At 47.9% G+C, this 115,343-nt stretch carries 94 protein-coding genes, 11 tRNA genes and 4 pseudogenes (1 of these 109 running past the window's edge); 85 read left to right on the forward strand and 24 right to left on the reverse strand.

What is annotated here, in order from left to right; translation table 11 throughout:
- Positions 1–77: 77 nt before the first annotated feature.
- The 34 genes and pseudogenes from HI950_RS23605 to HI950_RS23765 all read left to right on the forward strand — a co-directional run bounded on the left by HI950_RS23605 (position 78) and on the right by HI950_RS23765 (position 30,487).
- Positions 78–153 (forward strand) — tRNA-Thr (locus HI950_RS23605).
- 40 nt (positions 154–193) lie between these two features.
- Positions 194–268: transfer RNA gene (locus HI950_RS23610), tRNA-Glu, on the forward strand.
- 35 nt (positions 269–303) lie between these two features.
- Positions 304–379: transfer RNA gene (locus HI950_RS23615), tRNA-Val, on the forward strand.
- Positions 380–388: 9 nt separating this feature from the next.
- Positions 389–463 (forward strand) — tRNA-Gln (locus HI950_RS23620).
- 10 nt (positions 464–473) lie between these two features.
- Positions 474–549 (forward strand) — tRNA-Lys (locus HI950_RS23625).
- Between the two features lie 14 nt (positions 550–563).
- Positions 564–646 (forward strand) — tRNA-Leu (locus HI950_RS23630).
- Positions 647–731: 85 nt separating this feature from the next.
- Positions 732–814, forward strand: a tRNA-Leu gene (locus HI950_RS23635).
- A 365-nt stretch (positions 815–1,179) separates the two neighbouring features.
- On the forward strand, positions 1,180–1,353 hold the full coding sequence (locus HI950_RS23640; protein WP_169088146.1) for a hypothetical protein: 174 nt from the start codon (positions 1,180–1,182) through the stop codon (positions 1,351–1,353).
- 47 nt (positions 1,354–1,400) lie between these two features.
- Positions 1,401–1,667: a chemotaxis protein CheW gene (locus HI950_RS23645; protein WP_169088148.1), complete on the forward strand. Its 267-nt coding sequence runs from the start codon at positions 1,401–1,403 to the stop codon at positions 1,665–1,667.
- 141 nt (positions 1,668–1,808) lie between these two features.
- Positions 1,809–2,258 carry a methyl-accepting chemotaxis protein gene (locus HI950_RS36040; protein ID WP_317618438.1) on the forward strand — a complete coding sequence of 150 codons (450 nt, stop codon included), beginning with the start codon at positions 1,809–1,811 and terminating at the stop codon, positions 2,256–2,258.
- Between the two features lie 95 nt (positions 2,259–2,353).
- A complete protein-coding gene (locus tag HI950_RS23655) occupies positions 2,354–2,968 on the forward strand; it encodes a CheB methylesterase domain-containing protein (RefSeq protein WP_169088150.1) in 615 nt (204 codons plus the stop codon).
- Positions 2,969–3,230: 262 nt separating this feature from the next.
- Entirely contained in the window at positions 3,231–4,088 is an 858-nt protein-coding gene (locus HI950_RS23660; RefSeq protein WP_169088152.1) for an ABC transporter ATP-binding protein, read from the forward strand.
- Positions 4,089–4,412: 324 nt separating this feature from the next.
- Positions 4,413–4,487: transfer RNA gene (locus tag HI950_RS23665), tRNA-Gly, on the forward strand.
- Positions 4,488–4,493: 6 nt separating this feature from the next.
- Positions 4,494–4,570 (forward strand) — tRNA-Arg (locus tag HI950_RS23670).
- 34 nt (positions 4,571–4,604) lie between these two features.
- Positions 4,605–4,681, forward strand: a tRNA-Pro gene (locus tag HI950_RS23675).
- 17 nt (positions 4,682–4,698) lie between these two features.
- Positions 4,699–4,772: transfer RNA gene (locus HI950_RS23680), tRNA-Gly, on the forward strand.
- 724 nt (positions 4,773–5,496) lie between these two features.
- Positions 5,497–8,670 (forward strand): choice-of-anchor I family protein, encoded by a 3,174-nt coding sequence (locus HI950_RS23685; protein ID WP_223285470.1) that lies wholly within the window; start codon positions 5,497–5,499, stop codon positions 8,668–8,670.
- Between the two features lie 47 nt (positions 8,671–8,717).
- A complete protein-coding gene (locus HI950_RS23690; RefSeq protein WP_169088154.1) occupies positions 8,718–9,623 on the forward strand; it encodes an S-layer homology domain-containing protein in 906 nt (301 codons plus the stop codon).
- A gap of 325 nt (positions 9,624–9,948) precedes the next feature.
- On the forward strand, positions 9,949–12,753 hold the full coding sequence (ppc, locus tag HI950_RS23695) for a phosphoenolpyruvate carboxylase (protein WP_169088156.1): 2,805 nt from the start codon (positions 9,949–9,951) through the stop codon (positions 12,751–12,753).
- 192 nt (positions 12,754–12,945) lie between these two features.
- Complete coding sequence (locus HI950_RS23700; protein ID WP_169088158.1) at positions 12,946–13,590, forward strand: class I SAM-dependent DNA methyltransferase; 645 nt, start codon at positions 12,946–12,948, stop codon at positions 13,588–13,590.
- Between the two features lie 312 nt (positions 13,591–13,902).
- The gene (locus tag HI950_RS23705; RefSeq protein ID WP_223285471.1) at positions 13,903–15,048 is read left to right on the forward strand and encodes a S1C family serine protease; all 1,146 of its coding nucleotides are present in this window, start codon (positions 13,903–13,905) and stop codon (positions 15,046–15,048) included.
- Positions 15,049–15,730: 682 nt separating this feature from the next.
- Positions 15,731–16,297, forward strand: coding sequence for an RNA polymerase sigma factor SigW (gene sigW / locus HI950_RS23710; protein ID WP_169088431.1), 567 nt, complete (start codon positions 15,731–15,733; stop codon positions 16,295–16,297).
- Positions 16,298–16,420: 123 nt separating this feature from the next.
- Positions 16,421–17,059, forward strand: a complete 639-nt coding sequence (locus HI950_RS23715; RefSeq protein ID WP_169088162.1) for a zf-HC2 domain-containing protein — start codon at positions 16,421–16,423, stop codon at positions 17,057–17,059.
- A 140-nt stretch (positions 17,060–17,199) separates the two neighbouring features.
- Positions 17,200–18,042 (forward strand): diadenylate cyclase CdaA, encoded by an 843-nt coding sequence (cdaA, locus tag HI950_RS23720; protein WP_169088164.1) that lies wholly within the window; start codon positions 17,200–17,202, stop codon positions 18,040–18,042.
- The gene (locus tag HI950_RS23725) at positions 18,035–19,432 is read left to right on the forward strand and encodes a CdaR family protein (protein ID WP_169088166.1); all 1,398 of its coding nucleotides are present in this window, start codon (positions 18,035–18,037) and stop codon (positions 19,430–19,432) included. Before cdaA ends, HI950_RS23725 begins: the two co-directional genes overlap by 8 nt.
- Before the next feature lie 62 nt (positions 19,433–19,494).
- Complete coding sequence (gene glmM, locus HI950_RS23730) at positions 19,495–20,835, forward strand: phosphoglucosamine mutase (protein WP_169088168.1); 1,341 nt, start codon at positions 19,495–19,497, stop codon at positions 20,833–20,835.
- A gap of 565 nt (positions 20,836–21,400) precedes the next feature.
- The gene (gene glmS / locus HI950_RS23735; protein ID WP_169088170.1) at positions 21,401–23,233 is read left to right on the forward strand and encodes a glutamine--fructose-6-phosphate transaminase (isomerizing); all 1,833 of its coding nucleotides are present in this window, start codon (positions 21,401–21,403) and stop codon (positions 23,231–23,233) included.
- Between the two features lie 176 nt (positions 23,234–23,409).
- Positions 23,410–23,661: a hypothetical protein gene (locus HI950_RS23740; protein ID WP_169088172.1), complete on the forward strand. Its 252-nt coding sequence runs from the start codon at positions 23,410–23,412 to the stop codon at positions 23,659–23,661.
- A gap of 578 nt (positions 23,662–24,239) precedes the next feature.
- Positions 24,240–24,409, forward strand: a pseudogene (locus tag HI950_RS36045) (histidine phosphatase family protein); the annotation flags it as partial.
- Positions 24,410–24,474: 65 nt separating this feature from the next.
- Entirely contained in the window at positions 24,475–25,977 is a 1,503-nt protein-coding gene (locus HI950_RS23745) for an alpha/beta hydrolase family protein (protein WP_169088174.1), read from the forward strand.
- Positions 25,978–26,341: 364 nt separating this feature from the next.
- Entirely contained in the window at positions 26,342–26,653 is a 312-nt protein-coding gene (locus HI950_RS23750; RefSeq protein WP_169088176.1) for a hypothetical protein, read from the forward strand.
- Positions 26,654–27,747: 1,094 nt separating this feature from the next.
- Complete coding sequence (locus tag HI950_RS23755; RefSeq protein WP_169088178.1) at positions 27,748–28,914, forward strand: glycosyltransferase family 39 protein; 1,167 nt, start codon at positions 27,748–27,750, stop codon at positions 28,912–28,914.
- Between the two features lie 551 nt (positions 28,915–29,465).
- Positions 29,466–29,999 carry a hypothetical protein gene (locus tag HI950_RS23760; RefSeq protein WP_169088180.1) on the forward strand — a complete coding sequence of 178 codons (534 nt, stop codon included), beginning with the start codon at positions 29,466–29,468 and terminating at the stop codon, positions 29,997–29,999.
- A 161-nt stretch (positions 30,000–30,160) separates the two neighbouring features.
- Positions 30,161–30,487: a DUF3892 domain-containing protein gene (locus tag HI950_RS23765; RefSeq protein WP_169088182.1), complete on the forward strand. Its 327-nt coding sequence runs from the start codon at positions 30,161–30,163 to the stop codon at positions 30,485–30,487.
- Between the two features lie 296 nt (positions 30,488–30,783).
- Here the strand turns inward: HI950_RS23765 and HI950_RS37080 are convergent, their stop codons facing one another.
- Positions 30,784–30,891, reverse strand: coding sequence for a PH domain-containing protein (locus HI950_RS37080; protein ID WP_169088433.1), 108 nt, complete (start codon positions 30,889–30,891; stop codon positions 30,784–30,786).
- 381 nt (positions 30,892–31,272) lie between these two features.
- Between HI950_RS37080 and HI950_RS23775 the strand changes: the two genes are divergently transcribed.
- From HI950_RS23775 to HI950_RS23795, 5 genes are all read left to right on the forward strand, one after another.
- Positions 31,273–32,346, forward strand: a complete 1,074-nt coding sequence (locus tag HI950_RS23775; RefSeq protein ID WP_169088184.1) for a LacI family DNA-binding transcriptional regulator — start codon at positions 31,273–31,275, stop codon at positions 32,344–32,346.
- Entirely contained in the window at positions 32,315–33,238 is a 924-nt protein-coding gene (locus HI950_RS23780) for an ABC transporter permease (protein ID WP_223285472.1), read from the forward strand. The genes HI950_RS23775 and HI950_RS23780 overlap by 32 nt, the downstream gene beginning before the upstream one ends.
- An 11-nt stretch (positions 33,239–33,249) precedes the next feature.
- Positions 33,250–34,128, forward strand: coding sequence for a carbohydrate ABC transporter permease (locus HI950_RS23785; RefSeq protein ID WP_169088188.1), 879 nt, complete (start codon positions 33,250–33,252; stop codon positions 34,126–34,128).
- Between the two features lie 41 nt (positions 34,129–34,169).
- Positions 34,170–35,825 carry a type 2 periplasmic-binding domain-containing protein gene (locus tag HI950_RS23790; protein ID WP_169088190.1) on the forward strand — a complete coding sequence of 552 codons (1,656 nt, stop codon included), beginning with the start codon at positions 34,170–34,172 and terminating at the stop codon, positions 35,823–35,825.
- 103 nt (positions 35,826–35,928) lie between these two features.
- Positions 35,929–36,660, forward strand: coding sequence for a glycerophosphodiester phosphodiesterase (locus HI950_RS23795; RefSeq protein ID WP_169088192.1), 732 nt, complete (start codon positions 35,929–35,931; stop codon positions 36,658–36,660).
- Between the two features lie 90 nt (positions 36,661–36,750).
- Here HI950_RS23795 and HI950_RS23800 read toward each other — a convergent pair whose 3' ends face one another.
- The 3 genes from HI950_RS23800 to HI950_RS23810 all read right to left on the reverse strand — a co-directional run bounded on the left by HI950_RS23800 (position 36,751) and on the right by HI950_RS23810 (position 40,319).
- Positions 36,751–37,539 (reverse strand): hypothetical protein, encoded by a 789-nt coding sequence (locus HI950_RS23800; RefSeq protein ID WP_187768156.1) that lies wholly within the window; start codon positions 37,537–37,539, stop codon positions 36,751–36,753.
- A 14-nt stretch (positions 37,540–37,553) separates the two neighbouring features.
- Positions 37,554–38,549: an ABC transporter substrate-binding protein gene (locus HI950_RS23805; RefSeq protein ID WP_169088196.1), complete on the reverse strand. Its 996-nt coding sequence runs from the start codon at positions 38,547–38,549 to the stop codon at positions 37,554–37,556.
- A 129-nt stretch (positions 38,550–38,678) separates the two neighbouring features.
- Positions 38,679–40,319: a helix-turn-helix domain-containing protein gene (locus tag HI950_RS23810; protein ID WP_169088198.1), complete on the reverse strand. Its 1,641-nt coding sequence runs from the start codon at positions 40,317–40,319 to the stop codon at positions 38,679–38,681.
- A 786-nt stretch (positions 40,320–41,105) separates the two neighbouring features.
- Here HI950_RS23810 and HI950_RS23815 point away from each other — a divergent pair.
- A complete protein-coding gene (locus HI950_RS23815; protein ID WP_169088200.1) occupies positions 41,106–41,870 on the forward strand; it encodes an SDR family oxidoreductase in 765 nt (254 codons plus the stop codon).
- A 220-nt stretch (positions 41,871–42,090) separates the two neighbouring features.
- Here the strand turns inward: HI950_RS23815 and HI950_RS23820 are convergent, their stop codons facing one another.
- The gene (locus HI950_RS23820) at positions 42,091–42,846 is read right to left on the reverse strand and encodes an SDR family oxidoreductase (protein WP_169088202.1); all 756 of its coding nucleotides are present in this window, start codon (positions 42,844–42,846) and stop codon (positions 42,091–42,093) included.
- A 166-nt stretch (positions 42,847–43,012) separates the two neighbouring features.
- The gene (locus HI950_RS23825; protein ID WP_169088204.1) at positions 43,013–43,492 is read right to left on the reverse strand and encodes a carboxymuconolactone decarboxylase family protein; all 480 of its coding nucleotides are present in this window, start codon (positions 43,490–43,492) and stop codon (positions 43,013–43,015) included.
- Positions 43,493–43,836: 344 nt separating this feature from the next.
- Between HI950_RS23825 and sigJ the strand changes: the two genes are divergently transcribed.
- On the forward strand, positions 43,837–44,697 hold the full coding sequence (gene sigJ / locus HI950_RS23830; protein WP_169088435.1) for an RNA polymerase sigma factor SigJ: 861 nt from the start codon (positions 43,837–43,839) through the stop codon (positions 44,695–44,697).
- A 316-nt stretch (positions 44,698–45,013) separates the two neighbouring features.
- Here the strand turns inward: sigJ and HI950_RS23835 are convergent, their stop codons facing one another.
- Positions 45,014–48,919, reverse strand: coding sequence for a stalk domain-containing protein (locus tag HI950_RS23835; RefSeq protein ID WP_169088206.1), 3,906 nt, complete (start codon positions 48,917–48,919; stop codon positions 45,014–45,016).
- 451 nt (positions 48,920–49,370) lie between these two features.
- On the opposite strand from HI950_RS23835, the pseudogene HI950_RS37085 reads away from it, so the two are divergent.
- Positions 49,371–49,499: pseudogene (locus HI950_RS37085) on the forward strand (polyketide cyclase); the annotation flags it as partial.
- A gap of 96 nt (positions 49,500–49,595) precedes the next feature.
- Here the strand turns inward: HI950_RS37085 and HI950_RS23840 are convergent.
- Positions 49,596–50,210: pseudogene (locus tag HI950_RS23840) on the reverse strand (MerR family transcriptional regulator); the annotation flags it as partial.
- Between the two features lie 438 nt (positions 50,211–50,648).
- Here HI950_RS23840 and HI950_RS23845 point away from each other — a divergent pair.
- Positions 50,649–51,161, forward strand: coding sequence for a C40 family peptidase (locus HI950_RS23845; RefSeq protein WP_169088208.1), 513 nt, complete (start codon positions 50,649–50,651; stop codon positions 51,159–51,161).
- Positions 51,162–51,291: 130 nt separating this feature from the next.
- Positions 51,292–51,957 (forward strand): imm11 family protein, encoded by a 666-nt coding sequence (locus HI950_RS23850; RefSeq protein WP_169088210.1) that lies wholly within the window; start codon positions 51,292–51,294, stop codon positions 51,955–51,957.
- A 188-nt stretch (positions 51,958–52,145) separates the two neighbouring features.
- On the opposite strand, the gene HI950_RS23855 is transcribed toward HI950_RS23850, so the two are convergent.
- Both HI950_RS23855 and HI950_RS23860 read right to left on the reverse strand, forming a co-directional pair.
- On the reverse strand, positions 52,146–52,706 hold the full coding sequence (locus HI950_RS23855; RefSeq protein WP_223285473.1) for an SRPBCC domain-containing protein: 561 nt from the start codon (positions 52,704–52,706) through the stop codon (positions 52,146–52,148).
- Positions 52,707–52,758: 52 nt separating this feature from the next.
- Positions 52,759–52,970 (reverse strand): annotated as a pseudogene (locus HI950_RS23860) (ArsR family transcriptional regulator).
- Between the two features lie 191 nt (positions 52,971–53,161).
- On the opposite strand from HI950_RS23860, the gene HI950_RS23865 reads away from it, so the two are divergent.
- The gene (locus tag HI950_RS23865; RefSeq protein ID WP_169088212.1) at positions 53,162–53,731 is read left to right on the forward strand and encodes a histidine phosphatase family protein; all 570 of its coding nucleotides are present in this window, start codon (positions 53,162–53,164) and stop codon (positions 53,729–53,731) included.
- Positions 53,732–53,762: 31 nt separating this feature from the next.
- Positions 53,763–54,551, forward strand: coding sequence for an arylamine N-acetyltransferase family protein (locus HI950_RS23870; protein WP_169088214.1), 789 nt, complete (start codon positions 53,763–53,765; stop codon positions 54,549–54,551).
- 45 nt (positions 54,552–54,596) lie between these two features.
- Here HI950_RS23870 and HI950_RS23875 read toward each other — a convergent pair whose 3' ends face one another.
- Positions 54,597–54,875 (reverse strand): hypothetical protein, encoded by a 279-nt coding sequence (locus HI950_RS23875; protein WP_169088217.1) that lies wholly within the window; start codon positions 54,873–54,875, stop codon positions 54,597–54,599.
- Positions 54,876–55,019: 144 nt separating this feature from the next.
- Here HI950_RS23875 and HI950_RS23880 point away from each other — a divergent pair, with 144 nt between their 5' ends.
- The 8 genes from HI950_RS23880 to HI950_RS23915 all read left to right on the forward strand — a co-directional run bounded on the left by HI950_RS23880 (position 55,020) and on the right by HI950_RS23915 (position 61,655).
- Positions 55,020–55,355, forward strand: coding sequence for a hypothetical protein (locus HI950_RS23880; RefSeq protein WP_169088219.1), 336 nt, complete (start codon positions 55,020–55,022; stop codon positions 55,353–55,355).
- 37 nt (positions 55,356–55,392) lie between these two features.
- Entirely contained in the window at positions 55,393–55,794 is a 402-nt protein-coding gene (locus HI950_RS23885; RefSeq protein WP_169088221.1) for a hypothetical protein, read from the forward strand.
- 74 nt (positions 55,795–55,868) lie between these two features.
- A complete protein-coding gene (locus HI950_RS23890) occupies positions 55,869–56,645 on the forward strand; it encodes a Cof-type HAD-IIB family hydrolase (RefSeq protein WP_169088223.1) in 777 nt (258 codons plus the stop codon).
- Between the two features lie 79 nt (positions 56,646–56,724).
- Positions 56,725–57,894, forward strand: coding sequence for a styrene monooxygenase/indole monooxygenase family protein (locus HI950_RS23895; RefSeq protein WP_169088225.1), 1,170 nt, complete (start codon positions 56,725–56,727; stop codon positions 57,892–57,894).
- Positions 57,895–57,986: 92 nt separating this feature from the next.
- On the forward strand, positions 57,987–58,529 hold the full coding sequence (locus HI950_RS23900) for a P-loop nucleotide/nucleoside kinase family protein (RefSeq protein WP_169088227.1): 543 nt from the start codon (positions 57,987–57,989) through the stop codon (positions 58,527–58,529).
- A gap of 130 nt (positions 58,530–58,659) precedes the next feature.
- Positions 58,660–59,280: an FMN-binding negative transcriptional regulator gene (locus HI950_RS23905; protein ID WP_169088229.1), complete on the forward strand. Its 621-nt coding sequence runs from the start codon at positions 58,660–58,662 to the stop codon at positions 59,278–59,280.
- The gene (locus tag HI950_RS23910) at positions 59,277–59,825 is read left to right on the forward strand and encodes a GNAT family N-acetyltransferase (RefSeq protein ID WP_169088232.1); all 549 of its coding nucleotides are present in this window, start codon (positions 59,277–59,279) and stop codon (positions 59,823–59,825) included. The genes HI950_RS23905 and HI950_RS23910 overlap by 4 nt, the downstream gene beginning before the upstream one ends.
- 273 nt (positions 59,826–60,098) lie before the next feature.
- Positions 60,099–61,655 carry an ABC-F family ATP-binding cassette domain-containing protein gene (locus HI950_RS23915; protein WP_169088234.1) on the forward strand — a complete coding sequence of 519 codons (1,557 nt, stop codon included), beginning with the start codon at positions 60,099–60,101 and terminating at the stop codon, positions 61,653–61,655.
- Positions 61,656–61,721: 66 nt separating this feature from the next.
- Here the strand turns inward: HI950_RS23915 and HI950_RS23920 are convergent, their stop codons facing one another.
- The 4 genes from HI950_RS23920 to HI950_RS23935 are packed head-to-tail and all read right to left on the reverse strand — an operon-like array spanning position 61,722 to position 64,343.
- Complete coding sequence (locus tag HI950_RS23920; RefSeq protein ID WP_169088236.1) at positions 61,722–62,054, reverse strand: winged helix-turn-helix domain-containing protein; 333 nt, start codon at positions 62,052–62,054, stop codon at positions 61,722–61,724.
- Complete coding sequence (locus tag HI950_RS23925; RefSeq protein WP_169088238.1) at positions 62,047–62,643, reverse strand: hypothetical protein; 597 nt, start codon at positions 62,641–62,643, stop codon at positions 62,047–62,049. The genes HI950_RS23920 and HI950_RS23925 overlap by 8 nt, the downstream gene beginning before the upstream one ends.
- Positions 62,644–62,676: 33 nt before the next feature.
- Complete coding sequence (locus HI950_RS23930; protein ID WP_169088240.1) at positions 62,677–63,423, reverse strand: ABC transporter permease; 747 nt, start codon at positions 63,421–63,423, stop codon at positions 62,677–62,679.
- Positions 63,420–64,343: an ABC transporter ATP-binding protein gene (locus HI950_RS23935; protein WP_169088242.1), complete on the reverse strand. Its 924-nt coding sequence runs from the start codon at positions 64,341–64,343 to the stop codon at positions 63,420–63,422. Before HI950_RS23935 ends, HI950_RS23930 begins: the two co-directional genes overlap by 4 nt.
- A 255-nt stretch (positions 64,344–64,598) precedes the next feature.
- Between HI950_RS23935 and HI950_RS23940 the strand changes: the two genes are divergently transcribed.
- The 4 genes from HI950_RS23940 to HI950_RS23955 all read left to right on the forward strand — a co-directional run bounded on the left by HI950_RS23940 (position 64,599) and on the right by HI950_RS23955 (position 69,455).
- A complete protein-coding gene (locus tag HI950_RS23940) occupies positions 64,599–66,137 on the forward strand; it encodes an SAM-dependent methyltransferase (RefSeq protein WP_169088244.1) in 1,539 nt (512 codons plus the stop codon).
- 385 nt (positions 66,138–66,522) lie between these two features.
- Complete coding sequence (locus tag HI950_RS23945) at positions 66,523–67,422, forward strand: TolB family protein (protein WP_169088246.1); 900 nt, start codon at positions 66,523–66,525, stop codon at positions 67,420–67,422.
- A 176-nt stretch (positions 67,423–67,598) separates the two neighbouring features.
- Complete coding sequence (locus HI950_RS23950) at positions 67,599–68,396, forward strand: lipid II flippase Amj family protein (protein WP_169088248.1); 798 nt, start codon at positions 67,599–67,601, stop codon at positions 68,394–68,396.
- Between the two features lie 45 nt (positions 68,397–68,441).
- Positions 68,442–69,455, forward strand: coding sequence for a serine hydrolase domain-containing protein (locus HI950_RS23955; RefSeq protein ID WP_169088250.1), 1,014 nt, complete (start codon positions 68,442–68,444; stop codon positions 69,453–69,455).
- Between the two features lie 209 nt (positions 69,456–69,664).
- Here HI950_RS23955 and HI950_RS23960 read toward each other — a convergent pair whose 3' ends face one another.
- Complete coding sequence (locus tag HI950_RS23960; RefSeq protein WP_169088252.1) at positions 69,665–70,528, reverse strand: AraC family transcriptional regulator; 864 nt, start codon at positions 70,526–70,528, stop codon at positions 69,665–69,667.
- 201 nt (positions 70,529–70,729) lie between these two features.
- On the opposite strand from HI950_RS23960, the gene HI950_RS23965 reads away from it, so the two are divergent.
- The 13 genes from HI950_RS23965 to HI950_RS24025 all read left to right on the forward strand — a co-directional run bounded on the left by HI950_RS23965 (position 70,730) and on the right by HI950_RS24025 (position 92,553).
- Entirely contained in the window at positions 70,730–71,533 is an 804-nt protein-coding gene (locus HI950_RS23965; protein WP_169088254.1) for an SDR family oxidoreductase, read from the forward strand.
- Positions 71,534–71,553: 20 nt separating this feature from the next.
- Complete coding sequence (locus tag HI950_RS23970) at positions 71,554–72,654, forward strand: mandelate racemase/muconate lactonizing enzyme family protein (protein ID WP_191297037.1); 1,101 nt, start codon at positions 71,554–71,556, stop codon at positions 72,652–72,654.
- Positions 72,655–72,674: 20 nt separating this feature from the next.
- The gene (locus HI950_RS23975) at positions 72,675–73,448 is read left to right on the forward strand and encodes an SDR family NAD(P)-dependent oxidoreductase (protein ID WP_169088256.1); all 774 of its coding nucleotides are present in this window, start codon (positions 72,675–72,677) and stop codon (positions 73,446–73,448) included.
- Positions 73,449–73,477: 29 nt separating this feature from the next.
- A complete protein-coding gene (locus tag HI950_RS23980; protein WP_169088258.1) occupies positions 73,478–74,395 on the forward strand; it encodes a fumarylacetoacetate hydrolase family protein in 918 nt (305 codons plus the stop codon).
- 18 nt (positions 74,396–74,413) lie between these two features.
- On the forward strand, positions 74,414–76,741 hold the full coding sequence (locus HI950_RS23985; RefSeq protein WP_169088260.1) for a glycoside hydrolase family 95 protein: 2,328 nt from the start codon (positions 74,414–74,416) through the stop codon (positions 76,739–76,741).
- A 160-nt stretch (positions 76,742–76,901) separates the two neighbouring features.
- The gene (locus HI950_RS23990) at positions 76,902–79,202 is read left to right on the forward strand and encodes a helix-turn-helix domain-containing protein (protein ID WP_169088262.1); all 2,301 of its coding nucleotides are present in this window, start codon (positions 76,902–76,904) and stop codon (positions 79,200–79,202) included.
- Between the two features lie 45 nt (positions 79,203–79,247).
- Positions 79,248–80,903 (forward strand): type 2 periplasmic-binding domain-containing protein, encoded by a 1,656-nt coding sequence (locus HI950_RS23995; RefSeq protein WP_223285475.1) that lies wholly within the window; start codon positions 79,248–79,250, stop codon positions 80,901–80,903.
- 230 nt (positions 80,904–81,133) lie between these two features.
- Entirely contained in the window at positions 81,134–82,087 is a 954-nt protein-coding gene (locus HI950_RS24000; RefSeq protein WP_169088264.1) for an ABC transporter permease, read from the forward strand.
- A gap of 15 nt (positions 82,088–82,102) precedes the next feature.
- Positions 82,103–83,023, forward strand: a complete 921-nt coding sequence (locus HI950_RS24005) for a carbohydrate ABC transporter permease (RefSeq protein WP_169088266.1) — start codon at positions 82,103–82,105, stop codon at positions 83,021–83,023.
- A 117-nt stretch (positions 83,024–83,140) separates the two neighbouring features.
- Positions 83,141–84,811 carry an extracellular solute-binding protein gene (locus HI950_RS24010; RefSeq protein WP_411268136.1) on the forward strand — a complete coding sequence of 557 codons (1,671 nt, stop codon included), beginning with the start codon at positions 83,141–83,143 and terminating at the stop codon, positions 84,809–84,811.
- 74 nt (positions 84,812–84,885) lie between these two features.
- Positions 84,886–89,760 carry a X2-like carbohydrate binding domain-containing protein gene (locus tag HI950_RS24015; protein WP_169088268.1) on the forward strand — a complete coding sequence of 1,625 codons (4,875 nt, stop codon included), beginning with the start codon at positions 84,886–84,888 and terminating at the stop codon, positions 89,758–89,760.
- A gap of 52 nt (positions 89,761–89,812) precedes the next feature.
- Positions 89,813–90,949, forward strand: a complete 1,137-nt coding sequence (locus tag HI950_RS24020) for an SGNH/GDSL hydrolase family protein (protein ID WP_169088270.1) — start codon at positions 89,813–89,815, stop codon at positions 90,947–90,949.
- A gap of 386 nt (positions 90,950–91,335) precedes the next feature.
- Positions 91,336–92,553 (forward strand): MFS transporter, encoded by a 1,218-nt coding sequence (locus tag HI950_RS24025; protein ID WP_169088272.1) that lies wholly within the window; start codon positions 91,336–91,338, stop codon positions 92,551–92,553.
- Positions 92,554–92,649: 96 nt separating this feature from the next.
- Here the strand turns inward: HI950_RS24025 and HI950_RS24030 are convergent, their stop codons facing one another.
- The 5 genes from HI950_RS24030 to HI950_RS24050 form a co-directional block, all read right to left on the reverse strand.
- The gene (locus HI950_RS24030) at positions 92,650–93,345 is read right to left on the reverse strand and encodes a hypothetical protein (protein ID WP_169088273.1); all 696 of its coding nucleotides are present in this window, start codon (positions 93,343–93,345) and stop codon (positions 92,650–92,652) included.
- A 24-nt stretch (positions 93,346–93,369) separates the two neighbouring features.
- On the reverse strand, positions 93,370–94,137 hold the full coding sequence (locus HI950_RS24035) for a hypothetical protein (protein WP_169088275.1): 768 nt from the start codon (positions 94,135–94,137) through the stop codon (positions 93,370–93,372).
- 156 nt (positions 94,138–94,293) lie between these two features.
- On the reverse strand, positions 94,294–95,520 hold the full coding sequence (locus HI950_RS24040; protein ID WP_223285481.1) for an amidohydrolase family protein: 1,227 nt from the start codon (positions 95,518–95,520) through the stop codon (positions 94,294–94,296).
- Positions 95,521–95,720: 200 nt separating this feature from the next.
- On the reverse strand, positions 95,721–96,437 hold the full coding sequence (tatC, locus tag HI950_RS24045) for a twin-arginine translocase subunit TatC (RefSeq protein ID WP_169088279.1): 717 nt from the start codon (positions 96,435–96,437) through the stop codon (positions 95,721–95,723).
- A 12-nt stretch (positions 96,438–96,449) separates the two neighbouring features.
- On the reverse strand, positions 96,450–96,707 hold the full coding sequence (locus HI950_RS24050) for a MerR family transcriptional regulator (RefSeq protein WP_169088281.1): 258 nt from the start codon (positions 96,705–96,707) through the stop codon (positions 96,450–96,452).
- A 317-nt stretch (positions 96,708–97,024) separates the two neighbouring features.
- Here HI950_RS24050 and HI950_RS24055 point away from each other — a divergent pair, with 317 nt between their 5' ends.
- The 10 genes from HI950_RS24055 (at position 97,025) to HI950_RS24100 (ending at position 110,054) form a co-directional block, all read left to right on the forward strand.
- Entirely contained in the window at positions 97,025–97,210 is a 186-nt protein-coding gene (locus tag HI950_RS24055; protein ID WP_169088283.1) for a twin-arginine translocase TatA/TatE family subunit, read from the forward strand.
- A 1,073-nt stretch (positions 97,211–98,283) separates the two neighbouring features.
- On the forward strand, positions 98,284–99,339 hold the full coding sequence (locus HI950_RS24060; protein ID WP_169088447.1) for a LacI family DNA-binding transcriptional regulator: 1,056 nt from the start codon (positions 98,284–98,286) through the stop codon (positions 99,337–99,339).
- Positions 99,340–99,630: 291 nt separating this feature from the next.
- Positions 99,631–102,438 carry a beta-galactosidase gene (locus HI950_RS24065; RefSeq protein WP_169088285.1) on the forward strand — a complete coding sequence of 936 codons (2,808 nt, stop codon included), beginning with the start codon at positions 99,631–99,633 and terminating at the stop codon, positions 102,436–102,438.
- 56 nt (positions 102,439–102,494) lie between these two features.
- Positions 102,495–103,439: an ABC transporter permease gene (locus HI950_RS24070; RefSeq protein WP_169088449.1), complete on the forward strand. Its 945-nt coding sequence runs from the start codon at positions 102,495–102,497 to the stop codon at positions 103,437–103,439.
- 12 nt (positions 103,440–103,451) lie between these two features.
- Positions 103,452–104,363 carry a carbohydrate ABC transporter permease gene (locus tag HI950_RS24075; protein ID WP_169088288.1) on the forward strand — a complete coding sequence of 304 codons (912 nt, stop codon included), beginning with the start codon at positions 103,452–103,454 and terminating at the stop codon, positions 104,361–104,363.
- A 79-nt stretch (positions 104,364–104,442) separates the two neighbouring features.
- The gene (locus HI950_RS24080; protein ID WP_169088290.1) at positions 104,443–106,047 is read left to right on the forward strand and encodes a DUF3502 domain-containing protein; all 1,605 of its coding nucleotides are present in this window, start codon (positions 104,443–104,445) and stop codon (positions 106,045–106,047) included.
- A 222-nt stretch (positions 106,048–106,269) separates the two neighbouring features.
- Positions 106,270–107,031, forward strand: coding sequence for a sugar phosphate isomerase/epimerase family protein (locus HI950_RS24085; RefSeq protein ID WP_169088292.1), 762 nt, complete (start codon positions 106,270–106,272; stop codon positions 107,029–107,031).
- A 153-nt stretch (positions 107,032–107,184) separates the two neighbouring features.
- Entirely contained in the window at positions 107,185–108,273 is a 1,089-nt protein-coding gene (locus tag HI950_RS24090) for a low temperature requirement protein A (RefSeq protein ID WP_169088294.1), read from the forward strand.
- Between the two features lie 111 nt (positions 108,274–108,384).
- Complete coding sequence (locus tag HI950_RS24095; protein WP_169088296.1) at positions 108,385–109,023, forward strand: ThuA domain-containing protein; 639 nt, start codon at positions 108,385–108,387, stop codon at positions 109,021–109,023.
- A 41-nt stretch (positions 109,024–109,064) separates the two neighbouring features.
- Positions 109,065–110,054, forward strand: coding sequence for a Gfo/Idh/MocA family protein (locus tag HI950_RS24100; protein WP_169088298.1), 990 nt, complete (start codon positions 109,065–109,067; stop codon positions 110,052–110,054).
- 60 nt (positions 110,055–110,114) lie between these two features.
- Here HI950_RS24100 and HI950_RS24105 read toward each other — a convergent pair whose 3' ends face one another.
- Together HI950_RS24105 and HI950_RS24110 are read right to left on the reverse strand one after the other, a co-directional pair.
- A complete protein-coding gene (locus HI950_RS24105) occupies positions 110,115–110,741 on the reverse strand; it encodes an SGNH/GDSL hydrolase family protein (protein ID WP_169088300.1) in 627 nt (208 codons plus the stop codon).
- A gap of 353 nt (positions 110,742–111,094) precedes the next feature.
- On the reverse strand, positions 111,095–111,244 hold the full coding sequence (locus HI950_RS24110; RefSeq protein ID WP_169088302.1) for a hypothetical protein: 150 nt from the start codon (positions 111,242–111,244) through the stop codon (positions 111,095–111,097).
- Positions 111,245–111,449: 205 nt separating this feature from the next.
- Here HI950_RS24110 and HI950_RS24115 point away from each other — a divergent pair, with 205 nt between their 5' ends.
- From HI950_RS24115 to cysC, 3 genes are all read left to right on the forward strand, one after another.
- On the forward strand, positions 111,450–111,644 hold the full coding sequence (locus tag HI950_RS24115) for a hypothetical protein (RefSeq protein WP_169088304.1): 195 nt from the start codon (positions 111,450–111,452) through the stop codon (positions 111,642–111,644).
- 273 nt (positions 111,645–111,917) lie between these two features.
- A complete protein-coding gene (locus tag HI950_RS24120) occupies positions 111,918–112,970 on the forward strand; it encodes an LLM class flavin-dependent oxidoreductase (protein ID WP_169088451.1) in 1,053 nt (350 codons plus the stop codon).
- A gap of 245 nt (positions 112,971–113,215) precedes the next feature.
- A complete protein-coding gene (gene cysC / locus HI950_RS24125) occupies positions 113,216–113,830 on the forward strand; it encodes an adenylyl-sulfate kinase (RefSeq protein WP_169088305.1) in 615 nt (204 codons plus the stop codon).
- Here the strand turns inward: cysC and HI950_RS24130 are convergent.
- Positions 113,816–114,829 carry a glycosyltransferase gene (locus tag HI950_RS24130; protein WP_169088307.1) on the reverse strand — a complete coding sequence of 338 codons (1,014 nt, stop codon included), beginning with the start codon at positions 114,827–114,829 and terminating at the stop codon, positions 113,816–113,818. The genes cysC and HI950_RS24130 overlap by 15 nt on opposite strands.
- Positions 114,830–114,936: 107 nt before the next feature.
- On the opposite strand from HI950_RS24130, the gene HI950_RS24135 reads away from it, so the two are divergent.
- On the forward strand, positions 114,937–115,343 hold the start of the coding sequence (locus tag HI950_RS24135) for a glycosyltransferase family 2 protein (RefSeq protein WP_169088309.1). Its footprint extends 886 nt past the window's final position; the window shows 407 of its 1,293 coding nt (coding positions 1–407); its start codon is at positions 114,937–114,939; its stop codon lies beyond the right edge, outside the window.

Below are 115,343 nucleotides of genomic sequence, written 5' to 3' on the forward strand. Positions count from 1 at the left end.
CTGATAGCTCAGTTGGTAGAGCACTCGACTGTTAATCGAGTTGTCACAGGTTCGAGTCCTGTTCGGGGAGCCATTATGCTCTCATAGCTCAGTAGGTAGAGTGCATCCATGGTAAGGATGAGGTCACCGGTTCGATCCCGGTTGAGAGCTCCAGAACACTTTCAACTGTTAGGACAAGCTTTAATTTATGTACGGCCCGTTGGTCAAGTGGTTAAGACACCTCCCTTTCACGGAGGTAACAGGGGTTCGAGTCCCCTACGGGTCACCAATTTCCTTTTTGACAAAAAAGGCGCCTTTACACTTGGACGCTTAGCTCAGCTGGGAGAGCATCTGCCTTACAAGCAGAGGGTCGGCGGTTCGATCCCGTCAGCGTCCACCATATCGCTGCTGGGGATTAGCCAAGCGGTAAGGCAACGGACTTTGACTCCGTCATTCTCAGGTTCGATCCCTGAATCCCCAGCCACTTATACTATGAGTCATTAGCTCAGTTGGTAGAGCACCTGACTTTTAATCAGGGTGTCGTAGGTTCGAATCCTACATGACTCACCATTTTTTTCTCACATGCGCGTATGGCGGAATTGGCAGACGCACCAGACTTAGGATCTGGCGGGCGACCGTGGGGGTTCAAGTCCCTCTACGCGCACCATCTTTAAAACCCTTCATCGGGAAACGCTCTGTATGTCAACAGAGAATCGTAGGTGGAAGTCCTACACATAAGCTTTACCTTATATGCGCGTATGGCGGAATTGGCAGACGCACCAGACTTAGGATCTGGCGGGCGACCGTGGGGGTTCAAGTCCCTCTACGCGCACCATACTTACAACATAGCTTCTAGGATTTTTATCCTGGAGGCTTTTTTTTATTTTGCATATCGGTACAATAAAAATAAATGGAATGGGCTCGCTAGATCAATTTTGATCTAGTGAGTTTTTTTGTATCCAGTTAATTCGTGGTTGGATATGTAGTCTGGCCGGATTACTGAATTGAATTGATATGTAATCGAAAGGAGCGCTGTTGGGCTGCTTCTGTCGTGGAATAGTTTACGGCTTTTGTGAAAGGTGATGCAGCCTCTTGGCAAGTGTGGCGATTAATTGTTTATCCTCTGAAGACAGAGCATGAATAAGCTCTGTTAAAGAAGGTGAGTTTTGCTGAATAACGGGTGAGCTCCAGGATATCGTCATGTCGATCCGAATGGTGCCGCTTGTCACTACCTTTCATAAGATGCGCCGAGTGGTCAGAGACATGTGCCAGAAGCTGAGCAAGGATGTGGACATTGAAATAGTCGGAGAAGATACGGGGCTTGATAAAAATATCATTGATCAAATTTCTGATCCATTGATGTTATCTCTGTAGTGAGCAAGGAGCTTGAGGGGACGAGCATTACGCTGATAATTCCTTTAATGTTAGTAATAATTGATGGCATGAATGTAAGGGTTGGAGATGCCAACTATACGGTGCCGACAACCTCATTTAAAGAATCCTTCAAACCGAAGCTATCTGATGTCATAACGGATCCTGATGGCAATGAAATGATTATGGTACGCGGCCATTGTTACCCTATACTGCGTTTGCATGAGAGGTTTCATACGAGAGATAGCTATACTGATTTTACGGAAGGAATATTCGTTATGATCGAGCAGATGGCAAAAGCATATGCTTGTTCTTAGACGAGCTTTTAGGCCAGCAGCAGGTAGTCGTTAAGGGTGCAAGCTGCTGGGGGATGGGAGCATTAGCCTGATTCTTGATATAGCTGATCTGATGGGTATGCATCGAAATTGAAACATGCCGGCATTTGCCCATAACAGGTGGTGTCTACAGGTGCAAGACAAGTATCGGAATCAAGCATTGTATTGTCGCAAGGGGCTTCTGAGCAAGCAAGCTCTGTGGAACAGCTGACTGCCTCGCTTGAAGAGATAGCAGCGCAGACAAGATTAAATGCGGAGAACGCAGTCCAGGCAAATGCGCTCGCTGATCAAGCGAGAATAAATGCACAGCAGGGCAATGATCGGATGAAAGAAATGCTGAATGCAATGGAGGAGATTAATACGTCTTCTGGCAGCATTTCAAAAATTATTAAGGTTATTGATGAAATCGCGTTTCAGACGAATATATTGGCGTTGAATGCGGCTGTCGAGGCCGCTAGAGCTGGACAGCATGTCAGAGGCTTCGCCGTTGTTGCAGAGGAAGTGCGCAATCTGGCGGCGCGCTCAGCTTATGCGGCAAAGGAAACGAAGGATATGATTGGCAATCACTTTTAATATTTACCGAACTCGCGATCGCTTAGCAGGATTTAAGGGCAGGCGCCGTAGATTTTGTAGCGAAGCCTGATATAGCAACTCCTTAGCGCGTTGAGATGTTTCTGTTAGAGCTGATTCGCATCATCAAAGGAGCTTCTAAGGCGAAGATCATACAGAAAGAACGATCTGAGAAGATTAGTGAAACAAGGCTGCAGCCGTCTATAAAAAAAAGAAATCACATTATTGTGGTTGGCGCTTCCACCGGAGGCACGGAGACCATGCATACCTTGCTGAAGGGATTGCCGGCAAATGCGCCAGGAATTGTGGTCGTGCAGCACATTCCGCCCATTTTCTCGCGTATGTTCGCGGAACGCTTAAACGCATCCTGCGCAATGCGGGTGAAGGAAGCTGAAGATAGCGATTTTGTACAAGAGGGTACCGTTCTAATTGCATTGGGCGACAAGCATATCTCACTCGTAAAGGCAGGATATCGCTTTAAGCTGGAATGCCGAAGCGGGGAGAAGGTAAACGGGCATTGCCCATCAGTTGATGTATTGTTTGAGTCAGCATCCAAGGCGGCGGGTGACCGCGCTATAGGCATTATTTTGACAGGAATGGGGAAGGATGGCGCACGTGGCTTGCTTTCCATGCGAAGCAAAAGCTCCCGAACAATCGGACAGGACGAAAAACCCCCATCGTATACGGCATGCCTAAAGCTGTCTATGAGCTAGGCGCAGTGGAAATCCAGGCATCTTGGCCGGATATATCGCGTGCTTCTTGCTTTATTGTCATAGCTTGAAGAGGGCCAACCTGCTTGCAGGTTGGCCCTCTTATTGTTGAAGGGTAGGATCGAGATTATGATTGACTTTTCGCGTGAGAAACATTATCATTAAAACGTCAATGATAATCGTTATCAATTTTCGTTATTGAACGAAAAACAACATACATTATAGAAAGTGTCTGCCTCGGCAGCGGAAGGAGCGTGTTTGTCCAATGATTCGTCTAACAACTTCTGGCCTTAATATTGCTTATGATGACCGTCTTATCGTCCAAAACTTAAACATTGCGATACCTCAAGGGAAAATTACGGCGCTAGTAGGAGCGAATGGCTCCGGCAAGTCCACTATTTTGAAAACAATGGCTCGTATTATGAACCCATCTGAGGGCAGTGTTCTTCTGGACGGCAAATCCATTCACAAGCAATCGACGAAGGAAGTAGCGAAGCAGCTGGCTATTTTGCCGCAAAATCCGACCGCGCCTGATGGACTAACGGTTGCCGAGCTTGTATCATACGGACGTTTCCCTTACCAGAAGGGCTTCGGGTCGATGAGCAAGGAAGACCGCAGTATCGTGCAATGGGCGATCGAAGCGACAGGCATGACTGATTTTGGCGATCGTCCGGTCGATCATTTGTCCGGTGGACAGCGTCAGCGCGCATGGATCGCAATGGCGCTCGCGCAGGAGACCGACATTCTGTTTCTTGATGAGCCAACTACTTTCCTCGATATGGCGCATCAGCTGGAAGTTCTTCATCTGCTCCAAAAGCTGAACGCTGCCAGTAACCGTACAGTTGTTATGGTGGTCCATGATTTGAATCATGCTACGCGCTATGCTCATCATATGATCGCAATTAAAACAGGTGTCGTAGTTGGCGAAGGTACGCCTGCTGAAGTTATGACCCCTGGTATTATGCGTGAAGTATTTAATATTGAGGCAGACATCGTCCCTGATCCGCGTACTGGCGTTCCTCTATGCTTGCCTTATGCGCTTGCTGGCCAGCCGGCTGCTGATAAAGTAGCTATAAACAGCCGTATTATGCAAGAGAAGACGTTAACGGCTGCTGGTGCATAGAACGTTATTCTTGTAGTGCATAAACCGCATTCCTTAGGGACTGCGGTTTTTTATAAGAAATAACTAACGGGTGTTGATGTAAGCCGAAGTTCAATACGAATTTTTAAAAAGCCGACTTTATGGATGAACTGCTGCATAGTATTAATAATGCGAAATAACCGCGTCAAATCAACGTTTTTTGGTAATCAAAGAGCGGGAAATTTGAGTGTGGAAAAATAATTTAAAACTTTTTTATAAAAACAGTTGCATTTTGTTTTCAGAGGTGATATATTATTACTTGTCGCCGCGATGATAAACATCACGAACGGCTGACAAAAATAACGTGCGGAAGTGGCTCAGCGGTAGAGCATCGCCTTGCCAAGGCGAGGGTCGCGGGTTCGATTCCCGTCTTCCGCTCCATAGTGTGTGCCCTTAGCTCAGCTGGATAGAGCGTTTGACTACGAATCAAAAGGCCAGGAGTTCGAATCTCTTAGGGCACGCCATTAACACTTCATTAGATGCACTTTATTTACACTTCGGGACGTAGCTCAGCTTGGTAGAGCACCTGGTTTGGGACCAGGGGGTCGCATGTTCAAATCGTGTCGTCCCGACCATCTTTCATTATTTATTTGCGGGTGTAGTTCAATGGTAGAACTTTAGCCTTCCAAGCTAATAGCGTGGGTTCGATTCCCATCACCCGCTCCAACTATTTAAACCCGAAAGCCTTGCGCAGCAAGGCTTTTTTTGTTGTCTTTTTTAGCAGGGAAATGTGAATTAGCAATCGGAATCCGTAGTGTTGTATGGAGCGATGTTATTTCGGATTTGATCAATTGGATTTTTTTATGTCGATCGGAGTGGGAGTTATTTTTCGAGCGGGCTACTTATGAATAGGTGCTTCTGTTGGCCGGAAATAGTTACTGCCCATATTAGTAAGCAGATCGTTTGTGAATATTGAAAAACAATTGAAGCTAGCGAGGAGGATAAGCTGAGGTAAACACTGTAAAGCTGAATTAGCGGGAAAAGCTCCAGTTATATTAAGCTTAATTGGGCGGAAATGAGGAATAGAAGGATTTTCTCCCGTTAAAAATTTGTTTCGACCCTAAATGGGATGAATGTGCTACGACTAACGGGAGATTTTCCAGTTAAGTGGTCATAATCCCCTTTCCTGAGTGAATTAGATGGAGGTTTTCCTTTTAGTTACATCCAACTGATATTTTGACGATGAAGGCGTGGAGCCAGGGATGAATTAATAATTTAATTACATTCGAAAAGGCTGTGAAATAAGCATTTTAATAGGAAGAGATGTTTATAAGTTCGTATTGGGTAGGCGCAGTTCATTTACCAAAGCTTAATGGAAAATTAATCATCACAAAATATTCATCCTCTACTATAAGCTTTAACTTCAACCATATAGGAGAGTGAGCTTGTCTTGAGGATTTATAGTAAACGATTGTTTTCGCTATTGTTGGCAGCGGAAATTACAGCGAGCATGATGCTGTCCGCCGGACCTGTTATGGCAGCTGACTTGCCGCTATCAGGAACGCCTTATACAGTAGACAACACCTATGATGTTACCGTCCCCCATGTCATTATTAATCAAGTTTATGGCGGGGGCTTGACCACGGATCCTTCGATTCTTCTCTCCCACGGCTTTATTGAGCTTTATAATCCCACGAATAATGATATTGATCTTTCAGGGTGGTCGCTGCAATACGCGGATCGGGGCTCCAACGCTAAGACAGGTCCAACCCTTCCATGGGAAAAGCTTGATCTCACAGGTACAATTAAAGCGCATTCTTCTTTTCTAATTAAAGGTGCCTCAACAGGGGCGACAAGCCCGAAGGTGAATCTTTCTGCAAACGGCGACCAGTCATGGGAGCGTCCCGTTAATAACAAAGGGTTGAAAGTTGCTTTGATGAGCAATCAGACACTTCTGACTGATGTGAATCCTTTTGTGACAAAGCCGGTTGGCTACGTCGATATGGTTGGAACAGGAAGCAATGATGACGGAAGCGATATTGACGGTTTTGAAACTGCTTATCCATCAGGCTCGGCAGAAGGAACATCAAAGAAAAAGGCCATTCGCCGAAGCAATTTTACGGATACCGATATGAACAAATCAGATTTTAAACAAGTTGACTATGAGGTGGCTACTGGAGATGCCTTGCTTGCAGCAGCACCACGCAGCGGGTCTGACGGTGCTTGGGGACCAGGCGAAGTCCAGCCACTAACAATAACTACGGAGAGTCTCCCCGCAGGATATATCGACTCTGCCTATAACATTGCATTTGAGGCTTCTGGCGGAACAGCGCCGTACTCCTTCACAGCATCCGGCTTACCTGACGGGCTTAGCCTAGCGTCAAATGGAGTGCTTACGGGTACGCCAACTACAGCTGTATCAGGTGCGGCTGTTACCATTACGGTAACGGACAGCACAGCAGGAACGCCTGTTAAAGCGGACAAGTCCTTCAATCTTACGATCCAAGCTGCTGAAAATGATACGCTCAATATTTCGAAAATCGGAGAATATTCGATTGGCCTGTCCAATAAGGACGGCGGAGTTGCCGAGATCGTCAAATTCAACAAAGACAATGGCAAATTTTATTTGGTTAACGGCTCTGGCAATCCGCCAAGCCTCGATATCGTAAGCTTGGGAAGCGGAAGCGGGACACTGAGCAAGGAGAAGACCGTACTCGTTAAACCACTGGCAGAGACGGAAGGCTTTGTGTATGGTGACTTGACGAGCGTAGATATCAATACGACGACAAAGCATGTATCCGTATCGGTACAAGAAGCGGATGCCATGAAGCCGGGTAAAATACTCGTGCTCGATTATGATGGCAATTTGGTTGCTTCATATGCAGCAGGCGTACAGCCGGATATGATTAAGTCGACACCTGACGGCAAATATATTCTTACCGCCGATGAGGCGGAGCCGCGCTCTGGCGCAGCAGATCCAAAGGGCAGCGTAACGATCGTCAACACGGCGGACAAAACCGTTAAGCAAGTTCTATTCGATGACCCGTCCGTCATTGAGGATGGTGTGCACATCCGGGGACAGGCCGATCCTGTAGATGGCAAAATCAAATCCAGCGGCACGAAAGCCGATGCTGTATTGGATCTAGAGCCTGAGTATATCAGCCTTTCCGAGGACAACAAGACGGCTTATGTGTCCTTGCAGGAAAATAACGCGATTGCGGTCATTGACATCGCGACGAGTAAAGTGACTGCCGTTAAGGCGCTGGGTCTCAAAGATTACAACGCAGCCCGCAATGCCCTCGACCTTCAAAAGGACGGTGCGATTAAGCAGGAGAATGTGCCGTTTAAAGGGATGTATATGCCTGACGGTATCGCAACACACACCATTAACGGGCAGACGTACCTGTTTACCGCTAATGAAGGCGATGTAACGGAGTGGCCTAACCGTACAAACGGAAGCACGATTGGCGCCTTAAAAGGAAAGCTTGATCCGAATTCGGAGGCAGCGAAATTTTTGGATGGCAAGACCGCCTATGATGGCATAGAAGTAGCCAGCGATATGGGCAATGACAGCATCTATATGTATGGCGGCCGTTCCTTCTCCATCTGGAACGCGAGCTCGATGCAGCAGGTTTATGACAGCGGCAATGAATTCGAAAAGATTACAGCGGCGAGACTGCCAGCCTATTTCAACACTAGCAACAGCAAGACGGCATTAGATGATCGCAGCGGCAAGAAAGGCCCTGAGCCGGAAGATATTAAAACCGGAAAAGTGGGCAACAAAGTATTTGCGTTCGTTGGACTTGAGCGGATTGGCGGCTTCATGACCTACGATGTGACTGATCCTGCCCATGCAACGTTTGCGAACTATACGAATACACGCGTATTCAAGGACGATCAAGGGAAGGACAACCTGAATACGGATACCGGTCCAGAAGGCTTGGAATTCATTCCGGCTAATATTAGCCCGACAGGAAAGCCGTTGCTGCTCGTAGCCTACGAGGTTGGCGGCAAGGTGGGCGTGTATCAACTGGATGTAACGAAAGTAACCATGGATAAAAGTTCCCTTTCCTTGAAGGTTGGAGATGCGGCATCCAAGCTGAACGCAACCGCCGAGCCTGCTGGCGGAAGTGCTGCAACAATCTTTTGGTCATCCTCCAATAATAAGGTAGCGACAGTGGATGATAACGGCAACGTGAAAGCAGTAGCGGAAGGCACAGCGGTCATTACTGCGCTGAGTGCAGACGGCTACGGTTCGGCAGAAACGGTAGTAACGGTTGCTGCTGCTGGAAATGGAGAGGAAGGCGGATCAAGTACGCCTACACCGACGCCTTCTCCGACACCTAAGCCAACGCCTGAGACCCCAGGAACATCAGTAAATGGCGATACTGGGAAAGCGGTAACCGTACTTACACCCGTTACGGATAGTGGAGGCAAGACTACCGCTACTGTCACCTCAAGCCAATTGGCTGCGACACTAGCCGCGCTTGATAAAGCGGCAAACGGCAAACCAGGAACGATTGAATTTAAGGTAGCTCCGAATAATTTGGAGTCCGCGACGATTCTCTTCGAGAAGGAGACCATTGCACAGCTGCAATCAACAGTCTTCAGTCTTTGGACTTGAATGTCGGGCTTGGGGTTATATCCTTTGATAAGAAGTCCATTGGGACGTTGACATCGGCAGCTGGGAATACGGAGCTTACCGTATCGGTCAATAAAACCGATAAGACAAAGCTATCCGAAAGCAATCAGGCGGCTGTCGGCAGCCGTCCGGTGTATGATATTAATGTAGTGGCAGGCAAAACAGCGATTCACGACTTGAACGGCGGAAATGCCCGTATTAGCATTCCTTATGTGCCGCAAGCGAGTGAAGACAGCCATGCCGTTGTCATTTACTATATTGCAAACGATGGAGAGCTAATTGTTGTGCCTAACAGCGTGTACGATGCGCAAACAGGCCAATTGTATTTCACGGTCAGCCATTTCTCCACTTACGCGGTTGGCTACAGTCAAGTGAACTTCAATGATACAGCGGCAAGCTTCGCGAAGGATTCCATCGTGTACTTGTCTGCTAGAAAGATTATCGATGGCTTGGGCGGGAACAAATTCGCGCCGAAGGCCACTATGACGCGGGCGGATTTCACGCTTATCTTGGCCCGGATTGCAGGCGTTCAGCTTGACAGCTATAAGTCGACGAGCTTTAAGGACGTGAAGGCATCCGATTACTATGCAGCATCAGCAGAATGGGCTTCTGAGAAAGGCATTGCCGGAGGAATTGGCGGCGGGAAGTTTGAACCTAAGGCTAACATCAGCCGTGAGCAGATGGTTGCTATGATCGCAAGATTTGCAGCCTTCATGAATTACAGCTTGCCTGCGAATGCAAATGCCCTCACGTTTGCAGACGATTCATCCATCAGCGGCTATGCGAAGGAAGCGGCAGCTGCCGTGCAGCAAGCAGGAATTATTAATGGCAAAACTTTTGCGAGCAAGGAAGGCAGCTATTTTGCGCCAAAAGATTTCGCGACCCGTGAGGAAGCAGCAAAAATGCTAGCTAAGCTCATTCAATTGATGGCGTAATAAGGCAGCGCAAAGACCGCAACGTTTCTCAGAGAGAGGCGATTGCGGTCTTTTTTTCAAAAGCTGTTTCATCAAAAGCAGATAGGGATAATTTACCGTATGAACCGGTTTTTAAAATAAGCGTGCTCCCCGTAAGGATGGTGCCGCTCCGATTTTGTGAGGATTGGCTTTAGGGCTTCATCCCTGTAGGATTTTGTAGTATGATGGTAGAAGTCAAAAAAACGTTCATGTTGTACTTGCAAGCTTCCGAAGCGATTTTCGCTTCGCAAAACAAGTAAATGCTTACGGAGCGATCTTTGCTTCGCAAAAATTTAGGAGGAACAGTATGTCGGATCAATCTGCATCTACTTTGACGACAAACCGGCAGCAGGCAAACAATTTGCTGCGACGCGATGTCCGCTTTCTAGGCAACATTCTCGGCGAGGTTCTCGTTCATCAAGGCGGCCGCGAGCTGCTTGATATCGTGGAACGGATTCGGGAGCAAAGTAAAGCGCTCCGCGCTGAATTTGTACCGGAGTTATTCGATCAATTCAAAGAAAACGTATCTTCTCTAAACCCTGAAATTCGTCATCAAGTGATCAGGGCGTTTGCAATTTACTTTCAGCTCGTTAATATTGCCGAGCAAAATCACCGGATTAGACGGAAACGCGACTATGAGGTTTCTGCCGGCGAAACGGTGCAACGCGGCTCCATCGAGAGCGCTGTACAGGACTTGAAGGAACGCGACATCGCGATCGAGGATGTTCAAGATATTTTGAGCAATATTTCGCTTGAGCTCGTCATGACTGCACACCCGACTGAGGCGACTCGTCGCGCGGTGCTTGATATTCATAAACGGATCGCCGTTGATGTGATGGAGCTTGATAACCCGACATTGACGTATCGCGAGCGCGAGAAGCTGCGTGAGAAGCTCATGAATGAGGTTCTTATTTTGTGGCAGACCGATGAGCTGCGCGACCGCAAGCCAACCGTTATCGATGAAGTGCGTAACGGCCTATACTATTTTGATGAAACGTTGTTCGAGGTGCTCCCTAACGTCTATGAAGAGCTGGAGCGGTGCCTGAGCAAATATTACCCGGATGAGAACTGGCATGTGCCGGATTACTTGCGCTTCGGCTCATGGATCGGCGGAGACCGCGACGGTAATCCATCCGTAACGGCAAAGGTAACTTGGGAGACGCTGACGCTGCACCGCCAGCTGGCTATTCGCAAGTATGAAGAGAAGCTTAGCGAGCTTATGGATTTGCTCAGCTTCAGCACAAACCTGGTTGAGGTATCAGACGAGCTAGTGGAATCGCTTCGTTCGGATCGCGAGCATGTGGAGCTGAAATGCGTCGATTTGTGGAGAAATACGAAGGAGCCTTACCGCATCAAGCTTGGCTTTATGCTGGAGAAGCTGGCAAATACGCGCGATGAGTCGCTAAAAGGCTCGCAAATGCGTTATAACCATCCCGAGGAGCTCCGTGAGGACTTGCTAGTTATCGACCGCAGCTTGCGCCATCATTATGCAGATTATGTAGCCGATACGGCACTGGCTAAGCTCATTCGTCAGGTAGAGCTGTTTGGCTTCCACCTGATGGCGCTTGACGTTCGTCAGCATAGCCAAGAGCATGAGAATGCAATGTCCGAAATTTTGGCGAAAATGAATGTCGTTGCAGACTATGCATCGCTTTCGGAAGAAGAGAAGACTGACCTGCTTCACCGCCTCCTGAACGATCCAAGGCCGCTTACTTCGGGCCATCTGGATTACACGGAATCTACGCGTGAATGCTTGAACGTCTATCATACGATTTACCGTGCGCAGCAAGAATTTGGCGTTAATTGTATTTCTAGCTACCTGATCAGTATGACTGAAGCGGCGAGCGACATGCTTGAGGTTATGGTGTTCGCGAAGGAAGTTGGCCTATTCCGCAAGGAAGCCGATGGTTCGATCCGCTGTACGCTGCAATCGGTACCGCTATTTGAAACAATCGACGATCTACATGCAGCGCCTGAAATTATGAAGCAGCTGTTTGAAATGCCGATTTACCGTCAAGCGGTAGAAGCTCGCGGCAATATGCACGAAATTATGCTCGGCTACTCCGACAGCAATAAAGACGGCGGTGTGGTTACAGCGAACTGGGAGCTTCGTGTTGCGCTTAATGACATTACCGCTGCCGGCAAAGAATATGATGTGAAATTGAAATTTTTCCATGGTCGCGGCGGAGCGCTTGGCCGCGGCGGAATGCCACTTAACCGCAGTATTCTTGCACAGCCGCCACATACAGTAGGCGGCGGCATTAAGATTACCGAGCAAGGCGAGGTTCTTTCCTCGCGTTATTCGATGCAAGGTATCGCTTACCGCAGCTTGGAGCAAGCGACTTGGGCATTGATTACGGCGGCTCGTCTGGCGAAATATCCAGAGCAGGCTCCGCAAGCAGAAGCCGAGTGGGATGAAATTGCACGTTCGATTTCCGAAACTGCGCTTAAGAAGTATCAGGATCTTATTTTCCGCGATCCGGATTTCTTGACGTATTTCAAAGAGTCGACACCGCTGCCTGAGGTTGGCGAGCTGAACATTGGTTCCCGTCCGTCTAAGCGCAAAAACAGCGATCGCTTTGAGGATTTGCGTGCGATTCCTTGGGTGTTCGCATGGACGCAAAGCCGGTACTTGCTGCCAGCTTGGTATGCTGCGGGTACCGCGTTTAAGGAGTATATTGATAAGAACGAGAGCAATCTCGAAACGCTTCGTACGATGTACGAGAAGTTCCCATTCTTCCGTTCGCTTATCGATAACCTGCAAATGGCTTTAGCTAAAGCAGATCTAGTCATCGCGAAGGAATATGCGGATATGATTAACGACAAGACGATCCGCGATCGTATTTTCGAGCAAATCGAGCAAGAATACAAGCTGACGTCTGAACTGATTCTAAGCATTACTGGCCAAACGGAAATTTTGGATAACGTTCCTGTCATCCAAGAGTCGATCCGTCTGCGCAATCCATACGTTGATCCGCTCAGCTACATGCAAGTGCAGCTCCTAACCGAGCTTCGCGCACTTCGTGATAATGAAGAGGATGATCCGGAGCTGCTCCGCGAGGTGCTTCTCACGATCAACGGAATTGCTGCCGGCCTTCGGAATACGGGCTAACAAACAAGCTTGCCGCTTGGAGAGCATGTCCTATCGCAAAAGCCAGTCATGGTGTACACCGTGGCTGGCTTTTTTTTGCGTTTGGAGAAGCTGTCCTGTCGCCGTTTTTGAACAACCATCATATGCTGAAAGTAAACGCGTTTAATTCCATGCATTTGGTAGGGATTAAACTTTGAAGGGATGTGCGAGGCGATGGGGAGAGAGTTTATCGATCTATTTGACCACTGGGCAGATCATTATGAGCTTACGGTGCAGGGGCAGGATGAGGAATACACGGAAGCCTTTCATGGCTATGATGCCATTCTCGAAGCTGTAGCGGAGCGTTCCAAGGGCATGGTCCTTGAGTTTGGAGCTGGAACAGGCAATTTGACGGAGAAGCTTCTTAAGCGGGGCGCCAGCGTGTACGCTGTAGAGCCATCGGCTGGGATGAGGGGGATATTTGAGAAGAGAGGCTTAGATGCGGTGCTTCTAGACGGTGACTTCCTTCAGTTTCCGTCCATTCCGGTTAAGCTGGATACCATCGTGAGCTCATATGCCTTCCATCATTTGACCGATGCGGAGAAGGAGCAGGCTATCGCATACTACAGTACGCTGCTTGAAGCGGGGGGACAAATTATTTTCGCGGATACTGTCTTTCAGGACGAAGATGCCCGTAAGCAGTTTGAATCCGATGCGGAGCAAGCAGGGTATTTGAAGCTACTTCACGATTTGCAGAGCGAATACTATACGACACTGGACGTTCTCGAAAAGATATGCAAAGTCTATGGCCTCGCGGTTTCTTTTCAACAGCTTAACCGTTATGTCTGGCTGATGCATGCGAGAAAGGAACCCACCTAACGCCTGTATGCTGGCAGCTAGAGGACTCGGTACATGAGCGCCGCTGAAGTAAAGTTGCGTTACGCTGTAAAGGACCATTTTGACGAAAATAGTAAAGCTCTTCATGCAGCTAATTAAAATAGAGCCGATTCTGATAGGCTAAGCAACGTTTTTTGTTGCACAAGTTGCAATAAAGACGATTGGCATGAGCTTTTCAACCTTCGCTCTATTTTCTTATGTTCATTTATAATCCGCTTAAGTTTCGTTTAAGGTACATCCTGCATGATAGGTACATAGGAAAGACACCCACCTACATTAGAGAGGATGATAGCAATGAACGAGGAAAACAAACGCGCGGATGCGAACAACGATACTTATACAGCGACAAATCATTCCCATACATCGAACCAGTCAAATCAGCATAATCCAGCTTCCGTTACTACTTATGTCTATGAATCTAGCAAATCAACAAATGAACTTAGAGCCTCTTACGAGAAGGAGCTTGGGCTCCAAATGGATAGGCGCATACCGGCCGAAGAGGGCGGAAAGCGAAGAAAACGTTCGGCAGGAGGCTCGGCCAAAACGTTGATCGCATCGTTTCTGATCGGTGCGGTCGTCATCGGCGGGTTCTCATATATGGCGGATAAAAATAATTTGTTCAGCGGAAGCGGGCAGGCGGAGCAAAGCACCGGCTCAAGCGTAGTAAGCAACTCTTCCCAGAAGGATGCCGGTTTATCTACCGTATCGCTAAGCACAAGCGATGATATCGCTTCGGTCTATGAAGCAGCAAGCCCAGCCGTTGTGAAAATTGAAAATTACGCGGAGCCGGCCCGCTCATCCTCCATGTTCGATGATCCGCGCTTCCGCCAGTTTTTTGGCGATGATCAATCCGGTGTTGACGGGCAGCAGCAGGAGGAAAACAGCTCGCAGCTGCAGCTGACAGGCTCTGGAACCGGATTCTTCTTTGAACAGGACGGTTTTATTTTGACTAACGAGCATGTCATTGCAGATGCGAAGGAAGTTAAAGTAACCGTTCAAGGGTACGACGAGCCGCTTACAGCAAAGGTGCTAGGCTCAAGCTACGAGCTGGACTTGGCGGTGCTGAAGGTGGATAACCCAGACGGCAAAGACTTCCCATCCCTCAAGCTTGGAAGCTCTGATGAAACCCAAATCGGCGACTGGGTTATTGCGATCGGCAATCCATATGGCTTCGACCAAACGCTGACGATGGGCGTGCTGAGTTCGAAGGAACGTCCGATTACCATTGCAGATGAGCAAGGCGAGCATGAATATAAGCATTTGCTGCAAACGGACGCGTCTATCAATCCGGGGAATTCCGGCGGACCGCTCCTTAACGAGAATGGCGAGGTCATTGGCATCAACACCGCGGTTAATGCCGAGGCGCAGGGCATCGGCTTCGCGATCCCGACAACGACCATCAATCAGGTGCTGGACAAATTGAAAACAAATACTTTGTAATTGTTGAACGGAATATTACGAAAGGTCTGGGAGCGCTTGTCTCCTAGACCTTTTTTGCATGAAAAAAGAGGATACTAGCCGGAAGTCGAAGCGTCAACTAGCCTAAAGTCGATTGTTGTCACTGCGTGAAACGTTTATAATGGGCAGAATAAATAGTACGAACGGGAGGTCGGCAGCAATAATTCGACTTCAATTTATAGGTAAAGGATCATTCGCGCAGCAGTAGGCATAATTGGATTATGTCTAATAAACGTATTTTATTAATTAATTTTGAAAAAACTGGTACCTTTATTTTCAATTGTCTTGCTTTTTCAGTTCATGTGGATTACGATTTTTTAGAGTGCTTAACACTTAAAGCATGGGCCTTTACGCCAACATAATTTTACGATTTCTGTCGTTGCCGCCGGTACGCTGCTTGCTGACGGTTTGTTCGATTGGAATCGTTTTGAAGAGATTGATATCGCAGGAAGCCTTATAAAGTCTGGCACCGCGGATACATACAGTTTGTTTTGGATTATTACAGGCAGTTTGAAGGCGGATTAGGATTCCGCCATGAAATCTGCGATGATGATGACGTTCGGCTTTATCGCTAACGCACTATTGCAAGGCTGCAGGCACGATGATTGCAGAGCATTACGGCAAGGCGATCAGCCGAACGAACGGAAGGTTTGGAGGAGTTAAAGTGAATGTATTGGAAGCACGCCTGGCGAGACTCGCGCTCAAAGGCGATCAGCAGGCATTTGCTGAGCTTGTAGACCTCTATCAAGATAAGCTCTTTCATATGGCATATCGGATGTTAAACAGCCGCCAGGAGGCAGAGGATGTCGTTCAGGACACCTTTCTTCGCGTGTACAAAAATCTGGATAGATATGATGATTCGTTAAAATTTTCGACATGGATCTACAGAATCGCTACCAATCTGTGCATCGATCGGCTGCGTAAGCGCAAGCCGACCTACTCGCTTGACGCCGAGTCATCCGAGCATGAAGGACTGGATGGCTATTCGATGATTCCCAGCGATAATCGGACTCCTGAATCGGAGCTGCTGCTATCGGATACGCAGCAAATTATTCATGCAGCGATCGCATCGCTCCCCCCGAAATACAAAAGCGTAATGACGCTTCGCTATATGCAGGATCTTTCATTGCAGGAGATTGGCGACGTGCTGGACATGCCCGTGACGACGATTAAGACACGCGTTCACCGGGGCAGGGAGTTTCTTCGGAAGAAGCTTGAGCACAAATTGTAGGATGAGCTGATACCTAACTTTTTTGATTTCGAAAAAAAGTGAAACATCCCCTCTTTAGCTACGTATCCTAATAACGAGAAAAGAACTAAATGCGCGAGCAACTGAAAGAAAGGACTGGCTGCTATGAATTGCAACGTCGCCATCGTATGGATGCATGACTATTTGGACGGCGAGCTGCCCGTAGAAGATATCCTTACGTTAAAATCTCATTTGCTTTCCTGTCCGGCTTGTCGCAGTCGGTTTGAACAGCTCCAGAAGACGGACGCCGCGGTGTTCCATACTGTAGAAGCGATTAAGCCTGCCGCGGAGTATGACAAGAAGGCATCGGAGCTATTAACGCAGCGGATTATGCAGCAGCTGCCGAAGAAACAGAGCAAGCAGCGGAACCGGATCGTACGCTTTATTTATCGTTATCCGGGAGTGACCGCTGCAGCTGTATTTGTACTCGTTATGCTGGGAAGCTTCTTTACTATGTGGGAAGAGGACACCAAGCTTATTGTAGCAGGCGAGGATCTTCAGCAGGTCATTATAGAAGGAAACACAGTAATCGTGCCGGAGGGAGCTCATTTAACGGGCAACTTGACGGTAGAAAACGGAATTGCTAATGTAAAGGGCGAGGTAGACGGCAATGTAACCGTCATCGACGGCACTTTGAATTTGGCTTCCACTGGTCATATTGCGGGGCAAAGCAGAACCATTGACCAAGCACTCGACTGGTTCTGGTATAAGGTGACGCAAACTTTTGGCGGAAACGCCCGTTAATGGATGCCGCCTCCCTCTTGTGGGGAGGCTTTTTTTATTTTTTTTTGAAAAAAAGGATTTCCAATCCCACATCTAGAAAATAATAAAGTTGAAAACAAATATAGACAATAATAAGGGGATCGGCTGTTGGGGGTTGGCAAATGAGTTATTTCACGGATTCGACTTGGCATGACTGGTTAAAGGACATCATCGATGTTGGCATAGTCAGTTTTATTATTTATAAAATGATTTTGCTAGTACGCGGAACCCGCGCGGTTCAGCTGTTGAAAGGGATATTCATACTCGTTGCAGTATGGGCTCTGAGCACATGGTTTAATTTGTACACGTTAAAATGGCTCATGAACCAGATGTTCACATTCGGTATCGTTAGTGTGCTCATTATTTTTCAGCCTGAGCTCAGACGTGTGCTTGAGCAGCTTGGGCGCGGAAAGTTTTTTGCGCGAGCCTACTCGCTTGACAAGGATGTCGTTAATGAGCAAATTGACGGTGTCATTAAAGCTATCCGTTTTATGGCAGAGCGCAAGATCGGAGCGCTGATCGTATTCGAACGCAGTACGGGACTCAGTGAATTGATTGAATCGGGCATCCGGATGGAATCGAAAATTACGTCGGAGCTGCTTATTAATATTTTCACGCCGAATACACCACTTCACGATGGTGCGGTCATTATTCGCTCTACGCAAATTATGGCAGCTGGCTGTTACTTGCCGTTGTCCGAGAACCCTTTTATAAGCAAAGAGCTGGGTACACGCCACCGTGCCGCTATCGGGGTAAGCGAGGTAACGGATGCTATATCGGTAACCGTATCGGAAGAAACGGGACAAGTATCGTTATCGCTTGGAGGCATGATCGTTCGGGATATTAACGAGGAGTCTCTAATTTCCAAGCTATTCGATGAGCTGACACCAAAAACGAACGGTCGCACGAAGGAACGCGTGTCGGTGTCGTCTCTTTGGAAGCGGAAAGGAGGCCGTGATGGATAAATGGCTAAGTCATCCCACCGCGCTCAAAATCATTTCCGTAATAGTAGGCCTGCTGCTCTGGGCGGTTGTACATATTGATCCCGATACGTCGCCACAGACAGTAACCACAACGAATTTTGATACAAAGACGATAGAGGCATCCGTTATTACCCCAGAGGGCTTGGATGCTGACAAGTATGTGCTTACTGCCATGGAACCAACTGTTGTAAGGCTTAACGTGCAGGGCCGGCTATCCGATCTGCTCAAAAATTCCTCACTGGATGATTATGTTGTGAAGGTTGACTTGAAAGGGACGAAAGCAGGCATACAGGAGCTGCCCTTGACCGTGAGCTTGCCTAAAGGGATTCAGCTCGTCGATATGTCGCCGCGTACCGTTACCGTGCAAATCGAGGAGATATTGACGAACCCATTCGAGCTTCAGGTCGTTACCGAGGGTAACCCTGCTGATGGATATGTAGAGGGAGCATCTACGATTGTAGGGCCAACGCAAGCCGTTCAGGTTACGCTGCCTAAAGATGATATGAGCAGAGTTGGGCTGGTAACGACGGAGGTTAATATCGAGGGCGCTGATAAAACAGTTGTGAACAAAAAAGCTAAAGTTCTCGTATATGATACAGACGGCATAGAAATGACGAATGCAATCATTTCTCCAGAAACGGTGCATGTCGAGGTGAAGGTGACGCCGCCTTTCAAAAAACTGCCTTTACAAGTACGCTATACCGGCACATTGCCTGAGGGGCTAAGTCTAGTTTCCGTTAAGCCGGCGATTGATCAGGTGACTGTGTTCGGGGAACAGAAGGCGTTAGATGAGCTGAAGGTTTATGATGGCGTCGTGCTCGACCTATCGAAGGTGAAGCAATCAGGCAGCTTACAGGTGAAGACGGAGCCAGTCGATGGCATTAAATCCATTGACCCAGGCGAAGTAACGCTTGAAGTTGTTGTAGCGCCAAATATTACGCGAACCTTTACAGGATTGCCTGTCAAGATTGAGGGGCTGGCAAGCGGTACATCTGCCATCATTCGTACGCCGGCGGACGGCAAATTTGATTTGACCGTCAACGGAGCAGAATCGGTGCTGTCCTCGCTTAAGGCAGAGGCCATTACGATTATTGCAAATACGGAGGGGCTGACGCCAGGCTTGCATGTCGTAACGCTTCAGGTCGATGTGCCAGCCTATGTATCGACGGTTCTTGCTGAAGGGCAGACACTGACCGTGTCCATCGAAATTATCGACGATGAAGCTACAGGGTCAGAGCAAGACAACTCTGAGGAAGTTGGAGGCACTCCAACAGAGGAGCCTCCAGCCTCTACGCCTCCGCCGCCAGATACCGGTGAGGAGAACGGCAATGGCAGCGGAAACGCAGGAGACAGCACAAATACGAATCCTTAGACAATCAAGCATAATGAGCAAATGATAAAGAACGCAGTATATGACAAAGGAGCATTTTAACTATGGGGAAATATTTCGGTACTGATGGTGTGCGGGGCGTAGCCAATCGCGAGCTTACACCAGAACTGGCTTACAAGATCGGTCGCTGTGGCGGCTATGTTTTGACACGGAAGGCTAAGAAGCCTAAGGTCGTAATCGGCTTGGATACACGCATCTCCGGCCCGATGCTGGAATCTGCGCTAATAGCGGGATTATTGTCGATTGGTGCAAGCGTTGTGCGTCTTGGCGTCGTTTCTACGCCTGCAGTTGCTTACATTACACGTGAATTAAACGCGGACGCGGGCGTTATGATTTCCGCATCGCATAATCCTGTAGAGGATAATGGCATTAAATTTTTCGCTGGCGACGGCTTTAAGTTATCGGATGATACCGAGCTCGAAATCGAACAATTGATTGATGCACTTACAGATGAGTTGCCACGCCCTGAGGGTGGCGATATCGGAGCGGTATCAAGCGATAAAGGTGCTAAGCAGCGTTATTTGGATTATTTGAAAACAACGATCAACGGCGATTTCAGCGGCATGAAAATCGTACTCGACTGCGCGAACGGCTCCGCATATGAGCTGGCTCCTTCCGTATTCCGCGAGCTTGGTGCGGAAATTATTACGGTAGGCGCAGAGCCGGATGGACTGAATATTAACGCAGGCGTCGGTTCGACGCATCCAGAATATTTGCGCGAGCAGGTACTCCAGCATGGTGCGGATATTGGGCTTTCTTTTGACGGGGATGCCGATCGTTTGATCGCGATTGACGAGAAAGGCGAAGAGGTAGACGGCGACTTTATTTTGTGCATTATTGGCGATGCGATGAAGCGGGCCGGCAAGCTAAAGGAAGATACAATCGTAACGACTGTTATGGCTAATATTGGATTCTTTAAAGGCGCGGAGCGTATCGGTCTGAAAACCGCACAGACGGCAGTAGGCGACCGCTACGTGATGGAAGAAATGCGCCGCGGCGGCTTCAACCTAGGCGGAGAGCAATCCGGCCACGTTATTTTCCTTGATCATATTACGACGGGCGACGGTATTCTGACTGCGCTGCAGCTTGTTGATACACTAGCAGCTTCTGGCAAAAAAATAAGCGAGCTTAAAGGACTTATGCGCAAATATCCGCAAAAGCTCGTTAACGTTCGTGTCGCGGATAAAAGCTTATACCAAGGCAATGCCGCTATCGAAGAAGCGGTTAAGCGCGTGGAGCTTGAGCTGGGCGATAACGGCCGCGTGCTTGTTCGTCCATCGGGTACAGAATCCTTGATCCGCGTGATGGCGGAAGGGCCAGAGAAGGATCAGGTCGAGGCTTACGTTGCGCAAATTGCTGATGTCGTTAAAAGTGAACTAGGTTAATTATACGAAAATGGTGTCGAAAGCTTGTCGGATCTTGTTGCTGACAGGCTTTCGCTGCACTTTTTTGGAAAAAAGGTATCGTTATTTTCATGGAATGGTTGCACGACCGCCAGAAAATGAATATGATAGGTAGTATGATTCTAGAAGGAAAGCGAGGATAGAGGTTATTTAAGCAAGTTAAGCGCCAGAGCTTGCGTGATGAATGATCTGTTGTAAGGCTGGGAAGATGAGCTTGAAGCGGGTGTTCATACGGGAAGCTGACGAGGTGAAGGTGTTCGAAACATTCGGCGGGGACCTTCCGGTATTTGCAAGCCAACCGAAAGCTGTTACGTAAAACGGCCGGGCGACCGGTCATACAATCGTGCAGCAGGCTGCTTGTTTTTTCATGCAATTATCGATTACTCCCGTATGTCCAAGATGCCACCAGTGGGGTGGGCACGGGCAGAGGGGTTACATTTTCCGCAATATTGGGACTAATCTGTGACAACTTCATATTGCCTGTGCCACGCATTGGCAGGCATCCGACAAGGACGGGAAAATAACCTTATCGGAGGCCTATTAAATTATGTGTGGAATTGTAGGATATATTGGTAAACGCGACTCTCAGGACATTTTGCTCGAAGGATTGAAGAAGCTGGAGTACCGGGGTTATGATTCCGCCGGTATCGCTGTCTTCACGAAAAACGGGTTAGAAATTACGAAGTCCAAAGGTCGTTTGGCGAATCTTGAAGGCTTGCTGCGCGAGGAGCCGCTTGAAGGCTCTGTCGGAATTGGCCATACTCGCTGGGCAACTCACGGTAAACCATCTGATGTGAACTCGCATCCGCATACGGACAACACGGCGAAATTTTCCGTTGTTCATAACGGTATCATTGAGAACTATTTGAATTTGAAGGAAGAATTAATGCAAAAGGGTCATGTTTTCGTATCGGAAACGGATACGGAAGTCATTTCCCATCTGGTTGCTGATGAATATAACGGCAATATCGTGGAAGCCGTTCAACGCGCGGTTAAGCGTATGCGTGGTGCGTTCGCGCTTGGCGTATTGACGGAGTTCGAACCAGAACGCCTTGTAGCTGTTCGCTTTGCAAGCCCGCTCGTAATCGGCGTAGGTGAAGGCGAAAACTTCATTGGCTCGGATATTCCGGCAATTTTGGAGCATACTCGCAACGTATACATTTTGAACGACGGCGAAATGGCGATTCTGACACGCGATGCTGTCGAAGTGATGACGACTGAAGGCGAAACTATTTCCAAGGAAATATTTCATGTCGATTGGGATCTAGTAACGGCGGAGAAAGCCGGATTTGATCACTTCATGCTGAAGGAAATTCATGAGCAGCCAAAAGCGTATCGCGATACGATGATGAGCCGTATTTCCGAAGACGGCAAATCTGTTGAACTTAAAGAGCTGGGAATGTCAGCTGAATATATTAAATCGATTCGCAAAGTACAGATCGTGGCATGTGGAACAGCTTACCATGCAGGTCTTGTCGGCAAATCGGTCATTGAGTCGCTTGCACGCATCCCGGTAGAGACGGATGTTGCATCCGAATACCGTTACCGCTCGCCAATCGTGACGCCGGATACGCTAGTCATCGTTGTAAGCCAATCAGGTGAAACGGCTGATACGCTGGCAGCTCTACGTGAAGCACAGCGCAACGGCGCTCGCGTGCTTGCCATCACGAACGTAGTCGGCAGCTCGGTAGCTCGTGAAGCGGATCATGTGCTTATTACATGGGCAGGTCTTGAAATTGCGGTTGCTTCGACAAAAGCATACACTTCGCAGCTAATCGCATTTTATCTATTTGGCTTGCACCTGGCTGGCACGCTTGAGACGAAAGAGGCTTCTTATATTGCCGAAGTCATCGATGCTATGCATGAGCTGCCTGCACAGGTTGAGAGTATTCTAGAGCAAGCGATCGTGCTTAAGCAGGTTGCTGAATCGATCTCGCACCATAAGCACCTGTTCTTCATCGGCCGCGGCGTAGACTACGCTGTCGCACAAGAAGGCTCGCTGAAGCTGAAGGAAATTTCGTATATTCACTCCGAGGCTTATGCGGCTGGAGAGCTGAAGCACGGTACATTGGCGCTTATCGAGGAGGGCATTCCCGTTATCGCTCTTGTAACGCAGGAGGAGCTATACGAGAAGACGCTTAGCAACATCAAGGAAGTTAAAGCGCGCGGCGCACATGTCCTTGGTATCGCAAACGTAGGCACAGAAGACGAAGTCATGAAATCCGTCGACGAGCTATTCGCTATTCCGAAGACGCTGCCGCTCTTGTCACCAGCATTGTCGGTTATACCGCTGCAGCTGATCTCCTATTATGCTTCGCTTGCTTTGGAGCATGATGTGGATAAACCGCGGAATTTGGCTAAGAGTGTTACGGTGGAGTAGGGAGTTAGGGTTAAGAGTCAAGGTGTGTTCGATGACAATAAAGTTGTTAACCGGACATTATAGTTGTTAACTGAATAACTAAAGAAGTCTCGATGTTCTGTGAACATCGGGACTTTATTATTATCTGGGGGTTATGAAGACAATATTAGAGCGTGTAAAAAGAATTAGAAAGATCAATGAACTTAACCAAGTTAATAATTATAGGTGTGTATCAGGGAACTTTGAGTGGAATTGAGCAGGATAAATATTATCCCTCAACAGAAACTATCATGGCTATATACACTAATTTTCGTGCTGATATACATTGGATTTTGTTCAATGCCTTGAAAAATGATGAAGTTAACTTACTGAGTATATATAGAAATTTAAAACAACAAGACCAAAAAGAAATTATTGATTATATAGATTTTAAACTGAAGAAGAGTTGAGTCATTAATCGCGAGTTGGCTAATCATCACTAGAGTGGTGTCTGTTTGAAGTGATTTGGTGAAAAAAATGAGAAAATGGGGGTAACTTACTGGCTCATCTGAGGATTGCGTGGAGTTGTCGGAATGGGTTATTTAAACACTTCTACAACATTACTATGACAACCTAAATTCGTCTGACACATACACGTTCCTTTATCAAGCAGCTTATAAAAATGTATAAGTAAAAGCAGCTCTACTTTGTATAAGGAACGAGCTGCCTTTTAAGTTATCTCGTGTCAGAAGAAAATAAAGTTCTAGACTGAAAAATAAAGCGTTAGACTAGGCAAATAAAGTTTTAGACTGACGATGCTTCATTAAGCTAACGGGCAGTTTAGCGTGGAAATGACCAAATCGAAAACATGAAAAGATGACATCAAAAGTTACACTTTTTGGATAAAAGTAAATGAAATATAATGTCCTAGGAACCTCCTAAGAGAAGCATTTGCCTGAAGAAAGGATATCGCCTGCTTTAACCGAGTGCTTAGAAATTGAGAGTGGTTATTTGAAGTAATCTACTACTGGGGGAACCATTTATATATATGGTCAGGCACGAAGATTCGCCTAAAATGGAAGGAAGCGAAAGAACACGAGACTAATTGTTTTTGAGGAACTAAAAGAAACCGTGTTTATTGGTGATGATAAAGTAATGTCTGTTAAGGATGTGTATCCATTAGTAAAGAAGATGTTTTCAGACCCAGACTTTTCGTTGCCTGGAGCCTGGCAGGATAATATTGGAACAAACGAAAATAGAAATTTTTTAAAAGGGGAATCGAGATGAGGCTGTTTGAACTTTTGCTTTTTTTGTCAAACATCGGCTTGTTTGCATTAACAGTCCTATTAAAAATAGGACTGCGTAGAATTCCAGTATTCGTTGCAAGCGGGATCGCCACACTTTTACTGGTCATTCATTGGACGGTGGAAGGATACAGAGTTCAGCTATTTTTCCCATATTGCATAACGATCATTTTTTTAGCCATTTCAGGTTATAGCTATTTTAAAAAAAACGGCCCAAAAAAAATCCCGCGATTCATGTTGGGTTCAGCTAATACCGCTATAGCGATAATGCTGGTCGTAACAGCGGGTCTCCTGTATGCTTTTCCTGTATTTAAACTACCTGAACCGACAGGCGAATTTAAGGTGGGAACGCAAACTTTTCATTTCGTGGATACAAAAAGGGAAGAGATTTTCGACGAAGCCAGAGATGGCAAGAGAGAATTGATGGTTCAAGTATGGTACCCGGTTCAAGCTGGCACCGGCAAGCACGCTCCCGTTATTCCCGATACCCGGATTTTACGTTATATGGCCGCGGACTATGGCCTTCCCGGGTTTACTTTTCAACACCTGAAGTACGTATCCAGTCATGCTTATTCGGGGGCCGAAGTCTCTTCGGCACAGACTTCATACCCGCTGATCCTTGCGAATCCCGGCAACGGCTCTTCCAGGTTCCTCCACACGTCGCAAGCCGAAAATCTCGCGAGTCACGGATATATCGTGGCAGTGATCGACCACACCTACAATACATTTGCAACCGAGTTTCCGGACGGTCGAATCACGACCAGCACAACTAACGATTTATTCTCGCCCGACCATGATTACCGGACGAGTAGAGGAAATCGCGACAAGTTAGGAAAAGTTTTAACCGGCGATGTGGCGTTTGCCCTGGACCAATTCGAGCTCATCCAATCGGGGCAGATTCCAAGTCATCTAAAAGGGAGGATTGATCTCGGTCATGTCGGGGTGTTCGGTCATTCCATTGGCGGAGCGACGGCCTATGACGCTTCTTACGATCCGCGAATCGCGGTTGGAATAGACTTAGATGGAGGGCTTTATCGACTGCATGACAGAGAGGGTCTGCGAAAGCCGTTTTTGTTCATCAACTCGGAAAGCTATTTCGAAAAATTAAAAATGGTGATGGATAACCGGGTCTACACGGATGCAGAGCTTAACCGTATGGGATCAACAAGAGAGTGGGAGGATCAAGTAACGGAAGATAAAAAGTTGGAGCTTGAACGGATGCGCGAAACGGTCGACGAAGGGGGACAAGTCCTCTATATCGAAAATACGGAGCATTTGAATTTTGCCGACGTACAGTTCATTTCTCCAATTTTCAAAATGCTGGGCATTACAGGAAAGATTGCGCCCGAAAGAGCGAACTCCGTTATCAATGCCCATATGCTGGATTTCTTCGATATGTATTTAAAAAATCAAGGCGGAATCTTAATGAAAGGACCGGATAGCCGCTTTCCGGAGGTGAAGTTCGTAACCTCGCTATTATAAATTACGGAACAGGCTACCGATTTTGATATGCTATCACCTACAACTAGCACCATCTCCGTCTAAGACCAAAAGTTTTGCGATGCCTATCCCATAACGCGACAAGTAATCGGAAGCATAGATGACCATTGCAAATAAGGCTCGAGCGCCTCTGGATTTTGTGAATCCGCAAGCTGCGGGAGCTGCTCGAACAGGTGCTTTAAGCAAGAGAAGATAACGTTTTTTCAATTCTTTGAAGATACGGCGGCACTAGAAGAAGCTTTTGATTTAAGAAATCGTTGATATGTCTATGCACGACACAGCACTATGACGGAAGAATACATTGCACTATCGGGGAACGATAGTTCACTGATAAGGAAGGAAACTGATGAATTTTAAAGGACGGGACTGGACTGAATTAGCAACCTCTTGGTGTATTTTACTCGACCATAGAAAAGATGAAGAAATACTTCAGGATATAGATCAAAAATTAAAGGAGTCAGTTAATCTGACAGGGATTCAAAATAATGATGTCATTCGAGATGCGAAAGAGTTCTTAAGTTTCTTTGTAAAGAACTTCAATAAAAACACGGAAGCAGCCGCCCATAATGATCGGCTGCTTCATTACACTAACGGGCCGTTTAGCGTAAAGATGTTGCAGGTTAAAACGTTGTTTCAAGTGAGTGTTGAAAGAAAATAAAGTATACTGAAAATAAAGTTGATACTGGAGAATAAAGGCTTAGATTATGTTATGGAGGTATGCCTTAATTGTATTTCAATATGACTAAAACATTTTCGTATTTAATGATTGTCGCAGGGATTTTGTTGATTGGTCTTGGGTTATGGCAATACTTTCCCAAATCATTTTCATCTGATACTCCAGATAGCGTGTTTATGTCGATTACTACGAAAAGAGTTATATTTCCGATATTAGGTCTCATACTAAGTATAATTGGTTACACCTTAATAAGGTTTGTTCGTGAGGTTAAAGATGAAGTACAATCGCTTAGAAATGAGATAAGTCTTTTAGCCAATAAGGTAGAAAAGAACACCGAGAAGAGTCGAAATTAACACTTATTTTTTTGTTAAACTAACGGGATACGATAGTTCAAAACAGCAACCGTATAGGCATTATTTTCTCACCTATGGCTATCGATTGTATGAGGGGGATGGGGATATTAATATTAATTTTGTATCGATTTGGTATACAATCGCTGCATTCTTAGTTTTCGGGATAGTTGTTTGGCTTATGATTAAAAATAGAAAATATAAAAAATAATATGTGAACGGCTTGTACGGTATTTTCCGTTTCAAGTTTTCGTTTTTTTAGAATTTGCAGGACTTAGATAGTAAAACTAACGGGACACGATAGTGGGATGGTGTGCCGCGGAAGCTGCTCCACTTTTTGACGGGAACAAAAAGCTAGCCAAACAGCTTCTTCAGTAAGAGAAAGGGTGACGTATGAGTATTCAAAGGATTGATCAGCGTTATGAAGCTCACATGCCACATCTACTCGAAATATGTTGGCCTCAGCCTCTCTCCTTCAATGGAGATGGGTTATTTGGGGGTTTTTGAAACAATTTGCATACCATGTTCGTTTCTATTATAGTTGAAAGGGAAATTCTGTAATTATCGTCTATATAAGAGAAAGGTGTGTAAATTCTGTTTAAACTTAATCATGTATCCCGCCCTATTCGCAGCACTTTATTCGTTATTATCATTCTCGTTTTTTTGATTAGCACCGCATCTGTTTTGTTGTATGGCGATCACTTTCTGCTTGGGTCTTATGAGAAGTTGAATAATGACGACGTCAAGTATGTAAATAGCGCCAAGATTTTATTGAATAAGTATACGATTGCTTATAACAGCGGCGAGGATCCGTCAACTTTCATCATGCCGGGAATGCCGGTCGTGCTGGCTGGTCTCATGCTCATCTTCGGACAAGGAGATGAAGCGGTTGTGGCATTCCGAGTTCTGCAGGCAGCCCTGCAAGCCTTCTCAATCTATTTGATTTTTATAGCGGCAAATCAGCTATTTAATAGTAGAGCAGCTATTATTGCCAGTATCGCAACCGCGCTTTATTTGCCCGATTATTTTTCTTCCGGCGCCATTTTATCGGAAACGATGTTCCGCACCCTTTTCATATTGCTTATTTGCTTCAGCCTTCTCGCCTTAAAGAGCCAGCAAACGAAGTATTACGTTATTGGGGCTGTTATTGTTGGACTAGCTTGTTATTTCAAGCCGCATACGGTGCTTTTCCCCGCTGTCTGGTTCTTTTTATGGCTTGTGCAGAGGGTATCCTGGAAAACGATAGTGAAGCATACGGCAGTTATTTCGCTAACGATGATCCTTCTTCTATCTCCATGGTGGGTTCGGAATTTCATCATGTTTGATAAATTCATTCCATTCACACAGTCAGCAGGCAATCCAATGCTATTAGGTGCGATTATCCATTACGAGGCGCCTTCAAAGGCCTTCTTCGACGCCCATCCGGAGTATGAGGGCAGCAGTGATAATTTATTTGTAGGCTCAGATACTGCTTTGGCCGAAACGGCCCAAAAAATTGTAATCTTCGGCTTCAAGAATGAGCCATTGAAATACTTGAAATGGTATACGGTCGATAAAGTATTGGGATTATACGCGCTTCCTTACTATTGGAAAACGGTATTTGGTGTAAATATATGGATCACGGGCATCTATCATGTCGTATTTATGCTTCTTGGAGCAGCAGGTTTGCTGATTATGCTTATGCGAGCCTTCCGGAAAAAGATGATTCCTTATTTATTTTTGCTGCTTTCATTGGCCTATTTTACAGTAATCTATGTTCCATTCGTCGCCTTCAACAGGTATGGCTACCCGAGTGTGTTTCTTATCTTTCTGGCTGCAGGCTTCTTTATTGACTTGGCTGTTGCAAGGTATCAGAGTAGGAGAGTAAAAACTTCTGTCACTGCCAATCTTTAAATTCTACCCAAGCGAGCATCGGGTTCAACGGTATGCCCATCGGCAAAACCGAGAAGATCTTCAGTGATTATACATCGATAAATACTTAAAGGCCGGGCAGTCGAGGATGGTGTGATATTTGTCGAAAGGTTTGACGGAGAGCAATGAAAGGCATGGTTAAAAAGTTGAAGCGATGACGAAAACGGCTACCTACGGAGAAGAGTCCGTAGGTAGCCGCTTTTTCTTTTATTTAAAGGTTTCGTCAGCAATAATGTACCAATACCCGATATTGCCGGAGTTATTGAATATCTGAACGTCGTAAAGTTCTGGATGTGTGTAGATCGTCGGACGAGAAAATAAAATCCTAGACTGTCGCTATTTTATTGAACGAATGTTCTCCATTTGCTTATCGCCAGAGGCCACGGAGGAGGGGCTGGATAACCAGCCCTTTACTCTAAGGAGGAAGGAGAATTCGATAACTGGGGTTCCGACTTTAATGACTTCCTTGGAATCATGACTATAATAATCTAGTTGATGCATTATTTGATTTATATCCTCTGATGTTAAAGATATTGGAGGAACTTAAGCTATTAATAGAAAATGGCGTAGAACCTAAACTAGAAACCGTTTCCTTCGAATTACCTTTGAACAAAGTTAAATTTTCTCTTTCAGAAATTATGTTTATAGAGGGCACAATTTGTTATACGAATGTTATCAATGCGGAAAAACCATATATCATCTTTTCTTACTATAAAAACAATGGAAGAATCGTTATGCTTGATAAATTGAAAGAACAATTCGAGTTGAAACGATCAAATAAAAGAGCAAGACTTAAGTGCTTATGGCCTTTCATTAAAGAAGAATTTCTAATTAATGCACAAAATATATACTTTAATAAGAAAGCATTTGATAAATTTACAGATGAAACAAAAGTATATTTATACCTAGTGCATAGAGAAGGTACATCAAATATCCCCGATACAACACAGCGCGAGTTGGTGAAGTACAAAGAGTACACAGCAATTGCATATAAGAACGATACAGAGGTAGGTTTCTACTTGGACCAATCAGGTAGTGGAACGTTTTCGAAACATCGGGGAGACTAACGGGCTGGATTGTGTAGATACTTCGCGAAAAATCCAAGATTGGAGAGTGTAATAATGAGTGACTTGAATACAAAAGTTCAATCAGTTGCTCGGTTTGTTCTACCAGAACGTGTATGCGCATCGAGCTAACAGGGGATCATACACCGTGGAGGTGTGCATATATGCCAAACATCAATTCCAATAACAATTCAAACTTTGAGGGAATCTACAACCAATACCGCCAAGAGGGTCAGCAAAGAGCTGCTCAAGAGATTAAAGCGGAACCCGGTAAAGAACAAATTGTAGCCGTTCGAAAGAATGAGGACGGGGACATCATTGCGTTTAAGACGGCATCCGGTAGAGAACTCGATTATGTAACTGCTTTAGACGAAGCGAAAAGTGGAAAATTGGCGCATGTAGATGTGTTCCACAAATATGGACGCGATATCATTCGCAGTGAACCGGACGGGTTTGACGGGAACAATTTAGATAACCTTCCCACTTTTTAATTTTAATTTATTGGAAAATAAGAAAATCCCGCCGAGTAACCGACGGGATTCGTTTTAGAATATATCCTCAGGTGAATTTCTCCAGCAACGAGTCTTAGTCAACGTTGATGCAGACGGGCTTGAATTACTTTTTCACTATTAGCATCGACGGTGACCTCAATGACGTTCAGCGCATCGCCAAGTTATGAAACATAACTGCACAATCAACAATGGGAATGCGGGAATAAATCAACCGTTTTTTTATCCACGTCCGAGCTGCCTGCAACGACAATCCGCACGGTGGCCTGCCGGACAGCTTACAACACATTTTCCGTCACGCTCACCGCCTGGATGCGCCGCATCGCAATAACCCTTCGTTTCTTCTCCAAGAGCCCTCGCTCGATCGTCAGCGTATCTTCTTCCAGTTATAGAATGCGTTCCTTGGCGTTCCATACTTTTTGGCGAGTCGGCAATTTGTCTGCGAACGCGATCGGCTCCTTCCTCTGATAAATCGGGAATAGGGTGACTGCCGGCCGCCGTGGAAAACGTCAGCGTCGATAGTCCGTATTCCTCAGAATGGTTAAGCGGAAAGCGCTATGCCTTGAAACGGCCCCGGTAGACAGCTGCGGCAGCCCTTCAAGGCATTTTCATATCCCCCCGTTTCGAAAGCCTTTACAAATCCCTAAGAACGCGATGACACCAGCTTTACAAAAAACGATTACACTAAGGCAAGAAATTGCAAAATGATATCGATTTTTGCAGAGATTTGCGAAAAATTGCAAGATGCGGACAGGTGTTGAAGGGAAATGAAAGTGACGTTGAAAGAGATCGCTGACCGCGCGAACGTGTCGGTCTCGTCCGTGTCCCGGGCGCTGAATGGAGGCTGGGGCGGCGCCCTTGTTCACGGTCAGACGCGCGAACGAATCCTCCGGATTGCGAAAGAAATGGGCTATCATAGGCTCCACTCCTCGCAGCAGCCGGATCGTTCCCCGAAATTCAGGATTGGGCTTGTCCTGCACGACGTGAAGTACAAGTACCATGATCCGTACTTTTCGGAGTTGATGTACGGCATCGAGAGCGAACTGGCGGAGCAAGGCTTAGGCCTTGATTTCACGTTGGAAGTGCAGGAAATCTTCCAATCGAGATTTTTCGCGGGTGTGGAGAAATGCGATCTGGCTGTACTCTGCGTCGGACCGCTGAAATCGGAATTCCTGCAGGAGCTGAAGAGGCATGTCCCGCTGGTGTTTTCTGTTGGAGGCCTGAAAACCCCCGGGGTCGATTGTGTATCGGTCGACTTTCGCGGAGCGGCCAGAGAGGCGGTTCAATATTTGATTGGGCTGGGCCATCGACGGATCGCCTTCCTCGGCGGAAGCTCGGTTGTGGGAGCGTCACTTGAGGAGGAGGAACGGTTCATCGCGTACAAAGAAGTGCTGGCTTCGCACGGGATTTCGCTGAATCAAACATGGATTTGCAACGGCGGCTTCGATCCGGCGAAAGCTTACGAGGTCATGACGGAGCTGATTCGATCGGACAAGCGTCCTACGGCCGTCTTCGCCGCCAGCGATAGGATGGCGTACGGAGCGTACAAGGCGATCCAGGAAAACGGATTTACCGTTCCCGAGGATGTATCGGTCTTATCCTTCGACGACATCGAGATGTCGGAGTTCGTGAGTCCGGGCTTGACGACGGTGCGAGTCCATAAAGAAGCGATGGGGCGAATCGCGGTGAAGCTGCTCGTTCAGCGGATGGAAGGGAAGCTTCCCTTGCCCTTGACCAGTTATTTGCCGACAGAGCTCGTCGTTCGCGGCAGCTGCAACAAGTATGACGGTTTTTCCAAGGAGGGAGCGCATGGATCGGACGTGGGGGACAGGAAAGCTTAGGCTTGCCCTGAAGCGCCATTGGCAGTTGTATTTGCTCATTACGCCGGTACTGATTTATTTTCTCGTCTTTCATTACTTGCCGATGTACGGCTTGCAGATTGCTTTCAAAGACTTTATTGGCACAAAAGGAATTTGGGGCAGTCCTTGGGTCGGGTTGAAACACTTCGATCGGTTTTTCGAAAGCTTCTTTTTCTGGAGGCTGTTGGAAAACACGATCGGCATCAGTCTGTTCGAGCTCGCGGTCGGCTTCCCGATTCCGATTCTACTAGCGCTGATGGTCAACGAGGTACGCAGCAGCGGATTCAAGCGGTTGGTGCAGACGGTCACCTACGCGCCGCACTTCTTGTCCACTGTCGTACTGGTCGGGATGGTCGTTATCTTCCTATCGCCGACCACAGGGGTCGTGAACCAAGCCATTCAAGCGTTAGGAGGCCAACCGATTTATTTCATGACGGAGCCGGAATGGTTTAAGAGCATCTACGTGTTTTCAGGCGTCTGGCAGCAGATGGGGTGGAGCTCCATTATTTATCTCGCGGCGCTAACGGGGATCGATCCGCATCTGCATGAAGCGGCTCGCGTGGACGGGGCGTCCCGGCTGCGGCGAATCTGGCACGTCAATTTGCCGGGCATCCGGCCGACGATCATCATTCTTCTCATCCTGAACGTCGGTTCGGTGATGGGCGTCGGATTCGAGAAGGTGTTTCTTATGCAAAATTCGTTGAATCTGGAAGCATCCGACGTCATTTCAACTTATGTGTATCGAAGCGGGATTCTCGGCTCACAATACAGCTTCGCTGCGGCCGTCGGCCTGTTTAATTCGGTCGTTAACTTCATCTTGCTCGTCATCGTGAATCGGATCGCACGGAATATGAATCAAACGAGTTTGTGGTAGGAGGTGAGGGCATGTCGATTCGCAAGCTGAAATGGTTTGATATTGCGAACGGGTTGCTGCTGGCTCTCGTCAGCGCGGTTACGGCGTATCCGCTGCTCTTCGTGCTGAGCGCTTCCATCAGTGATCCGGCGGCCGTCCTGTCGGGCCGCATGTGGATATGGCCCGTTGATATTAGCTTTACCGGGTTCGAGAAGGTGTTCGCCAACTCGGATCTGCTCACCGGGTATTCGAATACACTCCTTTATACGATCGTAGGTACGGCGATCAACGTCATCATGACGGTTATGGCGGCGTATCCGTTGTCGCAGCCCAGGTTTTACGGAAAGAATGTGATCATGGCGCTGATAGCTTTTACGATGTTTTTCAGCGGCGGCTTGATTCCGACGTACATGATCGTTCGCGATCTCGGCATGACGAATACGATGTGGGCGCTGATCGTTCCGAATGCCGTGTCGGTGTACAACATCTTGATTATGAGAACGTATTTTCAAGCCAGTATTCCGGGCGAAATTCTCGAAGCGGCCTCCATCGATGGCAGCTCCGATCTTCGGACGCTCCTTCGAATCGTATTGCCGCTTTCCTTGCCGATCTTGGCGGTCATGGTGTTGTTTTACGCGGTTGGGCATTGGAACGCCTACTTCAGCGCATTGATTTATTTGACCGATCGGGAGCTGTATCCGCTCCAGCTGTTTATGCGGGAAATCTTGATTCAAGGACAAATGGAAGAGATGGTGAACGCGGCGGACCGTTCTCATGTCCAGACGATCATGGACGAAGAAGCGGTGAAGTACGCCATTATCATCGTGGCCAATTTACCGATTTTCCTGCTTTATCCGTTTTTACAAAGGTACTTCGTGAAGGGCGTTATGATCGGGGCTTTAAAGGGATGACCCTTGGAGCATATATAAAGGACGAATATGGAGGAGAAAACATGAGGTTGAGGAAAAAGTGGATGGGGCTGGTGTGTTCATTACTGGTAACGGCGAGTTTGACGGCCGGCTGCGTCGGCGGCGCGGCGGAAACGACGGACAACGCTGCAACGACCGGTTCTTCCGGAGAAGGCGCTTCCAGCGCGGCTCCTAAGTTTAACGAAGCGGGTATGCCTATCGTAAACGAGCCGATCGAGCTGACCTTCTTTACGGGATTGGCCGAAACCAACGGGAACGTTCCGTTCGAAGAGCGTCTAGTCTATCGAGAGATGGAACAGATTTCTAAAATGAAAATCAATTTCCAGCTCATTCCGTTCTCTGCTCTGACCGAGAAACGCAACCTGGCGCTCGCCAACGGAGACTATCCGGATGCGTTCTTTACCGCGCGTGTACCTGCCGCGGACTTGATGAGATACGGCAGCCAGGGCGTCTTCGTGCAATTGGACGAGCTGCTCGAGCAATACGCACCGAACCTTACGGCTTTAATGGAGAAGTACCCGGCCTTGCGGAAGGCGCTCACGATGCCTGACGGCCATATTTATTCGATGCCTACTTTTTACGATCCCGAATTTCTCCCGATGCTGATCGGCACGCCGCTGTGGATTAAGCAGGATTGGCTTACGACATTGGGTCTCGAAGAGCCGAAGACGATCGAGGAGTATTACAATTTCTTGAAGGCGGTCAAGCAAACGGATATAAACGGCAATGGGCAGCCGGACGAAATTCCGTACAGCGGTGTCGGCGTCGGCCCATTGATCGATCAATTGAAGGGCGCATGGGGCGTAGGTAACCGCGGGCTCGGCCATAAGTTCGTGGACGTGGACCCGGAGACAAACGAATTGAGATTTTTCCGTACGTCGCAAAATTACAAGGAAGTGCTCGAATTCGTAGAAAAGCTTTATGACGAAGGCTTGATCGATAAGGACATTTTCACGCAGGATAGCAAGACGATGTTCGCCAAGGGCGCGCAGGAGCTGCTCGCAACGACGATTAATCCGAATCCTTCCACGCAATTCAACGGTGAAAACTATATCGGTCTAGGCGCTCTGAAAGGACCGCACGGCGATCAGCTGTATTCGCATATTAAAGTACCCATGGTATGGCCGGGAGCGTTCGCCATTACTGATAAGAACGAGCATCCGGAAGCGACCGTACGTTGGATGGATCACTTCTACAGCGAGGAAGGGGCGACGTTGTTCTTTATGGGCAAGGAAGGCGAAAGCTATACGAAAAGCGCGGACGGTACGCTCGAGTTCGCGGATGGAATCAAAAACCATCCGGACGGCTTGACGCTGGATCAGGCGCTTACCGATTACGTCAGCTGGATGGGCGGAAGTTATCCGGGATACGTCAAAGTGAACTGGTTCAAGGGCTCCGAATCGCTCCCGGAAGCCATCGAAGCCGGGAACAAAGCCGCTCCGCATCAAGTGGGGGAGCTGTGGTATAATTTCAACTACACCGAAACGGAAACGGAGTTCATGAGTACGGTCGGATCGGATATCCACACGTACATCGACGAGATGGAAGCGAAGTTCATTAATGGATCGGTTCCGTTTTCCGAGTGGGATAAATATGTAAACACCATACAAGGGATGGGCGTCGACGAGTACTTGAACGTTTACAAAGCTGCATTGGATCGATATAACGGCAACCAATAAGGCATTTCGCGTAAGCCGCCGGCAGGGTTGATACCTATCGGTGGCTTATTCCGGCTAGACGAATGGCAGGTGGGACGAACATTTTTTAGGAGGAGAAAACAAGATGAAAACACCGAAATACGTCGCGCATCGTGGTTTGAGCATGCATGCGCCCGAAAACACGATCCCGTCATTCAAGCTGGCCGGCGAATCCGGATTCTGGGGAATCGAATGTGATACCTACTGCACGACCGACGGCCGTTGGATCGTACACCATGACCGGACGGTCGATCGGATGACCGACAGGACTGGAAACGCGAAGGATTTCACATTCGAGGAGATCCGCAAGCTGAACATTACCGCAGGAAACCGCATCGAAGAATATCCCGGCCTGAAAGTACCTGCGCTGGAGGAAGTGCTCGCCGTCTGCAAATCATATGGGATGCACGCTTTTATCGAAATCGAACTATTTCACAACGACTCTGATCTCGAAGAGCTCGTCAAGCTCGTCGAACGGAGCGGTATTATCGAACAATGCTGCTTCATTTGTTTCAATGCCGACCATCTGAAGAAAGTGCGGGAAATAAACCGGGAGATACCGCTCGGCTTTTTATCCAACAAGGTGCCGTCTGCAGCTGATTTGGAACTGGTTGACCTGCTCAAACCGGCGTTTCTGGATTACGATTACAGGACAACGTCGCCAAACGACATCAAGAGGTGCGCAGCTGCGGGGATCGACGTATCGCTTTGGACGGTCAATACGCGCGAGGAAGCCCGTCCGTTTATCGAAGCCGGAGCTGCCTATGTGACGACAGATACAATTTTAACGGAAAACTTGGGGACTCAGGTTAAATGAGTTATCGGATTAAAATCAATCCAATGGATCAGAATTGGAAGTTATTTTTATACTGTTAGGAGCAGCCGATTACGCCTATTTTTCTGTTGCTCAACAGAAACCATTCGCTCTCATCCGTGCCCGATCCTTTTCTTTTAATCGCGGGCATGTGTAACAGTATCCAAATTCGCTATCCAAGCAATATGCGAGGCAACAAGCTGTTTTCACTAACATTTTATGATCAGGGTTATTGGGGTGCTGAATGAAGCTCAGTTTAATATCAAACGGGTTTTTGCGGAGTCCGAACGCGCTGGAATGAACACCATGAGTAAGCGTTTTAAAATGATCAATGATCCTTGTTCTGCTTTTTGCATCCTGCGCTTCGGCTAAATCGTCTTCCATTTGAGCGTATAACGCATTAACGATCTGTCCCCACAGTGGTATGGCGTTCATTTGAGCAAGCTGAGACAACATTTGGATCAATGGCGTTATGTGCTCCCTATAAAAGGAGTCGAGTGATTTCTTGCACCAATCATCACGGTCCCTTATTGGAATGTCGCTAAACCGCGCTTCGTTGATTTTAAATGAAAAGAGGGGATAGTGTTCACCTGCATATAGTTGCACGGATAAATTAGATAATGATAAATCCAGTAGCAACCCATCGCTGCGAAAAAGCATATGCTGCATCGCACCGCATACTGCCGCATACCAGCTGATAAAAAAAACTGCCGCTGTAGACCTTTCTCGTGCATTGATAAGCGGTCCGTATGTATCTATTAATAGTCTCATATTTTCTTCTATTAATAGATGGGAAGCAGGGATGGTAAGAACGGTGTTTTCGAGCTCATGCAAAGTAAAAAAAAATTTCTCCTCCAATTGCCGAAAATCAACCGTGCCCACTGTATACCCTCCCATTATTTTTGTTTATTTTCAAAAGCATGAACGACGTCGTCAATTGCATGAATGTCAGCCAGAGGAGACATGCCCAGACTAAACCATTCCTTGCCTCCCATCATGTAAATCTGATTTTTCTTGACGGCCGTCATGTTTTTCCACAAAGAGCTATTAATCATTTCGTCGTATCTGCTCTTCACTTCTTCACTGGACTCATCGTCTAGCTGCAAAATAATATGATCAGGATTGTATTCTGGTATTTTTTCGAGTGAAATCGAAAGGCTTAACTCGCTCTGCGGAAATTCTTTAATCGGCGTTAGACCTAACTTCTTATGAATAAAGCTGCCCCGATCGATATTTTCTCCGTAAATTACGATTTCCTTCGCCATAATCATCATATACATGACTGTCTCGTCGCCAACAAGGGAGTCGAGCTTCTCCTCGGCTTCGCTTTCTTTTGTTTGCAAATCTATAATGATCGTCTCAGCCATATCTACCTTGCCAAGAACATCGCCTATATCTCGCAGCTCATCACGCCAATTGTCTCGCTGCGGCAAAAGCACGGTGGGTGCGATTTTGGAAAGCTGATTATAATCCTTATCTGACCACCACGTAGGGGCAATAATTAAATCAGGCTCAGCGGCCAGAATCGCTTCAAAATTAGGCGTTTGGGCAATTCCCATCTTCACCGTATCTTTAAACGGTTCCTTGAGATAGGTCGGGAAATCCTGATGATAGTTTTGTACGGCAATCGGCGTAACGCCAAGCGCATACAAAAACTCCGGGTAGACGACGGAAAGTCCAATGACCCTTTTAGGGTCAGTGGGGATACTGATGTCTCCTTTTAAAGTTTTAATCACACGGTGTTTATCGGTCGCTTCTGTACTTGTTTGACCAGAGTTGTCAGCTGTAGTTCTGGCCTTATTCTGCTCGGCATTATTAGCTCCACAGGCAGTGCTTATCATGACTAATAATACGATAACAAATCCTGCAATCAAACGTCCTTGCTGCTTCATTCTTCGTTGACCCTCCTGAAAATCTAATTTTATAAATGACAATCTTCCATTAAAATTGATTATCATTATCACATATCAGGAGTATAGATGAATTAAAGGTTTTGGAATATTGACGATAACGACAAATTTTTATGTACGATCCCGCCAAATCTTCAGTGCTTCATCAAGCATCAGCTCATGGATGAAAGCCGTATATTCTACCCAAGGATAGGAAGGGAGGAAATCCACACGGCTGTTCCGAACGGCTTTCAGCCCGCGCCATTGATCAGCGTTCATGAGTGTTCGCCAGCTCGCTTGCGATAGGGCATCGTCATCCACGATGAGCAACAAACGATCCGCATCAAAATCCGCTAGTTGATCTGGCGTTACCTGCTGATCCGGTTTCAATCGATCGACGCCGCGTGCGGGAACAACCTGCAGATCGTCATAAAACACGGTGCCCAAGCTTCTGCTGCCCAAAACATGAAGCTGGTCTCTAGTGATTCTCAGAATGAGGAGACTGTTATCCTTGAAGGTGATTTTCATCTGTTCTCTTACAAAGAGGGCCTTTCGATCATAATTTTCAAGCCAAGCTTCGACAGCTGCTGTCTTATCAAGAAACTGTGCAACTAGGCGCAAATGGATACGCCAATCGTTCTTCATCCATGGCACAAAATACGCAGGTGCGATTTCCCTGAGCATGGCCTGTTCCTCGGCAGGGACGAGTAAATCGACGCCAATAATGAAATCGGGATCGGCAAGCCTAATCTCTTCTCTCTTTATTAACTCATTCGAACTTAGCGGCAGCACCGCGTTCATGTGATACTTTCGATTGTAATAATCGGTCCAGGGGTGATCGGCTGGTGCGGCGGAAGGATTTATTTGAAGCGCAATCAGTTGTCCGATGTTGGAGGCATTGTAAGCCACTATTTTTTGCCTGGTGTTCTTCATAAATGCAGCTGGAGGCATACCCGATATTTGTTTGAATTTGCGTCGGAAATATATATCGTCATGGTAGCCTACATGCCGTGCAATATCACGGAGACGATTTTGCCCACCTATTCGCATAAGCTGCTGCGCCTGCTTAATTCGGAAGGCTGCCAAATAGTCGATCGCTCCGCAGCCATACCTCTTTTTAAATAACCGCATAAAATGACGAGTGCTAATCCCCGCCACCTTGGCCAAATGATTGATCGTCAGCTCTTGCTGATAATGCTGCTCGATATAGACCCGCACGTATTCCAGCACCGTTTCTGAATCGTTTCCTTGTACATGAAGTGCATCCTGCAGAATGGTATGCAGCATCTCGTGAAAGTGAATTTGGCCGCGAAATCGATTTAAACGATCCTCGTCCTGCAAGCAGTGGCAAATGGTATCGCACAAAGCATTAACAGAAACCGGAGACGTAACGATAACTTCCCCATTTACCGGGAACGGACTAGACCGTTTGATGATCTGCATCGAATGGACAGATGATCCGTCATCCTCCATAACATCAAATCGCATATGATAAATCCCACGCTCATCAAAGGAATGAGCAGCTGCTGCAACGAGTTGACCGGGCAAACAAACGTACACGATGCCTTGTCGCAGCTCGGTGAATTGCCCGTCAATGGTCAGCCAGCCTTTTCCACTTGCCACAACAAGAATCATGTGGGACTCGATAAACTGAAGCCGTAACTCCCATTCATTCATCTGGTTCGGGATATGTTCAATTTCACGAAGCTTGAAGCTCATGCTTTCGAGTGAAGTATATTCGGTATTTTTAATGTTCTTCTCTATATCAAACAAGCAAGCTCACCATCCCTATGACTAGCTAAGTAACATTTTAGCCCACAATGATACTCATCGCAATTGAACTCAATTTTTGCTTATTTGTTAATTGCTCGGATACCGGGACAATGAGTGATTGCAAGGAATATATGCTTACTGCCAGATTTGAGAAAGGTAACCTTTCCAATGTAGAGATAATGGATTGTATTATTGAGGGTTTGAGCATTGATGGAATCTTGTTAACGGACTTATTGGAGCATTACAAGAGAAAGATTGAATAAAGTCATTGAATAATTAGCAGACACGATAAGAAAACAATAAGAGGAAATGCTGAACGAACCGGACGATTGAGCTAACGGGGAACGTTAGTTTAATAAAACAGCGTTAGTCTAAGACTATATTTTCTCGTCTAAGGCTGCCGCTGTCTTTTTTGTTGGAGCCAGTCTAATACTCTATTTTCTTCTGACATCAATTTTGTTTGGTGATAAAAAAGTTGTAAACCAGTAAAAAAGTGTGCAACCAAAATACAGACATTATGAGCCGTCCTGAGTATACAGGACGGACGGCTCATTTTTTTTTGAATGGGGTAAAACAGATGGTGACCATCTGCGATAAGGGGAAAGCCAATTATAAAACGAAAGTAAAGTCTTAGACTGACGAAGGGCATTAAACAAGCAGGATAGTTAAGACTAACCAAGGAAAAACCCACCAGTGGCCATCCCCTTGTAACCGAATGAGAGAGCAACATTTCAATAGTTGTCCTGTGATATAACTATATTTGAATTCGGACAAGGAGATGAAAGCATGAGTAAGCTGGAAGGTAAAATCGCTTTAATAACCGGAGCGAGCCGAGGAATTGGCCGCAGCATCGCATTGCGTCTGGCACAAGAGGGCGCATTTGTCGTCGTGCACTATGGAAAAAGACGAAATGAAGCGGAGGCAGTCGTTCACCAGATTGAGCAAAGCGGAGGTAACGCGTGCGCGATTGGCGCTGACCTGGGCACTCTCGATGGCATTCATCATTTATTTGCGGTACTGGATGATCACATTCGGGAACGTACGGGCCGTAGCGGATTCGATATTCTTGTCAACAATGCTGGAATCGGTCAAATAGTTACCCTAGAAGAGACAACTGAAGAATCTTTTGAAGAGGTGATGAAGGTTAACGTCAAAGCACAGCTTTTTGTTACCCAGCAAGCTTTACCGCGTCTAAAAGACGGAGGGCGCATTATTAGTATTTCATCCTTTGTAACGCGCGTAGCCTCTCCAAGTGTATTCGCCTACAGCATGTCGAAAGGGGCCATCGACACATTTACGCATCTTCTGGCTAAACAGCTGGGTAGCCGCAATATTACGGTAAACGCCATCCAGCCCGGCATTATTAACACAGAGATGAATGCCGGGACGCTGCAAGATCCCAATGGACAAAAATATGCGGCCGGTCTTTCAACCTTTAACAGATGGGGAGAGCCCGAGGATGTAGCGGATATTGTTGCCTTTCTCGCTTCGTCGGACAGCCGTTGGGTAACCGGTCAATTGCTCGATGCAAGCGGTGGATCTCACTTATAAAGGGCTGGATTTCGTTGCTCATGCGCAAAAAGTAAAGAAGAAAACAGCATTTTCCGATGTACCTAATGACAGTCCATAATAAATATACCTTGCACCAAGCTTATCAAATAAACGGAAAAGCCGAATGGATTCAGGTATTCACTGATCACTCGGCTTTTTTGTTTCTATGATTTCAAAAGTGTAGGACTGCTGAAGTCAGTCCCGATGAGGCCTTACTGAATTATACTTGAGACAGGGAGCGGCTGAGCCAATCCTCGAAATGCGTCGACGTGATGCGCGGATTGTCCCCTGGGACGAGAGAGTGATCATTCAGCTCTGCGCCGAAGTAGAGTGCGTTGTCGTCTGTGACAACCTGGCGTGTGTCTTGTTGAACGCTTAAGAATCGACGGACAAGTTCGTCGAGACGCAGACGATCTGGACCAGCCAACTCGACAGTGCCATTCGCAGGTGCATCAAGAGTGAAGTCGACCAACGCGGCTGCAACGTCATCCGAAACGATGGGCTGTACATAAGCAGATGATAAACGAACGGTTTGCCCTTCGGTCGCTACATAGGCGATACTATTGATGAATTCAAAGAATTGCGTCGCGCGAACGATTGTATAGGGAACACTTGACGACTTGATCAGATCTTCTTGGGCCATCTTCGCGCGGAAATAACCACTTTGGAGAAGGCGGTCTGTGCCAACGACAGATAGCGCAACGTGATGTTTCACTCCAGCCGCCGCTTCAGCAGCAAGGAGGTTTCGAGTGGACGTTTCGAAGAACTCCAATACTGCCTTGTCCTCGAACGAAGGAGAGTTCGCCACGTCTACGACAACTTGAGCGCCACTAAGGGCATCAGCCAGCCCCTCGCCAGTAACAGCATTTACGCCAGCAGAAGGCGATGCCGCCACTACCTCATGGTCAAGCTGACGAAGGTTGTCCACAAGTTTTGTTCCAATAAGTCCAGTGCCACCAATAACTACAATCTTCATGTTAATCCTCCTCGTTTTTTAGCCTCAAATAGGTTTGAAAGGCCTTGGACTGATATTCCTGTGACGTTGTCATAGATTGAACCGCCAAGACCTTGTTTACCAAACCAAGGATCGCCGTTTGATCCTGATTGTAACTTCGCAAATTGTACTTTGTTATTAACAAATGTTAGCTGAGACCTGCTTTAGTCAATCCAAATGCTGCGTCGGAAGAACCGGGTACAGTCTTGAAGGCGACGTTTATTCGGTTCCAAGCATTGATAGCCATGACCGAGAAAGTCAGGTCCGAGATTTCTTTTTCAGACAACTGCCCGCGAACGCGGTCATATAGTTCGTCAGGTACGCCATGCTCAGGCAGCTTGGTCAGGATTTCAGTCCATGCCAGCGCAGCCCGTTCGCGTGGAGCAAATAGAGTCGATTCTCTCCAAATCGAGATGTGATAGAGGCGCAGCTCGCTCTCGCCATGAATCTTCGCTTGCTTGATGTGCATATCCAGACAGAATCCGCATCCATTCATTTGTGAAGCCCTGATATGAACCAAATCGAGAATCTTCTCTTCAATAGTGCTTTCCTTCTCGGCGTTGCTGAAATCCATTAGCTTTTTGAAAAATTCTGGTGATTGTTTCATATAATTTACACGTTGTGTCATAAGTGTTACCTCTCTTTTCTGATTTAGTATAGCGGCAATGACTCCTAAGCTGATCCGCGCTATGAACATATAACGAAGCTGCTATCTATTTCGTGACAAGCAATCGAATATCAAGAAATGGAAAAGATATTGCTTAACGGTACGGCAGTGGAGTCATCAGTCCTGATTGGTTTCTGCAGCATCTAAATAATCAAAGCAAGGTATACATATAAAAAACGAATTAAGAAATGATATTTAAACAAGCGATCGCTGGCATCTGTCACAAAATATATCGATATCTCGTCTAATATATAGCCATTATTTTAAGGTGATGAGTTTATAAGGATAGGAATGAAGGTGGAATGATGCAAGAATTGTACGATAAGTATAAAAGTCTGTTGTTTAAGCTCGCCTATCAGTTGACCGGATCAGTCTCTGATGCGGAGGATGTTGTACAGGACGTGTTTCTAAAGATATATGACGTACCCTCTGAGAAGTTGGCTGAGCCAAAGGCTTATCTTTGCAAAATGGTTACGAATCGCTGTCGGGATTTACACAAGTCTGCCCGCAAGAAACGGGAACAATATTATGGCGAATGGCTGCCAGAACCCTTTCTTAGTTCTGAGGTTGATTCAATGGAATCGGTCGTTCAAGACGATCTCTTGTCTTATGCGATGCTAGTGCTGCTAGAAAGGCTATCACCAACTGAACGGGTCGTATTTGTCCTTCATGAGGCGCTTAGCTTTGAGTATCGTGAGATAGCTGAGCTCATTGAAAAAAACGAAGTAAACTGCCGCAAACTGCTCAGCCGCGCAAGAACAAAGATGGGAATTGCGTCCGATGAGCTCGTTCATCCTGAAGCAGCCAACCACGAGTGGGTCCACGGATTCATGGCGGCGCTCAAGCAAGGAAACTTGAATCAAATCTTATCTATGCTCGATCAGGATGTTGTCCTTGTCTCCGATGGAGGAGGCAAAGTGTCTGCCGCTGTCGATCCGATCGAAACGCGAGAACTCGTTGCGCAGTTTTTGCTTGGTCCGGTGCGCCAGGCTTCTATGAAAGAAGGAATCGCGTTTATTGAAATTGGCCAAATTAATGGACAACCCGGTCTTATTCTTCGTTCAAGCGAAGGTATTCATACGGTGGCTATGCTCCATATGGAGGGGGATAAGATTCAAAACTTATATTTTGTCCGAAACCCGGATAAGCTGAAGCATGTAGGTTAGCGGCTATTACGTAGGAAGAAGCTCGTAGCGGACACCATATTGTTGGCGTTTCGCACTTCGGATATATAACGACTCTGTAATTCATTCTGTGACAAGCGAGTTTTAAAGAATGGGAACGAAACTGCTGTAGAGTTTACGGCAAGGTTGCTGTTTTCTGAATATATCTACACAGGGAGGGCATGCATAATTGTACATGACTCCTATGGCAGCTGGGATGAAGTAAACGTGTTTGATGAAGAGGCGAATCGTCCCATAGCGAATTAGAAACGGCGCTGCCCTCCAGATGAGAGCAGCGCCGTATTTATCATGCCTATAATTATGAGGTGGGATTGACGCGGAAGTACCAAAGCATAGGTTCACCTATGTCTATATTATCGTCCAACTGAACAAGCTGTACAGTCAAATGGTAGTCGCCTACTAACGCCAATGTGCTCGTTAACGAAATATCTATCCCTCTGCCCGCAAGATCAAGCTCGCCAACCGTCCCCGAACCCGTTTGAGATACCCTTAGAAGCGTGGAGCCTTGATTATTTGTTTCAATTACGATTCCTTCGCCTTCCTGGGGCTCTTCTCCAAAATCATGGGGACTAACTAATATCCGTATTACTTGGCCTGCAACCGGATGATCGTCAGGTCCTAACAAAGTGATGCGATAGCCTATTTCAGCATCATCTGCAAGACCGTAGACATTCGATTTGAATTTCCATAATCCTTCTACTTCTTGATAGAAATCAACTTCATTAATATTGAAAGAGAATACCGCGTTCGGAGTGACAACGAGCATGCGAGTGTAGCCACCCAGCACGACCGTACCTTGCTCAGCTACCTGAAGCAGCTCCGTCTTCTCCTTATAAATGCCGGATTCCTTCAAATTCGAGTCGTAGCTAATCCATTCGTTTTGTGGATCTTGCAGCTCGTCGAGTGTATAGTTCTCGTCATGTGCTTTGCGCAAAATAAAGCTTCCCTCGGCATTGGATTCGACGATCGATCCATTAAAATGTACAGGTAGTCCGGTGAGCGCTTGACCATCCTTCTCCAGCGTTACCTTAACTTGCACCTCGGTATCTAGATCAATGTTCTCTGTTCCAAAATAAAGCGACTGAAAATAATTGCTATCGATGCCTGCTTTGATTTCCGTAGCAGCATCGTCACTATAAAAAATCTCTACCTTTGGCGTCGGCGACGCAGTTGGCTCCGGCGACGTAGTCGGCGTCGGTGACGCAGTTGGCTCCGGCGACGCAGTCGGCGCCGGTGACGCAGTTGGCTCTGGCGACGCAGTCGGCGCCGGTGACGCGGTTAGCTCCGGTGTTGCAGCAGGTGGCGCCACTGTCGGGGCTGGATTTGATCCATTTTTCACCAAGCTGCCAGCCTGCTGCCGTTTTTTCTCCAGCTCCGCTTGCTTTTGAGCTTTCAAAAATATCTCTTTCTCTGCTGCGGAAAGCTGCTTCAACAAAGCTTCCTCTGCTCGCTTCCTCGCTTCCTCTGCCGCCTTCTTGTTCGCTTCTTCCTGTTTTTTCTTCAGTTCTCCCATTTGATTCAGCATAGAACCAAACTGAGCTTGCATTTGCTCAAGCAACTTCTTCTGCTGATCTAGCTTTGCTTTCTTTTCCTCCTCAAAGCGCTTAAGCGCTTGCTGCCGTTTTTCCTCCATCGTGGCTTCCAAGCCCGCTTTCTTATCCAGCGGTTCTACCTTGTCCAGGTCAAGCTTTTTGCCGACACCGTCAATCTTTTTATTCGCTTCCTCAATCATTTTCTGCAGCTCTTCTTTAGAAATCTTATTCTTATCTAACGCTTCCTTTGCAATATTACCAATCAGCTGATCCATATTTTTACCAAACTTCCCCAAGTCCTCCAGCGTCTTTAAGTCAGGAGTCTTTGGATCGCCTGAGGTGGAGCCTCCGGCGAACTTCTTTTTAAGCTCTTCCAAAAATGCTTCGTTTTCTTTATCAATTTCAGCCTTGTTCTTGATGATTCCCATAATGATATCTGGCGATGCTTCATTTATCAGATCCTCCAGATCAATAATGTCAACGGTCTGATCAAGAGGCTCTTCAGAGTTCTCGCCAAGCGTGATCTGCTGCGAAGGATAGACGTACGATTGCGAGCCGCCCGAACCCCCTGTCGAAGAAGGCTGTACCGTATTACTCGTGGTTGCTGAAACCTTGCCGCTAGCGACAACTAATTTAACCTGGCCTGTTAATGGATCGACGGAGGTGAAAATTTGCGTGCCACGTACGGCATTGGTCAACTGACCGGTTTGGACCTCGAAGCGATCTGCAGAATGAGTCAGGTCCGCCACGTGCGAGAAAATATGTCCGGCAACTACATTCAGGCGTGTCGTCAAAATACCGCTTGCCCCGCGCAATTCGGTCGCAACCAATATGGTGTTGGAACCTACTGAAATTTCGTCGCCCTTGTCTTGCGTCCGCAGCTGCGCTGCCGCGTTTGCTCCCGTAGTCAGTTCAGCGCCTTCTCCAAGCTTCATGCCAATATAGGCATCCACGGTCAGCATGCCGCCAAAGCTCACCTTCGAATCGCCCCGAAGAGACGTAATCTCCATATACCGTGCGGATTTAGAGCTGGCTTGCGTACCGCTTGAAGCAACCGAACCAGAAGTCGAAGAATGCTTAAGCTCGCGAATAATGACCAGCTTATCGCTACCTGCCCACTGCACATCCTTGCCAATGATTTCAGCCACAAGGCGAAGCGGCGCAATGACACGGCCATTCAAAATGTAAGGTGCAATATCCGCCGTCAGATTACGCTTTTCGCTTCCCGCAGCTTCTATTACCACGTTCCGGTCACCGGGAGACAGCGTAATTTTTTGGCTGCCCTTCGTTAGTTGTATTTCCTTCTTGCCCTGAGTTAGCTTGTAGCCAAAAAGCTCACCAATCGCACGAACCGGAAGCATGACTCGCCCTTGCTTTACCTGGGGTGCAACATCCGAGGCAAGCAGCTTATCGCCGTAAGCTATGGTTATCGCTTGCCCCTTCTTCCACTCAGCAGGAGGTGTATAGCCTGTCCATTCCCGTATAGCAGCATTGTAGGTATCTGCAATCAGCAGCTTCTTGCCTTGCGCAATTGCCACATCCGATGGCGTATGAAAGCGAGACTCGCTCTCCGTTCCGTCAGCGAAGCTGCCTTCACCGCTCTGCGAGCCCACAATCGTCGTTACTTTTCCATCCTTCAGCTTGCGAACTACGTGATTGAGCGCATCGGCAATAACCAATCCCTGTTCCTTCGACCACGCAAGTCCGCGGGGCGAATGAAAGCGCGCCTGAGCAGCCGCACCATCTGCAAAGCCATGGTCTGCATAAAGAGCTCCCGCCTGATAAGTAGAAGCTGAAGGCTTTGCACCAGCTGCTGTTGTCACACTTCCTTTAGCAAAATCAATATAACGAATCGCCTGATTTCCCGAGTCGCTCACATATAAGTTGCCCTGCGCATCCAGTGCCAGCCCTGCCGGTTCATTGAACTGTGCCTCTGCCAGCGTGCCGTTCCTATAGTTTCCCGCAGGTGCAGCCACGCCTGAGCGCAGCTCAACGACTCGCATTGAGGCAGCGCCGATCGTTGTGACTTCGCCTTGCGGAGAAATACGGCGAATAACATGATTTAACGTGTCCGCCGCATAAAGCATTCCATCCGATGCAGCTACGACATCCTGCGGGTGATTGAAGGAGGCGGCTTCGCCTTTGCCATCCTTGAAGCCCTGCACCCCGGAACCCGCTATTGTCGTAACTTTGCCTGCGGCGTCTATTTTTCGAATCGCATGGTTGCCTGCATCTGCTACAAAGACATCTCCCGCCGCATTAACTGCAAGCCCTGCAGGCTGATTGAAGAAAGCAAGCTTCGATTGTCCATCAAGCCAAGCGCCAGCAGGCAACCCGCTGTCTGCACGCGTATTGGACAATGACGCGCCGGCGTAGATACTGCTTTGGCCGTCTGCGATACGTCTAATGACATGATTAGCTGTGTCCGCTACAACAATGGAACCATCCTTAAGCTGCACGATCCCTCCCGGCAGACGATAAGCCTCGTCCAATTCCCCCAGCGCTGCTCGATCAGGACCGCCAGCAAGCGTCACCGCCATGCCTAGCGGCAGTCCGTTAAAAGCTGCCCGATCATCCGCCGACACTTTTTCAGCAAAGCCAGTTCCTCCTAAAACGCTTCCAATTAATATAACAATTAAAGCGATGATTCCAAGCTGTTTCCCTTTACGCAAGCATATCCCCCCTGTAAAAACTATAAAACTACTTTACCATAATTGCTCATTTTTCTGATTGGTTTTCAAATAATTGTTTTTAAAAAATAATAGCTAAATTGGATTGGTGTGATATATTCTCCTGTTCATATTCCAAGATTTCAGAGTGGCGTGGTTGCGACAGATAGAGGACTCTGGCGAAGCTAGTAAAAGAATATGGCTTAACCTGACACAGTCTAGTTAGTCGTTGAAGCATTGATTCTTCCCATGCTATATAAAAATTCCATATTAAAATAATTTACAATAAATTACATAAAAATAGCGTTGAAGTATTATTTCGCTGAAGCGTCGTTCGACTGTAGTTGTCATTTTCATAAGTTTGTTTTCGATGTAATGATTAGGCTGTTCAAGAGGGCAATCTGAAAGAAATCAATGCATGATTTATTTGTTATGATTGAAGAAGGAGTTGATTACCAAACTCACTTATAGCACAGTTTTTGAGGAAACTGCCGCTGTATTCGATAAGGTGAAAACATATGCCGTCCCAGGTGCCGAACAGACCATGGATCGTCTTGAGGAGCATCTGGCAAGTATGTCTTGACGCTAAACGGGTAACGATTGCTCAATAAAAATAAGAAACGGCGGCCGACATAATGGCTGCCGTTTTTTCAACTAACGAGCAGGTTACGGTAATAGATTATTTCGAATTATCGGCGTATACCGCCATCGCTTCGCGCATGAATGCTGCCAGACCGTCACCAAACTGGTCGATGTTTTTAGTGAACCGTCCATCATCCACATACAGTTGCCCTAATCCTTTGAAGGCTTCGAGCGAGTAGTAGTGGCCCTTGCTATTCAAAAATGGATACCATTCACCAATTGCCGCTTGAGCTTCTTCTAGTTCAGGGGCGCAGTTCCGAACGGCCGCAATTTTTACGAAAATCGCAACCATTTCTTCAGTCATTCCTGCTTGTTCTTCCTTAGACAGGCTTCCAATTGAAGCGTTAGCCTTGTCGACGGCCTCATCCCCCCAACGTTCCCGTGCTTCCTGTTCGTACGGGTTATGGCTAAAATCAAAGCATTCAAATTTCTCTTTGTTTGACATTTGAATCTCTCCTTTCGTGTACCGTATTGTCTTATCAATCGTCGCTATCATTTTATCGAGGCGGGCACGTTTATCGAGCAGCATCTTTTGATGCATTTCCAACGCTTCCAGTCGATCGAATGACGGATCGTTGATAATCTCACTAATTCTTTTTAGCGGGAGGCCAAAGAACAGAATTTGTTGCAGCATCACGAGATTGGTGTCGGAGCGTGAGAGTCAACGCCAAGATTTCATCCAATCAGAAGAAGCCACGAAAATGTTGGGACTCTAGAGGATGAGAAGCTTTATTTGGTGCCGTGCAAGGAAGAGGAGCGTTTCGGAGATTTAAAGAGAACATGGTAACGCAAACGTTGGTACAAGTACAAAGAGAACACTTTATTTATTTTAGAGCACCAACATGCCGCTATTGATTAAGAGAACAAAAAGTTTTTCATTTTAACACACCGTAAAGTATACAACAAGAAAGAAAATATTCATTCGGAAAAACCAACTCGCCCTAAAAAGAATAAAAACTGCAATACTGCTGGTTTTTTCTAGCCTTTAACGCATAGGAGACGTTTACATACCAATTTTTGCAGGTTTAATGCTCTTATAAAAGATATTTATAATACACATGAGACTAACAACGGGGAGAGATAATAGATTATGAAAAAAGGATTTAAAACAAAAATCGCAATCTTGATGTTAGCCGTCAGTTTGCCTGCTACCTCATTATTAGCGAGTGTCGATGCTGCTTCATCTGTAGAAGCCAAAAGAAATAAGGTTGTCCAAACAGCGCTATCTTTGAAAAATAAGGTCGATTATGTGAACTGGAAAAATAGACAAGAAACCCGTGCACCATATAAAACAGACTGTTCAGGCTTCACATACCTTGCATACAGACTTGCAAATGTCGGCGTAAAACTTGTTAATAAAGATGATGACGATCAAGCAAAAGTTGGTCAGAAGATTTCATGGGGGAACTTAAAAAAAGGTGACCTGGTTTTCTTTTGGCTCAACAGTAGGGACAAGAAGGATGTCGGTCATGTTGGAATCTACATTGGCGACGGAAAAATGATTCATAACATTACCGCCAAGAGAGATGTTATTATTACAAATATTTATAAGAACAGCTATTACAAAGATAGATTTATTGTAGCAAGACGGGTAATTAAGTAGGAGCGCGTATTCTCTAAGATCTGAAAATAAAAAAGATCACTCAACCCTCAAGTGGGAATAGGAGTGATCTTTTTCGTTTTTATTTTCCTGAATTGAAGGAATAGAAGGGGGGGAACGTGGTAGTCCGCAGATGAATGAACAAGGGAAGCCCAGCGATACACCTGATTTTTCAAGCGGGAAGCCGGTGGTTAGCCTTAAGACCGTTGATTTAGTAGAAGATTTTTTGGAGGGACATGCTCAGATTTTACCTATCAATCATGTGCAGCATGAGCTGTACATAATCAATGTACATCATGTATTAGATGCAATCGACTATCAATATGCTGTAGTCGATCGTTATGATGACGGTACTTTCCGGAAATTTCGCGAATACGCTTTTTTAGAAGACAAACTGATTGATCAGCACATATTCAAGATTCCGGAACAACCTTTAATCAAGGTGTTTGTATCCGATTTATTTCGGGAAAGATGCCTATCAGCGAACTTAAAAGGCTTTACTTTTATAGAAGTATGGGATTCCGAAAAAGAAAGCACTACAAAGAACTCTGATCTAGTCGTTTATGGAATCACGGACATCCCAGCGATTTCCGTGGGTTACGCGGATGCAGCGCAACTTCTCTTGAACGGGAAAGCAATAGCAAGCGGCAAGTGGAAGCTGCAAAAGGACGAAATAGGAAACATATTGCTAGGGGAGTTGTTGGACGATGGTGAATACCATTGGATCGATCCGGTTTACTACCTGCCAATATTTCATGAATTAAAATGGCAGGAAGTTGAACATTCTGATATTCCATAGTTAAACTCTTTGAATTGCCAAGTATGTGCATGCCTATTGATTAAGCAAACGGGACACGATAATTCAATGACTACAAAAAAAACGGCAGCCGACATATGGGTTGCCGTCTTCTCAACGAACCGGCAGGATAGTTATAAACAAAAAAACACCGGTGGTCGGTGTTTTTAGCTTCGGCTATATCAAATTGTTTATATCTTTAGGTATTCGGCTAATTGATCGAAGGTTCCGGTAAATCCGTCCTGAACGATCTCACGTGAAGAAAAGAAGGTTTTGTTCTCTTCCTCAGTCGGGGATACGGGAACAATAATCGTTGTAAGAGTTGTTTTTCCTTTGTCCTCGATGAACGTCATGGTATTCAAGGTTTCCAGTGGCCAATTTGCGTCAAAGGGTGCACGTATAACGTTACCTTCCTCATCAGAAAAGAAACTGGTGTAAACGATTTTCTCCGATGCAACAAGTTCACTGTATACAAATTTAACCCACATTATGTCGCCGTCAGCAGGTTTCTGGCTGTAGTGAAAGACACCGCCCGGCCGGAAATCTGCTTTCGCAACATGAAACGCCCACCCTTTTGGCCCCCACCAGTTCCGCAGATGTTGTGATTCGGTGAATGCCTTAAACACAAGTTCTCGTGGAGCATTGAAAGTATAAGTGATTTCGATTTGAGTTGACATTGCGATTCCTCCAATAATCTTTTTTGTATTCCTCTCTTTTGCAGATCCTTCCCAATTACCGTCTCCGGCATTCAATGAGCCTCCGCAATGATGTAGGATGCAGTTGTGCATTACGCCATTTCCGCTGTTACTTTTCTTGCAACTCACGTAAATAATCGTCCAAGCGCTCCAATCTACCCTCCCAAATGGTTCGAAACGAATGAATCCAATCGTTCAGTTCCAAGAAGGGCTGCTGCCGGCTATCTCGCCTACAGTAAGGGGACCGTCACGCAAAAGCTCGACAATGTATAATCGGTTGGGCTCGGCAAGTGCACTCAATGTTGTTAAGTTCTCGCTCATATAAACGTATCTCCACGCTAGAAACAACATACCAATAATGGAATATTCCTGTCAAGGAATATTTTAAATATAATCACTCGAAGGTATGTGCTTCTAGTTGAATAGCTGGAAGCGAGAGCTGAGCGGGAAGGATATTGCAATAAATTGTGGAATTCATAACTATTAGAAAGTCGAATTCCCAGGGAGGATACATGAAAACGACAATCTATATGGTAAGGCATGCAGAATCTGCATATGAATTTGGACAAGAGAGAACGCGAGGACTCTCGACGGAAGGCTTTGCGGCAGCGAAGCGAGTTGCCGATTTTTTCGCGGATGTGGACGTTCATTATATGGCATCTAGCCCGTACACAAGGGCAGTACAGACCATTCAATACATAGCGGAGCAAAAAGGTTTAGATATCGTAGAATACGAGGAGCTTATTGAACGCCCGATTAAGGGTCTCGATTATAAAGCTCCGTGGGATGTATTGTATGAAGCAATCCGAGCATCATTTGTTGATAAGGATTACGCGCTAGCAGATGGAGAATCGACACGGAAAGCGCAGCAAAGGGCCATACCGATCATTGAGAAGCTGTTAGAGGAACATCATGGGGAGAACATCGTCATTGGTACACATGGAAATATTATGACGATCATCATGAATTATTATGACGAAAAATATGGATTTGAATTTTGGGATACGACGTCGAAGCCAGACATCTATAAGATGACATTTCGTTCGAAGCAATTGGAGCAAGTGGAGAGGGTCTGGAGCTAATTAAATTTATTAGTAGCGAGGAGAAGGGAATATGGTAGTTAACAGCAGCAATTTGAAGCCTGAAGTATTAGCTTACCTTGAACGGATTGGATATAGCGGGCCCATTGACACTACCTTAGCAACGCTTACTAAGCTTCAAGAGTGTCATGTTCATACCGTTCCCTATGAAAATTTCGATATTTTAAACCGGGTGCCTTTATCTTTGGAGGTTCCTGACTTATTAGATAAAATAGTTAACCGTCGCCGCGGGGGCTACTGCTTTGAGTTGAATGCGCTATTCGGTTGGTTATTAATGGAGTTAGGCTTTAAGGTAACTAATTATTTCGCCAGGTTTTGGCGCGACGAGACGGATACACCGCCTAAACGCAGACATCATATTTTGCAGGTTGAAGCGGAAGGTGAGCTTTACCTGTGTGATGTTGGAGTTGGTGGCATTGCGCCCCGGAGCCCTATTCATATGACCGAAAATGTCGTTCATGAGCAACTGGACGAAGCTTACATGCTGGAGCGGGACGCTGATTTCGGATGGATCTTAAGTGAGAGAAAGAAGGGGCAGTGGAGCCGCCTTTACTCTTTTACCGAAGAACCTCAGCTGCCTAAAGATTTTTTGATGACTTCTTATTGGTGTGAAAATGCGCCTGATTCAATTTTTATAAAAGATGCGATGGCGGCCATCCGGACAAGCGCGGGGAGAAATACGATAGCAGGCGAGGAGTTTCGTATATTCACGGCAGAGGGCGTTCAGGCATTCACGCCAAAGACGAAAGATGAATATGCCGAGGCTTTGAGGACTCATTTTGGGATTAACATCAATAATTAAATTCATCTTTTGAAAATAGGGCTGCCGCGAGGCAGCCTTTTTGCTTTACCTGTCAGAGTTGTTTCTACCTTTAACCAGAGAGATAAGCCCATCTATTAAAATACCAGCAAATATCCAAGAAAATAAATGCAGTCCGTAGGGAAGAAGCTGCTCAATAAGTTCATTCTCTATCGTGTTACGAGTCAACCAAGGATTAAGCCATAATATCAAAGGGCTTGTATAACCTAGCAGTAAGTTCTTATCATCGTATCCTAATAAATTGAATAAACAAATCATCAAAGATACGATCAGAAACCAAAAGCTGATTTTCTGGATGAGTCTCACCGAACAGGCCTCCTTTTCCGCATATGAAAACTTATACCCATGCATACACATTAGCATCATGCTCCTATTAGCAGTAGTACCAAATAAAAGTAGTACCTCCTAGGCCGAAACAAATTAGTAAATATTAACGTTTGGGTATAAGGGGTGAAGGACATTACGGTTTCTCACGGCGAACCTATCATTCGTTTTTCTTTTTCGGGCAGCAATGAAAGTCGTGCTTATACGGACATCGGTCTAACCAGGTCAGAGATTGAGGATGAGTTTATTGTATCGAAAAAAGGAAAACAGGAGCTTTTTATAAAGCTCGAGAAAATAGATGAGTCGCCACTTGACATAGAACCGATTGAAATACAAGTGAATTTGATTAAACCATGGTGGACACTGTACCTAAAAATGTTAAGGAGGAGTTTATCTGCAACTGAAAAAAAAGTTTCTAGCAGTTCTTGTCTTTGCGTTTTGCATGCTATCTATTGGCATTAGCGCATTATCAGTAAACGCAGAGCAAGGCGAGGAAAATTTGGTGCGTTCGGTACTCAACCAGTATGAGAATGCAGCAAAGAAACATGACGTGGATAGCATGGTTCAATTATCATTTGATCTTAGCTGGCCCAATCAAGAACAATTCAAAGCAAATGTGATGAAACTTGATGAGAAAGTTATTAAATTTGAAACGATCGCCCTTGAGATGATTGAGAAGGATCTTTACAAAGCGACTGTGCTCGCTGAGACCGAATCCTTGCAAGAAACACAAATGGAGGTACCTGTATTACATATAAATGGGCAATGGAAAGTAATCGTTGGGCAGGATCTTGGCGAAAATCAAGCAGAAGCAGGTGCGACCAGTACAACTATTAAATCTGCGGATTTTTATAAAAATTACTTTACTAACGGTGGCTGGGATGAAAGAACCGACGGGTAGCCTTTCCATTCCCATCAACCCGCGTTTTGTTGACGGTACCTCTACTATGAATCAAGGAGGCATGTTCCTACGCGATGTACAAGATTGTGTTTTTTGATGTTGACGGCACTCTTCTAAGTGAGAAGGATAGAAGCTTGCCACCAAGCACGAAAGAATCCATTGAGAGGTTGATTGAAAAAGGAATAAAAGTCGTGGTCGCGACAGGAAGACCGTTCAATTTATGTGAAGAGTTTAAGGCGATGGGCATTGACACGTTTATTTCCGCAAACGGCGCACTTATAACCTGCCAGGATAAAGTCATTTATAAATCAGTGCTTTCGCAAGAGATGATACAAGAAGTCTCAGCTTACGCCGAATTGAGCGGTCACGGCATTTCTTATTTCACCGAGCTATTCGCCATGAACGGCATCGGCTCCGATGACGAACGTATGTTGAAGGCATTAAAAGAGACTTTGAGTCTTACGCAATATCCGAATAAAATGGGTTCTCTGTCAGAGGAGATTTACTGCATATGCTTGTATGCGGATGAAAGCGAAACACAGAAATATGCAGACAGATTTCCGAGGCTCAGATTCGAACGTTTTCACGGCTATGTCTCGAATGTGCTGGAAGAAACGGAAGTTTCCAAATCGGCTGCAATAGCAAAAGTATTGGACTATTTCGACATCTGCAAATCAGAAGCCATCGCTTTTGGCGACGGCGGAAACGACATCGACATGCTGGAGCTTGTAGGCCTCGGAATTGCGATGGGAAATGGCGAGGAACGGCTAAAGCAAAAAGCGGACTTCGTCACCAAAAAGGCAAGCGAAGGCGGGATTTTTTACGCGTTAAAACAATTCGGCATTATTTAAGAGTGGGTAATTATTCCCTTTTGCCTGAAGAAGATTTTCGGTATTCTAATAGAAACCTTTCAAAGGGGGAGATGACTTTATGAACAAACGGATTGGAATAATCGGCAGCGGTACAGCGGGACTGCAGCTTGCATATTCCTTGAAAAATGATTTTGACGTCACCTTGCATCATTACGAGGAGCCGAATGAGATTCGACGTGGAAGAATTCAATCGACCCAGGTTCATTTTCGCCCGACGCTGGACCGGGAGCAGCGCTTTCATATGCCGGGAGCAGATGCAGCTCCTTCCATCCAAACGATTCACTTCAGCATGGGCCAGCAGAAGCTATTTGTTGGGAAGCTGACGGGCGAGGCTGCGTCTGTCGATCAGCGCATGGCCTTCTCCAAAGCGATGGAAGATTTGACGCAGCAAGGAGTAAGCCTTCGCAAGGGCCGCGTAGCCCGGAACGAGATGGAGACCCTGGCTGAATCCTATGAGCTCTTAATTGATGCCACCGGAAAATCGGGCCCGTTGTTCCCGTTCCCAGTTGAAGATGAGCTCACGCCCTTTCATACTCCGCAGCGCAAATGCATCGTCGGATATTTTACGGGGGTATCCCCGGTTGAACCCAAGGGGATTTCAATTACGGTTTATCCCGGAGCTGGCGAAATGTTCGAGATTCCTGCTTTAACCGAACAGGGAGCGGTTACCATTTTATTCATAGAGGCGCTGCCTGACGGGATGTTGGATGCTTTTAAAGGCGTAAGGACCGCTCCAGATTTTGAGCAGCGGATGAAGAGCTTGCTGCAGGAGCATTTTCCGGAGATCTACGGGCGCGTTGATCTTGCTCGTTTCTCACTGGTGGACGAGGAAGCTTATCTCCAAACAGCGATTACCCCCGTTATTCGCCGGCCGTATCTAATGCAAAACGGAACTTTGGTGCTGGGATGCGGAGACAGTGTCTTTCTTGCAGATCCGATTACCGGTCAAGGCTGCAATACGGCATCCTATTGTGCTGAGCGACTGTTTGATACCCTTATGGCACACAAGGAATCCCCATGGGATGAAAAAGTTGGAGTCGACTATTGGAGCAGCGTCCATCCCTATGTGAAGGCAGTGACAGAATGGACCAATGCCATGACTGGACCGCTGCCCGAACATGTCGTACAAATGCTTATGCTTGCAGCGGCAGACCAACAAATGGCCGACCGAATCGCTCATTGGTTTGAGAAGCCGCAGAACGCTCACAACGCATTCTTCCATTCATAAGATTAAACAACTATAGCCATATTATCCCTTTCCATCACATTTTAGATTGCCTAAAATGAGATGATACGGAACTTCAAAGGGGTGAGCCAATTATGGAGCAAAAAATTCCTTTATTTATTGTCACAGGTGCGAGTGGCGTAGGCAAAACAACCGTTATGAGTGAGCTTCGAGCTCAAATGCCTGAATTTGTTGTTCTCAGTACAGATAATGATCTGTTTGGTGAAGCGGCGAATCTCTTAGATTATCAAAATAGATTCTACCTATTGCTTCGTTTTGCTTACTTTGTTGCTCAATCTGGAAGAGGCACTATCATATGCGGCACGTTTATGCCATGGGATGCCGAAAAATGCGATGCTTACGATAAATTCAGCGAACTCTGCTTTATTAATCTGCATTGCGATGACGCAACTCGAAATACGCGGCTTCGCAACCGGGAGGATAGCGCGAATTGGACGGATGAAATGCTTAAATCTCATGAACAATTTGCGCAGTGGCTGCTCGATAATGCGGATACCGCATATGACCCGCCTATGCCTACGATCGATACCGCGACCACTCCGCCTAATGAAGTGGCAGAGCAAATTAAAAGCTACGTTTTGCTGAGGTGGAACGGGCGAATTGTTCAAAATGGTTAAAATGAAAGGCTGCCATGTGGCAGCCTTTCTTCGATTAAAGAGTATGATGCAACCATTCCCACCAATTGAAGTCTAATCTTTAAGGAAAGAAATCGTTATTACCATCAAAGGAAAAAATGGAGGGGATCTCATGTACATACCAGCGCACTTCGAAATAGAAGAGGAAGAAATCATTTTTGATACGATGCAAAAAAATAGTTTCGCAACATTAATCTCTGGGTATAACGGAATTCCATTCGCAACGCATTTACCTTTGATCATAGATAAGGCTAACAGATGCTTGTATGGCCATTTTGCGCGACCTAATCCTCAGTGGAGGGACATACAGCAGCAAGAGGCTCTAGCGATATTTCAAGGGCCGCACTGCTATATTTCACCCTCTTGGTACGAGACGACAAAGGCCGTGCCCACATGGAATTATGTAGCTGTTCATGTATATGGCCAGATCGAACTTGTAGACGATGAGCAACAATTAATGGGCTCCTTACGCGATATGGTATTGAAATATGAAGAAGCTAACAGCTCCTATCAATTAGACCAAGTAGACGCAGGTTTTATAGCAGGCATGAGCAAAGGGATTCAAGGCTTTAAATTAAAAATAAACAAAATGGAAGGCAAGGCGAAGCTCAGTCAAAATCACCCTGCACAACGGCAGGAGCTTGTCATTCAACGGCTGGAACAAAGTGCAAATGAGAATGAACGTAAAATAGCATCGGCCATGAAAGCAAACCTTTCTGGAGGCTCAATATGAATCATATATGGTCGGGCAATAAAATTAGATTGCGTGCCATTGTCGCCAGCGATTGGGAAAAGTTCCATCAGAATGATTATGACTCTGAATGTGCTAGAGCAAGCGATGTGGTCCATTTTCCACGATCCGAGGAGGGGACAAAAGCTTGGGCTGAACATCAGGCGTCCAAAGCGCCGGATGGCGATAGCGTCATGCTCGCAATTGAAACGTTGGATGGTGTGCTCGTTGGCAGCATAAGCACGCATAGCTGTGATCCGCGGCATGGCACGTTTAAGTATGGCGCAGCTATTTTCAGAGAGCATTGGCGTAAAGGCTACGCTTCAGAAGCAATCATGATATTGCTGCGGTATTATTTTGAGGAATTGCGTTATCACAAGGTTACCGCACATATTTATGCTTTTAACGAGAGTTCAATTGCACTGCACAAGCATCTAGGTTTTGTTAAGGAAGGAAGGCTGAGGAATATGTTTTTTACTAACGGACAACACTTCGATGAACATATTTTTGGCTTAACGAGTCAGGAATACAAGAAGCTAAGGAGTTGAATAGCGACTCTTGGACGCTTACGCACAATCTGGGCTTGTCATCGCGTTATTGCTAGGTGTGGGATGGTCAGCCGCAACGAACGTTTTGCGAAGAAAATAGGGTGATCTCTCCCGGGTTGATTATCGAAAAGCGATCACCGTCTAATCGGTCATCCCAATAGGCTTATCGCTTTGGGGAGGGCCTTTTTGCTGAAACCAGAATCCTACATTGAGTTGTTGGTGCCATAACGTTTATAATATAACGAGAATATTCCAAAAGAAAAGGTGTCATTCATGAGCATATTAAACGTAGAACGACTAAGTCACGGCTTTGGAGACCGTGCGATTTTCAATGACGTATCCTTCCGCCTGCTTAAAGGCGAGCACATCGGGTTGATCGGCGCCAACGGCGAGGGCAAGTCCACTTTCATGAACATCATTACAGGCAAGCTTCAGCCGGATGACGGCAAGGTTGAATGGTCCAAACGGATGCGTGTTGGCTATCTCGACCAGCATGCGGTGCTGAGCAAAGGGTCCACGATCCGCGACGTGCTGAAGGGAGCCTTTCAGTATCTGTTCGATATGGAACAGGAAATGAACGATAAGTATGGCATAATGGGGGATGTCACACCGGAAGAGCTCGAACAGCTGCTTGAGGATGTTGGAACGATACAGGATACACTGACAAATCAAGATTTTTACTTGATCGATGCAAAGATCGAAGAGACAGCCCGCGGACTCGGGCTTACCGATATTGGGTTGGACAAGGATGTTAACGATCTAAGCGGCGGACAGCGGACGAAGGTGCTGCTGGCAAAGCTTTTGCTTGAAAAGCCGGACATTTTGCTTCTCGATGAGCCTACGAACTATTTGGATGAGCAGCATATCGAATGGTTGAAGCGTTACCTGCAGGAATATGAGAATGCCTTTATTCTTATTTCACATGACATTCCTTTCCTTAACAGCGTCATTAACCTGATTTATCATATGGAAAATCAAGAGCTGAACCGCTATGTTGGCGATTATGAATATTTCCAACAGGTTCACGAGATGAAGAAGCAGCAGCTAGAATCTGCTTTTAAGCGCCAACAGCAGGAAATTGCTGACCTTAAAGATTTCGTAGCCCGGAACAAAGCGAGCGTAGCGACGAGAAATATGGCGATGTCCCGGCAGAAGAAGCTCGACAAAATGGATGTCATCGAGATTGCGAAGGAAAAGCCGAAGCCGCAGTTTAACTTCAAGGATGGAAGAACCTCCGGCAAGCTTATTTTCGAGACAAAGGAGCTTGTTATCGGCTATGACAGCCCGCTATCGAGGCCGCTCGACCTTCGTATGGAGCGCGGGCAGAAGATTGCGCTTGTCGGTGCGAACGGAATCGGGAAAACGACGCTTCTGCGCAGCATTTTAGGCGAGATTCAGGCGTTATCCGGCACGGTACAGCGCGGAGAGCACCAGCAGGTCGGCTATTTTCAACAGGAAATTAAGGATGCAAATTACAATACATGCATCGAAGAGGTATGGAAGGAATTCCCTTCCTTCTCGCAGTTCGAAGTGCGTGCGGCACTGGCGAAGTGCGGGCTCACGACTAAGCATATTGAGAGCAAAATCGCGGTGCTTAGCGGTGGCGAGAAGGCTAAGGTGCGCCTCTGCAAGCTGATCAACAGCGAGACGAATCTGCTTGTGCTCGATGAGCCGACCAACCACTTGGATGTGGACGCGAAGGACGAGCTGAAGCGCGCCCTCAAGGCGTACAAAGGCAGCATCCTGCTCATTTCCCACGAACCGGAATTTTATCGCGATGTTGTGACAGATACTTGGAACTGTGAGTCATGGACGACGAAAGTATTTTAATCCGTCCTGCAATGTCAAAAAGCCTATCCAACCGTCATGGTCAGATAGGCTTTTTTGGTTTGTGCGTCACGCTTGCTGCTCGGGATCTTTTTTTGTGGACCGCGCCATTTGTATGATTTTTTCCAATCCCTCAATGTATTGCTGGAACATGTCTAGCCCCAGCTGGGTGGGGGAGCAAATCGTTTTGGGCCGCCTGCCGGCGAACGTCTTTTCCACCTGAATATAGGCGGCCTCCTCCAGCACGCGGATATGATTGCCCAGATTTCCTTCGGTCAGGCTCAGCTCACCGCGCAGGAAGCTGAAGTCGCATTCGCCGTGTACCATGAGCAGGCTCATAATGCCGAGGCGCGCTTTGGCATGTATCGTATCATCGATGGCATCCAGCAGATTGTCACTCATGACGCCCTCTCCGACGCTGAAGCAGTACCCCTGCTACGACAAGACTCCCGCCGCCTAGCAGTCCTAGAACCATAAACTGATAGTCGAGGAAAAAGAGCCTTGTCGCAGCGGCTAGCACAATAAACCAAATGCCGATCATCACAGGTCCTTTTCCCATGAGCGCCCCCATGGACACATATAGAATCCCTACGAGCATGAACCAGAATAAGGGGATGTATTCGGCCTTCACCATTCCCGTTGCCATCATAAAGAAACCAGCGAGCATCATCACAAGGAAAGGCAGCCCGAACATCCATCCATTTGAGCCGCCCGCCTTTTTTGGCAAATGACGGGATTGCCGGATGCCGGTAACGGCGGAAAGCACGCTGCCGAGGACCGTGCCAATCGGCCAGTACCACATCGGCCACGTAGCGATGTCGAACTGCATGCCGATCATCCCGACCATCAGGTACGTGCCCCAAATGAACAAGTAGGGCGGGGATTGATCCATTTTCTTCTCGTTTCTCGTAATGATTTGCTTAATAAAATCGATATCGCGCAAAGCTTGCACAGACTCTGTGGCATGCGCCAAGTCTTGTTCTTTATTCAACCTAACCACTCCTTACCTAAACCCATTCTATCCTTATTTTTCCCATCTGAAAAGGAAGAACGCAAGCCCCCAGCAAACAACGGCAAATCCAGCCATGATCGCAATTGCAAGTCCAAACGAGGCGATCGACTCTCCCAGCCATACCCCGCGGGCAAGCTCAACGAAATAAGACATGGGCAGCCACTCGCTTACTCTCTGCATGAACGTTGGCAAAATATGGACTGGCATAGCAATTCCGGATAGGAAGAGTGCAGGGAAGAATACAACCATGGCCAGGCCGCTGGCAGCTCCTGGCGTATTGGTAAGTCCCGACAAGGCAAACCCAAGGGGAAAGAAGCTGAGACTACCAAATAACAGACAAGCAAAGAGCATGAGCAGCGAAGTTACGGAGAACTGAATATCCCAAACTAAGTTGGCAATAACGATAATTTCGACTGCGCCTGCAAGTACGAGAATGATGCCCTGAATGGAATTCGACAGCAGCACCGCACCTGAGCGGATAGGGCTAACCCGGTATCTTCGCAAAATGCCGCTCTCCCGTTGTGTAATCATATTAATATTTAACGTGAATACGGAAACGGAGATAACATTCATCGCGCATAATGCGGGAATATAAGAATCAATGAAAGTAGCGCCTTCCAGCGCACCCGGCTGGTTGCCGAATACGGAACCAAAAATGAGCAGCATCAGGATCGGATACACGAGCATCCAAAATATCGTCAGCCAATCACGCAGATACAAGCGGAAATCAAAAGCAACAAGCCGTATAAGAGCATTCATCGCGCAGCCACCTTGCCTTGTAGAGTCATTTCGGTAAAGACATCGTTCATTGAAGCATCCTCAAGCCGGAGCCCGCTAACCATCCAATCTTCCTGGGCAGCCAAGTGGAAAAGCTGCTTCAGCGTTTCATCGATATCGCTTGAATGCAGCTTAATCATTTCGGCCTCGTACTCGACGTGAGTGACATGCGCGAGCCCAGCGAAGCGGGCCTTGCTTGATTTTCCGGCGTTTTTGAAGCTGATACGCTTCGTGCCGCCCAGCATGGAGATGAGTTTCTGTGGCGTATCGAGAGCGACCAGCCGCCCCCGGCTGATTACCGCGATCCGGTCGCACAAATATTCAGCTTCCTCCATGTAGTGGGTCGTTACGACAATCGTTCGTCCCTGCTTCTTAAGCCGATGAATCATTTCCCACATCTCGCTGCGGGCATTTGGGTCCAAGCCCATGCTGGGCTCGTCGAGAAAAATAATTTCCGGATCATTGATTAACGCGAGCGCCAGCGATACGCGCTGCTTCCAGCCGCCGGACAGCGATTTAATATAGGCGTTTTGCTTATCCTCAAGCCCGAGAAAAGCCGCAATCTCGCTTGGATCGGCTGTTTTCTTGTAAAGCGAGCCGAACATGTGCAGCACTTCTTTTACCTTGGCCTTTTCCGGAATAGCGGTGGATTGCAGCAGCACGCCTATTCGCTGCTTGATCTCCTGGGCATGCTTGCTGATGTCCTTGCCTAATACCGTGGCAGCACCGCTGTCCGCATGCCGCAAGCCCTCAAGAATCTCGATTAATGTTGTTTTTCCAGCACCATTGGGACCTACGATGCCAAAGATTTCTCCCTTTTTCACTTGCATCGTTATATGATCAACAGCAACTGTAGTACCATACTGCTTGCATACTTGATCCAGCTGAATTACGGTTTGCATAGCTCCATTCCTTTCAAAAACATATTCATTCAGATAACTCTGTAATTCAGAGTAATCTGAAATGAGTTGTTTGTCAATATCTGTATTTGCAATTAGGCGATGGCAAATAAGATAAGATAAGCTAGGCAATAAATGATGTGTATAGACAACGCTGCATACAGATGCTAGGTTTAAATCTGGTGGATTAGACCCAGCATACTTGATAGGGCAGCAATTAAATCCTCTTATTACATAGAGCAAAGTAGGTTTATAAGAATGAATAATAGCGATCAGCCGATTTACCGTTTTAGTGAAGCGCCTATTTGGGAGCTGCAGCGCGCTTATTTTGAAGAGCAGGGCATCGAGGCGTGGCAGAACGAGGAAGTGCCGCAATACATCACGAATAATCCAGTCATTGCAACGGCTTACGCAGAGATCCTATTTGGATTTCTTCAGGATAGAGCAAGGCTGGGCCATCTAGCGGAACCGGTTACGATTCTTGAGCTTGGAGCGGGCTCGGGCCGGTTAGCCTTCCAAGTGCTGAAGGAGTTAGGTGAGCTGATCGATTATGCAGGCATTGCGCTTCCGCCATACCGGTATGTCATGAGTGATTTGCCAGTCAAAAATATGGCCTATTGGCAGCAGCATCCCAGCCTGAAGCCCTTCGTTCAGCAAGGAATACTGGATTTCGCTAAGTTTGATGCGGTGCATGATGCGGAGCTGCATTTGACGCAATCGGGCGACACGATAAAGAAAGCTAGCTTGAAGCAGCCATTGCTGATTATCGCCAATTACTTTTTTGACAGCATCCCGCAGGAATTGATTTATGTGGATGAAGGCAACATTTTTGAATGCAGAGTTTCCTTGACGTTGCCTGATGAGGGGGAAGCGCCTGCTGCGCTGGATATGCTGGAGAGAATGGTGCCCGAATATCATTACCGCAGAGCCGCTGAATATGAGCAGAAATCGTATCCTTATCTGGATGTGATCGAGCTGTATAAGCAAAAGCTTGAGGATTCGCACATTCTCTTCCCGGAGACTGGGCTGGACTGTCTGGAGCGGCTTGGCCAGTTATCGCAGGAGGGCTTTGCCTTGCTTACGGCGGATAAGGGAGACCATCGCTTGGACAATTGGGCGTTTGCCGAGCCGCCCAAGCTCATTCATCATGGAAGCTTCTCCTTGACGGCTAATTATCATGCGATCCAGCAGGCTTTTGAGCGAAAGGGAGCATGGTCCCATTTTACCGAGCATCATTATAAAAACTTGAATGTAGGCTGTATTCTTATGCTTCAAAGCCCGACAAGCTATGCGAATACGCGCTTAGCCTACCGCCGATTTGTCGATCGGTTTGGGCCGGATGATTTCTTTAGCATGAAGCTGTGGTTCGATGAGCATTTGGACCAGCTGGGGCTGGCTCAAATGCTCGCTTTTTGGCGATTAGGCCGCTACGATGCGCAGCTATTTCTTCAAAGCGCGAAGCGTATGCTGCTTCTCGTTCCGGATACCGGAGAGGAGGAGATGGAGGATCTTCGCCAAGGCATACACCTCATGTGGGCAGGCTATTATCCGATGAATGAGAAGCATGATCTTGCCTTGGACTGCGCCGTTCTGCTCTATCAACTGGAATTGTATGAGGATGCGCGGGTCTTTTTTGAGCGGTCGCTAAGCGAAAATGAAGGGACTGCCGAGACACTGTACAGCATGGCGATTTGCTGCTATGAGCTGGAGAGGGAAACAGAGGAGTTGGCGTATGCGCAGCGTGTTTTAACGCTTGATCCGCAGCATGAGGGAGCTAGGGCGCTGCTGCGCTTTTAGGATGAATAGCTAGTGATAAGGAAATGGCGTGTTAGGGGGAATTCCTGGCATGCCGTTTTTTATGCAGCAACCGTTTGGGGAGCTGCTAAAACCGTGAATGGCTGGCGTAAAAAGGATTGACAGCGATTTCAGGTATTAGGTATGATGAGTTTATAAACACGTGTTTACAATCTACGATGGCGTGGTCAGATGAAGGTTGGATACGGCGCGTTTTAATTAACTCGGTTGGTTATTAGAAAATGCATCCATCCTAATCCTACAGGTCACGCTTTTAAGCCAAAGCTATCATTTTTTTTGTTTCGTTATAAACACGCGTTTACTAAGACGATTTAAAGGTAAAGAACGATTAGTTCAAATACGGGTGTCCAAAGGACGGTAGATAACGATGAAGACCTTACAGGAGCATCTCAAGCATGCAGACCGCGGCGTTAAAAGCTTTCTTGAATCGGTGGATGTCACTACCGGCGAACGTCAGGTGCTGGCCGAGTTCGATTATTTGATCGAGGCTCCGAACTGGACGAAAGACGGCAAGCGTCTCATCTATAACAGCGGAGGCCTGCTTTGTTCCTTTGATCTCTCTTCAAGGGAGAGCACAGTAATCCATTCGGGCTTCGCTAACCGCTGCAACAATGACCATGTGCTGTCGCCTGACGATACTCAAATCGCTGTCAGCCATCATTCGCAGGAGGACGGTCAGTCGCGCATCTATATTCTCCCGCTTGCAGGCGGTGATCAGCCGACTCTAATTACGGAGCATGCGCCAAGCTATCTTCACGGCTGGTCGCCGGATGGCAGCACCTTGTCCTATTGCGCTGAACGAAATGGACAATACGATATTTATACGATTCCAGCTGCTGGCGGAGCCGAGACGCAGCTGACTGATACGCCGGGGTTAGACGACGGGCCGGAATATTCGCCGGATAACCGGCATATTTGGTTCAATTCGACGAGATCAGGCTTGATGCAAGTATGGCGGATGAATGCTGACGGGAGCGAGCAGACTCAAATGACCTATGATGAGAGCAACAGCTGGTTCCCGCATGTGTCCCCGGATGGCGAATCCGTCGCTTATATCACTTATCGCAAGGGAGACGTTGCCCCGGGCGACCATCCTGCCAACAAAAACGTTGAAATTCGTCTGATGGCGAGCGGCGGCGGGCAATACCGGACCTTGGCCGAGCTGTTCGGGGGCCAGGGCACTATTAACGTTAATTCATGGTCGCCGGATAGCAAGCAGTTGGCTTTTGTCAGCTATCAGTTGAAAAGCTATGCAGTCGGCAGCTAAACGGTATTTCATATAACGTCGTCTAACGAAAAGTAGTTTGTTGAGAATTCTCAACAGACTATTTTTTTATTTTGCTAACAGCTTAGCGTGTTTAAAAGATTAGTAGAAATAATTGATCATATGGCATTATTTGTAATAGAATAGACATGCCGTTACCATGAGATGAGGTGTGCGATATGCTGGACCAAGTTATGCTCGTTGTCATTTTCACTTTTATTATTCATCTCTCGGAGACGCTTACGTATGCGCTCCGCTCAGCAGGCGTTCGTTTAGGGAAGCTGGCAGTTGCCTTGTCCTTATCCGGCATTATCCTCCTTATTTCAAGAACAGCTAATATGGTTCAAGCCCCGTTAACCGGAAAACTGATAGATTTCGCCAAAGAAAACAGTGATTTTAATCTAGTCGACCAGATGCGGATTATTATCGGCGCTTCCAGTGTAGGCACATTTATCGCTTTATTGCTTTTTCCGTCCGCAGTCATCATTTCTAAAAGAGTGATATCCCATTTCGAAGTGGCGGGCTCCATCCCTCAAATGGTCCGCACCTCGGTTTCCATTCAAAAGCTGCATAATGTGCGCTATCATTTGCGTATTCCCAAATTATCGATGCTGTCCCGATTGCGGATCGGAGGCATTCCCAAAAGGCTGGTCATTCTGAACAGCTTAGTGACCGCTATTTATACGATTGGCGTCCTGTCGGCTCTGCTGGCATCGACACTCACAACTGCAAACTCCTTCGCCGCTTCGCAGGCATCAGGACTTATTAACGGAGTGGCGACTATATTGCTCACTATACTTATCGACCCTCAAATTGGTTTAATTACCGACAAAGTGCTTAGGGGAGAAAAAGACATCACGGCACTTAATAAAATTTTTGGATTATTAATGGTGTCGCGGCTACTAGGAACGCTGCTTGCTCAGGTGCTGCTAGTGCCAGCCGCTTATTGGATCAAATGGTTGGTATCCGTCATTTAGATTGGAGCAGGCGTGAACGAAGAGCCGGATAAGGAGAGTATCGCTTTGCTAAAAATAGCAACCGAGCATTTTAAACCACTCAATGATTATGTGTACAGCACTCAAGTCGATATTGGTGCCACAGCAGCAGCTGCATACATCATTAAAAATAATGCTGTCGTCAATGAGTGGTATTCAGGTACACATGAGGGTTCCCAGCAGTCGCGGGCTGTGGATGAGCATACCCAGTTTAATGTGGCCTCTATCCGTAAAACCTACCTTGCGCTAGCCATAAGCCTGCTAATTGAGAGAGGCTTGATTGCTAGCATCGATGATGAAATCGGAGCTTACTTGCGTGAATACAAAGATATGGCTAAAGGAGTCACGCTTAGGCATCTGCTCACGCATACGCACGGTTTAAAGGCGGAAGGCGGCGGGCTCAGCAGAGCTTTTGCGACAGGAGAGAATTGGGCTTACAGAAACGAAGGCATCGCAATGCTTATTCAATTGGTCACCTATTTATCGGGGAAAGCCTTGGGTGTTTTTATGAAGGAGCATGTGCTTGAGCGTTGTAAGCTTCATGAAACGGGATGGAGAACGGAGAACCATGAGCATCTCATTTACAACTATTACGAGGATCAAGAAACGTGGGTTGGGCCAAATAACAGTGCTGCAGGAGACCAAAGCAATTTGTTCGTTAGTGCAAGAGATTTGGCGATGTGGGGCTATATTCATCTTGCCAAGGGTTGTCTAAGTGGAGAGCAATTGCTGCCTCAACCTGTTTTTGAGCGTGTAACGACGCTTCAAACGCCAAGCAGCGTGCCAACTCATCTGCCTCGCAACGGTTTTATATGGTGGCTGCAAAGCGACACGCTACTCAATCAAATAGGGGAAAGACTGCCAAACGGCTCTTATCAAATATTAGGCATTACGGGCTGTGCTTGCCTTGTTGTGCCGAAGTATGATGCTGTCGTTGTCAGGATGTATAATCAGTTAAGCCATGTTAACGGATACGATTATTTAAAAGATATCAGGCAGTTCGGAAATTTAGCTAACGACCTTTTGTTGAGCTATTCCTAGACAAGTTACCATTTGTAAATGCGAAAATAATAGGATGAGATCGTGCAAAACCTTTAAAAAGCCAAGAGAGATACAGGTCGTTAACCTGCATCCCCTTGGCTTTTTCCATGATCAAATCTACAGGGAGTTTGTGTGCATACATGCAAGTTTCGCCGTCCTGCCCACGCCGAAACAGCTCCATAAGCACCTATGTGAGCTTACGTCGCAAACTATTTTCTCGACTGAGGCTGCAGGCGATAATGCTTAGGGCTCACGCCGTAAAAGGAGCCGAAATGCCGAGAGAAGGGATGGATTGAGGGATATCCAAGCCTTTCGGCGATGGCCGTTACGCTGAGTTCACTCTCTAGCAGAAGGTGGGAGGCTCGTCTCATCAGCAATTTATGATGGTAAGCTTTTGGGGTGAGGCCGGTCTCACGTAAAAACAAGGCGTGAAAGTACGTTCGTTTCAAGCCGCAAAGCTTCCACCAAGTCTCAACCGGCTCGCGCTGCTCAGGCTGAGCATTTAAATGGGCGAGCAAGCGGACAATCCGATAATCCGTTGGCTGATGCGTATGAATGGTGTTGTACCAGTTCAGGATCCAAGCATACAGGAGGCTGTTGACCATCTCTGTGCGATAATGCTGCGTATCGTTGAAAAGCTTAGCGAGCATCAAGAACGCTTCATATAGTTCGGGATAGGGCTGCAAGGAAAAGACGCTCGGCAGGCTATCCAGCTCCTCACAAGGAAAAGACGAAGCGACCGTACCTTGCTCGAATGGTTCCGGAGCGTAGATAAACGTCCGATTGACGGAGACGGGCTTGTTCCGATCCCATAGATCGCAATAGACATTATGCGATGCCAGCGGATGATCGGAGGAAATGTGGAAGGCGTGAGGCTCATCGGGCCTAAGGAAGATGAGCGTCCGATTTTCGATGGGATACATTCTGCCTTTAATCTCCATCTGCCCCGGCCCATCCGTAAATAGATGAAAGGCATAGACGCTGCAGACGCGCAGCTTTTCATTAGAGCTGCCGTCATATAAGTAGTTCATTGAATCTCCGACATGGGGCGTAAGCTCATTAAGTCTCCTCACGTATTATCCCTCTTCTGTTCAATTATAGGTTGAAAATTAGCGGATGAATCGTCAACTTTATGGATGCCTGATCAAATACACATTCCTATATAGATGATACAATAACTGAAATATAAGGAGAAGAACAAGAAATATAAATACGGACTAATTAACAACATAAATCATTGCATAGCCAGGTTAACGATCGCCCGAAAAGGAGGAATGCCCTTGAGCTTTAAAGATAAGGTCGTGCTTATAACGGGCGGCGGCTCTGGTATCGGCAGGGTAAGCGCGCAATTGTTCGCTGCCGAAGGCGCGCATGTAGTTATTGCGGATTGGAACGAGGCAGAGGGGCAGCGTGCAGCAGGTGAGCTAAATGAACAATACGCAATCGTGAAAGGGCTTTCAACCAAGGCGGCGCAAGCGAGAGCGATAGCGATTCAAACGGATGTATCAAAAGAGAATGCGGTTAAGGAGCTGATGGATAAAACGCGCCAAGCGTTCGGCCAGCTCGATGTGCTGTTCAATAATGCGGCCGTCATTTTGCCCAAGCCGCTTGAGGAAATCGATGAGCAGTCATTTGATCATGTGCTTGCGGTGAATGTGAAGGGCGCCTATTTGACGATTAAGCACGCGATTCCGCTATTGCGCCAATCTAAAGGCTCGATTGTCAACATGGCTTCGCTTAACGGGCTTGTAGGCCAGCGGCAAAATCCGATTTATGCCGCGTCCAAAGGGGCCGTTATTGCTATGACCAAATCGCTGGCGCTAGACTTTGCCGCAGATGGCGTAAGAGTCAACTGCGTATGTCCGGCGGGGGTGCTGACGCCCTTATTGGAAGCGTGGACAAGGCAGCAGCCAGATCCTGCTGCAGCGATGCAGGCGCTGAATGCGATGCACCCGCTTGGCCGTCCGGCAACCTCGGAGGAGGTTGCGCAGGCGGTATTGTTTTTGGCTTCGCAGCAAGCGGCCTTTATTACCGGAGTAGCGCTGCCTGTAGAAGGCGGCGCTTCGCTAGGCTATTAATCGAAATCAAGGGAGAGCTAATGGTGAAAATTACAAAAGTGGAAACGTTTGTGCTTCACGTACCGATTGATCCGCCGATTACGGATGCTATTAATGTAGCGACGCATTGGGGGCTTTCAGGCGTTCGGATTTTTACGGATGAAGGTTTTGTCGGATATGGCTACACGGGAACCTGCGCGCATGGCGACGATATGATCGTGGATACGATCGACCGTTATTATGCGCCAGAGCTGATCGGCAAGGACCCTTTTATGGTAAAGGAAATTTGGGATACGCTGCGGTACGGCAAGATGCACTGGATCGGCCGGGCAGGCATTACGCATATGGCGCTGGCTGCCGTTGATATTGCGCTTTGGGACATTATGGCGAAGGCGTCCAATAAGCCGTTATGGCAGTATCTCGGCGGACATAAATCTAAAGGCATCAAAGCCTATAACACGAACGGCGGCTGGCTGAACTGGTCGAAGGAGCGCTTGCTGAAGGATGTAACGGACATCGTCGAGCAGGGCTTTACGGGCGTGAAAATCAAGGTCGGCAAGTCTGATCCGCATGAGGATTACGACCGGGTGAAGGCGGTTCGCAAAGCGATTGGCGATCAAGTCATTTTTATGATCGACGTCAATCAGCAGTGGAATATCAATACGGCGATGACGTGGGGCAAGAAGCTGGAGGAGTTTGATTTATTTTGGCTGGAGGAGCCGCTTAATCCCGATGATATCCTTGGGCACAAAAAGCTGGCGGACGCGCTTAACGTTCCGATTGCGCTCGGCGAGCATGTCTATTCCAAATACGCGTTCCGCGATTACATTCATCAAGGAGCGATCGAATACTGTCAGGTCGACGTGACTCGGGTGGCGGGCATTACGGAATGGCTGCAGGTGGCGGGACTGGCGGCAGCCTATGACATACCGGTTTGCCCGCATGTCGGCGACATGGGACAAATCCATCAGCATCTGGTAGCTGCTACGCCGGGGGCTATTATGCTGGAGTATATCCCTTGGATTAGAACGATCTTTTCCGAGCCGGCAACCGTTAAGAATGGGCATTATGTACTGCCGGAGCTGCCGGGCGCCTCCACTGAAATCATTCCTAAATACTTTAATGAGTTCCGTATCCGATAGTGAAAGGGAGGAGCTTGCCGATGAGACTTCAGGGCAAGGTTGCGCTCCTAACGGGAGCTGGTTCGGGAATTGGAAAAACGACAGCCGAGCTATTCGCAAAAGAGGGAGCGACGGTCATCGTTAATGATATTGATCAGTCAAAAGGCAAAGAGACGGCAAAAGGCATTCAAGCAGGCGGCGGCAGCGCCTTGTTCCTCCACGCCGATGTTACGGATTCGGATTCGGTCCAAACGATGGTTAAGGAAGCGATCAAAGCCTACGCTAAGATCGATATTTTGTTCAATAACGCGGGCATTAGCGGAGTAGGGGCGCTGCATGAGATCGAGCCGGAGGCTTGGGACCGCGTTGTTCAGGTCAATCTGCGGGGCGTATTCCTGCCCTCCAAGCATGTGCTTCCGCACATGATGGAGCGCAAGGCCGGCAATATCATCAACATGTCGTCTTGCATCGCGGAGATCGGCCTCGCGCGCCGCGCCTCCTACTCGGCTACGAAAGGTGCCGTGCTGGCGCTAACCAAGTCGATGCAGGTGGATTATGCCAAATATAATATCCGCGTGAATGCGATTTTGCCGGGAACGATTATGACGCCGTTCGTTGAGCAATATCTAAAGAACGCCTACGAAGATCCTGAAGCGGCAATTGCGGCCATTAAGACAAGGCAGCTCAGCGGTGAGCTGGGAAGACCCGAGGATGTGGCGAACGGCGTACTGTTTCTGGCTTCCGATGAATCCTCCTTTATGATGGGCTCGCCTTTATACATGGATGGCGGTGTCGTGTTCGGCAAGGATGCTTAATTCACAATACGAAAGGATGGCATGACATTATGAAGCTGGTAACCATTGAGCAAGACGGACAATTTAGACTCGGAGTAAAGCTGGATGGCCGAATCCTCGATATGAAATCGGCGCTGGAGCGACTGCCGGATGCGGATGTTCCAACGGACATCATGGCTGTCATTGAAGGCGGAGAGAAAAGCGTTCGAGCGATAACGGCTTATACGGAGCGCTTGCTTGAATCCGCCGAGCATGCCGAAGCGGTGCTCCTCCATGAGGAGGCGGTTCAATTTGGTCCCTGCGTGACCAGGCCTAACAAAATCATCTGCGTAGGACTCAATTATAGGCAGCATGCGATCGAGACAAATGCGCCCATTCCGAAGTATCCGATTTTGTTCAACAAGTTCAACAATACGCTTACGGGGCATCAGAAGGATATTGCGCTGCCTGAGCGCGTAACGTCCCAGGTCGATTATGAGGCGGAGCTCGTCATCGTCATCGGAAAGACGGCCAAATACGTGAGCAAGGAAGAAGCGCTGCAGCATGTATTCGGTTATTGCAACGTAAACGACCTATCGGCTCGGGATCTTCAGATGAGAACCCAGCAATGGCTGCTCGGCAAAAGCTGCGACGATTTCAGCCCGCTCGGCCCTTATCTGGTGACGGCGGACGAGATCGCTGATCCGAATGATTTGGAGATCAAATGCACCGTGAACGGGGAAACTCGCCAGCACTCCAATACATCCGACATGATTTTTCCATGCGACGAGGTGGTTAGCTACATCTCGCAGCATATGACGCTTGTGCCGGGCGATATTATTTTGACGGGAACGCCTGAGGGCGTCGTGCTTGGCTATCCGGAGGAGAAGCGGGTTTACTTGAAGGACGGCGACGTGGTGACGATTGAGATCGAGAAGCTTGGGCGTCTAACCAATCGATTGGTAAGCGAAGCTTACTCTAATCTATAGCTAAGGGATGGGTATGGTATGAATCATTCGAAGCTTTGGTATAAAGGGGAAGCGGCGGATTGGAAGCAAGGGCTGCCGATCGGAAACGGAAGAATAGGCGCCGTCATCCATGGTGGAATTAATAATGAAATATGGAGCATGACAGAAATTACGTATTGGTCGGGCAAAACGGAGCGTATTCCGGGCAGCGGCAGCGCGAAAGCCGATCTGGAGCGGATGAGAGAGCAATTTTTTAGAGGAGATTACAACGAGGGTGACCGGCTCGCCAAGCAGGCGCTGCAGCCTAAGAAGCAGAACTTCGGCACGAACCTGTCGGTTTGCGATGTGACCCTGCGGTTCGGGCAGCAAGGAGAGAATTTAATACGCGAGCTGAGCTTGGAACATGCAATCGCGCAGCTTTCCTATACGCAGTCGGGCAATAAGATCACCCGCGAAACGTTCGCCACGCATGCCGACGGCATCGTAGTATCACGGGTCAAGGGTGAGCAAGCCGGAGCAGTTTCCTTCTCGCTGGGCGTTAAAGGCCGCACGGGTAATTTTGCGACGGTGGTCACGGACGAGGACACGATCTTCTTTCATGGCCAAGCGACGGAAGACATGCATAGCGACGGAAAATGCGGCGTATTTTGCGAGGGCAAGGTTAAGGTTGTTGCCGTGGGCGGCACCGTTCAAAGCGGGGATAACGAAATCGTAGTATCGCATGCGGATGAGGCGATTATTTATTTTGCGCTTCATACGGATTATAGAAAAGAAGATGACAAGTGGACGCTGGAAGGCGATAAGCAGATCGCGGCGGCAATCGCCAAAGGCTATGAGCGCCTTAAGGAGGAGCATATTGCCGACTATAGGAAGCTGTACGCAAGGGTGGCAATCGACTTAGGCGACACGGAGAGCGGCAAGCTGCCGACAGACGAGAGAATGAAGCGATTCCGTAACGGGCAGCAGGATGATGCGGATTTGATCGCTTTGTTTTTCCAATATGGCCGCTACTTGACGATTGCCGGTACACGTGAGGATTCGCCGCTGCCGCTGCATTTGCAAGGGATATGGAATGACGGGGAAGCGAATCGCATGGCTTGGAGCTGCGACTACCATCTGGACGTCAATACACAAATGAACTACTACCCGACGGAAATCAGCAACTTGGCTGAATGCCATGTGCCATTGATGAACTACATCGAGCGGCTGTCTATCGCGGGCAGGCAAGCAGCAAAGGATTTCTACGGAAGCGAGGGCTGGGTTGCGCATGTATTCTCGAATGCATGGGGCTTCTCGGCGCCGGGCTGGGAAACGGGCTGGGGACTTAACGTAACGGGCGGGCTATGGATCGCCACTCATCTGAAGGAGCATTATGAATATGGGCTAGACCATGCATTTCTTACGAAGCAGGCGTATCCGGTCATGAAGGAAGCCGCAGCTTTTTTCCTCGACTATATGACGGTGCATCCGGGCAATGGCTGGCTCGTAACGGGTCCGTCGAATTCGCCCGAGAACAGCTTCTATACGAGCAACCGCGAGGAGGGGGCGCAGCAGCTGTCGATGGGCTCGACGATGGATCAAGTGCTGGTGCGTGATTTGTTCACCTTCTGCTTAGAGACAGCTGAGCTGCTGCAAGCTGATCCGGAGCTTCAGGCAAAGCTGAAGCAAGCGATACCGCTGCTGCCGCCGCTCCAGATCGGGAAGCGGGGACAGCTGCAGGAATGGCTGGAGGATTATGAAGAGGCGCAGCCGGAGCATCGCCACCTTGCCCATCTCTTCGCCTTATATCCGGGCAACCAAATTACGCCAAGGAAAACGCCGGAGCTGAGTGCAGCCGCCAGGGAAACACTGATTGGCCGAATGCAGACCGATGAGCTCGAAGACATTGAATTTACGGCTGTATTGTTCGCAACCGGCTTCTCCAGACTGTTTGACGGAGATCGTGCGCTGAGGCATATAACCCATCTGATCGGGGAGCTGTGCTTCGATAATATGCTGACGTACTCCAAGGCGGGCGTTGCCGGAGCAGAGACGAACATTTTCGTCATTGACGGCAATTACGGAGGAACCGCGGCGGTGGCGGACTTGCTGCTGCAAAGCAATGCCGGCGAAATTCATTTGCTTCCGGCGCTTCCGGCCGTTTGGGCGAAGGGCTCCTATAAGGGGCTGCGGGCAAAGGGAAATGCGGAGGTCGATGTAGCATGGGAAAATGGCAAGCTGACGGAAGCGACGATTCGAGCCTTTTCCGCAGGGGAGGCTATCGTACGATTTGGTGAGCAAGCCCTGTCGATTACGCTTGTTCCCGGCCATGTATATAGGCTTGATCCCAACCTGCAAGTTACTGAACAGCAGGCGGCACACATCTAATTAACCTCATAAACGAATGAGACAACTACCTATTTCTTAATAGTAGTTGTCTTTTCGCATCATTAGGTTATTATGAATGAGCGGAGCTTTTTTTAAAGCAGGACGTATATATTTTCTTTACTATGTAAGCGCTTTTATAAGAGGGGGGAGGTGATTAGCCGTGCCAAAGTACTCAACCATATTTCGCAAATTTCTTATTTCCTATCTTATTATTTTGATTATTCCAAGCATAGCGGGCTTTGTGTCCTATCGAACTTCAATTGAAGTGACAGAGTCTATTTCCATCGAAAATAGCATCACACAGCTTGAGCGAAGCGAGGAAATATTGGAGAGGAGAATGGTTGAGGTCGAGGGCTTCACGAGGCAGCTAGCCTTGAATCCGGATTTAAACAAGTTAATGAATGAGAAAAAAAATGGCGAGGCGGTAAACGTCTACGGCATTTGGAGCCTGTTGAAGCAGGTTACGCCCTTTAGCCAGACGAATGATTTTTTGCAAAACTATTTTATCTACTTAAGCAATTATGACGTTATATTTACGCAGGGCTCAGCCTATTTCAGGCCGGAGCATTATTACGAGAACTATCGCTATACCGACCTTACGCTTGAGGAATGGAAGAAAACGGTGCTGGATCAAACGCATCGCAGCGAAATTAAGCCGCTCAGCTCTTTTCTAAATAATGCCAAGCAGACTTCGGTCATTACGTATATGCAGTCGCTTCCACTGGACAGCTTTAGCGGCTCATCGCCTGCTACGGTTGTCGTTATTATCGATGAGGAAAATATTTCGAATCTGCTCGCTGGACTTGAGGACCGATACGGCGGATGGGCTCATATTAGCGATGCGCAGGGGAATACGATCGGTTTGAGGGGCATAAGCGAGGCCGATGCGAAGCAGCTATCGTCAGATGCGAAGCTTGACCAGGATAAGCTCAGCCAGTTCTACAATGACGACCTCGTCATTACGATCCATTCCGACAAGAACGGCTGGATCTACCGGGCAGGAATCCCGAAGCAGGTGCTGATGGCAAACGCGAATCAAATCAAGCATATTACTTGGATGGTGACCGGTGCGGCGCTGCTGCTCGGGCTTCTTGCCGGCCTTGTATTGTCCTATCGCAACAGCGCTCCGATCAACAGGCTGCTTAGCGTCATGAAAGAGCAATTTGGCAAAGACGGAATAACGGGACGGAACGAATACGACTTTTTGCAGGGCAATATTTCAAATATCATTACGAGCAACCGGCAGCTGGAAAATGAACTAAATCGCCAGCTCCCTCTCGTACGGGACGGCTTCTTAAAACGGCTCATCGCGGGCGAGTTCCAGACGACGGATGAAATTATAGCAGCCGCGGCGCAGTCGGACACGCGGTTCGCTACGAATGCCGGGTACGTCGGTGTGCTGCAAATCAACGGATATTCGGGCATGGATAGCGTCGAAATATTGAATGAGCTTTACGCAGCAAGACTCATTCTGAAGCAGACCCTATCTACGCTGGACGGCCATCTCCACATGACGGACCTTGGATCGGACAAAGTGGTGATGATTTTTACTGCGCAAGAAGGTGACGCTTGCTGCGAGGCGGCAAGAGAGAGAATCGATGATACGCTCGGCAAGCTAGCCGATATCGCGTATGGCGAATACAAAATTTCGTTCAACGCAGCTATTGGGGATTCCTTCTCGGCGATGATCGACGTGAGCCATTCCTATGAGCAAGCGAAGCAAATGATGGAGTACACCGAGTATGCGAGCAAGAAGAGCATCATCTGGTTTGCCGATTCCAGGCTGGAGACGGCGACGTATTACTACCCGATGGATATCGAGCAGCGTCTGATTAGTACGATCCGCGCGGGCGAGCCTGATGAAGCGAAGCGCATGGTCCTATCCGTTATGGAGAAAAACACAGAAAACCAGCAGCTCTCGATCGAAATGAAGCAGCAGCTGGTTGGCGAGCTGAAGGGTACGCTGCTGAAGCTGCTTGATCAGAAAGCATTTATGGAATCGGAGCTGCTGCATACGCTGAAAAATCAAATCATCAGCATCCAAGCCTCGAATGCGATTGGCGTTATTCAGGATGAAATCGTCGAAATCGTCGATGCGTTATGCCGGGTAATCAACAGCAAAAAGAATCATGCGCATATTCAAACCGTCGAGGAAATAAAACAATTCATAGCCGAAGCCTACGGTGATTCCGAGCTGACCTTATACCGGATTGCGGAGAAGGTAGAGCGTCCCGAGAAATATATTTCTCAACTGTTCAAGGAGGTCACGGATATCAATGTATCCGACTACTTGGAAATGATCAGAATCGAGCAGGCGTCCGCCCTGCTAAGGACGAATGCATGCACGGTCGACGAGATCGCTGTTCGCGTTGGCTATAACAGCTCGCATTCGTTCCGCAGAGCCTTCAAGCGAGTGATGGGCATTGCGCCGAGCGCATATCGGCAATCGATACAAATATAAGCCTTCGGGGCCGATGGTGACGGTGTGTACAAGGAGAGGATCGGATTGAGAAAGAGCTTCGCGGGTTTATTGGCGCTCCTAACGGCGATCGGCATGCTACTTGGAGCGTGTACACAAACCAATGATACGAATAAAGCGGAAGTAGCGGCAACGGTGGGCAATTCAGATTCCGCTGCGTCAGCGCCGGTCGAGATCAGCGTGTTCGCCCAGCAGGAAACGGGCATCGATCTGAGAACCAATGACTTCACCAAGCTGCTGGAGCAAAAGTTCCATGCCAAATTCAACTGGGAAATCATTTCGATGGACGGCGCCAAGGAAAAAAGGCAAATCTCGCTTGCCAGCGGCGATTATCCCGAGGCTTATATTCTAACGGCCTATGTGGACCAATTTACGCAATCGGATGTATTGAAGTATGGGAAGCAAGGCGTGTTTGTTCCGTTAAACGAGCTGATTGATCAATACGCGCCGAACATTAAGGCAGCTATGGAGGAGGACCCTGCCTTAAAGGCATTTAACACCGCACCAGACGGCAAGATTTACGGTCTCGTCGCGTACAGCGAGTGCTTTCACTGCTCATACCCGAACAAAATGTGGGTCAATACGAAGTGGCTGGAGCAATTGAAGCTGGAAATGCCGAAAACGACCGCTGAGTTCAAGCAAATGCTGCAGGCGTTCAAAAAGAATGATCCGAACGGCAATGGTCTGCCCGATGAGATGCCGCTCAGCGGCTCGACGGAGGACTTTGGCGTTCATGTAATCCCATACCTCATGAATGGCTTTATTTATGACGATGACCGCAATTATTTGTTTATGAAGGACGGCAAGGTGGATACGGTGGCGAATAAGCCGCAGTGGAAGGAGGGCATCGCTTATATTAAGTCGCTATATGACGAGGGCTTAATTGATCCAGGGGCATTCATTCAAAATGCGGAAGCGCTCAAAAGAGCGGGCGAAAATGCGGAGGTGGAAATTCTCGGCGCCGCTGCTGCCATGCATCCGGCTATTTTCGTAAGCGAGCGCACGAAGGATTACGCGCCGCTGCCGCCGCTCACGGGACCGTATGCCTCCTATGCGACCTTCGATGGCGGAGGAATACCGCCGGGCGCGAAATTTGTGATAACGAATAAGGCGAGCAAGGAAGCGCAAATCGCACTAATCCAAATGGTGGATTATATGTATACGCCAGAAGGGCAAACGAATGCGCAGTCCGGGCTTGAAGGCGTGGGCTGGAGGAAGGCGAAAGCGGGCGAAGAAGCGATGAGCGAGGGGATAGAGCCCAAGTTCGCGAACATCTCGCCTATCGAGAAGCCGCTGGCCAAAAACTCTGGATGGAGCGGGATGGCGCATTTTTATATGCCGAAGGAATATCGCGACAGCTGGGTTGCCAGCAAAGACATTTACTCGCAGGACGGCTATGAGCGCAGGCTCTCTGAAGCGACGCTGTTGTATGAAGGCCATGAGCCCTCTGAGCTGTTCCCGGACTGGTCGATTTGGATCGATCCAGCCGAGGCGGACGAGGCGGGAATTTTGCATACCAACCTTGTGCACTATATCGATCAATGCACGCTTCAATTCATAACCGGCGACTTGGATTTAAATAAGGATTGGGACAGCTACGTAAGCGGACTCGCAAATATGCAGGTCGATCGGTATGTGTTATTGATGCAAAAAGCGTATGATCGATCGACCGCCAAACCCTAACAACTGATAAATGAAAACCCGGCTGCCTGCGCAGCCGGGTTTTTTTGCGCTGCGCTGCGGAATTGTACGCATGTACGGCGATTTGCCCCCCGTAATTACGGATTTTTGTACGCTAAACGACGCAAATGTACCTGTTTGGAGAAGGCGGATTTCTACTATGATCGTCGTATAGAAAGCGCTATCAAACAGCAGTAGCTAGCTACCTAGGGGGGATTGTTCTGGAAAAAGAAATGGTACTGAATAACAGGTTGTTGAAGCAAAAGGGCAAGCGGAGTCTTGCGAATGAAGCGAGCAAAAGCTTCAAGAAGCATTGGCAGCTCTACCTTATCGTTATACCGCCCGTGTTGTTTTTTCTTATCTTTAAATACTATCCGATGCTGAACGCGGTGCTTGCCTTTAAGGATTACAACGTCATTAAGGGCATCTGGGGAAGCGAATGGGTCGGACTCAAAAACTTTAGGCTCTTCTTTGAAAATCCGATGTTCTGGTCGCTGGTCAAGAACACGATTTATGTCAGCGGCTATTTGCTGCTTGCGGGTTTTCCCATTCCGATCATTCTCGCGTTAATGCTTAATGAAGTGCGTAACGGCCGCTTTAAACGCCTCGTGCAGCTGGTGACGTTTGCGCCTTATTTTATATCGACGGTCGTCATGGTATCCATCATCATGCTGTTCCTTGCGCCGAGACTCGGTTTCGCGAATTTAGCCTTAAATTATTTTGGAATGGACTCGATCAATTTCCTCGGTGAAGCCAGCATGTTCCGATCGATCTACGTGTGGTCGGATATTTGGCAGACGGCAGGCTACTCCGCGGTCATTTATTTGGCGGCGCTGGCGGGCATCGATCCAACTCTATATGAAGCAGCAAAGGTGGACGGGGCCTCTCGCTTTCAGAAAATCATCCATGTCGATTTGCCGGGCATTTTGCCGACGATCACGATCATTCTCATCTTGAATGTGGGCAGCGTGATGGCGATTGGCTTCGAAAAAATTTACCTGCTGCAAAACCCGCTTAACCTTGTCAATTCCGAAATTATTGCCACTTACGTGTATCGTATTGGACTTTTAAACGCCAACTACAGCTTCGCAACGGCTGTCGGCCTGTTTAATTCACTTATTAATCTTGCGTTATTGATTACCGTTAACGGCTTGGCAAAACGATTTACGAAATCGAGCATTTGGTAAAAGGGGAGTGCGCCTATGGCATCAGCAAAAATAGCATCACAGGCACCGGTCAGACAAACGATTAAGGATTCGGCAGGCGATAAAATTTTTATGTTTATCGTGTATACCGTACTGGCGATTGTTCTGATCGCGGTCATTTATCCGCTCATTTATATCGTCAGCAGCTCCATCAGCAGCCCGGCTGCCGTAACGTCCGGCAGCGTCTGGCTGTGGCCCGTCGACATTTCCTTCAAGGGCTTTAAGGTATTGTTCTCTACGCCGCAAATTATGCAGGGCTACGGCAACTCACTGTTCTACACGTCGGTAGGAACTCTGATCAGCGTTGGACTGACGGTCATGATTGCTTACCCGATGTCTCGCAAATCGTTTTTTGGCCGCAGCGTCATCATGATGCTCATTACGTTTACGATGCTATTCAGCGGCGGCTTAATTCCAACGTACATGGTCGTGAGAGAGTTTGGCATGATCGACTCGCGGTGGGCGCTGCTCATTCCGAATGCCGTATGGGTATGGCAGGTCATTATTGCGCGCTCCTTCTTCCAGTCATCCATTCCGGATGAGCTGTTTGAAGCGAGTGAAATTGACGGCTGCAGCGATATCCGGTTTATGCGAAGCGTCGTTATTCCTTTATCGAAGCCCATTCTTGCCGTGCTTTTCCTCATGTATGGCGTAGGTCAGTGGAACGCCTACTTTGACGCTTTGATTTACCTCAAGTCCGCGAATTTGTTTCCGCTTCAGCTCGTCTTGAGGAGCATCATCATTATGAATAACAGCGCTAGCGTAACGGATGCCCTGAAGCAGGTCGAAAGGCAGCAGCTGTCCGAGCTGCTCAAATATTCGCTTATCGTAGTAGCGACTTTGCCGGTTCTGATCATCTACCCGTTCGTTCAGCGGTACTTCGTGCAGGGGATGCTGGTCGGTTCTGTAAAAGGATAAACATGTAATAGCACATGTACGGCAGCAACGCGTGCAAAGGAGGTGGTGCGTATGTAGCAAGCAGGCACGAGAAAACGAAGGCAAACACTTCATCATTCGAAAAGGGAGCGATAACAATTGAAAAAGAGACTCGTAAGTTTGTTGGCAACGATCCTGATGGCCAGCATGACGCTTGCTGCATGCTCAAGCAATAATGCGCCTGCCAATACTGCCTCAAACGCGCCAACAGCACAATCGGAAGAGACGGGAGCAACCGCACCGGTTGAGGTTTCCATTTTTGCCGTACAGGAACCGAACATTGATTTGGCAACGAATAAATTCACCAAGTTCGTAGAAGAGAAATTCAACATCAAGCTTAAATTCGAAACGACTCCACCCGATGGCGCGCAGGAAAAACGCCAAATTTCACTAGCTAGCGGAGACTATCCGGATGCTTATATGCTGCCGGGCTATATCGATCAATTCACGCAAGCCGATGTCGTGAAGTACGGCAAGCAAGGGGTGCTGGTGCCTCTGAATGATCTGATTGAGAAGCATGCCCCTAATATTAAAGCAGCGATGGAAAGCAACTCAGATTTGAGAGCGTTTAACACGGCGCCGGACGGCAATATTTACGGACTTGTCGCATACAGCCAGTGCTTCCATTGCTCGTACCCGAACAAAATGTGGATCAATACGGATTGGCTGGAAAAATTGCAGCTGGAAATGCCGAAAACGCCTGAGGAATTTAAGGCTGTACTGACAGCGTTCAAAACAAAAGATCCAAACGGCAACGGCATTGCCGATGAAGTGCCGCTCAGCGGATCGAAGGAGGACTTTGGCGTACGCGTCATTCCATTCCTCATGAACGGCTTCGTCTATGACGACGACCGCAATTACTTGAACCTGACGAATGGAAAGGTAGAGTCGGCAGCGCTTAAGCCGGAATGGAAAGAAGGCTTAACGTACATCAAATCCTTGTATGACGAAGGCTTGATCGATCCAGGCGCGTTCGCGCAAAACGCGGAAGCGTTCAAAAAAATCGGCGAAAATGGCGACGCTCAAATTCTGGGCGCTGGCGCCGGCATGCATCCAGCAATTTTCGTAAACATCGATGTAGGCAACAAAAACTCAGCCTCCTATAATCCAGTACCTCCGCTTACGGGACCGCATGGCTCGTTTGCGACGCATGATGGCGGCGGCGTGGCACCGGGAGCGAAATTTGCGATTACGAACAAGGCATCCGAGGAGCAGCAAATTGCCCTTATTAAATTGGTCGATTACATGTTCACAGAAGAAGGACAAACGAACGGCGCTTCAGGTATGGAGGGCATCGACTGGAGAAAGCCGAAGGAAGGCGAAGTTGCGCTTGGAGAAGGCGTAGAACCGAAGGTTGCGACGATTCCTGCGGTTGAAGGCGAAGCGCCTCGCAATGCGGGTTGGAGCGGTACCGCACACTTCTTCATGCCGAGGGAATACCGAGACAGCTGGGTTCAAGGTACGGATATTTATGATTCTGCAAACTATGAGCGGAGATTGTACCAAGCGACGCTGCTGTATCAAGGCCACGAGCCGAAGGAGCTGTTCCCGCTTTGGGCGATTTGGGTCGATTCGGCGGAAGTGGACGAGGCGAGCATTTTGCAAACGAACATCAAGTCGTATATCGAGCAAAGCGCGCTTCAATTCGTTACCGGCAATAAAAGTCTGGAGAAGGATTGGGACGCTTACGTAAAAGGGCTTAAGGATCTGAAAATCGATCGTTACCTGGAAATTTTGCAAAAAGCGTACGACGCATCGTTTAAATCATAAAAAACTTCTCAGGATCAGGTTCTTTATTGCGAAATAAAAGCCTGATCCTATTTCATAAAAAAAGGAGATTAATAATGACGCAGATGATGAGAAAATCGCGCTTGTGGCTGCTAATCGTCGTGATGATCACGACGCAGCTAGGAATAATGGCACCGAAGGCAAATGTCGCGGAGGCGGCTAACAACGGGTTGGCCGCTAAACCTTACATGGGCTGGAGCAGCTACAGCTTGCAGGTTTATACAGGCAACGGGCAGTGGATTACCGAGGACAATATTAAGGCGCAGTCGGATGCGATGCATGAGAAGCTTCAGCCATACGGCTACGAGTATATTAATATCGACGCGGCTTGGAACGGCGGAATGGACGAGTATGGACGGCCTATTCCGAGCACGACGCTATATCCAGGCGGTTTTCAGAAGGTCATCGATTACGTCCATGCGAATGGACAAAAGATCGGTCTATATGGCATTCCGGGCTTATCGCCGCAAGCGTATGACCAGGATTTGCCGATCTATGGCGCTCCCGGCTGCTCGATGCAGGACATTGCAGCTCAGCCGATCCAGGAATCGGACTATTGGGGCATTGGCTACAAAATCGATTTCTCGAAGCCATGTGCGCAAAGCTATATCAATTCGATCGCCGATCTGTATGGCGAATGGGGAATCGACTTTTTGAAGTTTGACAGCGTGACGCCGGGCTCGGGCATTTCCGATCTCTCCCTTGATGCGCGCGATGACGTAAAGGCCTGGGCGCAGGCGCTTGCTCCACACAATATTTGGCTGGAGCTTTCATGGGCGCTTGACATCAAGTACATCGATTATTGGAAGCAGTATGCCAACGGATGGCGCATAGACTGGGATATCGAGTGCTACTGCGGCGACGGCGGCTTAACGACATGGCCGAGCATCGCTAGGCTTTTCCCGAAAGCGGAACAGTTCTGGCGCCATGCAGGCCCGGGCGGCTGGAATGACTTTGACTCGCTGAATATCGGAAATGGAGCGATGGACGGCATAACGAAGGACGAGCGTCAAACGGCAATGTCCTTCTGGGCGATTTCTTCCGCGCAGCTGTACATTGGCAATGACATGACCAAGCTGGACGATTACGGCATTGAGCTGTTAACGAATGAAGAGGTTATCGCCGTCAATCAGGCTGGCCGTCCAGGGCATCCGGTATCGACGGCTACCGAGCAGCAGGTATGGTATGCCAATAATGGCGATGGCAGCTACACGGTTGGACTTTTTAACCTTGGCAGCTCTGCTGCGACCGTTAACGTCAATTGGAGTGATATCGGACTTACTGGGCCTGCGACTGTTCGCGATCTTTGGAGCCATGAGGATTTGGGCACCTTTGACACTGGCTTCAGCTCCATTGATCTCGCTTCGCATGCATCGCGCTTGTTTAAAGTCGTTGCGCAGGATGGAACGGTAACGGCGAATGATGACGATACCGGCATGAAGTATACGGGCGCATGGGTTAGAAACGGCGGGCAAGAGCTAGTTGGCGACAAACAAAATTTGGTTATTGATGTAAGCGATGCGGCGGCGCAGAACAGCGGCATTACCCCTGCCGCTGCGAGCTTCGATAAGAACACGACGGCGCAAGCTGATGTTACGACGGTGATGACGTTAAACGGAAATACGCTGAACAGCATTTCGAGTAATGGAGCAACGCTTGTTGCTGGTACAGATTACACCGTATCGGATGATGAGGTGACCATTAAGAAGGAATATTTGGCGACAAAATCAATTGGCACCACCAATTTAACGTTTACCTTCAGCGGCGGGGCTGCGCAGACGCTTGCTGTCACCATAAGCGATACAACGATAAGGGATAGCCGCGTGACTCCTGGAACGGTTAGCTTCGATAAGAAGCCATCGGCACAGAATGACGTCTCGCTGACGCTTGCGCTAAACGGAAATGATTTGCTTGGCGTAGGGCATGCTGGAAACGCTTTGGCGGCGGGTACAGACTATACCGTATCAGGCAGCCAGCTTACGATCAAAAAGTCATACTTAGCCGCGCTTCCAACGGGTACGACGGCCATGGCCTTCTCTTTTAGCGGAGGTTCGGAGCAGAACGTTTCTCTAGTCGTAAGGGATACATCCATTGGCGGCTCGATCTCAATCAATGATGACCATGCTTCCATCGTGTATACAGGAGGCTGGAACCGCAGCTATAACCGCGGACTTGGCGATTACATGGATGATGTTCATTATGCGGAGAAAGACAACAACGATTTCTTGGAATACGCTTTTACGGGAACGGGAATCGAATTCATTACAGAGCTTGATCCGTCTCAGGGCGAAATGGACATTTACGTCGACGACCAGTTCCAGCAAACGATCAGCACCTACAATATAGGCAGACTAGCGCAGCAGCCTGTGTTCAACATAACAGGACTTGCTGATGGCCCTCATACGCTAAAAGCGGTTAAAAAATCCGGATATTTTATGCTGCTGGATCAATTGCGGGTCAGCGTACCGGATTTGATTAGCGCGAGTACCGCCGCCTTTGATAAGGCTAACGGTCAGCAGGCGGATATTGCGATAACGACAACGGGCGATGGCAGCAGCTTGAGCAGCATCACGAGCGGCGCAGCAGCGTTGTTATTGGATACGGATTACACAGTGGCGGGCAATGTGGTAACGATCAAGAAGGAATATGCTGCCGCTCAACCGCTTGGAACGACGAGCTTGACCTTCGCTTTTAACGGGGGAGCGGCTCAAACGCTTTCGATTGCGGTTAGTGATTCAGCGGCAACGAACAGTACGATAAATCCAGCAGCAGGCAGCTTCGATAAAAAAGCCGACCTGCAAGCAGATGTCACGACAACGATGACGCTTAATGGAAATGCTCTGGTAAGCATTGCGAATGGCGGAGCAGCCTTGGTGTCAGGCAGCGATTACACGCTAGCGAATGACGAAGTTACGATTTCAAAAGCGTATCTGGCAAACTTGCCGGTGGGAACTGCTAACCTGAGCTTTATTTTCGACCAAGGAATGGCACAGACCTTATCGATTGCGATAAGCGATACGACAGGCCAGAACAGTACGATCAGCCCAAGTGCGATAAGCTTTGACAAAAAAGCAGCTGCGCAGGCCGATGTTACGACTAATGTCACCTTCAACGGAAACAGCTTGAGCGGCATTGCTGATGGCGCGACGACTCTGCAAGCTGGCGTTGACTACCTGGTATCGGGCAGCCAGCTTACGATAAAGAAGGAATACCTTTCGGCTAAGCCGAACGGCATGACGAATCTGACCTTGTCCTTTAGCGGCGGAGCTGACCAGAGCCTAGCTATTGCGATAAGTGACACAGCGAGGGGCCGCTATGTATCGATCAACAATGACGACAGCGGAATTTCCTATAAGGGCGCATGGCAGCACAGCAGAAATAGGGGATTTGGAAATTACAAGGATGATGTGCATTTTACGGAAGCGAACAACGATTATTTTGAGTATACGTTCGAGGGATCAGGCATTGAATTGATAACGGAGAAGGATACCTCGCAGGGAGATATCGACATCTATATAGATGGCGTATTTAAGCAGACGATCAGCGCGTACCATGCAAGCAGACAAGTTAAGCAAACGCTGTTCAGCATTGAAGGGCTTTCTGAGGGAGCCCATACGATTAAGGCCGTTAAGAAATCAGGCTATTACATGCTGCTGGATCAGTTGAAATTCAAAATAGCGGATATGATCAGCCCGGATTCGGCAAGCTTTGACAAGACCGCGCAGGCTGATGTGACGACAACGCTTAGCATTGACGGTAGCAACCTGCTCAGCGTTATGAATGGCGAGACACCTCTTGCAGCGGACGAAGATTACACGATTTTGGGCAATGTGATCACGATTAAGAAAGAGTACCTAGCTGCACAGCCGGACGGATCGGTCAGCCTGGCAATCTCCTATAAAGGCGATTACCAAAATGACATCCATGCCGCAGAGGCGAATGGTGATTATATGGAATACGCATTCAAAGGAACAGGCATTTCATTGCTTACCCCAAAATCAGCTTCACAGGGCGACATCGATATTTACGTAGACAATGTATTTAAGGAAACGGTAAGCGCGTATAACGCAAGCAGGCTTAAACAGCAAGCGGTATACAGCATTTCTGGATTGGCAAATGGATCTCATACGCTCAAGGCTGTGAAAAAATCGGGCGATTATATGCTGGTCGATGGCGTGAGCTTCAACGTGAATGCCGCAACGCTGCCTTCGGCAACGCCACCGGCGGAAACAGCAACACCTACACCAACGCCGGCATCAACACCGGTATCAACACCGGTCACAACACCAGTCACAACACCGGTATCGACACCAGTAGCATCGCCGACCACAACACCAACTGCTTCTCCAACGGCAACGCCGACAGCAAAGCCAGGCATTGTGAATGTGGCTTTCATGAACGGCTATGAAGACGGTACCTTCAGGCCGGATGCCAAAATGACGCGCGCTGAGATAGCCGCAATACTATCGAGAATCGTCACGCGCGAAGCAGCAGCTGCCGAAATGGCTTACAGCGACGTTCAATCAACCGGTTGGGCGAAGGACGCGATTTCGAAAGTGACGCAAATGGGCTTGATGAATGGATACGAAGACGGCACATTTGGCCCAGGGAAATCGATCACACGCGCTGAGATGGCTAAGCTTATTGCATCGCTAATTGGCGACACTCAGAAAACAGGAGCAGGCTTTAAGGATATTGCCAATCATTGGGCGAATGCTGATATATTGAAGGCTCAGGTTGCTGGAATCATTAATGGTTATAAGGACGGAACGTTTAAGCCGGATCATGCGCTGACTCGGGCCGAAGCGGCTAGTATGATCAACAAGGTGCTTGGCAGAGATAAGCCGGACGGCTCAGCGGAATCTCCATGGAAGGACGTTCCAAGCACGCATTGGGCTTTTGCAGACATTTTAGCAGCATCAGTTAAATAGTATTGCGAGCCCTCCTAATTCATTAGGAGGGCTCTATTTAGGAGGATTAACTATGAGAAAGCTAGATCAATCAGGCAGCAATTATATGAAACTACGTAGTGGATTGCCAAACCTCGGCAAAAAGCTTTATCATAACGAACCAATAGTCGTCGCTTTTTTTGGAGGCTCCATAACCGAGGGCTATGGAGCGTCTGATCCGGATAAGACGAGCTGGCGTGCATGGACGGAAAGCTATTTGATGGAACGATTTTCAGCGGAGAAGGTGACTTGTATAAATGCGGGGGTTGGGGGGACTAATTCCACCTTCGGCGCCCATCGTTTGAAAGAGCATGCTCTGCAAAGCGGAGAAATGGATTTATTGTTCGTTGAGTTCAGCGTCAATGACGGGGAGGATCGCGAAGAATCCATTCGAGGTATGGAAGGAATCGTACGGCAGTGCAGGCGCCTTTCGCCAAAGGCGGATATATGTTTTATCTACACGGCGGCAGAAAAAAATTTGTCAGCTAGGGTGCCGTTTAATATAGCCGTTCATGAGGAAGTTGCGGCTTATTATCAACTTCCATCGGTTAACTTTGCAGCGAGCATCTATGATCGGATAGAGGCAGGGCAGACGCGCTGGGAGGAGCTTGCCCCTGATCTTGTCCATCCAAATGATGCGGGTTATGCGCTGTATGCACAGTATGTGCGGCACTTTTTAGAAGAAGCGCTTGCCAGTTATGCCGAGAGAGGGTTTGCGCCGAGAAAAATAGCTTTGCCAGTTCCTTTAGACGATAGAAACTTTGAGCGTGCAGCTATGCTAGATTTAAATCAAGTGAGCCAGCAAGAAGGCTTTTCGCTGATGAATATACAGCCAGAGCCGCTTATTAATTGGCGTTATCCTGCCGAGCATCTTTTTACGGATAGGGAGGGTGCTTCCCTTTCTTTTGCCGTTAATGGGCGTAGTGCTGGAATTTTGCTATTATGCGGCCCCGATACCGGCATATTTGAATATTCGTTAAATGGGTTAACCTTTAATCAGGTTCAATTGTTTGACGATTGGTGCTTGGGCGCATATCGGCCCGTTATTGCGATGTTTCCTCTACCAGAAGAAGAGCAAATCATGCAGATCACAGTCCGAAATACAAGCTTGAAGGATGGTCGAAGCACGGGGACTTGCCTGCGGATTTTGAGAATTTTCAGCAATGAATAAGAGGTTGAATTAGTATTTTAACCCTACGGAGGGATTGGATAATGTTGTGATCAGGACGCTTTTTAGATTGGATTAGTCATGAATATGGTGAAGAGTATTCTGTTTTATTGGAGAAGCTTCTGAAAAAACTGGATTAAACTTAATCAGTTATTGGATAAATGGTTTAAGAAATGGTGGAGCCGGGCAAGTTCTGACTCCACCATTTTTCCGTTCGGCTGCTCTAAGCGCAAATAACCCCGTTAAGGTTCATTAGACGTGGTTTGTAAGGGTTTTCCTTGTTTTTGCTCCTTATTGCGGTTTTTGAACAAACGGTAAAGGAGGCGTATAGTGGGTATTAGTGTAAATGCATCGGACATAAACGAACTAGGCACTGGGGGTTACCGAGTATGGAATCATGGAAGCGTACAATGTGGATCTTATGGTTCGGCGTTTTGTTTTGCAGCTCAAGCTATACGATGTCGGTTCCCTTCCTGCCGTTGTTCCTCTTCGATTTGGGAGTGCCGGAAAGCTCTGTGAATCTATGGGCGGGAATCGTGCATTCCTCGGCGTTTCTTGTTGGGGCTGTCATGGCTCCCTTATGGGGCTTGCTTGCAGACAAATACGGGAAGCGGAAAATGGTTATCCGAGCAGGGCTCAGTTTAGCCATTATCTATGCTTTAATCGCTTTTGTGCAGACGCCTTTGCAGCTTGTGGGAGTCCGTATGCTGCATGGCTTTGTCGGCGGATTCGTCCCGGCATCCATGTCGATTGTGGCATCGGTCGCGCCTAAGGAGAAACTGGGCTGGAGCCTTGGTGTGATGCAGGCTGGGACGATGACGGGGGGCATTCTCGGCCCTCTGTTCGGGGGGCTGCTGGCAGAAGCATTTGGCCTGCGCAGGTCGTTCGTTGCATCGGCTATCATCATACTGGCTGCGACAGTTGCGGTAATTGTATGGGTTAGAGAAGGAAAAGCGGAAGCGCCAATAGCAGCTTCCGAGAAAAAGCAGGCGAAGCCAGTTACTTACCGCATGGCGTTTCGCAACCGCGGGCTGATGAGCATGCTGCTCTTGCTCGTGCTCTTCCAGCTTTCGGTCAATATGATTCAGCCGCTGCTTACGCTGCATATTGCTAAATTGCAAGGCGGGCTGCAAGGAGCTGTGCTGTCAGCTGGTTTCGTTCTCTCACTTATTGGAATCGCCGGCATTCTCGCATCTCCGGTCTGGGGGAGGCTCGGCGAGAGGAAAGGGTACTACCGCATTTTGGTTATATGCTTGATTACTGCCGGTATGGTCATTAGCATGCAGTACTTCGTTCAAGATTTGTGGCTGTTCGCCGTCGTACAATTCATCTTCGGCTTGTTCATGGCGGGTATCGGCCCGATTGTAAATACACTAGTCGTCCAAAGTACGGATGAGCAGTTTAGAGGCAGATCCTTTGGGCTTACGACGAGCGCGAATCAGTTTGGCTCCATGCTAGGGCCGCTCATCGGCGGCTTGCTCGGACTAGCTGTCGGCATCCATTGGATTTTTGTCGCTACCGGCATGATGATGGCTGCCGCTGGTGTGAGCGTATGGATAAAGCGGAGGAGCGAGCTGGGGCAAGCGCGTATTCCATCAAGCCGTTAAAGCGAGCTATCAGCATCTTTAAATAGGTTTGCACAAAAAAAAGGCTGATCTCTCCTGCAAGGGAAAGATCAGCCTTTTTTTAGAGAGGCAATAATATTAAAGGACGTTAGGACCAATAACCTCTCCACTGAAATGGATCTCGGTGATTATCGGGTTGTTAAAATTAGTAATGAGGCTAGGCGCGCCATCCGTAATAACACTAAAACCTGAAGCTGTACCTGCTGCTCCCGTATCGGTGCATTCAAAGGTTGTCGTAAAGGTTCCGTTAATCAGCATTGTACTGCCGGCCGCCAGATTGATTTGAGTTATACTTCCTGCATCAACTACTGTACCTACCCGTACACCGACAATTGGCGCATCGCGGAAAATGCTGAAGCGCATAATCTGGCTGGCGAGCGCGAGCTCAGGGGGAGCAGCGCTAACGAAGCTAAAGCTCCATACGATAGTCGCTCTTAACACTACACGGCTGCTAGCATTGACGCTGCCAAGCGCAACGAATTGATTGCTAATTTGTGACTCAGGGCCAATTGTAGCGGGTGCAATAGGCTGAGTGAGCGTGGTGATCGCCGCTCCTCCAGCGACCATGGGATCAGGAATTTCGATGAAATTATAGGATGTCAGCAGCCCAACTCCAGATGGACCTGGCAAGCCTTGCGGGCCAGTTGGGCCTTGCGGGCCTTCCGGTCCGGGTGGGCCGACTCTTCCTCGCCGGGCAATCACGCTAATTTTGGGGATAAGGCGAGGCTTCTTTCTGGAAAGTTTCCTCTTCTGTCTTGGAGAAGCGCATTTCATTTTAGACACCTGCCTTTCAATTTACTAGACGGTATTTGGAAGGATAACCTTTCCACCGAAATGGACTTCATGAATAGTGGGGTTCGAAAAGCTGGTAATAATCGTTGGACCTGAGTCGTTAGGAGCGCTAAAGCCAGTTGCGGCTCCAGCTGCAGCCGTCAGAAAATAGTTGGCTGCGGCTGCTGGCACTCCCGTATCGGTGCACTCAAAAGTGGTAGTGAACGTTCCGGAAACGAGCATCGCCTCTGTAGCCTCTCTATTAATTTCCGTTATTCTTCCAGCGTCAACAACTGTGCCTACCCGTACACCAGATAATGGAGCATCGCGAAAAATACTAAACTGCATCATTTGGTTTCCTACAGCGACCTGAGGTAATCCATCTGTGATAAAGGAAAAGCTCCACACAATGGTTGCTGTCAAGGCGATCCTACTATTAATGTCAATGCCGCTAAGGGAAATGAATTGATTGCTAACTTGCAGCTCTGGGCCAGTTGTAGCTGGTGCAATAGGTAGCGTAAGCGCAGTTATTGCGGGGCCACCGGGAAGCATGGGATCTGGAATTTCGATAAAATTATAGAAAGTAAGCAAACCGATTCCGGGGGCTCCGGTCGGTCCTTGCGTCCCTGGAAGACCTACAGGTCCGGGAGGTCCTGCAGCACCCCGTATTCCCCTAGGAGCGATTACATTAATTTTTGGCTTTCGGCGGACTCTAGTAACGGCACATTTTTTATTGCAGCTTTTTAAGCATTTTCTTTTGATTTTTTTGTGGTGATCTGGAGTGGGACAATCCAATCATTACACCTCCTGTTTATGCTGACTTATCATATGTTTTTTATAAAAGTGTGTGATAGACAGATAACTAGTTTGATAGACAGGAACCTAGAAGAAGGCATTCTTTTTAATAAAAAAAAGGCACCTTCATAGAAGGTACCCAGAATATAGTGGTTATTATTTTGACTTTGCTACTTCAAGCGCACCTGAAGCCAGCGTCCCTTTATGCAAAACGGCCCTGCGCTCCGGCAGGCGGGCAACCGTCTCTGCCGAGCAGCTTGCCGGAACGAGTACGGCAGTTGCCGCGTCGCCGACCTTTGGCCAAATTTGCTTGCCCGATTCATCGAGCGGCATAATGCCGCCGGTAGCTAGTGCGAGCGCGCGGGACAGATTGTATTCGCTCGACCAGCCGTATAGCTGAGCAGCAAGATGTGCCTTTTGCAGCGTGTCCCCGATGCCAAATGGCGACCAGTGATCCGTAATGCTGTCGTTTCCAAGCATTACGTTCACCTTTTGCTTCTGAAGCAGCGGAATCGGCATAACGCCTTTGCCAATTGGAACGGACGAAGCAATCGAGATGCCGAGAGAGGCAAGTCGGTCAGCCATTTCGACGTCGGCGCCTGTCGTTAACGAGGCAAGCGAGAAGGCGTGACTGACGGTAACTTTCCCTTGCAAGCCTGCTTCCTCTGTAAGATCAGCCAATCGGCGAATAGCCTTAATGCCCGTTTCGCCGCCTTCGTGAAGGTGAATGTCGATGCCGGCCTTGTAATCAACCGCAATTTGCACCATCGTATTCAGCGATTTTTCCATATCGGCGTCTACGAGCGTAGGATCTAATCCGCCAACATGCGTCACGCCAAGCTGCATTGCTTCGCGAATCAGCCCCTCCACATTGGATCGAAGCAGGCCGTGCTGCGGAAAAGCAACGATCTCATGAGATATTTTGTCCGAGTAGTTAGCCAGCGCCAGCTTCAGCTTCTCCAGATTTTTGAGGCCTATGGTCTGATCGATATTGCAATGGCTTCGCACATAGGTAGAGCCGTAGCTTAGTATAAGCCCAATAAGCTTCTCTGCTCTTTCTTGAGCGGTTGGCAGCAGCTGCGGAAGCAGCGTTTGTTCCTCAACAATACGGTCGAAAATACCGTTTTTGGTCGGTCTAACTGCTCGCCATGGACCTCCGTAAAAGGTTTTGTCCAAATGAATATGCATATCCCGGAACGACGGCAGGAGCAGCATGCCCTTTGCGTCATAGCAATCGATGCCCTTTGGGTATGCCGTTTTCGGATCGAGTATTTTCGTAATGGTGCCTTTATCGATTTGAAGATTGCGGAGGACGGTTTCGGTTGCAACGACCTGCCCGTTCTCGTACTGATATCCGCTTTCCAGTCGAACGTTGAGCAGCATATAAGAGCTGTTTTTTCCTGGCTTTTTGGTTTTGTCGTCATCCTTCTTTGCGCTATCGGCGTTTGCTTGCCCAGGCGTAAAAAGACCTATTGAGCCCATGACGCCAAGTACCGCTGAAGCGCCGCCTATTTTGCTCACATTGCCTATAAACTCCCTGCGGGATAAGCCGTTTTTTTGTTGATCCATTCGAAACTCCTCCTCTAATCCTTTATTTTACTCGCCCATTTTACGATGGGAAAGCTTGCTTCATACAAGATGACCAAAGGTACCAATACAATGAATGCAGATATGAAATCAGGGGGTGTTAGTATGGTGGATAGGGTGACCAAAATGACATAGGCGAGCCTTCTGCTTTTTCTCAGCCGCTCGGGTGTGACAAGACCGATTTTTGCGAGAAAAATAAGCACGATCGGATACTCAAATACAAGGGACAGCGGCAGTACAATGCGCATCAGAAACTGGATGTATTGTGCTGCGCCATATGTTTCCACCAGCCCCATGGACTGTGTGACGGAGGATGCGAATTGCACGGCCATCGGAAAGACCACAAACCAGCTGAAGGCAAGCCCGATTAGAAATAGCAACAGCGCAAAAGGAATAAGCCAAGGGATTGATTTGCGCTCCTGCTGAGTCAAAGCTGGCTTGACGAACAGCCATACCTGCAGCAGAGCGAAAGGCACCGTTGCGCCAATGCCGATTGCAGCTCCAGTTTGTACGTATAATTGCAGCGCGTCAAATGGGGAAAAAGCGTTCCACAAAATCGGCTGGGCGGGTGAATAGGATTGCTGCAAATAGGCTAACACGGGGCGAACTAGCGCAATTCCGCCGCATAAGGCTATCGCGAATAGGATGAGCACATAAATGATTCTTTTGCGCAGCTCCGTCAAATGATCGATTAATGTTGGTTGTGCGAGCATCAGATCGACCTCCTAACCATGTGCTGCGGATTCAGTTCCACGCTTCATCGCGCGATGCCTAATTTCCGCCGTCATCCAGCCGACCTCCATTTGCTTGCCGATTTCGACCAGCTTCTCAATATCGCGGAAGGAGTATTTGCGAGTGCCTCCCACGGTTCGTTTTGGAGTAATCAGCTTGCGGTTTTCATAATAGCGAATCCGTCTTTCCGACAATCCGGTAAGCTCGCTTACCGTTCCGATATTCATAACCTGCTTATCCATAAACGACATGATGACAGCTCCTTTTACCCCTTTTTTGACGTTGCCAAAGCCACTCCTTTCACCAATATGTAATATTAAATCACGCAATCTGGCTGTGTACCTAAATCATAATGACGGAGGCATGTGCTGTCATTGGATGATGATCCTAACATTTTGAAAAAGGATTAGACGGATCGTACAACAGAGGACCGACGCCAATAAAGGGAATAGGGCTATCGAAAAACCATGTCAAATTATATGACATACTTCGAGACAGCCGCATGTGCATCTGCTATTGTGGAAGCATCGCAGGTCGATTTGCAAAAATGAGAATGAGGTGATGGTTCATGTTGCAAAGCATTGGAATACCGGGATTGATCATGATTTTAGTCGTCATTCTAATCGTGTTCGGCCCCTCCAAGCTTCCAGAGCTCGGAAGAGCGGTCGGACGCACGCTGCATGAGTTCAAGAGCTCCGCTCGCGAGCTGGTAGCCGAGAGTAAGGATGAGCAGGAAACAAAGGGAAGCGCGTAAGATTTAGGGAATCGCGTAAGCTATAGGAAAGCACATAAGCCAAAGGGAAGTGCAAAAGCCATTTGATCGATGTCTGATGAGCGGCACCAGCCGTGTGTGATTGATCGATGGAGGGGGTCGCCTCGAAAGGTCTGGAAGGACATTTCGAGCGATCCTCTTCCGTTTAGATCTTAAAAGTAGATCTATTTTCGCCAAATTAGCCAATTTCGAAAAAATAAGTCTAGAAAATAGACCTAAGCCAGCTCATCCCCCGCCAAATGGCGTTCTAAACGTCATCCCAGCAAGATTAGATCTAAAAAGTAGATCTATTTTCACCAAATTAGCCAATTTCGAAAAAATAAGTCTAGAAAATAGACTTAAGCCAGCTCATCCCCCGCCAAATGGCGTTCTAAACGTCATCCCAGCAAGATTAGATCTAAAAAGTAGATGTATTTTTACCAAATTAGCCAATTTCGAAAAAATAAGTCTAGAAAATAGACCTAAGCCAGCTCATCCCCCGCCAAATCACCGTCTAAACGTCATCCCAGCAAGATTAGATCTAAAAAGTAGATCTATCTTCACCGAACTAGCCAATTTTGAAAAATAAGTCTAGAAAATAGACCTAAGCCAGCTCATCTCCCGCCAAATGGCGTTCTAAACGTCATCCCAGCAAGATTAGATCTAAAAAGTAGATGTATTTTTACCAAATTAGCCAATTTCGAAAAAATAAGTCTAGAAAATAGACCTAAGCCAGCTCATCCCCCGCCAAATCACCGTCTAAACGTCATCCCAGCAAGATTAGATCTAAAAAGTAGATCTATCTTCACCGAACTAGCCAATTTTGAAAAATAAGTCTAGAAAATAGACCTAAGCCAGCTCATCTCCCGCTAAATTGCTAAGCCAGCTCATCCCCTCATCCCCAGCCCCTGTGAAAAATTAGCCTTCTTTTTTGCTATATATGCTCGTATTGATGCTGCCGAATCCGCAGCAAGTACGGCGTACAATTGAAAAATTTGGAATATACTCGTTTCTATTTGTCCAAAAGTCTGTTATTCTACTGAGGAATCGAATTTTGGACTGAGGAGTGAGCAGCTATTAAGCCGGTTACTGTATATGATATTGCGAGGGAAGCCAACGTCTCAGTAGCCACTGTGTCGCGCGTAATCAACAACACGGCTCCAGTAAAAAAGTCGACGAGAGACCGCATCATGGAGCTGATTACGAAGCATCAATTTCAACCGAACGCGCTTGCCAGAAGCTTGTTCAAGAAAGAGACAGGCATGATTGGCGTCATCTTGCCTGACATTACCAATCCTTTTTTTCCTGAGGTGCTAGCAGGTCTTGATCAGGAGGCACGGAGCAAAGGATATACGTTTTTTCTGTGCGATACCGTTTCGACTAATGGCGATTCAGCGGAGCAATATGTGCGTGAGTCGCAATATTTGAGCATCCTGATGGAGAAACAGGTAGACGGCATCGTCATGATCGGAGGCCGCATTAATCTGGCCAAGCTAAGCAAGGAGCTGGCTTACGAGGTCGTTGAAGCGAGCAAGCGCGTGCCGCTGCTGCTTATTAATGGCAATATTCCGGGCGAAGGGCTGACCCGCGTATATGCCGATGAGCGGGAGGGCGCGGAGCTGGCGACGCAGCATTTGATTGATTTGGGCCATCGCGATATTGCTTTTGTAGGCGGGTACAAGCATATGTCCAATACGATGCAGCGCATACAAGGCTTTGTGAAAACGATGGAGAAAAACGGTTTGTCCACACGCAAGGAATGGGTACGAAACGGGGGCTTTTCTGTGGACAGCGGCAAAGCGTTCATGAACGAGCTGCTTAAGCTGCCGGAATTGCCGACGGCTATTTTTTGCGCGAACGATTTGGTTGCCATCGGCGTCATGAAGGCTGCTCATAAAGCGGGACTAAGTGTGCCGCAGGATCTGTCTCTGATAGGGTTTGACGATATTCCTTATGCCTCCAACAGCATCCCGGAATTGACCTCAATTTCCTTGAAATGCTATGACGTTGGACGGAGCGCAGCAGAGCTGCTCCATCAGATGATTACGAAAAACAAAGTAAACAAAAGCACCAAGCTTAGACCTGAGCTCATTGTCAGAGAGTCGACAGCCCCGCCTCGCAATAAAAAATAATGACTAAAAATCAGTTTTAAAAAAAATATTGACAACGCTTACATTGTTGAATAAAATCAAGATGTCAAAAGATTGCAGCGTGTCACCATAATAAATGTAACCCGTTACATAACATTTGCAGCTCTTATTCAAACGAGTCATCACACTAATACACGTCAGCGTACCGTACAGAAAATTAGTTCTGTTTTATTCCGGTCATGGGTGTATTTATTTTTTTCTAAAAATGTAACGGGTTTCATGAAACGGGTTACATAATTAGAGCTTTTAGCCTATTTTGTTGGAGGTTATGACATGGTCATGAAAGTTGGAGCTAGAGCGGCTGTGCAGTTTGATGCGGATGCCGTAAGGATTCAAGAAACCCCACATATTTTGCTATGCGCTTCGCTGTTTTATTTCCGCATTCCTAGGGCGCATTGGAAGGAGCGCATGGAGCAGCTCCTAGCCTTCGGATACAACAGCATCGATGTTTATTTTCCTTGGAACTACCATGAAACAGCCGAAGGAGAATGGGACTTCAGCGGTGAGCGTGATGCGGAGGCATTCCTGAAAGCGGCGGCAGAGGTCGGCTTGTATGTCGTTGCAAGGCCAGGCCCTTACATTTGCTCGGAGTGGGATGGCGGCGCGCTTCCGGCCTATCTGCTTACGAAGGGGCTGAAGCTTCGAGACAATGATGCTGAATTCCTGGGCTATGTTTCGAAATGGTTTGATCGGATTTTGCCATTGCTGAAGGCTTATCAAGCAGGAGAGGGCGGAACGGTGATCGGCGTTCAGCTTGATAACGAGCTCGATTTCTATGACTGTCATGATCCAAAAGGATATATAACGGCGCTGCGCGATATGGCGCTTCATCACGGTATTTCGGTTCCGCTGTTCGCATGCGCTGGCCAAGGCGGCTTGCTGCAAGCATCGGGACTAACAGAGGAGGTCGTTCCGACCTGCAACTTCTATCCGGATAATCGGGAGGCTGAATTTGAGCAGAAGGTGCTTCATTACAGCAATACCTTAGCTGAACTAGGGTATCCGCTGCTCGTTACGGAGACGAATCGAGCGCATTATCTGCTGCGGAGATTGCTCTCATGCGGAGCTAAGCTGCTTGGTCCTTATCTTCAAGTGTCGGGTACCGACTTCGGCTTTACGAACGCGACGAACAACTGGGGCAAGCCGCTTGCGTTCATGACCTCGGATTATGACTTTGGCGGAATGATCTCTCCCGAAGGGCATATCCGCGAGGAAGCGTATGAGGGCAGGCTGCTGAGCCGGTTGATAGCCGCTTACGGCGCTCCGCTTGCGCAAGCAACCCCGCTAGGAAACGAATCATCTGATACGTGGACGATTGCCGGAGACAACGAGCGGGTTGTCGGTCCATATGCTCTGCAGCTGGAAGGCGGCGGAAGCCTTCTGTTCATCACGAATTTGGATGACCGGGATAAAGAAATAGCAATCGAAGCTTCCGGCGATCCGAACGCGGCGGAAAATCATAGCTTTACGATTAAAGCAGGCCGGTCACTGGTTCTTCCCTTTGATATTCCGCTTGGCCTCTGGGGCATGAAAGGGCTGCTTGCAAGCTCAACCGCAGAGCTGTACATGGCAGAAGCATCCGACAGCGAAGCCACTCTAGCCTTCCATACGGAAGGAAAAGGCGAGATCAACCTGCTGCTTCAAGCGCCGCAGGATGTAGAGACGGAGAAGGCGACTGCCGAATTGTCGGAAGAACGCCTTACGATAACCTTTGATGGAAAAGAAGATAGCTTCTGCTTGATCACCACCGCTGATGGACGAAAGCTGAAGCTTTTTATAACCGACAGAAAGAAAGCGCTTTATTTCGAAAAGGCAGACGATAGCGGAGCCATTCAGTACGGGGAGCCGCTCCGTTACACGGAAAGTATCGAGGAAGCGGCGACCGATTGGCGTCTGAGCGTCTTCGATGCAGCAGCGCCATTGTCAGTGGAGGGTAATAGCGGCCCTAAAAACATTGAAAAAGCTGATTACTTAGAGCAGCTCGGCATTTACCGCGGATATGCATGGTACGAAGCGGCAGTTCAGCTCCCGGAAGGAAAGGCGGCGCAAGGGGTGCTGATCCGGCAGGGCAGCGACGTTGTATCGCTGTACGCAGGTGGCGAGTATGCCGGTACGGTTGCGCCAGGCGGCGCCAGCTCCTACCTCCCTTTAAGCAGTAATCTGCAGGATGGCAGGCTGCTTGCCAGGGTGGAAATTTGGGGGCATTCGAACTTTGACGATGCTCGGCTTCCCGGCCTTCGGCTGCATGCGATGAAGGGGCTCAAGGGGCTTGCTGCCATAACGGAAACGCGTGACCTTAGCCGCAATTGGAGCGTCTATCGCGCGGCGGCTAGTTCCTTGCGTACGGAGCTGATTGCCTCTCCCGATTGCAGCCTGTGGCCAATCGTCAATTTTGGCGGCTGGCTGTCGCCCGATCATCCGGCATTCGAATATTACCGGAAAACGTTCCATGCCTCCGCGGATGCCACCTCTTGGACGCTGCATTTCCGCGGCATTCAGTCATTGGCGCGGCTGTTCGTGGGCGGCAAGGATTTAGGACCGATTCATCCGTTTGACCCATTTATCGATATCTCGGAACACGTTACGGCTGGAGAAGCGGTGGAGCTGACAGTTTACGTCGAGCGAGTGCTTGGCTTGCCGTCCGGACAGGTGCATTTGTATGAAGGTGCTGCGGCCGCGGATTGGTCGGTTAGCGCAGCGGAGGAAGCAGAGCTGCACGCACATGCAGAGGGCGCAAGGGTTCAAGAGGCGGCTCAGCAGTTTCCAGTCTCGTTGCAGCCTGGCGAGACGGCTTGGCTATATGCTACCACGATCAATTCAGCAGCGGGATCCGGCTGGCGGGGGAGGGTCGCAGGGTCGGGCCTTAAGCTGACCGTCTTTCTAGAAGGAAGGATCGTTGGACGGCTTTGGCTGCCAAGCGAAGACGAGAACCGGCCGGTCTTCTCGGGCGGGAGCCCGGATTCCTTCTATTTGCCGGGAGCCTGGTTTGAAGGGGATAAGGGAAGGCTGGCGATTTTGCTGGAGGCGGTTGACCGAAGCAAACCTGGATGCTTGGAATCGGTTCAGTTCATATCCGTCTAGCATAGGACTACGAGGGGGAATTAAGGATGGAAACGACCACGACTACGGCCGAGAGGATGCCCCAGAGAAAGCTGCAGCGGATGAGCGGCGGCAAGCTTCGGCGATTTTGGAACAACAAGACGCTTCTGCTCATGTGCTTGCCGGCCATCGCTTTTTTTATCATTTTTGCCTATCTGCCGATGCCCGGCCTGTATTTAGCTTTTATTAACTACAACTACTCGGATGGTATTTTCAAAAGCCCGTTTGTCGCATTCGATAACTTTCGCTTTCTCGTCATCAACGGTGACCTGTGGCGGCTATCGTTCAACACGGTTGCCTACAATCTGGTATTTATCGTGTTAGGAAACGTGCTGCAAATTTTTGTAGCGATCCTGCTGAACGAGATCCGCCGAAAATGGTTCAAAAAAGTGACGCAAACGCTAATGTTTCTGCCTCACTTTATATCCGCCGTGCTTATCGGCCTGATCGCCTATAACGTGCTTAGCTACGATTACGGGCTGTTGAACAGTATTTTGGAGTCGCTGGGCATGGAGCCCGTCAAAACGTATTCCGATCCGAAAATATGGCCGTTCATCATCGTGCTCACTTTTCTTTGGCAGTCGACCGGATACGGCTCCATCATTTATTTTGCAGCCATCATGGGGCTTGACAACGAAATTATCGAAGCTTCGGAAATCGACGGCGCCAATGCCTTCCAACGCATTATTTATATCGTGCTGCCATGGCTGAAACCAACCTTCATCATTCTGATGCTGTTCTCGCTCGGCGGCATTCTCAAAGGGAACTTCGGGCTGTTCTTCAACCTAGTGGGAGCCAACAATACCGCCTTGTATCCGACGACGGATATTATCGAGACGTATGTGTTCCGCTCCCTCATGACGAACTTCAACTTCTCGATCGGCAGCGCCGTAAGTCTCTATCAATCGGTATTCGGCTTTGTCGTCGTCTTGACCGCGAACTGGCTCGTGAAGAAGGCTTCGCCCGAAAACTCGTTATTTTAGGAGGTGTCGACTATGGAAAATACAGAAGAATCACGCAGTATTCGTACGGACGTTAGCGGAATGGTCGTTAAAGCGTTTGGCTATCTATTTATCTCAGCTTTTGCGCTTTGCTGTCTATTGCCCTTCTTGCTCGTCCTCGGCACCTCGCTGACGGCGGAGGGGACGATCAAGAAGTATGGGTTCAATTTTTGGCCCCGCGACTTCAGCACCTTTGCCTACAAAATCGTATTTGAAAACCCGGACCTCATTATCGGCTCCTATCTCGTTACGATGGGAATTACGATTGTGGGGACCGTATGCGGCCTCTTCTTGGTCGCGATGACCGGCTATGCGCTGCAGCGTCCTGATTTCGGCTACCGCAACGGCATCTCGTTTTTCATCTATTTTACGACGCTGTTCTCTGGCGGGCTTGTTCCGTTCTACCTCTTAATGACGCAGTATTTGTCTCTGAAGGACAATTACTTGGCTGTTCTGCTTCCGGGGCTGCTTAGTCCTTTTCTCATCATCATGATGAAAAGCTTCGTTCGCTCCATCCCGCATGCCATTACCGAATCTGCAAAGATTGACGGAGCCGGCGACTTTAAAATATTTATGAAGCTGATTTTACCGATGACGACGCCCGCTTTAGCGACAATCGGCCTGTTCATCGCGCTGGGCTACTGGAACGAGTGGTATAACTCGATGCTGTTCCTCTCGCCGGATATGAAGTATCGTCCGCTGCAGCTGTTCTTGTACAACGTCGTCACTAGCGCCGATTTTATCCGCAATTCGTCCGCGGCGTCCAATGTGCAGCTTCGGGATATGCCGCTGGAATCGATGAAGATGGCTACCGCCGTTGTGGCAACCGGCCCTGTTATTTTGTTCTACCCGTTTGTACAACGGTATTTCATCAAAGGGATTACAGTTGGCGCTGTAAAAGGCTGATGTGCCGCGGGCCTGCAAATGGCCTCTTCACATAACGGGCAATGCCCGATATTCATGAAATCAAAGGGGAGAAGTGCTTATGTCCAGCTTAAAGAAGGTTTCTGCTCTGCTGATCGCCATTATAATGATCATTAGCCTTGCAGCCTGTTCCGGCAGTAACGGAAATAAAAGCGAAGCTACCAACAACGAGGGCAAGGGCAACGAGGGCAGCACGAATACAGCGGACGGCAATAAGGCAGGGGATACGTCCAAATTCGTCAAAGTCAGTTATGTCGTCCTTGGCGATAAGCCTAAGAACGGACAGTTTGAGAAGGTGCTTGCTGAGGTTAACAAGCTGATGAAGGAAAAAATCAATGCCGAGCTGGAGTGGAAATGGGTCGAGTGGGCAGATTGGCAAACCAAATACAATCTGCTGCTGGCTTCCGGCGAAGCGATTGATTTGATTACGATCGGTACGGACTGGCTCGATACATGGGGCAACGCGCAGCGCGGCGCCTTTATGAATCTGGATGATTTGCTGCCGCAATATGCGCCGCAAACCTGGAGCTCCATTCCGGAAGAGGACTGGGCAGAGAGCAAATACAACGGGAAAATCGTGCTGATCCCGGAGAACGATTATACGCAGTGGGTTAACCACGGCTTCTTCTACCGCGGCGATTGGGCGAAGGAAGCGGGCATGACTGATCCGATTAAAGATTGGGAAGGCATCGGCAAATATTTGCAATTCGTGAAGGATAACAAAGAGGGCGTCGTTCCGTGGGATGCTGTTGCATCAACAAGCACGTGGGGCGGTTATGTGCAGTCTTACACCGACAATTTAGAGCTTCCGATTTCGACGGGTTATTTGCCGGTATTTACGACCAAATCGTTTGACGAGAAGTTTTCGGTAGCAAGTCCCGTATTCGAGGATACGTTCCTTAATTTTGCGACGCTTATGAAGGATTGGGCAGATAAAGGCTACTGGCGCGAGGATGTATTGAACAATAAAAACGATAACCGCTCCGCATTGCGGGCTGGATTGTCGGGGCTTGACCAGCATCATACGCAAACCTTTGGCGGGCTGCGCGTGACGATGGATAAGGATCAGCCGGGCTCCGAGCTGCAAATGTTCCCATTTGCGCGTACTGGAGGCAATAACCTGACTGAGCTTTCGATTACGCACGGCGGAACCTCGGTTGGCGCACATAGCAAAAACCCTGAGCGCGCGCTCATGGCTTACGACTTGATTCGCAATGACGAGCAAATTTACCACCTGATCAATTATGGTCTGGAAGGCGTGCAATATGAAGTGAAGGATGGCAAGCGCGTACAGCCTGAGGGCTATGACGAGGCCAAGGATGCCTTCTATGCCGATTTCTGGGGCGGACGCGTCGATAAATTCGAAATTCCGAGCATCACGACGTGGGATCAGCTTGAAGAGACGCTTTATGCGGAGTACGACAAAATCAAAAAACCTTATCCGTACGGTCAATTCGTATTCGATAAGACGCCGGTTGAAGCCGAGCTTACGGCGATCACGCAGGTTACGGGCGAGATGGGCCCTGCCATTACTTACGGTAAAGCAGGTGAACCGGCGCAAGCGGTCGAGCAATTCCGCAGCAAGCTGAAAACGGCAGGCTACGACAAAGTGCTTGCCGAGCTTCAGCGCCAAATGGATGCTTATAAGAAGATGATCGAAGGCTAATGAGTTAGGACGTTACAGCGCAAGAGGAGATGCTAGGCACGATGGTGCGCGTCTCCTCTTGCGCTGTTTTACATGGGTCCATATAGACAATTTGGTCAATTATAATCAATTGGCGGCCCATGGTTCGTTAACCTCAGTAAAGTAGCGCTTTCATGCAAAGTGCTACAATTAAGCTAGGCAATGAGTTAACCGATCACATTATGATAAGAAGGCGGCGAATATATGAATTTATCTACAATAGCAGCGCAGCTTTATACGTTGCGGGACTACTGCAAGACGGAAGCTGATTTGGAGCAGACGCTGCGCAAGGTGAAGGAAATCGGCTATGAAGCGGTTCAGGTTTCCGGCATCGGCCCTATTGCACCGGAGAAGGTAAAGGAATTAGCCGATGCGGCTGGACTGCGGATTTGCGCTACTCATGTCAGCTATGAATCTCTAGTGGACGACTTTGACAATACGGTTCAAAAGCATAAGCTGTGGAATTGCTCCTATGTTGGATTAGGCTCGATCCCGGAAGAATACCGCACTAGCGCGGAAGGATATGCTGCCTTTGCCCAGAAAGCTTCTGAGATCGGGAGAAAGCTGAAGGAGCATAATCTGCAATTTATTTATCATAATCATCAGTTTGAATATCAAAAGTACGACGGCAGAACGGGAATGGATATATTGCGAGAAGAAAGTGATCCGTCTGCATTTGGCTTCGAGCTGGATACTTATTGGGTGCATGTAGGCGGCGTGAATCCGGTTGAGGCGATTCATCAGGTGAAGGGCCGCATGGGAGTCGTTCATCTTAAGGATTTGGAAATTATCGACCGTCAGCAGGTGTTTGCGGAAATTGGAGAGGGCAACTTGAATTTCAAGGCGATTATTGAAGCATGCCGAGAAACGGGAGTCGAGTGGTTCGTTGTCGAGCAGGACGTATGCAGACGTGATCCGTTTGAGAGCTTGGCAATCAGCCTGCAAAATTTAAAGCAATTGATTTAGTTTGAATGGAAGAGAAGCTCCGCTTTCGAGAAATCAGATGCAGTGATGCATCTGGTTTTTTTTGAAAAACCATTGACAAAAATAATAAAAAAATATATCTTTAATTTAAGATAATTCAATTTGAGATTTATTTTGGAGAGGAGCCTCATACCGATGCATGAAAAAAAGGTCACGTGGCTGGAGTTGTTTTATGATTTATTGTTTGTAGCGGCTATCTCAAAAGCTACCCATGTTTTATTGCATGTCGAGCACGGGATTATCTCGCTTGAGCATCTCATTAAATTCGTTCTAATATTTGTTCCGATCTGGTGGGCTTGGGTCGGGCAAACGGTGTTCAACAATCGATTTGGCCGTGACGTTACAACGCATCGCATTTTTATGATCCTGCAATTGTTTTTTGTTTTAATTATGACGGCTAGTCTAAACGTGGATTTTGACGCTTATTATGTGCCTTTTTTTGTGGGCTATATCGGCTCAAGAATATTGACTGCCATTCAATATGTAATCACGCAAAAGACGGAGACTGCCGGCAAGCAGGAAACAGCGCGTTTTTTTGGAACCTATTTCTGGCTTGGCATCGTGGTATCTAGTTTTTCTCTCTTCTTTGACTCATGGATTCGGTATGCCATCTTGTATGCAGGCATTGCGATTGATATTCTCGTTCCGTTAATTGGCCGCAAGCAATTAGTCAAAACACCTATACATACCGCCCATCTATTGGAACGATTTGCTCTTTTTACATTGATTCTGCTCGGAGAATCCGTCATAAGCATGCTTTCTGTGCTGCAAGCTGATGAATTAACGGGCTCTTCTATCCTCTATGCCGCATTAGCGTTTGTATTAGTGATAGGCATATGGTGGCAGTACTTCGAGAATGTGGAAAAGAGAGTCGATAAAACGAAGCAGACAGCGGGGCAGACCATTATTTACGGGCATTTGTTCATCTATTTTTCGCTTAGCATGATTGCGGCCTCCATCCAGCTCCTATTCCTTGACCAATTAAACTATTTATTTATATTAGGTTTTACTTTTGGCTCTGTACTTTTATATTTCTGGTCAGTCATGATTGTCCTGTATCGTTATCGTTTCAAGCATCTTAAACCAACCTTTAAAGTGATGCTTTTGTTGACAAGCCTGCTCTTGGTTATGTTCACCTTGAATTTATTTATGACGGCAGCGCCACATATCATCTTAGGTGAAATCATGATCTTCTTTATCATTTTCGCCAAAACGACAGCTTAAGCTTGAAGGGTTAGCTAACATAATGGTTATTGTCTTATTTTTAATAGGCTATGCGCTGTTGAAACGTTATAATTCTAGTAAGGCATTTAATAGAGACAAGGAGATGGGAAAATGAAGGTTGGCGTCATTTGCAATGACTGCTGGCATCCAGGGAAAACGATAGTGGCAGGCTTGGAGCCGCTAAGCAAGCAAGGCATCGAGTTCGATTATATCCAGCATGCATCAGAGTGGTCTTCTAAGTGGATGGAGCAGCAGGATGTTATTGTTTTGGCAAAAGCAAACCATACCTCGGCGTCCGATAAGACGCCATGGCTGACGGATGACATTCAGCAGCAGTTCCAGAGCTATGTCGAGCACGGAAAAGGTCTTCTTGTTCTTCATGCAGGCACGGTTGGATACCGTAATGAGCCCGTCTTCTTCGAGCTTGTAGGCGGGGTGTTCCAGCATCATCCGGAAGCGGGTCCAGTTACTATGGCCTATACGAACAACACGCTTTGGGGCAGCGCGAATACGGATGTTTTTGCCGTACACGATGAGCATTATCATATGGAGGTCAATGAGGAGCGCATCCAAATCTTTATGACTTCGAAATCGGAGCATAGCACGCAGCCTGCTGGATGGTTAAGAGAACAAGGGACAGGTCGCGTGTGCGTGCTTACGCCGGGACATTTTCTACAAGTGTTTCAGCAGCCTGAATATCAGACGATAATTACGCAAGCGCTGCAATGGTGTGCCGGAGGCAAGCAGTAAGAACGGATGCAATCATTCTAATTAGAGGAGTGAACGGATACATGTCATTACAAACGATTAAATGGGGGATTTTTGGCCCAGGCTGGATTTCTTCTAAGTTCGTCAAGGACTTGGCTTATGCAGAAGGCGCAGAGCTGGTCGCGGTAGGAGGAAGAAATTTAGAGAAGGCGGAGAGCTTCGCGAAGGAATATAACATTCCTCGCGCGTATGGCAGTGTACAAGAGCTAGCGCAAGACGCTGAGGTCGATATTGTTTATGTAGGCACTTTGCATCCGGTACATAAGGAGAATGTGCTTGCGCTCCTGCGCGGGGGAAAAGCGGTCATTTGCGAGAAGCCCTTCACGATGAATGCGGCTGAAGCGAAGGAAATGATTGAGCTGGCCAGGGAGAAACGGGTATTCCTCATGGAAGCGATGTGGACGCGGTTCTTGCCGCCCATTCGTAAAGTTATGGAATGGCTGGCTGACGATAAAATTGGCGAGGTGCGTCTCTTGAAAGCGGACTTTGGCTTTGATATCGGCTGGGCGCCGGAGAGCCGCCTGCTTGATCCTGCGCTTGGAGGCGGAGCTCTTCTGGATGCCGGTATTTATCCGGTTTCCTTCGCTTCCTTCATTTACGGGTCAGAACCGGCTAAAATAATGAGCAGTGCCCGAATTGGCGAAACAGGCGTAGATGAGCAGTTTTCATTGTTGTTCGAATATGAAGGCGGACGTACCGCTGTGCTAAACGGAGCGGTTCAGCTGGGCATGGTTAATGATGCCTATATTTATGGCACAAAAGGGTACATTCATGTACCAAACTTCTTATTTGGCGGATCAGCCACTCTTCATGCGAAGGGAGCAGAGCCTGAGTCCTTCGTCGATGACCGCCTAGCCGAGGGCTACAAATTTGAAGCGGAGGAAGCGATGAATGCACTGCGCGAAGGCAGACTGGAGAGCGCTGTCATTCCTTTGGATGAGACGCTGGCCATTATGACGACCTTGGATACGATTAGGAAGCAGTGGGGTCTTCGTTATCCGGCTGACGAATAGAAGTCAGAACGAACTTAAGAAGAGGAGCAGGATGCCAAGGCGTCCCGCTCCCCTTTCCATTTACGCTTTAACAGCTTGCAGCCATGCGTTTGCGATAAGCGCAGCGCCTGCTGGAGATGGATGAACGCCATCGGGAGCCCAATAGGCAGCGCCTGTCTGTGCAGCAGCTTGGGCAAATAAGCCATCAAGCGGAACGTACAGTGCTTTGAATTCTCCCGCCAGCTCGCGAACGGCTTGTATTTTCGGGTCTAGATCCTCGCGCCACTGCTTTTGGCTCTCATTCACAGGCAGCACAAAGGGCTCAACTAGAATAAGTTTGGCGTTAAGCTGCTCCTTTGCTCTACTTAGCAATCTCCGGTAAGTCGTATAATACTCCTCTGTGCTTAGCGGAGTATCGCGGTCATAACGGCGCCATGTATCATTTATGCCGACATAGACGGACAGCCAAGTCGGCTTCAAAGCGAGGCAATCCTCTTCCCATCTCCGCTCCAGATCAACGACACGGTCGCCTGATATGCCTCTGTTCAGAAACGCAGCTTGCTTCTCAGGGTACTTGTTCGTAAACAAAGACGTAACAAGGTTAGCATACCCGGAACCGAGATTAGCCCCGTCAGTCCGCTGACGCCCGGCATCGGTAATGCTGTCCCCTTGAAATAATACAACTGCGTTTTGTTCGATTAATGTCATCTTTAAGCCTCCAATAATTATCTAGTGATGGTCTTCTTAAGATAAGCGTTCATATCTGTCCTGAAGCGGGATGTCTGCGAGATTCAACACTTCGTCAGCATCATGATACATAGGAAATAACTCCCTGGTCAATATGAATGAATGGGAGTTTATTGATATGATTCTGGAATCGGTTATTTTTGGCGGCAAAATGGCGCTAATGAATTAAAATAGGAAATATTAATGCGTGAAATTTCTATTTTATTTTTCTGCTTTTTCCTATTTAATAGAAGATAGAGGAATGTTCGGAAGAAGGGGTGGGATAGAGGAGTTTGAGGCTTCGTTTTTCAATCGCCACCGCCGCCATCACCACCTCAGCTTGAATCGCTATCTCCTGAGCTGAAGTCCCCAGATGATGAGTAAGAGTGATGACCGCTGCTCTTGCGATAGTGAGGCGACCTGTTTGCATTGGCAATCGATAGGATGATGAAAAGGATGATAATAAAAACGATGATGAGTTCCATGGGGTTCTCCTCCTTGGATAGGTTGTCCTTATCATATCAGTCTATTGTTAATTCTGTGTTAATCATAGTAGGAATATTCTGAAAATTTAAATAATATATTATAATAGAAAAAAAGGAATTACTAGAATGACTTAGCTTGTCTTCATATTATTCTCATAAACGCTTAATGTTCTTGATCTATAATCGAAATAAGGGAGTGATGGACATGACCTCTTCTTACTTCAATGAATGGCTGGATGAATATAATGACTATATGAGACTATACATGCTTTTTGGCGATGAACAATATCGGGCGCAGGCTGATGAAGCGCTAAATGCCTTGAAAGACTTCGTCATGAGAGCTGAGCGTCATAAAAGCATCGTTAGGAAAATCAGGAGTGAAACGATGCATGCGTATTGAGCGGCGAGCCGCGTTTCGTGATCACATCGGATTCTAAGGGCATTAAAACTAATGATCGTTTAGTTTTCATGCCCTTTAGAATCCTTTTTTTGCGTCTTGCTGCCCGCATTGAAATTTTCTATATGGATATAGAATAGTATGATAATCGGAATAGTGTGAAAAGTGTTGTCGGGCGGTTTCGCGCTATGCTACTATAGCTTCATTAATAAGCTGAACATGCTGCCGAATATTTCATTTTTGGCTGCTGAAGCGATCGAAGGAGGAGACGGCCGGGTGAAGTTCGCTTTGTTCAGTCTAGTGATGAATATCCCAAATGCAGTGACTGGGGAAGCACTGACGCCTCATCAAAAGTTTCAAAATATATTAAAGCAGGCGATATTGGCGGAAGAGCTTGGCTTTGATGCTTATGGAATAGGCGAGAGGCATGGCGCTCCGTTTCTCTCTTCCTCGCCGCCGGTGCTGTTGACTGCCATTGCTGCCAGAACAACGCGGATTCGACTGCTGACTACCGTAACCGTTCTGAGCGTGCTTGATCCCGTGCGTGTGGCTGAAGATTATGCGACGCTGGACCATTTGTCCGAAGGACGGCTCGAGCTTATTATCGGCAAAGGAAATGATCCGCGTCATTATCCGCTGTTCGGCATAACCGAGGAAGAGCAATGGGAGTCGCTGGCGGAGCGGTATGCGCTCCTTAAGCGGCTGTGGAGCGAGGAAGACGTAACGTGGGAAGGCCGTTATCGTCCGGCACTCGTTAATGTTACGACGCAGCCCAGACCGTATCAGGCTTCGATTCCGATTTGGCATGGGAGCGCTTCGAGCACACTTTCGACAGAGCTGGCAGCTAAGCACGGCGAACCGATCTTCTCCTCCAACAGCTTCCATCCTCAGGCCAAGTACAAGGAGCTCATTGATCACTACCGTGAACGACTCGCCTATCATGGACATGATCCGAAGCAAGCGATTGTCGGCTCGGGGGCAGGCAGCTTATATTTGGCGAATACTGCAGAGGAGGCCATTAAACGATACCGCCCTTATTATGACGCGTTCCAAGCGACAAGCGCAGCACAGCATAACCAATCGCCGTTTAAAAATCTCGAGGATGCGATTAAACATGGCCCTTCGCTCGTTGGCAGCGTGGAGCAGGTCATTGAAAAAATAGTAAACTACCATCAAGCATTCGGAAATCAAGTGCTCAGCATAAGTGTCGACGGCTTGACCGAGACGGAGCAGCGTGAGCAGATCGAGCGGTTTGCCACGGAAGTAGCGCCGGTGCTGCGAAGGGAAATGCCAAGCACCGTGTGGGATCGCGGCAAGTTAACCGTGTGATTGCTGTATAAATCGGATGCTTTATTAACGAAATAGCATTTTTAGCCGAAAGAGCGGGAGACATAATTGCCCAGCGATTTCGGTTTTTTTGTTATGCAGTGCGTTATAATGCCCATATGGATCATACCTATATTTTCAAATATAGCAAAACGTCCATCCCTCTTAAACTGCATTGGCATAAAATATAGAACGAGAAACGACCGCCTGTTAATAGGAATGAATAGAGACAGTAAAGGAGCTTTTAAATGGAGGGAAATGCAAAAAACATCAGCTTTCACCCGTTTGAAATTACGAAGCATCAGCGATTTCAAATGAATAAGCATCGCAGCTTTGTGTTGTGGGTTACAGGCTTATCCGCCTCTGGAAAATCTTCTATCGCCAATGAAGTGGAAAAACAGCTGTATGAACGCAATATCCGCACGATTATTTTGGACGGGGATAATCTTCGCTGCGGCTTAAATCGCGATCTAGGCTTCAGCATGGAGGATAGAAGCGAGAACGTCAGGCGTACCTCTGAGGCTGCAAAGCTGCTTGTCGATGCAGGAACGGTTACGATTGTAACGTTAGTTTCTCCATTGCGAATCGATCGGGAGAAGGCGAGAGCCATATTTGAAGAGGGCGAGTTTGTTGAGGTGTTCATCAGCTGCCCCTTGGATGTATGCGAGGAAAGAGATCCGAAAGGCTTATATAAAAAAGCAAGAGAAGGGAAAATATCCGAATTTACGGGCATTACCGCCCCGTATGAGCAACCGCAAAATCCTGAAATATACGTATCATCATACAGACAATCGATCCGTGAATCTGCTAAGCAGATCATAGCCTATTTGGATGACCATCATCATTTTTCAATCAAGCTGTAACGATTCCAGCAAGCTTTGCACGGCATCGCCCCGATGTTCCCACGTGTGCTCAAGCGCATATTTTGTTCTGGCGGCAGCATCGCCGGGGTGCTTAAGACGATGTTTAACGATTTCTATAAAAGCATCGCGAGAGGCTGCGACATCTACAAGCGGAGCCATTTGCTCGCATTCGGGCAGCGCGGTGGACACGACTGGCTTGCCCGCTGCCAGATACTCATATACTTTAACCGGATTTACGGATAGGGTGAGCGGAGTGATTCGAAACGGCAGGATGCACACACCGAAGCTATGAATGAATGGCGCTAACTCGTCGTGCCTCTTAAGTCCCAAAAAACGCAGATTGCTGCTGTCTATGAGAACCGGAAACTTTTTGCCGAATTCGGGGCCTACGATGACAGTTTCGGTTCCGCGGATAAGCGAGAGCTTTCGGATTAAGGTATCGTCTATCCACGGCGCCCATGCCCCTACGTAACCGACTTGATTTTCATTTATTTTGCGAGCGTCAGCTCTTAGAGCATGAGGCAAATGAAGCTGCATCTGCGGATCATAAGCGTTCCTGATCAGCTCGACCTGCTTCTTGGGGAACCATCTTCGGATTCGCATATACAGCCGTTCCGACGAGCAAACGACTGCCGCAGCAGATGTAATCATTGCATCTTCATAGGAATGCCATTCGCCGAAATCGTCCACACAGTCATAAATGATCCAATCCGGATCATAATTGTGCCGAATAGCAGCAGACAAATGGGGAAGCGTGCACCATACCCCTACCGGACCCTGCCGATGCTTGTACAACGAAGGCCATTCATTTTGCAGCCAATGTTCGTGGTTGTGGACAAGAAATAAATGCGGCTCGATCTCCTCTACGAAAGGGGCGGCTGTTGTTTTATTGCAATAAAATACGTGATGGCCCCGTTTGGCCAATTGGCTCATTAAGTGCTGTGGTCGCTGCTTCATCCAATTCCAATCTGAAATGGGCGGATAAATGATTATGCTCATCTCATCCCTTCCTTTCGAATAACGTGATAACCATTCATGGGTACTCGACATATCCTATATCATTCGCAAGGCGTGTGTTTCAACGTAAAGGAGGCCGTTTCGCCGCCATGCTTGTATTCATTTTGGACTCCAAAAACGTCGCTGCAGCCAAAATGACAGAACGCAGTGTGCAAGCGGCAGTACCTGATTGCTCATGCATTCTTATCGCTTCCGATTTTGCCATTCATATGAACCGTATCCTTTCGGAATACGACAAGCCTTTTTTTCTTACGCTTTTTGCTGGAGAACAGCTGGCGACGGGCTTTCAAAACCAATTCGAGACCTGGCTCCTCGATTTGTCCGAGCGAGCTGGCGGAATGGCAATCGATCCCTTGCTGCATCAACAAGACGATGAATGCGCTCAGTTGAGAGGACCCGTCCTATGGCGGACGATGGCCGTGACCTCTGGAGCGTTTCCGGGCTTTCAGACCACGCAGATCCTCCCATTTGAGAGCTATGTCCTCTTAGAGAGACA

The organism is Paenibacillus sp. PL91, assembly GCF_012935325.2.
GTDB lineage: Bacteria > Bacillota > Bacilli > Paenibacillales > Paenibacillaceae > Pristimantibacillus.

What these genes read in the sequence shown, in the direction of transcription:
- HI950_RS23640 (WP_169088146.1), top strand. Translation starts at nt 1,180, where the DNA reads ATGTCGATCCGAATGGTGCCGCTTGTCACTACCTTTCATAAGATGCGC.
- HI950_RS23645 (WP_169088148.1), top strand. Translation starts at nt 1,401, where the DNA reads ATGTTAGTAATAATTGATGGCATGAATGTAAGGGTTGGAGATGCCAAC.
- HI950_RS23655 (WP_169088150.1), top strand. Translation starts at nt 2,354, where the DNA reads ATGTTTCTGTTAGAGCTGATTCGCATCATCAAAGGAGCTTCTAAGGCG.
- HI950_RS23660 (WP_169088152.1), top strand. Translation starts at nt 3,231, where the DNA reads ATGATTCGTCTAACAACTTCTGGCCTTAATATTGCTTATGATGACCGT.
- ppc (WP_169088156.1), top strand. Translation starts at nt 9,949, where the DNA reads ATGTCGGATCAATCTGCATCTACTTTGACGACAAACCGGCAGCAGGCA.
- HI950_RS23700 (WP_169088158.1), top strand. Translation starts at nt 12,946, where the DNA reads ATGGGGAGAGAGTTTATCGATCTATTTGACCACTGGGCAGATCATTAT.
- HI950_RS23705 (WP_223285471.1), top strand. Translation starts at nt 13,903, where the DNA reads ATGAACGAGGAAAACAAACGCGCGGATGCGAACAACGATACTTATACA.
- HI950_RS23715 (WP_169088162.1), top strand. Translation starts at nt 16,421, where the DNA reads ATGAATTGCAACGTCGCCATCGTATGGATGCATGACTATTTGGACGGC.
- cdaA (WP_169088164.1), top strand. Translation starts at nt 17,200, where the DNA reads ATGAGTTATTTCACGGATTCGACTTGGCATGACTGGTTAAAGGACATC.
- HI950_RS23725 (WP_169088166.1), top strand. Translation starts at nt 18,035, where the DNA reads ATGGATAAATGGCTAAGTCATCCCACCGCGCTCAAAATCATTTCCGTA.
- glmM (WP_169088168.1), top strand. Translation starts at nt 19,495, where the DNA reads ATGGGGAAATATTTCGGTACTGATGGTGTGCGGGGCGTAGCCAATCGC.
- glmS (WP_169088170.1), top strand. Translation starts at nt 21,401, where the DNA reads ATGTGTGGAATTGTAGGATATATTGGTAAACGCGACTCTCAGGACATT.
- HI950_RS23740 (WP_169088172.1), top strand. Translation starts at nt 23,410, where the DNA reads ATGAACTTAACCAAGTTAATAATTATAGGTGTGTATCAGGGAACTTTG.
- HI950_RS23745 (WP_169088174.1), top strand. Translation starts at nt 24,475, where the DNA reads ATGAGGCTGTTTGAACTTTTGCTTTTTTTGTCAAACATCGGCTTGTTT.
- HI950_RS23750 (WP_169088176.1), top strand. Translation starts at nt 26,342, where the DNA reads ATGAATTTTAAAGGACGGGACTGGACTGAATTAGCAACCTCTTGGTGT.
- HI950_RS23765 (WP_169088182.1), top strand. Translation starts at nt 30,161, where the DNA reads ATGCCAAACATCAATTCCAATAACAATTCAAACTTTGAGGGAATCTAC.
- HI950_RS23775 (WP_169088184.1), top strand. Translation starts at nt 31,273, where the DNA reads ATGAAAGTGACGTTGAAAGAGATCGCTGACCGCGCGAACGTGTCGGTC.
- HI950_RS23780 (WP_223285472.1), top strand. Translation starts at nt 32,315, where the DNA reads ATGGATCGGACGTGGGGGACAGGAAAGCTTAGGCTTGCCCTGAAGCGC.
- HI950_RS23785 (WP_169088188.1), top strand. Translation starts at nt 33,250, where the DNA reads ATGTCGATTCGCAAGCTGAAATGGTTTGATATTGCGAACGGGTTGCTG.
- HI950_RS23790 (WP_169088190.1), top strand. Translation starts at nt 34,170, where the DNA reads ATGAGGTTGAGGAAAAAGTGGATGGGGCTGGTGTGTTCATTACTGGTA.
- HI950_RS23795 (WP_169088192.1), top strand. Translation starts at nt 35,929, where the DNA reads ATGAAAACACCGAAATACGTCGCGCATCGTGGTTTGAGCATGCATGCG.
- HI950_RS23805 (WP_169088196.1), bottom strand. Translation starts at nt 38,549, where the DNA reads ATGAAGCAGCAAGGACGTTTGATTGCAGGATTTGTTATCGTATTATTA.
- HI950_RS23815 (WP_169088200.1), top strand. Translation starts at nt 41,106, where the DNA reads ATGAGTAAGCTGGAAGGTAAAATCGCTTTAATAACCGGAGCGAGCCGA.
- HI950_RS23820 (WP_169088202.1), bottom strand. Translation starts at nt 42,846, where the DNA reads ATGAAGATTGTAGTTATTGGTGGCACTGGACTTATTGGAACAAAACTT.
- HI950_RS23825 (WP_169088204.1), bottom strand. Translation starts at nt 43,492, where the DNA reads ATGACACAACGTGTAAATTATATGAAACAATCACCAGAATTTTTCAAA.
- sigJ (WP_169088435.1), top strand. Translation starts at nt 43,837, where the DNA reads ATGCAAGAATTGTACGATAAGTATAAAAGTCTGTTGTTTAAGCTCGCC.
- HI950_RS23845 (WP_169088208.1), top strand. Translation starts at nt 50,649, where the DNA reads ATGAAAAAAGGATTTAAAACAAAAATCGCAATCTTGATGTTAGCCGTC.
- HI950_RS23850 (WP_169088210.1), top strand. Translation starts at nt 51,292, where the DNA reads ATGAATGAACAAGGGAAGCCCAGCGATACACCTGATTTTTCAAGCGGG.
- HI950_RS23865 (WP_169088212.1), top strand. Translation starts at nt 53,162, where the DNA reads ATGAAAACGACAATCTATATGGTAAGGCATGCAGAATCTGCATATGAA.
- HI950_RS23870 (WP_169088214.1), top strand. Translation starts at nt 53,763, where the DNA reads ATGGTAGTTAACAGCAGCAATTTGAAGCCTGAAGTATTAGCTTACCTT.
- HI950_RS23890 (WP_169088223.1), top strand. Translation starts at nt 55,869, where the DNA reads ATGTACAAGATTGTGTTTTTTGATGTTGACGGCACTCTTCTAAGTGAG.
- HI950_RS23895 (WP_169088225.1), top strand. Translation starts at nt 56,725, where the DNA reads ATGAACAAACGGATTGGAATAATCGGCAGCGGTACAGCGGGACTGCAG.
- HI950_RS23900 (WP_169088227.1), top strand. Translation starts at nt 57,987, where the DNA reads ATGGAGCAAAAAATTCCTTTATTTATTGTCACAGGTGCGAGTGGCGTA.
- HI950_RS23905 (WP_169088229.1), top strand. Translation starts at nt 58,660, where the DNA reads ATGTACATACCAGCGCACTTCGAAATAGAAGAGGAAGAAATCATTTTT.
- HI950_RS23910 (WP_169088232.1), top strand. Translation starts at nt 59,277, where the DNA reads ATGAATCATATATGGTCGGGCAATAAAATTAGATTGCGTGCCATTGTC.
- HI950_RS23915 (WP_169088234.1), top strand. Translation starts at nt 60,099, where the DNA reads ATGAGCATATTAAACGTAGAACGACTAAGTCACGGCTTTGGAGACCGT.
- HI950_RS23920 (WP_169088236.1), bottom strand. Translation starts at nt 62,054, where the DNA reads ATGAGTGACAATCTGCTGGATGCCATCGATGATACGATACATGCCAAA.
- HI950_RS23930 (WP_169088240.1), bottom strand. Translation starts at nt 63,423, where the DNA reads ATGAATGCTCTTATACGGCTTGTTGCTTTTGATTTCCGCTTGTATCTG.
- HI950_RS23935 (WP_169088242.1), bottom strand. Translation starts at nt 64,343, where the DNA reads ATGCAAACCGTAATTCAGCTGGATCAAGTATGCAAGCAGTATGGTACT.
- HI950_RS23940 (WP_169088244.1), top strand. Translation starts at nt 64,599, where the DNA reads ATGAATAATAGCGATCAGCCGATTTACCGTTTTAGTGAAGCGCCTATT.
- HI950_RS23945 (WP_169088246.1), top strand. Translation starts at nt 66,523, where the DNA reads ATGAAGACCTTACAGGAGCATCTCAAGCATGCAGACCGCGGCGTTAAA.
- HI950_RS23950 (WP_169088248.1), top strand. Translation starts at nt 67,599, where the DNA reads ATGCTGGACCAAGTTATGCTCGTTGTCATTTTCACTTTTATTATTCAT.
- HI950_RS23965 (WP_169088254.1), top strand. Translation starts at nt 70,730, where the DNA reads ATGCCCTTGAGCTTTAAAGATAAGGTCGTGCTTATAACGGGCGGCGGC.
- HI950_RS23970 (WP_191297037.1), top strand. Translation starts at nt 71,554, where the DNA reads ATGGTGAAAATTACAAAAGTGGAAACGTTTGTGCTTCACGTACCGATT.
- HI950_RS23975 (WP_169088256.1), top strand. Translation starts at nt 72,675, where the DNA reads ATGAGACTTCAGGGCAAGGTTGCGCTCCTAACGGGAGCTGGTTCGGGA.
- HI950_RS23980 (WP_169088258.1), top strand. Translation starts at nt 73,478, where the DNA reads ATGAAGCTGGTAACCATTGAGCAAGACGGACAATTTAGACTCGGAGTA.
- HI950_RS23985 (WP_169088260.1), top strand. Translation starts at nt 74,414, where the DNA reads ATGAATCATTCGAAGCTTTGGTATAAAGGGGAAGCGGCGGATTGGAAG.
- HI950_RS24000 (WP_169088264.1), top strand. Translation starts at nt 81,134, where the DNA reads ATGGTACTGAATAACAGGTTGTTGAAGCAAAAGGGCAAGCGGAGTCTT.
- HI950_RS24005 (WP_169088266.1), top strand. Translation starts at nt 82,103, where the DNA reads ATGGCATCAGCAAAAATAGCATCACAGGCACCGGTCAGACAAACGATT.
- HI950_RS24015 (WP_169088268.1), top strand. Translation starts at nt 84,886, where the DNA reads ATGACGCAGATGATGAGAAAATCGCGCTTGTGGCTGCTAATCGTCGTG.
- HI950_RS24020 (WP_169088270.1), top strand. Translation starts at nt 89,813, where the DNA reads ATGAGAAAGCTAGATCAATCAGGCAGCAATTATATGAAACTACGTAGT.
- HI950_RS24025 (WP_169088272.1), top strand. Translation starts at nt 91,336, where the DNA reads ATGGAATCATGGAAGCGTACAATGTGGATCTTATGGTTCGGCGTTTTG.
- HI950_RS24030 (WP_169088273.1), bottom strand. Translation starts at nt 93,345, where the DNA reads ATGAAATGCGCTTCTCCAAGACAGAAGAGGAAACTTTCCAGAAAGAAG.
- HI950_RS24040 (WP_223285481.1), bottom strand. Translation starts at nt 95,520, where the DNA reads ATGCTGCTCAACGTTCGACTGGAAAGCGGATATCAGTACGAGAACGGG.
- tatC (WP_169088279.1), bottom strand. Translation starts at nt 96,437, where the DNA reads ATGCTCGCACAACCAACATTAATCGATCATTTGACGGAGCTGCGCAAA.
- HI950_RS24050 (WP_169088281.1), bottom strand. Translation starts at nt 96,707, where the DNA reads ATGTCGTTTATGGATAAGCAGGTTATGAATATCGGAACGGTAAGCGAG.
- HI950_RS24055 (WP_169088283.1), top strand. Translation starts at nt 97,025, where the DNA reads ATGTTGCAAAGCATTGGAATACCGGGATTGATCATGATTTTAGTCGTC.
- HI950_RS24065 (WP_169088285.1), top strand. Translation starts at nt 99,631, where the DNA reads ATGGTCATGAAAGTTGGAGCTAGAGCGGCTGTGCAGTTTGATGCGGAT.
- HI950_RS24070 (WP_169088449.1), top strand. Translation starts at nt 102,495, where the DNA reads ATGCCCCAGAGAAAGCTGCAGCGGATGAGCGGCGGCAAGCTTCGGCGA.
- HI950_RS24075 (WP_169088288.1), top strand. Translation starts at nt 103,452, where the DNA reads ATGGAAAATACAGAAGAATCACGCAGTATTCGTACGGACGTTAGCGGA.
- HI950_RS24080 (WP_169088290.1), top strand. Translation starts at nt 104,443, where the DNA reads ATGTCCAGCTTAAAGAAGGTTTCTGCTCTGCTGATCGCCATTATAATG.
- HI950_RS24085 (WP_169088292.1), top strand. Translation starts at nt 106,270, where the DNA reads ATGAATTTATCTACAATAGCAGCGCAGCTTTATACGTTGCGGGACTAC.
- HI950_RS24090 (WP_169088294.1), top strand. Translation starts at nt 107,185, where the DNA reads ATGCATGAAAAAAAGGTCACGTGGCTGGAGTTGTTTTATGATTTATTG.
- HI950_RS24095 (WP_169088296.1), top strand. Translation starts at nt 108,385, where the DNA reads ATGAAGGTTGGCGTCATTTGCAATGACTGCTGGCATCCAGGGAAAACG.
- HI950_RS24100 (WP_169088298.1), top strand. Translation starts at nt 109,065, where the DNA reads ATGTCATTACAAACGATTAAATGGGGGATTTTTGGCCCAGGCTGGATT.
- HI950_RS24105 (WP_169088300.1), bottom strand. Translation starts at nt 110,741, where the DNA reads ATGACATTAATCGAACAAAACGCAGTTGTATTATTTCAAGGGGACAGC.
- HI950_RS24110 (WP_169088302.1), bottom strand. Translation starts at nt 111,244, where the DNA reads ATGGAACTCATCATCGTTTTTATTATCATCCTTTTCATCATCCTATCG.
- HI950_RS24115 (WP_169088304.1), top strand. Translation starts at nt 111,450, where the DNA reads ATGACCTCTTCTTACTTCAATGAATGGCTGGATGAATATAATGACTAT.
- cysC (WP_169088305.1), top strand. Translation starts at nt 113,216, where the DNA reads ATGGAGGGAAATGCAAAAAACATCAGCTTTCACCCGTTTGAAATTACG.
- HI950_RS24130 (WP_169088307.1), bottom strand. Translation starts at nt 114,829, where the DNA reads ATGAGCATAATCATTTATCCGCCCATTTCAGATTGGAATTGGATGAAG.